General features: G+C 72.6%; 72 protein-coding genes and 3 pseudogenes. 51 read left to right on the top strand and 24 right to left on the bottom strand.

The window, feature by feature from the left end; translation table 11 throughout:
• From ACFV6X_RS00375 to ACFV6X_RS00325, 11 genes are all read left to right on the top strand, one after another.
• Window positions 1-1,450: SWIM zinc finger family protein (locus ACFV6X_RS00375; protein WP_385375391.1), on the top strand; the 1,450-nt coding region annotated here is incomplete at its 5' end.
• 260 nt (window positions 1,451-1,710) lie between these two features.
• On the top strand, window positions 1,711-2,058 hold the full coding sequence (locus ACFV6X_RS00370) for a hypothetical protein (protein ID WP_385375388.1): 348 nt from the start codon (window positions 1,711-1,713) through the stop codon (window positions 2,056-2,058).
• A gap of 35 nt (window positions 2,059-2,093) precedes the next feature.
• Window positions 2,094-3,572 (top strand): glucose-6-phosphate dehydrogenase, encoded by a 1,479-nt coding sequence (zwf, locus tag ACFV6X_RS00365; RefSeq protein ID WP_385375385.1) that lies wholly within the window; start codon window positions 2,094-2,096, stop codon window positions 3,570-3,572.
• A gap of 3 nt (window positions 3,573-3,575) precedes the next feature.
• A complete protein-coding gene (locus ACFV6X_RS00360) occupies window positions 3,576-4,322 on the top strand; it encodes an HAD family hydrolase (protein ID WP_385375382.1) in 747 nt (248 codons plus the stop codon).
• The gene (locus ACFV6X_RS00355; protein ID WP_385375379.1) at window positions 4,319-6,712 is read left to right on the top strand and encodes a glycoside hydrolase family 65 protein; all 2,394 of its coding nucleotides are present in this window, start codon (window positions 4,319-4,321) and stop codon (window positions 6,710-6,712) included. Before ACFV6X_RS00360 ends, ACFV6X_RS00355 begins: the two co-directional genes overlap by 4 nt.
• 120 nt (window positions 6,713-6,832) lie before the next feature.
• Complete coding sequence (locus tag ACFV6X_RS00350) at window positions 6,833-7,696, top strand: hypothetical protein (protein WP_385375376.1); 864 nt, start codon at window positions 6,833-6,835, stop codon at window positions 7,694-7,696.
• Window positions 7,693-9,903, top strand: coding sequence for a bifunctional serine/threonine-protein kinase/ABC transporter substrate-binding protein (locus ACFV6X_RS00345; protein ID WP_385375373.1), 2,211 nt, complete (start codon window positions 7,693-7,695; stop codon window positions 9,901-9,903). The genes ACFV6X_RS00350 and ACFV6X_RS00345 overlap by 4 nt, the downstream gene beginning before the upstream one ends.
• A 44-nt stretch (window positions 9,904-9,947) precedes the next feature.
• Window positions 9,948-12,053 carry a bifunctional serine/threonine-protein kinase/ABC transporter substrate-binding protein gene (locus ACFV6X_RS00340; RefSeq protein WP_385375371.1) on the top strand — a complete coding sequence of 702 codons (2,106 nt, stop codon included), beginning with the start codon at window positions 9,948-9,950 and terminating at the stop codon, window positions 12,051-12,053.
• 126 nt (window positions 12,054-12,179) lie between these two features.
• Window positions 12,180-13,478 carry a 4-carboxymuconolactone decarboxylase gene (gene pcaC, locus ACFV6X_RS00335; RefSeq protein ID WP_385375368.1) on the top strand — a complete coding sequence of 433 codons (1,299 nt, stop codon included), beginning with the start codon at window positions 12,180-12,182 and terminating at the stop codon, window positions 13,476-13,478.
• Window positions 13,479-13,546: 68 nt separating this feature from the next.
• Complete coding sequence (locus ACFV6X_RS00330) at window positions 13,547-14,179, top strand: MBL fold metallo-hydrolase (protein WP_385375366.1); 633 nt, start codon at window positions 13,547-13,549, stop codon at window positions 14,177-14,179.
• 50 nt (window positions 14,180-14,229) lie between these two features.
• Window positions 14,230-15,009 (top strand): exodeoxyribonuclease III, encoded by a 780-nt coding sequence (locus ACFV6X_RS00325; protein WP_385375363.1) that lies wholly within the window; start codon window positions 14,230-14,232, stop codon window positions 15,007-15,009.
• 28 nt (window positions 15,010-15,037) lie between these two features.
• Here the strand turns inward: ACFV6X_RS00325 and ACFV6X_RS00320 are convergent, their stop codons facing one another.
• Window positions 15,038-16,804, bottom strand: coding sequence for a GDSL-type esterase/lipase family protein (locus ACFV6X_RS00320; RefSeq protein ID WP_385375360.1), 1,767 nt, complete (start codon window positions 16,802-16,804; stop codon window positions 15,038-15,040).
• 181 nt (window positions 16,805-16,985) lie between these two features.
• Here ACFV6X_RS00320 and ACFV6X_RS00315 point away from each other — a divergent pair, with 181 nt between their 5' ends.
• The gene (locus ACFV6X_RS00315; RefSeq protein WP_385375358.1) at window positions 16,986-17,393 is read left to right on the top strand and encodes a DUF6278 family protein; all 408 of its coding nucleotides are present in this window, start codon (window positions 16,986-16,988) and stop codon (window positions 17,391-17,393) included.
• A gap of 418 nt (window positions 17,394-17,811) precedes the next feature.
• Here ACFV6X_RS00315 and ACFV6X_RS00310 read toward each other — a convergent pair whose 3' ends face one another.
• Together ACFV6X_RS00310 and ACFV6X_RS00305 are read right to left on the bottom strand one after the other, a co-directional pair.
• Entirely contained in the window at window positions 17,812-19,380 is a 1,569-nt protein-coding gene (locus ACFV6X_RS00310) for an alpha/beta fold hydrolase (RefSeq protein ID WP_385375355.1), read from the bottom strand.
• A 116-nt stretch (window positions 19,381-19,496) separates the two neighbouring features.
• Entirely contained in the window at window positions 19,497-20,255 is a 759-nt protein-coding gene (locus ACFV6X_RS00305) for a hypothetical protein (protein WP_385375353.1), read from the bottom strand.
• A gap of 127 nt (window positions 20,256-20,382) precedes the next feature.
• Between ACFV6X_RS00305 and ggt the strand changes: the two genes are divergently transcribed.
• Window positions 20,383-22,188, top strand: a complete 1,806-nt coding sequence (gene ggt / locus ACFV6X_RS00300) for a gamma-glutamyltransferase (RefSeq protein WP_385375350.1) — start codon at window positions 20,383-20,385, stop codon at window positions 22,186-22,188.
• Between the two features lie 4 nt (window positions 22,189-22,192).
• Here the strand turns inward: ggt and ACFV6X_RS00295 are convergent, their stop codons facing one another.
• Window positions 22,193-24,727, bottom strand: a complete 2,535-nt coding sequence (locus ACFV6X_RS00295) for an ATP-dependent Clp protease ATP-binding subunit (protein ID WP_385375347.1) — start codon at window positions 24,725-24,727, stop codon at window positions 22,193-22,195.
• A 196-nt stretch (window positions 24,728-24,923) separates the two neighbouring features.
• A complete protein-coding gene (gene map / locus ACFV6X_RS00290) occupies window positions 24,924-25,700 on the bottom strand; it encodes a type I methionyl aminopeptidase (protein WP_385375344.1) in 777 nt (258 codons plus the stop codon).
• A 32-nt stretch (window positions 25,701-25,732) separates the two neighbouring features.
• Between map and ACFV6X_RS00285 the strand changes: the two genes are divergently transcribed.
• The 9 genes from ACFV6X_RS00285 (at window position 25,733) to ACFV6X_RS00245 (ending at window position 36,519) form a co-directional block, all read left to right on the top strand.
• The gene (locus tag ACFV6X_RS00285; RefSeq protein WP_385375341.1) at window positions 25,733-25,984 is read left to right on the top strand and encodes a helix-turn-helix domain-containing protein; all 252 of its coding nucleotides are present in this window, start codon (window positions 25,733-25,735) and stop codon (window positions 25,982-25,984) included.
• Window positions 25,985-26,111: 127 nt separating this feature from the next.
• Complete coding sequence (locus tag ACFV6X_RS00280) at window positions 26,112-27,419, top strand: hypothetical protein (RefSeq protein ID WP_385375338.1); 1,308 nt, start codon at window positions 26,112-26,114, stop codon at window positions 27,417-27,419.
• Between the two features lie 158 nt (window positions 27,420-27,577).
• Window positions 27,578-28,420, top strand: coding sequence for a nitrilase-related carbon-nitrogen hydrolase (locus ACFV6X_RS00275; RefSeq protein ID WP_385375336.1), 843 nt, complete (start codon window positions 27,578-27,580; stop codon window positions 28,418-28,420).
• Window positions 28,417-29,703, top strand: a complete 1,287-nt coding sequence (locus tag ACFV6X_RS00270; RefSeq protein WP_385375333.1) for an aspartate aminotransferase family protein — start codon at window positions 28,417-28,419, stop codon at window positions 29,701-29,703. Before ACFV6X_RS00275 ends, ACFV6X_RS00270 begins: the two co-directional genes overlap by 4 nt.
• Window positions 29,704-29,730: 27 nt before the next feature.
• Window positions 29,731-31,302 (top strand): PucR family transcriptional regulator, encoded by a 1,572-nt coding sequence (locus tag ACFV6X_RS00265; RefSeq protein ID WP_385375331.1) that lies wholly within the window; start codon window positions 29,731-29,733, stop codon window positions 31,300-31,302.
• 164 nt (window positions 31,303-31,466) lie between these two features.
• Window positions 31,467-32,309 (top strand): nitrilase-related carbon-nitrogen hydrolase, encoded by an 843-nt coding sequence (locus ACFV6X_RS00260; protein ID WP_385375328.1) that lies wholly within the window; start codon window positions 31,467-31,469, stop codon window positions 32,307-32,309.
• A gap of 106 nt (window positions 32,310-32,415) precedes the next feature.
• Window positions 32,416-33,819 carry a dihydropyrimidinase gene (gene hydA, locus ACFV6X_RS00255; RefSeq protein WP_385375325.1) on the top strand — a complete coding sequence of 468 codons (1,404 nt, stop codon included), beginning with the start codon at window positions 32,416-32,418 and terminating at the stop codon, window positions 33,817-33,819.
• Window positions 33,820-33,830: 11 nt separating this feature from the next.
• Entirely contained in the window at window positions 33,831-34,850 is a 1,020-nt protein-coding gene (locus tag ACFV6X_RS00250) for a TIGR03842 family LLM class F420-dependent oxidoreductase (RefSeq protein WP_385375322.1), read from the top strand.
• A 118-nt stretch (window positions 34,851-34,968) separates the two neighbouring features.
• The gene (locus ACFV6X_RS00245; protein WP_385375320.1) at window positions 34,969-36,519 is read left to right on the top strand and encodes an NCS1 family nucleobase:cation symporter-1; all 1,551 of its coding nucleotides are present in this window, start codon (window positions 34,969-34,971) and stop codon (window positions 36,517-36,519) included.
• A gap of 32 nt (window positions 36,520-36,551) precedes the next feature.
• Here ACFV6X_RS00245 and ACFV6X_RS00240 read toward each other — a convergent pair whose 3' ends face one another.
• Together ACFV6X_RS00240 and ACFV6X_RS00235 are read right to left on the bottom strand one after the other, a co-directional pair.
• Window positions 36,552-37,214, bottom strand: coding sequence for a hypothetical protein (locus ACFV6X_RS00240; protein WP_385375317.1), 663 nt, complete (start codon window positions 37,212-37,214; stop codon window positions 36,552-36,554).
• Between the two features lie 359 nt (window positions 37,215-37,573).
• Window positions 37,574-39,469, bottom strand: a complete 1,896-nt coding sequence (locus tag ACFV6X_RS00235; protein ID WP_385375314.1) for a Na+/H+ antiporter NhaA — start codon at window positions 39,467-39,469, stop codon at window positions 37,574-37,576.
• 339 nt (window positions 39,470-39,808) lie between these two features.
• On the opposite strand from ACFV6X_RS00235, the gene ACFV6X_RS00230 reads away from it, so the two are divergent.
• The 12 genes and pseudogenes from ACFV6X_RS00230 (at window position 39,809) to ACFV6X_RS00175 (ending at window position 54,379) form a co-directional block, all read left to right on the top strand.
• Window positions 39,809-41,635, top strand: coding sequence for a gamma-glutamyltransferase family protein (locus tag ACFV6X_RS00230; protein ID WP_385375311.1), 1,827 nt, complete (start codon window positions 39,809-39,811; stop codon window positions 41,633-41,635).
• A 130-nt stretch (window positions 41,636-41,765) separates the two neighbouring features.
• Window positions 41,766-42,611, top strand: coding sequence for an inositol monophosphatase family protein (locus ACFV6X_RS00225; protein WP_385375308.1), 846 nt, complete (start codon window positions 41,766-41,768; stop codon window positions 42,609-42,611).
• A 108-nt stretch (window positions 42,612-42,719) separates the two neighbouring features.
• Entirely contained in the window at window positions 42,720-44,129 is a 1,410-nt protein-coding gene (locus ACFV6X_RS00220) for a phytoene desaturase family protein (RefSeq protein WP_385375305.1), read from the top strand.
• Window positions 44,126-44,638: an O-acetyl-ADP-ribose deacetylase gene (locus tag ACFV6X_RS00215; RefSeq protein WP_385375302.1), complete on the top strand. Its 513-nt coding sequence runs from the start codon at window positions 44,126-44,128 to the stop codon at window positions 44,636-44,638. Before ACFV6X_RS00220 ends, ACFV6X_RS00215 begins: the two co-directional genes overlap by 4 nt.
• Before the next feature lie 215 nt (window positions 44,639-44,853).
• A complete protein-coding gene (locus ACFV6X_RS00210) occupies window positions 44,854-48,738 on the top strand; it encodes a glycoside hydrolase family 2 TIM barrel-domain containing protein (RefSeq protein ID WP_385375299.1) in 3,885 nt (1,294 codons plus the stop codon).
• A gap of 116 nt (window positions 48,739-48,854) precedes the next feature.
• On the top strand, window positions 48,855-49,496 hold the full coding sequence (locus tag ACFV6X_RS00205; protein WP_385375296.1) for a phosphoribosyltransferase: 642 nt from the start codon (window positions 48,855-48,857) through the stop codon (window positions 49,494-49,496).
• Between the two features lie 95 nt (window positions 49,497-49,591).
• A pseudogene (locus tag ACFV6X_RS00200) lies at window positions 49,592-49,762 on the top strand (CBS domain-containing protein); the annotation flags it as partial.
• Between the two features lie 29 nt (window positions 49,763-49,791).
• Window positions 49,792-50,112: a DUF6343 family protein gene (locus ACFV6X_RS00195; RefSeq protein WP_385375293.1), complete on the top strand. Its 321-nt coding sequence runs from the start codon at window positions 49,792-49,794 to the stop codon at window positions 50,110-50,112.
• A 105-nt stretch (window positions 50,113-50,217) separates the two neighbouring features.
• The gene (lpdA, locus tag ACFV6X_RS00190) at window positions 50,218-51,630 is read left to right on the top strand and encodes a dihydrolipoyl dehydrogenase (protein ID WP_385375290.1); all 1,413 of its coding nucleotides are present in this window, start codon (window positions 50,218-50,220) and stop codon (window positions 51,628-51,630) included.
• Between the two features lie 165 nt (window positions 51,631-51,795).
• Complete coding sequence (locus ACFV6X_RS00185; RefSeq protein ID WP_385375287.1) at window positions 51,796-52,239, top strand: hypothetical protein; 444 nt, start codon at window positions 51,796-51,798, stop codon at window positions 52,237-52,239.
• A gap of 156 nt (window positions 52,240-52,395) precedes the next feature.
• Window positions 52,396-53,865 (top strand): AlkA N-terminal domain-containing protein, encoded by a 1,470-nt coding sequence (locus ACFV6X_RS00180; protein ID WP_385376238.1) that lies wholly within the window; start codon window positions 52,396-52,398, stop codon window positions 53,863-53,865.
• A gap of 31 nt (window positions 53,866-53,896) precedes the next feature.
• The gene (locus tag ACFV6X_RS00175; RefSeq protein WP_385375284.1) at window positions 53,897-54,379 is read left to right on the top strand and encodes a methylated-DNA--[protein]-cysteine S-methyltransferase; all 483 of its coding nucleotides are present in this window, start codon (window positions 53,897-53,899) and stop codon (window positions 54,377-54,379) included.
• A gap of 15 nt (window positions 54,380-54,394) precedes the next feature.
• Here the strand turns inward: ACFV6X_RS00175 and ACFV6X_RS00170 are convergent, their stop codons facing one another.
• The gene (locus ACFV6X_RS00170; protein WP_385375281.1) at window positions 54,395-55,120 is read right to left on the bottom strand and encodes an NAD-dependent deacetylase; all 726 of its coding nucleotides are present in this window, start codon (window positions 55,118-55,120) and stop codon (window positions 54,395-54,397) included.
• A gap of 83 nt (window positions 55,121-55,203) precedes the next feature.
• Between ACFV6X_RS00170 and ACFV6X_RS00165 the strand changes: the two genes are divergently transcribed.
• On the top strand, window positions 55,204-55,404 hold the full coding sequence (locus ACFV6X_RS00165) for a type II toxin-antitoxin system VapB family antitoxin (RefSeq protein ID WP_385375278.1): 201 nt from the start codon (window positions 55,204-55,206) through the stop codon (window positions 55,402-55,404).
• 174 nt (window positions 55,405-55,578) lie between these two features.
• Here the strand turns inward: ACFV6X_RS00165 and ACFV6X_RS00160 are convergent, their stop codons facing one another.
• Complete coding sequence (locus ACFV6X_RS00160; protein ID WP_385375276.1) at window positions 55,579-56,070, bottom strand: NUDIX domain-containing protein; 492 nt, start codon at window positions 56,068-56,070, stop codon at window positions 55,579-55,581.
• Between the two features lie 143 nt (window positions 56,071-56,213).
• Window positions 56,214-57,287: an ADP-ribosylglycohydrolase family protein gene (locus ACFV6X_RS00155; protein ID WP_385375274.1), complete on the bottom strand. Its 1,074-nt coding sequence runs from the start codon at window positions 57,285-57,287 to the stop codon at window positions 56,214-56,216.
• Between the two features lie 182 nt (window positions 57,288-57,469).
• Here ACFV6X_RS00155 and ACFV6X_RS00150 point away from each other — a divergent pair, with 182 nt between their 5' ends.
• Complete coding sequence (locus tag ACFV6X_RS00150) at window positions 57,470-58,606, top strand: glycerate kinase (protein ID WP_385376235.1); 1,137 nt, start codon at window positions 57,470-57,472, stop codon at window positions 58,604-58,606.
• A gap of 372 nt (window positions 58,607-58,978) precedes the next feature.
• Here ACFV6X_RS00150 and ACFV6X_RS00145 read toward each other — a convergent pair whose 3' ends face one another.
• A complete protein-coding gene (locus ACFV6X_RS00145; protein ID WP_385375271.1) occupies window positions 58,979-59,854 on the bottom strand; it encodes an oxidoreductase in 876 nt (291 codons plus the stop codon).
• A 155-nt stretch (window positions 59,855-60,009) separates the two neighbouring features.
• Between ACFV6X_RS00145 and ACFV6X_RS00140 the strand changes: the two genes are divergently transcribed.
• On the top strand, window positions 60,010-60,861 hold the full coding sequence (locus ACFV6X_RS00140) for a helix-turn-helix domain-containing protein (RefSeq protein WP_385375268.1): 852 nt from the start codon (window positions 60,010-60,012) through the stop codon (window positions 60,859-60,861).
• A 61-nt stretch (window positions 60,862-60,922) separates the two neighbouring features.
• On the opposite strand, the gene pssA is transcribed toward ACFV6X_RS00140, so the two are convergent.
• From pssA to ACFV6X_RS00095, 9 genes are all read right to left on the bottom strand, one after another.
• Window positions 60,923-61,777: a CDP-diacylglycerol--serine O-phosphatidyltransferase gene (gene pssA, locus ACFV6X_RS00135; protein ID WP_365444057.1), complete on the bottom strand. Its 855-nt coding sequence runs from the start codon at window positions 61,775-61,777 to the stop codon at window positions 60,923-60,925.
• On the bottom strand, window positions 61,764-62,420 hold the full coding sequence (locus tag ACFV6X_RS00130) for a phosphatidylserine decarboxylase (RefSeq protein ID WP_385375265.1): 657 nt from the start codon (window positions 62,418-62,420) through the stop codon (window positions 61,764-61,766). Before ACFV6X_RS00130 ends, pssA begins: the two co-directional genes overlap by 14 nt.
• A gap of 171 nt (window positions 62,421-62,591) precedes the next feature.
• A complete protein-coding gene (locus tag ACFV6X_RS00125) occupies window positions 62,592-63,797 on the bottom strand; it encodes an acyl-CoA dehydrogenase family protein (protein WP_365444063.1) in 1,206 nt (401 codons plus the stop codon).
• 2 nt (window positions 63,798-63,799) lie between these two features.
• Window positions 63,800-64,318: a MaoC family dehydratase gene (locus tag ACFV6X_RS00120; protein WP_385376232.1), complete on the bottom strand. Its 519-nt coding sequence runs from the start codon at window positions 64,316-64,318 to the stop codon at window positions 63,800-63,802.
• A gap of 5 nt (window positions 64,319-64,323) precedes the next feature.
• Entirely contained in the window at window positions 64,324-65,346 is a 1,023-nt protein-coding gene (locus ACFV6X_RS00115) for an HpcH/HpaI aldolase/citrate lyase family protein (protein WP_385375260.1), read from the bottom strand.
• Window positions 65,343-67,370 (bottom strand): protein meaA, encoded by a 2,028-nt coding sequence (locus ACFV6X_RS00110; protein WP_385375257.1) that lies wholly within the window; start codon window positions 67,368-67,370, stop codon window positions 65,343-65,345. Before ACFV6X_RS00110 ends, ACFV6X_RS00115 begins: the two co-directional genes overlap by 4 nt.
• A gap of 10 nt (window positions 67,371-67,380) precedes the next feature.
• Window positions 67,381-68,724, bottom strand: coding sequence for a crotonyl-CoA carboxylase/reductase (ccrA, locus tag ACFV6X_RS00105; RefSeq protein WP_385375255.1), 1,344 nt, complete (start codon window positions 68,722-68,724; stop codon window positions 67,381-67,383).
• Window positions 68,725-69,139: 415 nt separating this feature from the next.
• Complete coding sequence (locus ACFV6X_RS00100) at window positions 69,140-69,949, bottom strand: TetR family transcriptional regulator (protein ID WP_385375253.1); 810 nt, start codon at window positions 69,947-69,949, stop codon at window positions 69,140-69,142.
• A 333-nt stretch (window positions 69,950-70,282) separates the two neighbouring features.
• Window positions 70,283-72,088 (bottom strand): 3-hydroxyacyl-CoA dehydrogenase family protein, encoded by a 1,806-nt coding sequence (locus tag ACFV6X_RS00095; RefSeq protein WP_385375250.1) that lies wholly within the window; start codon window positions 72,086-72,088, stop codon window positions 70,283-70,285.
• 367 nt (window positions 72,089-72,455) lie between these two features.
• On the opposite strand from ACFV6X_RS00095, the gene ACFV6X_RS00090 reads away from it, so the two are divergent.
• On the top strand, window positions 72,456-73,037 hold the full coding sequence (locus ACFV6X_RS00090; protein ID WP_385375247.1) for an adenylosuccinate lyase: 582 nt from the start codon (window positions 72,456-72,458) through the stop codon (window positions 73,035-73,037).
• Window positions 73,038-73,286: 249 nt separating this feature from the next.
• Here ACFV6X_RS00090 and ACFV6X_RS00085 read toward each other — a convergent pair.
• From ACFV6X_RS00085 to ACFV6X_RS00075, 3 genes and pseudogenes are all read right to left on the bottom strand, one after another.
• Window positions 73,287-73,684, bottom strand: a pseudogene (locus ACFV6X_RS00085) (RidA family protein).
• A 57-nt stretch (window positions 73,685-73,741) separates the two neighbouring features.
• Window positions 73,742-75,298, bottom strand: a complete 1,557-nt coding sequence (locus ACFV6X_RS00080) for an alpha/beta hydrolase (protein WP_385375244.1) — start codon at window positions 75,296-75,298, stop codon at window positions 73,742-73,744.
• A gap of 152 nt (window positions 75,299-75,450) precedes the next feature.
• On the bottom strand, window positions 75,451-76,488 hold the full coding sequence (locus ACFV6X_RS00075; RefSeq protein WP_385375241.1) for an Rv2578c family radical SAM protein: 1,038 nt from the start codon (window positions 76,486-76,488) through the stop codon (window positions 75,451-75,453).
• Window positions 76,489-76,668: 180 nt separating this feature from the next.
• Here ACFV6X_RS00075 and ACFV6X_RS00070 point away from each other — a divergent pair, with 180 nt between their 5' ends.
• The 10 genes from ACFV6X_RS00070 (at window position 76,669) to ACFV6X_RS00025 (ending at window position 90,795) form a co-directional block, all read left to right on the top strand.
• Window positions 76,669-77,112 (top strand): SRPBCC family protein, encoded by a 444-nt coding sequence (locus tag ACFV6X_RS00070; protein WP_385375238.1) that lies wholly within the window; start codon window positions 76,669-76,671, stop codon window positions 77,110-77,112.
• A 151-nt stretch (window positions 77,113-77,263) separates the two neighbouring features.
• The gene (locus ACFV6X_RS00065) at window positions 77,264-79,651 is read left to right on the top strand and encodes an MFS transporter (protein WP_385375235.1); all 2,388 of its coding nucleotides are present in this window, start codon (window positions 77,264-77,266) and stop codon (window positions 79,649-79,651) included.
• 142 nt (window positions 79,652-79,793) lie between these two features.
• Complete coding sequence (locus tag ACFV6X_RS00060; RefSeq protein ID WP_385375232.1) at window positions 79,794-82,241, top strand: SpoIIE family protein phosphatase; 2,448 nt, start codon at window positions 79,794-79,796, stop codon at window positions 82,239-82,241.
• A gap of 154 nt (window positions 82,242-82,395) precedes the next feature.
• Window positions 82,396-83,121 carry a class I SAM-dependent methyltransferase gene (locus ACFV6X_RS00055; protein ID WP_365455496.1) on the top strand — a complete coding sequence of 242 codons (726 nt, stop codon included), beginning with the start codon at window positions 82,396-82,398 and terminating at the stop codon, window positions 83,119-83,121.
• Window positions 83,122-83,268: 147 nt separating this feature from the next.
• Window positions 83,269-84,102: a M55 family metallopeptidase gene (locus ACFV6X_RS00050; protein ID WP_385375229.1), complete on the top strand. Its 834-nt coding sequence runs from the start codon at window positions 83,269-83,271 to the stop codon at window positions 84,100-84,102.
• Window positions 84,095-85,399, top strand: coding sequence for a M20/M25/M40 family metallo-hydrolase (locus tag ACFV6X_RS00045; protein ID WP_385375226.1), 1,305 nt, complete (start codon window positions 84,095-84,097; stop codon window positions 85,397-85,399). Before ACFV6X_RS00050 ends, ACFV6X_RS00045 begins: the two co-directional genes overlap by 8 nt.
• A gap of 4 nt (window positions 85,400-85,403) precedes the next feature.
• On the top strand, window positions 85,404-87,368 hold the full coding sequence (locus ACFV6X_RS00040) for a prolyl oligopeptidase family serine peptidase (protein WP_385375223.1): 1,965 nt from the start codon (window positions 85,404-85,406) through the stop codon (window positions 87,366-87,368).
• Window positions 87,365-88,288: an LD-carboxypeptidase gene (locus tag ACFV6X_RS00035; protein WP_385375220.1), complete on the top strand. Its 924-nt coding sequence runs from the start codon at window positions 87,365-87,367 to the stop codon at window positions 88,286-88,288. The genes ACFV6X_RS00040 and ACFV6X_RS00035 overlap by 4 nt, the downstream gene beginning before the upstream one ends.
• Before the next feature lie 126 nt (window positions 88,289-88,414).
• Complete coding sequence (locus ACFV6X_RS00030) at window positions 88,415-90,199, top strand: CocE/NonD family hydrolase (RefSeq protein ID WP_385375218.1); 1,785 nt, start codon at window positions 88,415-88,417, stop codon at window positions 90,197-90,199.
• 44 nt (window positions 90,200-90,243) lie between these two features.
• Window positions 90,244-90,795, top strand: coding sequence for a GNAT family N-acetyltransferase (locus ACFV6X_RS00025; protein WP_385375215.1), 552 nt, complete (start codon window positions 90,244-90,246; stop codon window positions 90,793-90,795).
• Here ACFV6X_RS00025 and ACFV6X_RS00020 read toward each other — a convergent pair.
• Window positions 90,767-91,112 (bottom strand): annotated as a pseudogene (locus ACFV6X_RS00020) (DUF6204 family protein). The gene ACFV6X_RS00025 and the pseudogene ACFV6X_RS00020 overlap by 29 nt on opposite strands.
• Before the next feature lie 61 nt (window positions 91,113-91,173).
• Between ACFV6X_RS00020 and ACFV6X_RS00015 the strand changes: the two are divergent.
• From ACFV6X_RS00015 to ACFV6X_RS00005, 3 genes are all read left to right on the top strand, one after another.
• Window positions 91,174-92,070 carry an arginase family protein gene (locus tag ACFV6X_RS00015; protein WP_385375212.1) on the top strand — a complete coding sequence of 299 codons (897 nt, stop codon included), beginning with the start codon at window positions 91,174-91,176 and terminating at the stop codon, window positions 92,068-92,070.
• Window positions 92,071-92,110: 40 nt separating this feature from the next.
• Window positions 92,111-94,075 (top strand): DUF5107 domain-containing protein, encoded by a 1,965-nt coding sequence (locus ACFV6X_RS00010; RefSeq protein WP_385375209.1) that lies wholly within the window; start codon window positions 92,111-92,113, stop codon window positions 94,073-94,075.
• Between the two features lie 66 nt (window positions 94,076-94,141).
• Entirely contained in the window at window positions 94,142-94,645 is a 504-nt protein-coding gene (locus ACFV6X_RS00005) for a phage holin family protein (RefSeq protein WP_385375206.1), read from the top strand.
• Window positions 94,646-94,658: the final 13 nt, after the last annotated feature.

Below are 94,658 nucleotides of genomic sequence, written 5' to 3'. Positions count from 1 at the left end.
CTCGGGGCACGACGATCCCACCGCCGCGGCACTCGCGGACGTGCGTCCGGAGCACGACGATCCCGCCGCCCCGCCACTCGCGGACGTGCGCCCGGAGCACCTCACTCCCACCGCCCCGGCACTTCCCGGCACGCCCTCGGAGCACGCCGCTCCCACTGCCGCGTCCCCACGCGCCCCCCGCTCCATGGCCTCCCCGCATCGTGACGGCGACCTGCGTCGCACCTTCCCGGCCTTCCCGCCCCGCCCCTCGGGCGACGACGCGTCCTTCGCCGAGACCTGGTGGGGCAACGCCTGGATCAGCGCGCTGGAGCGGGGCGCGCTGGACGTCAAGCGGCTGCAGCGCGGACGTGGTTACGTCCAACAGGGCCATGTGGACGCCATCACGGTGACCCCCGGCCTCGTCCTGGCCTACGTCCGCGGCAGCCGCCCCCGGCCGTACCGGGTGCAGGTACGGCTGCGGACGCTTCAGGACGCGGACTGGGAGCGGTTCCTGGACGCCGCCGCCGACCGGCCGGGCCACATCGCCGCGTTGCTGGACAAGGAGATGCCCCAGTCGCTGGCGGACGGCGACGTCCCGCTGCTTCCCGTCGCCGGTGATCTCGACCCGCGGTGCAGTTGCCCCGACCGCGGCCACCCCTGCAAGCACGCCGCCGCTCTCTGCTACCAGACCGCACGTCTGCTCGACGCCGACCCCTTCGTGCTGCTTCTGCTGCGCGGGCGGGGCGAACGGGAATTGCTCGACGCCCTCTCCCGCCGCAACGCCACCCGGGCGGCCCGCGCCGCCCAGGAGAAGGAACCGGCCCCGCTGCCGGGCATCCGGGCGACCGACGCGCTGGCCCGACGCGAACGCCCGCCGCTGCCATTCCCGTTGGCCGCCCCACCGCACCCCGAGCAGCCCCCGGTGTACCCCGGGGCCCCGGGCGGCCCGGATCCCTTCGCGCTGGACCAGCTGGCCACGGACGCCGCCGCACGCGCCCACGCGCTGCTCGTCACCGGCCGCGATCCGGTGGCGGAGCTGACGTTGTGGCAGGACGCGGTACGGCTCGCGGCGGCCCGTCCCGGCTCCGGCCTCACCGCCGGCACCCGCGCCCTGTACTCCTCGCTCGCCTCCGCCGTGGGCCGTACGCCGGCGGAGCTGGCGCGTGCGGTCGCCGCCTGGCGGCAGGGCGGCCTCGACGGTCTCGCCGTCCTCGAAGAGCCCTGGGATCCACCGGCCGGCCGCTTCGACCGGGCCCGCCCCCTGCTCCTCGCCGCCGACCTGCCGGCCTTCCGCCCCTGGCGCAACCGCCTCACCCACCCGAACAGCCACGTCCAGCTCCGCCTGGGCCACGACGGACTCTGGTACGCCTACGAGTCCGAACCGGGCCAGGACGACTGGTGGCCCCGAGGCACGCCCGATCCCGATCCGGTCGGCGCCCTCACGGGCCTCGGCGGCGCGGACGACCCTTGACCCACGCCCCCGGAGGGGGCAAGGACACCAGACGTCCACCACCGAGCTCGCCAACGCCCTGAAGGCCCCGCCCGCCGCCTCGGCGCTCACCGGCCGGTCGGCGCCCGTTGAGTGGTCACCGTGGAAGTGAACGCCGGCTTGCCCGCCTGACACCCGGGCGCCGGGGGCGAGCAGCATGACCGGACAGGTCGCCGGCGTCGTCGACCCCCGCCGGGGCCGACAAGGGCCTGGGCGTCGGCCCCCAGAAGTCCGCCCTCGAAATGCTGCGAGACCAGCGGGGCGTCCTGCGCCACGCTGTCGACTTCGGCGGTCTGGACCTGCGCGACAGCGGCCGTATCCGCCGCCACCGCCGACGGGCGGCCGCCGGCCGCGGCGTCGACATCACCCCGGAGCAGCACCCCCTGGGCCGCGACGGCACCGTGGACAGCCGCCTGTGGATCCTCGGCCCGCGGCGGCCGCAGGCTGATCCGCATGCCCGGCCCCGGCCACCACCCCCGTCCGCGTGCCCGGGGGCCGGGGCACGCCCCGGCCCCGATCCACCCCCACCAGCCCCCACCTGGAGCATCCCCGCTCAGCCGACTCCCCCCATCGCCGTTAGCGTGCTGTGAAGGATGTTGCGGCGGCGAGGACGGGGAAGCACACGATGGCCACTGACGACCGGCACGACGTCACGCAGCCCCTCGCCCCGGCCGGCCGGGTCCCCGACGACCACGTCATCGTCATCTGCGGGGCGACCGGCGACCTGGCGCGGCGCAAGCTGCTGCCCGGTCTGTTCCATCTGGCCAAGGCGGGCCTGCTGCCCGCCCGGTACCGCGTCGTCGGCACGGCACCCGCCGCCGACTCCTTCGGAGACGCGGAGTTCCGCGAGCACGCCCGGCAGGCCGTCGCCCAGTTCAGCCGGGCGGCACCCGAGGGGCCCGAGTGGCAGGCCTTCGAGGACACGCTGTCCTTCGGGGCCGCCGACCCCGGCGAGACGACCCCCCTGCAGTCCGCCGTACGGGAGGCCGAGCGGGCCATCGGCGGCAGCCCCCGGCGGCTGTTCCATCTCGCCGTGCCGCCGGTCGCGTTCGGCTCCGTCGTCACGATGCTCGGCGCGTCAGGGCTGGCCGAGGACGCCCGGGTGATCGTGGAGAAGCCCTTCGGCACGGACCTCGCCTCGGCCCGCGCCCTCAACGACACCCTGCACGCCGTCTTCGCCGAGTCCCGCGTCTTCCGCATCGACCACTTCCTCGGCAAGGAGTCCGTCGACAACATCCTCGCCCTGCGCTTCGCCAACGGGCTGTTCGAGCCGATCTGGAACCGCGAGCACATCAGCCATGTCCAGATCGACGTGCCGGAGAGCATCGACATCCAGGGCCGCGCCCGGTTCTTCGAGGGCACCGGCACCTTCCGGGACATGATCGTCACCCACCTCTTCCAGCTCCTCGGCTTCGTGGCGATGGAACCGCCGGCGGCACTCGACGCGCGCTCCCTGCGGGAGGAGAAGGACAAGGTCTTCCGCACGCTGCGGCCCCTGGACCCGGCGCACGTGGTGCGCGGCCAGTACGAGGGCTACCGCGGCGAGCAGGGAGTGGCCCCCGCCTCCGACACCGAGACCTTCGCCGCGCTCCGCGTCGAGATCGACAACTGGCGCTGGGCCGGGGTGCCCTTCTACCTCCGCTCCGGCAAGGCGCTGGCCGAGGGACGGCACATGGTCACCCTCACCTTCCGGCAGCCGCCCCTGCGGATGTTCCCGGCGGACGTCCACGACGACGGCACGGCCCGTGGCTGCAGCTCGCTCGCGATCGACTTCGACGACCCCGGCAGCATCACCACGCGCTTCCTGGCCAAGGAGCCCGGCCCCGAGATGCGGCTGGGACAGACCGAGATGGTCTTCGACTACGCCGGCTCCTTCGTTCAGGACCACGCCCTGGAGGCCTACGAGCACCTGATCCTGGAGGCCATGCTGGGCGACCAGTCCCTGTTCACCAGCGCCGAGGGCATCGACCGCCTGTGGGAGGTCGCTGAGCCCCTGCTGAAGGACCCGCCGCCGGTGGAGCCGTACGCCAGGGGGTCCTGGGGGCCGGAGGGCATCCACCGGCTCGTACGGCCCCACCAGTGGTATCTGCCGGACGGACGGTGAGTCATGCTGGGCCTTCCCGATCACATCCGAGCCTGTCTGTTCGACCTCGACGGTGTGCTGACGCAGACCGCGAAGGTCCACGCCGCCGCCTGGAAGGAGACGTTCGACGCCTTCCTGCGCCGACGCGCCGACCGGGAGGGCGGCACCTACGTGCCCTTCGACGCCCGCAAGGACTACGACGACCACGTGGACGGCCGGCCCCGCGAGGACGGCGTACGCACCTTCCTCGCGTCGCGCGGCATCGAACTTCCCGAGGGCGCACCCGACGACGGGCCCGACCGCGACACCGTGCAGGGCGTGGGCAACCGCAAGAACGAGCTGGTGCTCCGCCTGATCCGCGAGCAGGGCGTGGAGCCCTACGAGGGCTCGGTGGCCTATCTGCGGGCGGCCCGGGACGCCGGTCTGCGGCGCGCCGTCGTCTCCTCCAGCGCCAACTGCCACGACGTGCTGGTCGCGGCCGGTATCGAGGACCTCCTCGAAGAACGCGTGGACGGCATCACCCGGCGCGAGCAGGGCCTGCGCGGCAAGCCCGCCCCCGACACCTATCTCGCCGGTGCCCGGCTCCTCGGCGTCGAACCCGCCGCGGCAGCGGTGTTCGAGGACGCCCTGGCCGGTGTGGAGGCGGGGCACGCCGGGCACTTCGGCGTCGTCGTCGGCGTCGACCGGGTCGGGCAGTCGGCGGAACTGCGCCGGCACGGGGCGGACCTCGTCGTGACCGACCTGGCCCAACTCCTGGAGGAGCAGAGGTGATCAGCCACCCGTCGTTCGCCTGCGAGCCCTGGCTGCTGCGCGAGACCGAGCTGAGTCTTGAGGTCCTCGCCCAGAGCGAGTCCGTCTTCGCCCTGGCCAACGGGCACATCGGCTGGCGCGGCAACCTCGACGAGGGCGAACCGCACGGGCTGCCCGGCGCGTACCTGAACGGCGTCCACGAGGTGCACCCGCTGCCGTACGGCGAGTCCGGCTACGGCTACCCGGAGTCCGGCGAGACGGCCGTCAACGTCACCGACGGCAAGATCGTCCGGCTGCTCGTCGACGACGAGCCGTTCGACCTGCGCTACGGCGAACTCGTCGCCCACGAGCGCGTGCTGGACTTCCGCACCGGTGTGCTGAGCCGGACCGTCGACTGGATCAGCCCGGCGGGGACGGGGGCCCGCGTGGTCTCCCGGCGCCTGGTCTCCTTCACCCAGCGGTCGATCGCCGCCCTGGAGTACGTGGTGGAGCCGCTCGACACCGCCATCACCGTGGCCGTCCAGTCGGAGCTGGTCGCCAACGAACAGCTCCCGCGCACCTCCGGCGACCCTCGGGTCTCCGCCGTGATCGACACACCGCTGCGCGCGGAGGAGGACTTCGCCCAGGACACCCGGCTGCGCCTGCTGCACTGCACCGGCCACAGCGACCAGCGGGTGGGGGTCGCGGCCGACCATCTCGTGCAGGGGCCCGAGGGCACGTCCTGGTCGGCCGAGAGCGAGCCCGACGTCAGCCGCTTCACCGTCACCGCCACCCTGGCACCCGGACAGCGGCTGCGGCTCGTGAAGTTCGTGGCGTACGGCTGGTCGGCCCAGCGGTCACTGCCCGCCGTACGGGACCAGGTGGAGGGCGCGGTCGCCGCCGCCCGCAGCTCCGGGTGGGAGGGCCTGCTCGCCGAACAGCGGGAGTACCTCGACGACTTCTGGTCCCGGGCGGACGTCGAGGTGGACGGTGACCAGAAGATCCAGCAGGCCGTCCGCTTCGCTCTGTTCCACGTGCTCCAGGCGGCGGCGCGTGCCGAGCGTCGCGCCGTACCGGCCAAGGGCCTGACCGGCACCGGCTACGACGGGCACGCGTTCTGGGACACGGAGTCGTTCGTGCTGCCCGTGCTCAGCTACACCGCTCCGGAGGCCGTCGCCGCGGCACTGCGCTGGCGGCACGAGATGCTGCCCGAGGCCCTGGAGCGGGCCCGCCAGCTCGGCCTGGCCGGGGCGGCGTTCCCCTGGCGGACCATCAGTGGGGCGGAGTGCTCCGCCTACTGGCCCGCCGGTACGGCCGCGTTCCACGTCGACGCGGACATCGCCGACGCGGTGGTGCGGTACGTGGCCGCGACGGGCGACGAGGAGTTCGAGCGCGGGCCGGGGCTGGAACTCCTGGTGCACACCGCCCGGTTGTGGCACTCGCTGGGCCGCGCGGACGCCGAGGGCGTCTTCCATGTCGACGGGGTGACGGGGCCGGACGAGTACAGCGCCATCGCCCGCGACAACCTCTACACGAACCTGATGGCCCGCCGGAACCTGCGCGCCGCCGCGGCCTGCGTGCTCCGGTTCGCCGACGAGGCGGCGGAACTGGGAGCCACGCCCGAGGAGGCCGCCGCCTGGCAGGAAGCGGCGGACCGCATGGCCGTGCCGTACAACGAACAGCTCGGCGTCCACGAGCAGTCGGCGGGCTTCACCACCCTTGAGCGCTGGGACTTCGAGGCGACGACGCCGGAGCAGTACCCCCTGCTGCTGCACTTCCCGTACTTCGACCTCTACCGCAAGCAGGTCGTCAAACAGGCCGATCTCGTCCTGGCCATGATGACCTGCCCCGACGCGTTCACCAAGGACGAGAAGGCCCGGAACTTCGCCTACTACGAGGCCCTCACCGTCCGGGACTCCTCCCTCTCCGCCTGCTGCCAGGCCGTCCTCGCCGCCGAGACCGGACATCTCCGGCTCGCCTGGGACTACCTGGGCGAGGCCGCCCTCATGGACCTCGAGGACCTGGAGCACAACACCCGTGACGGGCTGCACATCGCCTCCCTCGCGGGCACCTGGGTCGCGCTGGTCGTGGGCCTCGGAGGCATGCGCCAGTACGGCGGTGCGGGCGCCGGCGAGCCGCTGGTGGGGTTCGCGCCCCGCCTCCCCGCGGCGCTGACCCGGCTCGCCTTCACCGTGCTGATCCGGGGCCGCAGACTGCGCGTCGAGATCCGCGGCGACGAGGCACGCTATGTCCTCCTGGAGGGCGAGCCCCTGGACCTCGTGCACCACGGCGAACGGTTCACCGTCACCGCCGGCGAACCGATCGGTCACGCCGTGCCGCCCGCCCCCACCCATCCGGAGCCCCGCCAGCCCCGGGGACGCGAGCCCCTGTCGTGCGCGCCGGCCGGCCCGGGAGAAGCCGTTCACCCTTAAGTCGCCCCGAGATCAGCCCAGTTGGTATCCCGTCAGCGCCCCCGTACGTCACACTGCCTTCGAGGGGAACATCCGTACGTAGGGGGCGGGGGCATGGGCATGTCCGGTTGGAGACCAGCCGTGGCCGCGGTGACCGGAACACTGCTGCTGGCGGGGTGCACCAGTGGCGCGGGCGACGCCTCCGATCCGAAGGAGACGTCCGAACGGCCCGCGGCCGACGCGAGCACCGGCCGGTCGCCGTCGCCGTCCGCGTCGCCCTCGGACGAGCCGTACACCGTGGCGGACGACAGGGCGCCCAGGACACGGGCCGAGGCGGTCGCGTTCGTGCGCGGGCTCGCCGTACGGCCGGACTACTTCGGCGCCGGCTTCCGCAAGCGTGAGCCCTACGAGAGCGATCCGGCCGAGTGGGCCGTGCTGGGCGAGGACTGCCTGTGGCGTCGCGAGCCCCTGCCGGACGGCGTCCTGGCCAGCCTCACCAGGGCATTCGTGCTCCCGGAGGCGGACGGCAAGGAGCCGGTGCAGGTCTCGCTGACCGTCACGGTCCACGACGACGCCCTCGCCGCGCGCCGGGACATGGCCGGTTCCCTGGAGGACGCCCTGCGCTGTCCGGAGCAGCGGCTGAACGCCACGGTGCGGGTGCGCGGCCTGTTCTCCAGGGCCGACCCCTTCACCGAGCAGCGCAACGCCATCAGCGACGACGACCTCACCGAGTCCGGAACGTATGTGGTGGACGGCGAGAAGGGGGCTCACCCCTTCCACTGGTCGAAGTTCCGGCTCGGCCCGGTGACCGTCGGCGCCACCGCCCGCATCGGTGCCGGCCGCACGGAGGAGGAGGAGTCCACCGTCTCCGCGGACATCGCCAAGGGAGTGGGCTTCGTCGCCGCCGACATCGACCGGGAGGCGGCGGCCGACGACGCGGCCGGCAAGTCCGGCGACAGGACGCCAGGAACCGGCACCGCCGGTGGGACGGAGGCCGCGCGATGAGTGAGCCGCTGCTGCCGTCCGACCCGTCGCGCATCGCCGCGTTCCGCCTGTTGCGCAGGCTGGGCGCGGGCGGCATGGGCGTGGTCTACCTGGGGCGCACCGACGCCGGGAAGCTCGCCGCGGTCAAGGTGATCCAGGCCGACGGCGCGGCCGACGACGACTTCAGGACCCGCTTCGCACGCGAGGTGGACCTGGCCCGGCGGGTCGAGAGCCCCTGGGTCGTGCCGGTCCTCGACGCGGACGCCGAGGCGCGCGAGCCGTGGCTTGCCACGGAGTTCGTCCCCGGCCCCGCCCTCGCCGAGGCGGTGGCCGCGCACGGACCGCTGCCCCCGCGCGCCGCCCGCGTGCTCGGCGGACGACTGGCCGAGGCGCTGACGAGCGTGCACGCGGCCGGACTGGTCCACCGGGACGTCAAACCGGGCAACGTCCTGCTGGCCCTGGACGGACCGCGGCTGATCGACTTCGGCATCGCGCGGGCCCTGGACGACACGGCGCTCACCGCGTCGGGCGTCGTCGTCGGCACCCCCGGCTTCCTCGCCCCGGAACAGGCGCGGGGGGAGGACGCCACGGCCGCGAGCGACGTCTTCGCGCTGGGCTGCGTCCTGGCGTACGCGATGACCGGCCGCCCGCCCTTCGGCACCGGGGAGCCGCACGCGCTGCTCTACCGCACCGTCCACGACCAACCCGAACTCGACCGGGTGGACGCCGGATCGCGTTCCCTCGTCGCCCGCTGCCTGGCCAAGGACCCCCAGGCGCGTCCCACGGCCGAGGAGGTGCGCGCCGGGCTCACCGAGGACCTGCCCGACGGCGCCGACTGGCTCCCCGACCCGGTGGCCCGGATGGTGGCCCTGCGGTCCAGCGAGAGCCTGGCCCTGCCCGGCATCGAGCCGACGGCCGTGGACGCGGGCTCCGAGCACGCGGACGGCGACCAGGGCGCGCAGGACGCCCCGTCCTCGCGCCCGGCACGGCGCCGGCTGCTGCTGGCCGGCGGTGCCCTGCTGCTGGCCGCGGGCGGCGCGGCCACGGCCGCCGCCCTCACGGGCCGCGACGACGAACCGGAGGGCTCCGGCGGCGGGCGTCCCACCTACGTCCTCGGCGTCCACTCCACCACCGACCCGGCCGCCGCCCCGCTCGCGCGGGCCTGCGAACGCGCGGCACACCTCGCCGTGGCGGAGCACAACGCCGCCCGGGGCCGCGCCTACGACCTCGCCGTACGGGTCCTGCGGGACCCTGGCACGGTCGCCGGCGGCCGGGACGTCGCCGGCACCTTCACCGCCGACCGCGACGTCGTCGCGGTCCTCGGACCGGTCACCGAGCTCGCGATGCGCACCGCGGCGAACATCTACGGCGATGCCGGGCTCACCCATGTGTCCAGCACCACCGGCCAGCAGGACTACTTCGTCCTGTCGCGCAGGTCGTCGTTCCAGAGCGGCGCGCCGCACTCCGCGCTCGGCAGCTGGATCGTGCTCCACGCCATCATGACCAAACAGGCGGGGCGCCTCGGAGCGGTGCTCGACCGCTCGGGTGGCACGGCGATCCAGGAACAGGGGTCCCTGGTCGTCAGCCAGTGGCGCCAGACGCTCGGCGGCGAGGTGGTGCCCCGCGTCGTCGCCGAGGAGACCGACGACGGACCGGCGGCGGTTCGCGCGCTGCTCGCCGCCGGCATCGACGCCTTCGCCTATCTCGGCCCCCTGGACGCCACCGTGCGCGCCGCCCAGGAACTGGCCGAAGCCGGTTTCGCCGGGCCCCGGTGGATGCAGCACCAGCTGTACGGATCGCAGTTCCCGAGCCGCGCGGGCGCCGCGGGCGAGGGGTGGTACGCCGTCACCTCGGCCGTGGACGCCGCCGCGTTGACGACGAAGAGGGCCAGGGACTTCACGGCGGCATGGCGCCGCCGCTACCACGCGGCACCGGAGCCGCACGCCGCCGAGGCGTACGACTCGGCGCGGATGCTGCTCACCGAGTTCGCCCGCACGGTGCCGGCCGGGGCGCGCCGCCGCCCGGTACGGGCCGCGCTCGGCGAGCGGATGGCGAAGGCCTCTTACCAGGGCATCGCCCGGGGCTACGCCTTCGGCAACTTCCACGAGTACACCAGCAGCGGCCGTGGCTGGTCGGACGGCACCTTCGTCCACGAGGTCCGCGACGGGCGGTTCCGGCAACTGGGGTCGCTGTCCGACCTGGAGCGCGCCTCGAAGACCACGGGGTAGGAACGGGACGCCGCCCGTGCACGGCGGCGAGGAAGGCGATCGGCATGGAACGGCTGCGCCCCTCCGACCCCTCGGAGATCGGCGGCCACCGGCTCGCGGCACGGCTCGGCGCGGGTGGCATGGGAGTCGTGTACCTGGCGCGTTCCGAGCACGCCGCCTGGTGCGCGGTGAAGGTGATCCGCGCCGAGCACGCCGACGATCCCGGATTCCGCGCCCGTTTCCGCCGGGAGGTGGACCTCGCGTCCCGCCTGACCGGGCGCTGGACCGTGCCGGTGGTCGCGGCGGACGCCGAGAGCCGCTCGCCGTGGCTGGCCACCGCCTATGTGCCGGGGCCGTCCCTCGCGGAGGCCGTCGTCCGGCACGGTCCCTGGCCCGAGGAGCAGCTCAGGGCCCTGGGCGCCGCGCTGGCCGAGGCGCTGGACGACGTGCACACGGCCGGGCTTGTCCACCGCGACGTCAAACCCGCCAACGTGCTGCTCGCCGCCGACGGGCCGCGCCTGATCGACTTCGGGATCGCGCGCAGCGTCGGGGCGACCGCCCTGACCGCGGACGGCGTCGTCGTCGGCTCACCCGGCTACCTCTCGCCGGAGCAGGCCCGCGGCCTGTCCGTGGGGGCGCCGAGCGACGTCTTCTCCCTCGGCTGTGTCCTCGCCCACGCGGCCACGGGTCGCGCCGTGTTCGGCACCGGCGGGGCCGCGAGCGTGCTCTACCGCACCGTGCACGAGGAGCCGGACCTGGACGGCGTACCGCCCGGCCTGGAGCAACTCGTACGACGGTGCCTGGCCAAGGACCCGACGGCGCGCCCCACGGTGCCCGAACTGCGGGCGGCCCTCGGCGTGTTCGTCGCGGCGGGCTGGCTGCCCGAGGGCCTGCCCCCGCTGGTCGCGGCCCGCGCCTCACGCGTCCTCGACCTGCCGGTCCCCGAACCCACCGCCGTCGACACCGCCCCGGCCGGGCCGGGCCCCGCCGCCTCGCCCACCCGGCGGCGCCTGCTCACCGCCGCGTCGGTGCTGGGCGTCACCTCCGCCGGGGCCGGCGCCTGGTGGTGGTCCCGCCCCGGCGCGTCCCCCGGCCAGGGCGCCGCGAGCCGCCCCCGGCGGGTGATCGGTCTGCTCGGTGACAGGAACGACGCCGTCCGCACCGCCCACGAACGCGGCGCCCGTCTCGCGGTCGAGCAGCACAACCGGGACGACCGTCGCACCTTCGACCTCGCCCTGCGCACCGCCGACGACGGCGGCACCGCCGAGGGCTCCGGCCGCGCCGCCGCCCGGCTGGGCGCGGACCCCCAGGTGGCCGTGGTCCTCGGCGCCGGGACCAACGCCACCATGGTCCCGGTAGTGGCGGCGTGCGAGCAGGCGCGCGTCCCTCTGCTCGTCACCCGCGCGGACACCGACCGGCTCGACAGCCCCAACCTCACCACCGCGTTGGTGCTCCGCTTCACCAGGACCGCCGGCCCGCCGGCGATCCTGCGCCACCTCAACCGGGTGGTGAAGCCCACCAGGACGGTGGTCGTGCACGACCTCACCGACGCCGCGGAGACCCTGCAGACGGTGCGGATCGTCACCGTCTACGACAAGCTCGACGGCGAGACCGCGGTGGAGGAGATCGCCGCGGACGAGGACTTCACGGCGGTCGCCCGGCGCATCGCCGCGCGACCGGACGACGCGGTCCTGTTCGCGGGGACACGTCCGGCCCGCGCCGCCTCATGCGCCCGCGCCCTGCGCGACGCCGGCCACCGGGGGACCTGCGTCACCGGCGAGTACGTGATCGGCCCCCCTTTCCTCGCGGAGGCGGAGGGCTGGATGGTCGGCACCGCGTTCACCGACGCCGCCGCCGATCCGCGCACCAAGGCGTTCGCCGCCGCCCACCGCGACCGCCACGGCACCGCGCCGGCGCCCTGGGCGGCCGAGGCCTACGACGCCGTCCGCTTCGCCGCGTACGGCCTGAGAGCCGCCGGCGCCGACGGCCGCTCCGTCCTGCGCGCCGAACTCCTGCGCCGCCCCTGGCAGGGCATCACGCGAAGGGTCTCCTTCAACGCGGGCGGCCAGTTCTTCGACACACCCGAGGACGGCGGGGCGTTCCTGTACCGCGTGAGGGGCGGCAAGCTCCGCTTCGTCGCCCGCGCCGACGACATCGGCAAGGCGACATGACGTCAGCGGGCCGCGCGTCAAGCCGGGCGGGGAGGATCTTCGCCCAGCCCTCACAAGGTGGGACGGCTTGCGCGGGCTTGCGACCCAAGCGCGTGAGAAATCGTGAGATGTGAGAGCGTGCAGGGCGTGAGTGAGACACCGACGAACACCCTGCAATACCGCTTTGACGGGAGAGAAGACGCCCCAGTCCTGATCTTGGGTCCCTCACTGGGCACGACCTGGCACATGTGGGACCGGCAGGTCCCGGAACTGATCAAGCAGTGGCGCGTCTTCCGGTTCGACCTGCCCGGCCACGGCGGCGCCCCCGCCTACCCCGCGGGCTCCGTCGGCGACCTCACCGCCCGCCTGCTGGCCACCCTCGACAGCCTCGGCGTGCACCGCTTCGGCTACGCGGGCTGCGCCCTCGGCGGCGCGGTCGGCGCCGAACTGGCCCTGCGCCACCCGGAGCGGGTCGCCTCGCTCGCGCTGATCGCCACCTCCCCCCGCTTCGGCACCGCCGACGAGTTCCGCCAGCGCGGCGTGATCGTCCGGTCGAACGGCCTCGACCCGATCGCCCGCAGCGCGCCGGACCGCTGGTTCACCGGCGGGTTCGCCGCCGCCCAGCCCGCGATCACCGAGTGGGCCGTGCAGATGGTGCGCACCACGGACCCCGGCTGCTACATCGCCAACTGCGAGGCGCTCGCCACCTTCGACGTACGGCACGAGCTCGGCCGGATCGGCGTGCCCACGCTGGTCCTGGTCGGCTCGGAGGACCAGGTCACCGGCCCCGCCGAGGCCCGCACGCTGGTCGCCGGCATACCGGACGCCCGCCTCGCCGTCGTACCCGGCGCCTCCCACCTGGTCCCCGTCGAGCAGCCCGCCGCCGTCACGGACCTGCTGGTCACGCACTTCTCCACGGCCTGGCAGCCCGCGTTCGACGCCACCGGCCAGATGGCCATCCAGGCTGCCCCCGTCAAGCCGGTCCTCGCCGCGCCGCCGCGCCAGCAGGTCGTCCCCGTCGCCGAGATCGCCGCGCCCCTCGTGGACCCGCACGCGAACGGGCGGCCGGACCCCTACGACGCCGGGATCAAGGTGCGGCGCGAGGTGCTCGGTGACGCGCACGTGGACCGGGCGCTGGCGCAGGCCGACGAGTTCTCCGGCGACTTCCAGGAGTTCGTCACCCGCTACGCCTGGGGCGAGGTCTGGAACCGGCCGGGCCTGGACCGCCGCACCCGCAGCTGCATCACCCTGACCGCCCTGGTCGCGGGCGGCCACCTGGACGAGCTCGCCTTCCACACCCGCGCCGCCCTGCGCAACGGCCTCACCCCTGCCGAGATCAAGGAGGTGCTGCTCCAGGCGGCCGTCTACTGCGGCGTGCCGGCGGCGAACAGCGCGTTCAAGGTCGCCCAGCAGGTCATCAGGGAGGAGACCACACCCCACGAGTGAGCTCCCGCCACGAGCCGGCCCCCCGGCCCCACGCGCACCCGCCGCACCCCCCGGGCAGGATGGATTCCATGAAGCTCACGAAGAAGACGCACGCCTGCGTCCGTCTGGAGAAGGACGGCCGGACGCTCGTCATCGACCCGGGCGGGTTCAGCGAGACGGACGCCGCGGCCGGTGCCGAGGCGATCCTCGTCACGCACGAGCACGCCGACCACTTCGACGAGGAGCGGCTGCGCACCGCCCTGGAGGCCGACGCGGCCGCCGAGATCTGGACGCTGAAGTCCGTCGCGGACAAGATCTCGGCGGCGTTCCCGGGCCGGGTGCACACCGTCGGACACGGCGACACCTTCACGGCGGCCGGCTTCGACGTCCAGGTGCACGGCGAGCTGCACGCCGTGATCCATCCGGACATCCCGCGCATCACCAACGTCGGCTACCTGATCGACGGCGGCGTCTTCCACCCCGGCGACGCGCTCACCGTTCCCGACCAGCCGGTTCAGACCCTGATGCTGCCGGTCATGGCCCCCTGGAACAAGATCTCCGAGGTCATCGACTACGTCCGCGAGCTCCGGCCGCAGCGGGCCTTCGACGTCCACGACGCCCTCCTCACCGACCTCGCCCGCCCGATCTACGACAACCAGATCGGCGCCCTGGGCGGCTCCGAGCACCTTCGGCTGACGCCCGGGGAGTCCGCGCAGGTGTGACGCAGACGGGCGGGAGGGCGTTGTCGGACCCGCCGGGTAGGTTGTGAAGCATGCGCATCGCGACCTGGAACGTGAACTCGATCACCGCCCGTCTGCCCCGTCTGCTGGCCTGGCTGGAGAGCAGCGGCACGGACGTGCTGTGCCTCCAGGAGGCCAAGGTCGCCGAGGAGCAGTTCCCCTTCGACCAGTTGCGTGAGCTGGGCTACGAGGCCGCGGTGCACGCCACCGGCCGGTGGAACGGCGTGGCGGTGCTCTCCCGGCTCGGCATCGCGGACGTGGTCAAGGGCCTGCCCGGCGACACGGGGTACGACGGCGCGACGGAGCCCCGCGCCATCGCCGCGACCTGCGGCCCGGTCCGCGTCTGGTCGGTCTACGTGCCGAACGGACGTGAGGTCGACCACGCCCACTACGCCTACAAGCTCCAGTGGATCGAGGCACTGAGGGCGACGGTCGCCGGCGACGCGGGCGGCACCCGCCCGTTCGCGGTGCTCGGCGACTTCAACGTGGCACCGACGGACGACGACGTCTACGACGTGGCCGCGTTCGAAGGCCTGACGCACGTCACCCCCGCCGAGCGCGCCGCGCTGGCGTCGCTGCGCGAGACGGGCCTGTCGGACGTGGTCCCGCGCCCCCTGAAGTACGACCAGCCCTTCACGTACTGGGACTACCGCCAGCTCTGCTTCCCCAAGAACCGCGGCATGCGGATCGACCTGGTCTACGGCAACAAGCCGTTCGCGAACGCGGTCAAGGACGCGTACGTGGACCGGGAGGAGCGCAAGGGCAAGGGCGCGTCGGACCACGCGCCGGTCGTGGTGGACCTGGAGGTCTGAGACCCGCGGGGGCGGTCGCCCCTGGGCGTCACAGCAGCGTCAGGTCCACCGCGTCGCCCATCGCCGCCAGGCCCGCGTCGCCCGGGTGCAGATGGTCGCCGCTGTCGTACGCCGGCAGTATCCGCGAGGGCTGCGCCGGGTCCCGTACGGCCGCGTCGAAGTCGAGCACCCCGTCGAAGGCGTCGTTCTGCCGGATCCAGGCGTTGGCGGCGGTCCGCTCGGTCTCCAGGGCGGCCGTGCAGCGCGGTTCGCCGCCGCACGGCACCAGGGTCGCCACCAGCACCCGCAGTCCGCGCTCGTGCGCCCGGTCGGCGATCTCCTGAAGCCCCGCGGTCAGCTGCTCCGCGCTCCGGCCCGCCAGCAGGTCGTTGATGCCCTCCAGGACGATCGCCGTGCGCACCGAGGTCTGGGCGTGCACGTCCCGGTCCAGCCGGTGCAGCGCGCTCACCCCGGCCGAGTCCGTGGAGACCCCGTCGCCGGGATAGCGGTCGGCGATCACGCTGTTGCCCGCGATGCCCTGGTTGAGCACCCCGTACTGGGGCACCGCGCTCTGCGCCCGCAGCCGCCCGGCCAGCACGTCCGGCCAGCGCCGGTTGGCGTCCACGGTGGACTTGTCCCCGTCGGTGATCGAGTCACCGATCGCGACCACCGACCCGGGCCCGCCGGCCACGTCCACCCCGGTCAGCAGCGGCCAGTTCGTCAGGCCGCCGGTGTACGCCGTGGCCACGCTCTCGGCGGTGTGGTCGCCCGGTTCGCTCAGGTACGAACGCTGCTGTGCGAGCCGGTGCACCGGCGCCGCCGCGACCGGGCCCGGCAGATGGAAGCTGACCAGCAGATCGGCGCCGGCGGGCACGTCGAAGGCGAGCGGATCGCTGTACGCCTGCGCCCCCGCCGGGATCTCGGCTCCACGCGCCCCGCCGAACGTCAGCGGCACCGGCGTCGCCCTGGCCGCCGCGCCCGTGTCCCGCACGGCCACCGTCGCGGCGCCGATCCGTACCGGCGCCGCCGCGAACGTGTTGTCGAAGCGCAGCCGCACCCGGGGCCCGCCCGCCGAGGTGTGGACCACCAGCCGCAGCGTCCGGTCGGTCCACGGGCCCACGGCCGGATACCCGGAGGTCGCCGTCGCCCAGCTGCCCGTCCAGCCGGTCGTGGCCGCGCGCACGGACAGGGCGAAGACATGCAGGTCGGGGGCGAGGGGCAGCTGCACCGAGGCGACGGACCGCCCCGCGTCGAGCGGCACGGTCACGACGTACAGCCGCGCCTTCTCGGCGAGTTGCCCGCCGGCCGTGTTGACGTGCGGCAGCGCCACCGCCTTGGTGGCGAGCGGCCCGCGCCGCCAGTCGGGCGCGGTGAGGACGTACGGGGAGAGGGTGCCGTCGGCGTACGAGACCGTGCCGGAGGCCGTGAGGTCGGCGCCGGAGGTGCTCGCGACCAGAAAGGCGAGCGCGTCGCCCTGGCCGGGCAGCGCCACGCTCTGGCCGTCGGCCCGCACGTTGTCCGGTCCGCCCCCGACCTGGTCCGGCCAGGTCAGCGTGGCGCCCTGGACGGTGAGCGCCCGGCCGGGCGTCCAGCCGGCACCGTTGAGGTCCTGGGCGGACAGGGAGGCCCCCGCGCCGTCGAAGTCGGCCGCTGCGGGCCCGGCGTCGTCGCTGACGGCGGTGTTGTCGAAGAGTTGCTCCAGCGGCAGCGGCGCCGCCCGGTCGTCGTCCTGCTGGGCCTGCGCCGAGGCCGTGGGCAGCACGGACGCGATCAGCACGAGGACGACCGCGGCCCCCCGGACACCTCGGCGTACCAAGCGACCCTCCAGCTCTTCGGTGCGACGGGACAGTGATGCAGCGATGATCGCGAAGCTAGGGAGATGCCGGCGGCGGGTCAACGAACCATGCGCGAACACGGCGTGAAACCGCCCGGACGACCGGATACGACCGTCCGCGCGCCTGTGGTGCGCACGCGGGTGCGAATGACAGGCTGGAGGTATGAACATCCCTTTCCTGGGCCACCGACGCCAGAAGCCCGGGGTCTTCGACCCCGAGGGCATCGCCGAGCTCCTGGCCGAGTGCGAGCTGCTCCGTTCCCAGGCGGGCCGGGCGGGCGTCCAACTCGACGACACCGTGGAGTCGTTGGAGGCGCTCGACCAGCTGCTGCCGCGCTGGCGGGACGACGAGGAGATCCTGCCCTGGCTGGGCAACGACGCCGGTCTGTATCTGGGCACGGTGATCGTGCGCACGGTGCCCGGCGCGGCCTGGGAGATCTGGCCGGACGGCCAGCCGGTGGTGCGGCTGGAGTCCGGCCGTGAGTTCGACGTCGTGACCGCCGGCCAGGAGTGGGCCGCCAGCGGGGCACCCGAGCTCTCCCAGCTGTACGCGGAAGTCGCCGAATCCTAGTCATTAGGGGCAATTGCGAAAAATACGGCTTATGCCCGAAAAGTGCGTGTCGGGCATCAACTCCTCGCCCGCCTGGATAGTTTGCGGCAGCCACGGAACGGCCGACAGTGACGGGGGAGAGCATGGCCGTCGATCCACTGATCGAGCGTGCGCCCGGGGCCGCGCCCTCGCCGACCGCGTGCGAACCTCGTCGAACGCGGCCCCCGGGAGGCCGCGTTCGCGCCCGGCGCCGGTGCGAGGCGGCGCACGCCGTACGCCCTCGCGCCCCGGGCCGTACGGACAACGGCCGAAAGACCTGTCGCGTCCCGGCCTCGACTAGGATGTGCCGTTCAGCCCCGTGATGGGTGCTCCCCCCACGGCCGTTCGGCCGCAGGGGCAGCGGTACCCCGAGCCAGGCCCGTCCGGCAGCGGCCGGAGATCACTGCTCGCGCAGCGGAATCGACACGTACGACGGGTCGTTCGCCGGCGAGGAGAAGGTCAGCCGCGCGCCGGACGGGTTGTGCTCGATGTAGAGCGGGTCGACCGTGTCGACGACCAGGGCGAGCCGATGCCCCTTCGGCACGTCGTAGGCCGTGGAGAACAGTTCCAGGTCCACGCCGAACGGCTGTCCGGGTGTGCGGCCGTGAAAGGTGTAGGGCGCGTTGCTGACCAGCTTTCCGATGCCGAGCGGACCCACCTCGTAGAGGTACGCCACGAGGGTTCCGCTCTCCGCGGTCGGGGTGAGGGTCGTGTGCAGCTTCGCCGTGCCGCGCACGTGCTGTGCCGTGGCGTACCGCTCCGACTGCCATACGGCGGCCCAGCGGCGCGGCAGCAGGGGGATCGAGGCCTTCGGGGGCAACTGGGCGATCTGGTCGAGGATGCTGGACAGCAGGACGATGCCGCCGTCCGCCCCCGAGTTGACGTTCGTGCGGATCGTGGTCGAGCCGGCCAGGTCGATCTTCCGGCTGGTCGCGGCGACGGACTTCCAGTCCGGGTAGCCCTCGTAGCCGCCGCCCGTGCGGGACTTGAGGCGGACCGGCTGCTCGCGGTCGATGCCGTTGTCCTCGCCCCTGAGGTGGTGGTCGAACCAGCGCTCGGTGTCGGTCCACACGTCGTTGGGAAGGCCGAGCAGGCCGGTCGCCTCCGCGGTCGCGTGGTCGCCGGGGCGCAGTGCGAGTCTCTTCGGGACCGTGAGCTTCTCGTAGAAGTCGGCGTACTGGTTGGGCGGGAAGATCGTGTCGCCCCAGGCGTTGGCCAGCATGATCGCGGCGCCGTTGTCGTTGATCCGGTCGAGACAGGCCGCGGGGGAACGTTTCTTCCCCCAGGCGATCAGCTCCGGCTCCTTCTCCAGGTTGGAGGCGAGGAAGTCGTCGAACACCTGCTGGAGTTCGGCGCTGGGCCGTCCGGTGAGCTGTCCCGCGCCCCGGAGCAGGGTGGCGGCCTGGCTGTGCTGGGTGCGGCCGGAGTAGATCGAGTCGATCAGGTCGGCCCAGCCGCTGAGCGCGGCGACGGCCCGGACGCGCTTGTCGTGCGCGCCGGCGAGCAGGCTGATGCCGGCGCCGTACGAGACGCCCGCCATGCCGACGCGCCCCGCGTCGGACGGGGTGTTGGCGAGCGCCCAGTCGATGACCTTGGACGCGTCGGCCACGTCGGGTGGCCCGGCGACCTCGATGTGGCCGCCGGACTGCCAGAAGCCGCGTGTGTTGTAAGTGACCACGACGTAGCCCGAGTCGGCGAGCTTCTGGGCCTGTGCGAGGTACTCGATCTGCGGTGTGGCCCAGCTGGTGGGGAGCACGAGCAGCGGGTGGCGGCGGCCGGCGTCGGCGCCCGCGGGCGTGACGACGTTCGCTTTGAGGATCGTGCCGCCGTCGCCGGTGATGTCGACGAACCTGATGGTGTTCCGGGCCGCCTGGGCGACGGGGGCGAGCCCGAGGGCGCTACCGGCGACCAGGGTCGCGGAGACGGCGCCCACGGCAGTCGTACGCAGGGCCTTGCGAGGGAGTCCCACGGGTCACTCCTCACTCGTGTAAGTGCAAAGTGACCCGACGGTAACCTCGGGGCCTTACCGCAGGTAACCCGTCGGTAAGTTACGTGAAAGTAACAATCATTGAAAAGCGCAGAACCCTAGGACGCCCGGTGAGAGGCGCGGGGAGCGGTGACCGTGGGGGCCGGCGCCTGGGCCGCCCGGGTCACGTCCGCGACCAGCTCGACCACGTCCGGGCCGTAGGCCTGCGAGTTCACCACCTTCAGCAGCAGTACGAAGGTGCTGTTGCCGTGCTTGCGGGTCAGCCGCTCGTGGTTGCGGGCGAGGTAGCGGGTCGCGGCCTGGTTGGTGATGGCGGTCTGGCCGCAGAAGAGGAAGACGGGGCGGGTGCCCGGGCCCTGGTCCACGGTCAGCCGGGCGAGGAGCACGTACTCCTCCCTGCCGGGCTCCACGCGGTACCGCTCCGAGCCGATCTGGAAGGCGCCGCGGTCCGGGCCCGGCTCGGCGTCGACGTTCACCCGCACACCGGGCAGCAGGGAGGCCAGGTGCGCCGTCATGCGGCGGTTGGACGCCGGGCCGCCGACGCAGAACTCGGTGCGCTCGCCGAACCCCTGACGTGCCGCGTCGTGCGGGACGATCTGGGCGTAGGCGTTGCAGTCCTTGATCAGGGCCGCGAGTTCGAGGAGCGCGAACACGTCGAAGCGCATCACCGACAGCTCGGGGCCGCCCGCACCGCGGTTCACGACCAGCAGCGACTCGGAGTTGTCGGGCAGTCCGAAGAAGGCCTGTTTGCGGCGGAGGCGCCGCTTCCACAGATAGGTGCGGGCCAGCCAGCCGATCGCGGCGCTGAGGCCGGCGGCGATCACGCCGAGGACGATGTTGCGCACGTCGGCAGTCATGGGCGCGCATGGTAGCGGGCGCAGGGAAACCATGTTCGAGTGGTGAGTGAGGGGTACGCGTGCGCGCTCCTGACGCGGGCATGCCCATGGATTAGGCTGCGCGAACGGTCCCTGACTGGAGGTGCGGATGCGTCGCCCTGTCGTGCGGAAACTGACGGTTCTGACGGTGTCGGCCGCCGTGGTGTCGGTGGGGGCCGCGGCGCCCCCGGCCCCCCGGACGGCGCCGGTGGAGAAGGTCCCGGTCGCCGTGGGGTACGGCGGCGCGGTGTCGAGCGTCGACACGGACGCCTCCGCCGCCGGTATCGAGGTGCTCAGGAAGGGCGGCAACGCCGTCGACGCGGCCGTGGCCACCGCCGCCGCGCTGGGCGTCACCGAGCCGTACTCCGCCGGTGTCGGAGGCGGCGGCTACTTCGTCCTCTACGACGCCAGGTCCCGTACCGTGCACACGATCGACGGCCGGGAGACGGCGCCGCTGAGCGCCGACGAGAACCTCTTCGTGGAGAACGGCAAGCCGGTTCCCTTCGCCGAGGCCGTCAGCAGCGGACTGAGCGTCGGCACCCCCGGCACCCCCGCGACCTGGCAGACGGCGCTCAGCAGCTGGGGCAGCAAACCGCTGCGCACCCTCCTGAAGCCCGCCGAACGGCTGGCCCGCGAAGGTTTCACCGTCGACGCCACCTTCCGCGCGCAGACCGCGGCCAACGAGGCCCGGTTCCGCAACTTCCCGGACACCGCGAAGCTCTTCCTGCCCGGTGGCGAGCTGCCCGTCGTCGGCTCCACCCTCACCAACGGTGATCTGGCCGCCACCTACGAGGAACTGGGCCGCAAGGGCGTCGACGCGCTGTACCGGGGCGAGCTGGCCAAGGACATCGTCGACACCGTCAACGAGCCCCCTGTGGACGCCGCCGCCGGCTACCGCGCCCGCCCCGGCGACCTGTCGCTGCGGGACCTGGCCGCCTACCGCACCAAGAAGCAGGCACCCTCCCGGACCTCGTACCGCGGCCTCGGGGTCTACTCGATGGCGCCCTCCTCCTCGGGCGGCACCACGGTCGGCGAGGCCCTCAACATGCTGGAGCGGAGCGACCTCTCGAAGAAGCGGACGAGCGAGGAGCGGTACCTGCACCGCTTCATCGAGGCGAGCCGCATCGCGTTCGCCGACCGGGGGCGCTGGGTCGGCGACCCCGCCTTCGAGGACGTACCGACGAAGGAACTGCTCTCCCAGCGGTACGCCGACTCGCGCGCCTGCCTGATCAAGGACGACGCGGTGCTGACCAGCCCGGTCGCGCCGGGTGACCCGCGCAACCCGGCGGCGTGCGCCACGGGCGGCACGCCGGCCCCCACGACGTACGAGGGCGACAGCACCACCCACCTCACCACGGCCGACCGGTGGGGCAACGTGGTCTCCTACACGCTCACCATCGAGCAGACCGGCGGCAGCGGCATCACCGTCCCGGGCCGCGGCTTCCTCCTCAACAACGAGCTGACCGATTTCTCCTTCACCCCGGCGAACCCGGCCGTGCCCGACCCGAACCTGCCGGGCCCGGGCAAGCGCCCGCGCTCGTCGATGTCGCCGACGATCGTGCTCGACGGACACGGCAGGCCGGTGGTGGCCCTCGGCTCCCCCGGCGGCGCCACCATCATCACCACCGTGCTGCAGACCCTGACCGGCTTCCTGGACCGGGGGCTGCCCCTGGTCGACGCGATCGCCGCGCCCCGGGCCAGCCAGCGCAACGCCGCACAGACCGAGCTGGAGCCCGGGCTGTACGACAGCGCACTGCGCAAGCGGCTGGAGGGCATCGGCCACTCCTTCCGCCCCAACCCCGAGATCGGCGCAACCACCGGCGTGCAGCGGCTGCCGGACGGCAAGTGGCTGGCCGCCGCCGAGACGACCCGGCGCGGGGGCGGATCCGCGATGGTGATGTGGCCGGCGCGGTGACGCCCTAGGCCGCCGCGCCGTCGGTACGGAACGTGAGCCTGCCGTCCTCCTCCTCGACCCGCACCCGGTCGCCGTCCTTGACCCGGCCGTCGAGGAGGAGGCGGGAGAGCTGGTTGTCGACCTCGCGCTGGATGGTGCGGCGCAGCGGGCGGGCGCCGTACTCCGGCTCGTAGCCCTGCCGGGCCAGCAGGTCGACGGCGGAGTCGGAGAACTCGACCGCGATGCCCTGGGCGTGCATCAGGCGGCGGGTGCGTTCCAGTAGCAGGTTGGTGATGCGGTGCAGCTGATCCGCCGTGAGCTGGCGGAAGAAGACGATCTCGTCGATCCGGTTCAGGAACTCGGGCCGGAAGTGCTCGCGCAGCGGCCGCAGGATCTGCTCGCGGCGCGCCGCCTCGTCCGCGTCGGTGCCGCCCGCGCCGAACCCGATGCCCGCCCCGCGCCGGGTGATCACCTCGGAACCGAGGTTGCTCGTCATCACGATCACCGTGTTGGTGAAGTCGACCGTGCGACCCTGGGAGTCGGTGAGGCGGCCGTCGTCGAGGACCTGGAGAAGGATGTTGAAGACGTCCGGGTGCGCCTTCTCCACCTCGTCGAGCAGCAGCAGTGAGTACGGGTGCCGGCGCACGACCTCGGTGAGCTGCCCGGCCTCCTCGTGGCCGACGTATCCGGGCGGCGCGCCCACCAGCCGGCTGACGGTGTGCCGTTCCTGGTACTCGCTCATGTCGAGGCGGACCATCCGCTCCTCGCTGCCGAACAGCGCCTCGGCGAGGGCGCGGGCCAGCTCCGTCTTGCCGACGCCGGTCGGGCCGAGGAACAGGAAGCTGCCGATCGGCCGGTCGGGGCTGGCGAGCCCGGCGCGGGAGCGCATGACCGCCTCGGAGACGACCCGGACCGCCTCGTCCTGGCCGACGACCCGCTCGTGCAGGTGTTCCTCCAGGCCGAGCAGCCGTTCCTTCTCCTCCTCGGTCAGCCTGCTCACCGGGATGCCGGTCTGCCGTGACACCACCTCGGCGATGGCCTCGGTGGTCACCTCCAGGTTCTGCCCCTCGTCGGCCTGGTCGTCGCCGGAGGCCTGCGAGATCCGCTGCTTCAGCTCCATGATCCGGTCCCGCAACTGGGTGGCCTGCTCGTACTGCTCGGCGGCGACCGCCTGGTCCTTGTCCCGGGCCAGCTGTTCGGCCTCCTGCTCCATGGCCCGGACGTCCGTGCCCTTGGTGCGGGCGCGCAGCCGCACCCGCGCGCCGGCCTGGTCGATCAGGTCGATGGCCTTGTCGGGCAGCCGCCTGTCGGTGAGATAGCGGTCGGACAGCTCGACGGCGGCGACCAGCGCCTCGTCCGTGTAGCGGACCTGGTGGTGGGCCTCGTAGCGGTCGCGCAGACCACGCAGGATCTCGATGGCGTCCGCGGGCGTCGGCTCGGGCACCAGGATCGGCTGGAAGCGGCGGGCCAGCGCCGCGTCCTTCTCGATCCGGCGGTACTCCTCCAGCGTGGTGGCGCCGACGACGTGCAGCTCGCCGCGGGCCAGGGCGGGCTTGAGGATGTTGCCGGCGTCCATCGAGCCGCCCTCACCGCCGCCGCCCGCGCCCACGACGGTGTGCAGCTCGTCGATGAAGATGATCAGGCGGTCGGAGTTGGCGCGGATCTCGCCCACGATGTTGTTGAGCCGCTCCTCGAAATCGCCCCGGTAGCGCGTCCCCGCGACCACGCCGGGCAGGTCGAGGGCGACCACCCGCCGCCCGATCAGCACGTCGGGCACGTCGCCGTCGATGATCCGCTGCGCCAGCCCCTCGACGATGGCCGTCTTGCCGACGCCCGCGTCACCGATGAGCACGGGGTTGTTCTTGCCGCGCCGGGAGAGCACCTCGATGGTCTGCTCGATCTCCTCGTCCCGCCCGATCACCGGGTCGATACGGCCCTGCCGGGCCAGCTCGGTGAGATCGCGGCCGTACTTGTCGACGGTCGGCGTGGCCGTGGGGCGGGCCTGTTCGGTGCGGGCCTGCGTGGCGTCCGGGGACTCGGACGGCATGCCGCCGGGCGCGAACCGGGCCGCGTTGAGGATGTGCCCCGCGGCGGAGTCCGGGTTGGCGGCGAGGGCGCTGAGCACGTGCTCGGGGCTGATGTAGCCGGTGCCGCTGGCGCGCGCCAGGTCGTGCGCGTCCAGCAGGGCGCGCTTGACGGCCGGGGTGAGCGAGAGCGAGGTGGGGGGCGGCGCCTCGTTCTGCTGGTGCTGGACCGGCCCCGAGCGCTCGTCGATCTCTGACGCCAGGCTGTCGGGGTCCGCGCCGGCACGGCTGAGCAGGCTGCGGGTCGGCTCGGTGGAGAGGGCGGCGCGCAGCAGGTGCTGGGTGTCGAGATCCCGGCTGCCGTGCTCGGCGGCGTACTGGGCCGCGCCGCGCACCATCTCCCGGGCCGGCTGACTGAGCAGCCGGCCGATGTCGATCTGGCGGGGACCCGGACGAGGTCCGCCGAAGAAGCGGGCCAGGAATTCTCCGAACGGGTCCGAGTTCATGCCCTCCGGGCCGGGGAAGCCGCTGGTCATCACAGTTCCGTTTCGCTGGTCGGCGTACCGGTCTGCACGAGTGCGCCAGCGCCGCGCGGCTAAACGTGGGGCACGCTCTTGGACACCTGTGCCTCTAACACCTTGGCACGATCGGGGGTGGGCGGCATGTGGGCGTCCTGCGTCCGGGGGCTGCCTGGGAGAGGCGGAAGGTCGCTTCCCCGGTTCCGCGCGTCCCTCAGGGGGCCTGCCTGGCCGTGAGGATGCGCGGGCCCTCGTCCGTGATGGCCACCGTGTGCTCCGCGTGGGCCGCCCGGGAGCCGTCGTTCGTGCGCAGGGTCCAGCCGTCGGGGGCCGCGTGGTAGTCGTCCCCGCCGCCCGCGGTGAGCATGGGCTCGATGGCGAGGACCATGCCCTTGCGCAGGCGAAGGCCCCGTCCCGGGCGGCCCTCGTTCGGGACCGAGGGGTCCTCGTGCATGCGGCGGCCGATGCCGTGGCCGCCGAAGCCGTCCGGGATGCCGTATCCGGCCGCGCGGCAGACCGTGCCGATGGCGTGGGCGATGTCGCCGATGCGGTTGCCCACGACCGCCGCCTCGATGCCGGCCGCGAGGGCGCGGTCGGCGGTCTCGACCAGGCCCAGGTCGGCCGGACGGGGGCGGCCGACGACGAAGCTCAGCGCCGAGTCGCCCACCCAGCCGCCCAGCTCGGCGCCGCAGTCGAGGGAGACCAGGTCGCCGTCGCGCAGCCGGTAGGTGGTCGGGATGCCGTGCACGATCGCGTCGTTCACCGAGGTGCACAGGACGGCCGGGAAGGGGGTGGGCGCGAACGACGGGCGGTACCCCAGGAAGGGCGACTTCGCGCCGGCCTCGCGCAGCACCGCGTGGGCCACCTCGTCCAGCTCCAGCAGGGAGACGCCCACGGTGGCGGCCTCCCGTGCGGCCGTGAGGGCCCGGCCGACGACCTGGCCCGCCTCGTACATTGCGTCGATCGATGTGTCTGTCTTGAGCTCCACCATGCCAATTACTATACCGGTATTAGAATGGTGCCATGGTGCGCACCCCCCTCACCCCCGAAGAGCGTGAACGCGGCGAGCGGCTCGGGCAGTTGCTGCGCGAGGCGCGCAGCGGCCGCAGCATGGCCGAGGTCGCGGCCGACGCCGGCATCTCCGCGGAGACCCTCCGCAAGATCGAGACCGGCCGCGCCCCGACGCCGGCCTTCTTCACGGTGGCCGCGCTCGCCCGCGCGCTCGGCCTGTCCATGGACGAACTGGCCGGAGCGTGCGCGCCCGTGCCGGTCTGACGTCACCGGCGCGAAGTCGCCGATCGGAGGCCTCCGCGTTCCGCCGGAAAACTCCCTGTAGCGGTCCCGTAACACGACTGGTGTTGTCTACGGCCCGGAATGCTTCGCTCCTTACGGGGGTCGCGCGATGGCGGTGGGACAACTCCCGGTCCGGGTGCAGGAGTTCGCGAACTATCTGACGAGCCTGCATGCAGGCCTGGATCACGGCACCGGGTGGTGCGCGGTGTTCTGGCAGCGCGACCCGGAGGGCATGCGGGCCTGCCTCGACGGGCGCGAGGTGCCGCCGTGGGACGTGGTCGAGGCGCTCCTGCAGGATCTCGCCGCGGAATACGGCCCCGAGGCCGCCGCCACCGAGAAGGGCCGGGCCCGCCCCCTGCACGCCGCCGCGCTCCTCGCCTACGACACCCGCCCCGGCGGCCGGGACGCCCTCGGGGACCGGCTCGATGTCATGCTCCGCGAACAGCGGTACGCCACCGAACGGCTCACGGAGCTGCGGCGCTTACTGCCCACGGCCGCGAGCCGGGAGGCCGCCGACGCCATCCACCTGGACCTGGCGTGGGCCCAGGACGACCACACCCGCGCAACCGCGCGCTGCGTCGAACTCCGCCGGAGGATGGCGGAGTTGGACCACCGGGCGCAGAGCGACGAGCCGACCCCCACGCCCACGCCCACCCTCACCCCCACGCCCGCCCCCGCCCCCAAGCAGCGCAGGCGTCGTCGAGGGGGTGCCCGGTTCGCCGGGGTGGAGGAGGAGGCGGTCGAGCCCGCCGTCGTACCGCCGGGGGCCGTACCCGTGACGGCCGATCCGACCCCCGCCGCCGGTCGTACCCCGCGCGGAGCGCGTTTCGCGGGGGCGGGTGAGGAGCCGGGGCCGGCGGTGCGGCCGCAGGTCGAGGTCGTGGACGGGGCGGCGCGGCGGGAAGCCGCCGCGATGGTCGAGACGCTGGTGCGGCTGCGCGGTGAGGGGCGCACGGGGGAGGCGCACGTCCTGCTGGTCGAGGCCGCGTACTGGTCCGCCGCCCGCTTCCCGCTGCTCGCCGCCGAAATGGAGCGCGCCGGGCTCGGCGCCGACTGGGCGACGCTGATGTGGGAGGCCGCCTCGCTGCCCGCAGGGCAGCTCGTCGCCGCGGCGGACGCGCTGGCCGCGGCGGGCCGGGACGCCGACGGGGAGCGGATCCTGCGGCAGGGCGTGGGACGGCCGGCCGGCGAGATCGGTCTGGCCGTGCTCGGGCTGGCCCACGAGGGCCGCCACCGCGAGGTGCGCGCACTGCTCGACGCCTACGTCCGCGTCCGCACCCCTGAGGAGGCCGCGCGCAGCGCCGGACCCGAACCGCAGACGCTTGTGCCGCTCCTGCTGGAGGCCGCGCGGGGCGTTTCCGCCGAGCGGCACTGGGACCTGGTCCACGCCCTGCGGGTCGCCGGGCTCACCGCCTAGGCGCCCTCGTGCCGATCACCCACAGGAGTGCGAAACGGCGCCGGCTCCGCGGGTTGGCGACGATGGTCTTGGCAAGGCCTTCCCCTAGGCATACGTTCGTGCCTCTACGCCGTGCTCTACGGGCGTAGAGGCGCTGACGCCCGTCGAAGGAGCAGCTCATGGCGAACGTCGTCCGTGCCGCTCTGGTCCAGGCAACCTGGACCGGCGACACCGAGTCCATGGTGGCGAAACACGAGGAGCACGCCCGTGCGGCGGCCCGGCAGGGCGCCAAGGTCATCGGGTTCCAGGAAGTCTTCAACGCCCCCTACTTCTGCCAGGTCCAGGAGGCGGAGCACTACCGGTGGGCCGAGCCGGTGCCCGACGGGCCGACCGTGCGCCGTATGCGGGACCTGGCGCGCGAGACCGGCATGGTGATCGTCGTCCCGGTGTTCGAGGTCGAGCAGTCCGGCTTCTACTACAACACCGCGGCCGTGATCGACGCCGACGGCACCTACCTCGGCAAGTACCGCAAGCACCACATCCCGCAGGTGAAGGGCTTCTGGGAGAAGTACTACTTCAAGCCCGGCAACCTCGGCTGGCCCGTCTTCGAGACCGCCGTCGGGAAGGTGGGCGTCTACATCTGCTACGACCGCCACTTCCCGGAGGGCTGGCGCCAACTCGGCCTGAACGGGGCCCAGTTGGTGTACAACCCGTCCGCCACCCACCGCGGCCTGTCCTCCTACCTGTGGCGGCTGGAGCAGCCCGCCGCGGCCGTCGCCAACGAGTACTTCGTCGCCGCCATCAACCGCATCGGCGTCGAGGAGTACGGCGACAACGACTTCTACGGAACGAGCTACTTCGTCGACCCGCGTGGGCAGTTCGTGGGTGAGGTCGCCAGCGACAGGACCGAGGAACTCGTCGTGCGCGACCTCGACTTCGACGTCATCGAAGAGGTGCGGCAGCAGTGGGCCTTCTACCGCGACCGCCGCCCCGACGCCTACGAAGGGCTGGTGCAACCGTGACCAAGGACCTGCTGGGACGCCACCGGGCCGTGCTTCCCGACTGGCTCTCGCTCTACTACGACGAGCCGATCGAGATCACCCACGGCGAGGGCCGGCACGTCTGGGACGCCGCCGGGAACCGCTATCTCGACTTCTTCGGCGGCATCCTGACCACGATGACCGCGCACGCCCTGCCCGAGGTGACCAAGGCGGTGAGCGAGCAGGCCGGACGGATCATCCACTCCTCCACCCTGTACCTCAACCGGCCGATGGTCGAACTCGCCGAGCGCATCGTCCAGTTGAGCGGAATCCCGGACGCGCGGGTGTTCTTCACGACCTCCGGCACGGAGGCCAACGACACGGCCCTGATGCTGGCCACGACGTATCGCCGCAGCAACACGATCCTGGCGATGCGCAACAGCTACCACGGCCGTTCCTTCAGCGCCGTCGGCATCACCGGCAACCGCGGCTGGTCACCCACCTCGCTGTCGCCGCTCCAGACGCTGTACGTGCACGGCGGCGTCCGCACCCGCGGCCCGTACGCCGATCTCGGCGACGACGAGTTCATCGCGGCCTGCGTCGAGGACCTGACCGACCTGCTCGGCCACACCCGCCCGCCCGCCGCGCTGATCGCCGAGCCCATCCAGGGCGTCGGCGGCTTCACCGCCCCGCCGGACGGGCTGTACGCCGCCTTCCGCGAGGTGCTCCAGGAGCACGGGATCCTCTGGATCGCCGACGAGGTGCAGACCGGCTGGGGCCGCACCGGCGAGCACTTCTGGGGCTGGCAGGCGCACGCGCGCAGCGGTCCGCCCGACATGCTCACCTTCGCCAAGGGCATCGGCAACGGCATGTCCATCGGCGGGGTCGTCGCCCGCGCCGAGATCATGAACTGCCTCGACGCCAACAGCATCTCCACCTTCGGCGGCACCCAGATCACCATGGCCGCCGGCCTCGCCAACCTCACCTATCTGCTGGAGCACGACCTGCAGGGCAACGCCCGGCGGGTCGGCGGGCTGCTGATCGAGCGGTTGCGGGCCGTCGCCGCGCAGGTGCCGGCCGTGCGGGAGGTGCGCGGACGCGGGCTGATGATCGGCATCGAGGTGACCCGGCCGGGTACCGACGAGGCCGATCCGCAGGCGGCGTCCGCCGTGCTGGAGGCCGCCCGCAGGGGCGGACTGCTCATCGGCAAGGGCGGCGGGCACAACACCAGCGCCCTGCGCGTCGCCCCGCCGTTGTCCCTGACCGTCGCGGAGGCCGAGGAGGGCGCCGCCGTCCTCGAACACGCTCTGAGGAGCATCGGCTAGCACCGAGCGAAGCAAGGGAACGCCGCCATGACCACCACCCCGGAGTCCTGGGAGCCCCTGCGACCGGCCCTGTCGGTCCGCCAGATCCTCATGCTGGAACGGGTCCTCGCCGGAGAGCCCGAAGTGGTGGCCGGCGCGGGCCGGCTGGACCGGCCGGTGCGCTGGGTGCACGTCGCCGAGGCCGCCGACGTCGGCGTGATGCTCAGCGGCGGCGAGATGGTCCTCACCACCGGCGTCCTGCTCGCCGGTGACCCGGACAAGCAGGCCGAGTACGTGCGCTCGCTGCACAAGGCGGAGGCGGCGGCCGTCGTGCTCGGCCTCGGCCGCGCCTTCCCCGCCGCGCCGGACGCGATGCGACGGGTCGCCGAGCGCTGCGGGCTGCCCCTGGTCGTCCTGCACCGCCCCTTCCCCTTCGCCCAGCTCACGGAGGAGGTCCAGTCCCGGCTGGTACGGCGGAGGTTCGCCGCGGTCAGCCTCTCCGAGGCGGTACGCACCGAGCTCACCGCGCTGATCACCTCCGGCGCCCCGCTGCAAAGACTGCTCGACGAGGTGGCACGGCACAGCGCCTGCCCCGTCGTCCTGACCAACCTCGCCCACCGCGTCCTCGCCACGGCGGGGGAGCGGCCGGCCGTCGACGACGTGCTGCGCGACTGGGAGCGCATCGCCCGCCAGGCCGGAGGCAGCGAGGGCGACGGCTGGATCCGCGCCGAGCTGGGCGGCCGCGGCGAGCGGTGGGGGCGGATCGTGCTGTGCGGCTACCGGGGCGACACCGCCACCGGGCGGCTGCTCGCCGACCGGGCCGCCGAGGCCATCGTGCTGCACCGCATGCTCGACAACTCCTCTGGCAGCTGGGAGGAACAGTCGGCGCAGAGCTTGCTGACGGACCTGATCAGTGGCGTCGTACCGGCGCGTCAGCTGCTGCCCAGGGCACGGGCGGCCGGGCTGCCGGTCAACCGGCGCACCTTCGTCCCGCTGGTCGTGCGTGACCGGGAACCGGGCCGGCTCGACCGCGTGATGCGTCTGCTGGGGCTGCCCGGCATCGCCGCCGAACTCGCCGACGGAGCCACCGCCGTGCTGCTCAGCCTCGCCCGGGACCAGGACGCCGAGGCGCTCACCGCCCACTTCGCGGCCCGGCTGCGCGCCACGTCGCAGACCGTCGTGGCCGCCGCGGACCCGCGCGTCGCCTGGGACGACGTCCCCGCGGGCCTGCGCGAGGCACAGCACGTGGCCGACGCCGTCGCCGACTCCTCGGCCGTCCTCGACCTGCCGGCCGTCGTCCGGCTGAAGGACGTCCATCTGCGGGGCCTGATCCGGCTGCTGCGGGACGACCCGCAGGTGCAGTCCTTCGCCGAGCGGGAGCTGGACGGGCTGCTGTGCGGGCGGGACGGGGAGGCGGGGGCCCTGCTCGCCGTGCTGCGCACCTACCTCGCCACCGGCCGCAACAAGTCCCGCACCGCCCAGCTCCACCATGTCTCCCGGCCCGCCCTCTACCGCCGCCTCGACGCGATACAGGTCCGCCTCGGCGTCGACCTCGACGACTTCGAGCAGGCCGCGTCGGTGCACATCGCGCTCCTCGCACACGACGCGCAACAAGGGTGAAACATGCGACGACCTGCGAATACGGCGGTGAAACATGGGCCTGCACAAGCGTGACACGGTGGCACGCCGCGCCCTCGCAGACGTGACACGGTGCCACTCAAAGACGACATCCGGACTTCCTAGGCTCACCGCACACCGAGCTACCGGAGCGACCGGAGGTCCCCATGAGCCGAGTGATCCGCGCCGCCGTCTTCCAGACGTCCTGGACCGGCGACAAGGAGTCGATGATCCAGGTGCACGAGCAGGCGGTGCGCGACGCCGCCGCGCAGGGCGCCCAGATCCTCTGTTTCCAAGAGCTGTTCTACGGACCGTACTTCTGCCAGGTGCAGGACCCGGCCTTCTACGAGTACGCCGAGCGGATCCCGGACGGCCCGATCGTCCAGCGGTTCCGGACGCTCGCCCGCGAGCTGGGCATCGTCCTCGTCCTGCCGATGTACGAGGAGGAGCAGCCCGGCGTCCTCTACAACACCGCCGCCGTGATCGACGCCGACGGCTCCTACCTCGGCAAGTACCGCAAGACGCACATCCCGCAGGTGCGGGGATTCTGGGAGAAGTTCTACTTCCGGCCCGGCAACAGCGGCTGGCCGGTCTTCGACACGGCGGTCGGCAAGGTCGGCGTCTACATCTGCTACGACCGGCACTTCCCGGAGGGCTGGCGGGCGCTCGGCCTCGCGGGCGCCGAGATCGTCTTCAACCCGTCGGCGACCTCGCGCGGACTCTCCGGCTACCTGTGGCAGCTGGAGCAGCCGGCCGCGGCCGTCGCCAACGAGTACTTCGTCGGCGCCATCAACCGGGTCGGCGTCGAGGAGTACGGCGACAACGACTTCTACGGCACCTCGTACTTCGTGGACCCGGAGGCCCAGTTCGTGGGCGAGGTGGCGAGCGACAAGGAGAGCGAACTCGTCGTCCGGGACCTGGACATGGCCAAGCTCCGCGAGGTCCGGGACCGCTGGCAGTTCTACCGCGACCGCGAGCCGAACACGTACGGACCCCTGACGGCGCCCTAGGCATGCCGGGCGGCGTGGACGTCCCCACGGGGCGCGGGGAACTGCGCGGGCAACCCCCCACCACCGTCACCTTCCCAACGGCATCGACACGGCAGAAGAGGGATCCATGAGCACCCGCACCGTCATCAAGGGCGGCCTCGTCATCACCGCCTCCGACGAACTGCACGCAGACGTCCTGATCGAGGACGGCCGGATCGCCGCCCTCGCGGCCTCGGGCACCCCGGCCGCCGAGGCCTGGACCGCCGAGCGGGTGATCGACGCCACCGGGAAGTACGTCATCCCGGGTGGCGTCGACGCCCACACCCACATGGAGCTGCCGTTCGGCGGCACCTTCGCCTCCGACACCTTCGAGACCGGCACCCGGGCCGCCGCCTGGGGCGGCACCACGACGATCGTCGACTTCGCCGTGCAGAGCGTCGGCCACAGCCTGCGCGAGGGCCTGGACGCCTGGCACGCCAAGGCCGAGGGGAACTGCGCCGTCGACTACGGCTTCCACATGATCGTCTCCGATGTGCACGACGAGACGCTCAAGGAGATGGACCTGCTGGTGGAGGAAGGGGTGACGTCCTTCAAGCAGTTCATGGCCTATCCCGGCGTCTTCTACAGCGACGACGGCCAGATCCTGCGCGCCATGCAGCGCTCCGCCGACAGCGGCGGGCTGATCATGATGCACGCGGAGAACGGCATCGCCATCGACGTCCTGGTCGAACAGGCGCTCGCCCGCGGGGAGACCGATCCCCGCTACCACGGCGAGGTGCGCAAGGCGCTGCTGGAGGCCGAGGCCACCCACCGCGCCATCCGGCTCGCCCAGGTCGCCGGAGCGCCCCTGTACGTCGTGCACGTCTCGGCCACGGAGGCGGTCGCCGAGCTGGCCAAGGCGCGTGACCAGGGCCTCCCCGTGTTCGGCGAGACCTGCCCGCAGTATCTCTTCCTGTCGACCGACAACCTCGCCGAGCCCGACTTCGAGGGCGCGAAGTACGTCTGCTCGACGCCGCTGCGGCCCCGTGAACACCAGGCGGAACTGTGGAAGGGGCTGCGCACCGACGACCTCCAGGTCGTCTCCACCGATCACTGCCCCTTCTGCTTCGTCGGGCAGAAGGAGCTCGGCCGCGGAGACTTCTCCAAGATCCCCAACGGGCTTCCGGGCGTGGAGAACCGGATGGACCTGCTCCACCAGGCCGTCGTCGACGGGCACATCTCGCGCCGCCGCTGGATCGAGATCGCCTGCGCGGCCCCGGCCCGGATGTTCGGCATGTACCCGAAGAAGGGGACCATCGCGCCGGGCGCCGACGCCGATGTCGTGATCTACGACCCGCACGCCGAGCAGGTGATGTCCGCCGAGACGCACCACATGAACGTCGACTACTCGGCGTACGAGGGCAAGCGCGTCACCGGCCGCGTCGAGACCGTGCTCTCCCGCGGCGTCCCCGTCATCACCGAGCGGGAGTACACCGGGCACGCCGGGCACGGCGTCTTCACCCCCCGCTCCACCTGTCAGTACCTCAACTAGGAGCGGAGCCCATGGAATTCGGACTCGTGCTGCAGACAGACCCGCCGGCCTCGCGGGTGGTCTCCCTGATGAAGCGCGCCGAGCGCAACGGGTTCACCCACGGCTGGACCTTCGACTCGGCCGTGCTCTGGCAGGAACCGTTCGTGATCTACAGCCAGATCCTGGCCAACACCACGAAACTCACGGTCGGCCCGATGGTCACCAACCCGGGCACCCGCACCTGGGAGGTCACCGCCTCCACCTTCGCCACCCTCAACGACATGTTCGGCAACCGCACGGTGTGCGGCATCGGGCGCGGCGACTCGGCGATGCGGGTGGCCGGCCGCAAGCCCAACACGCTCGCCCGGATCAGCGAGGCGATGAAGGTCATCCGGGAGCTGGGCAGCGGCCGGCCGGCCGACCTGGGCGGCACGGTGATCCGGTTCCCGTGGATCAAGCCGGGCGCCCGGCTCCCTGTCTGGATGGCCGCGTACGGGCCCAAGGCACTGAAGATGACCGGCGAGGAGGCCGACGGCTTCATCCTCCAGCTCGCCGACCTGTATCTCACCGAATACATGGTCAAGGCGGTCAAGGACGCGGCCGTCGCCGCCGGGCGTGATCCCGACGAGGTGACCATCTGCGTGGCCGCACCCGCCTACGTCACGGAGGACGACTCGCCCGAGGCGCTCGCGCACGCGCGCGACCAGTGCCGCTGGTTCGGTGGGATGGTCGGCAACCACGTCGCCGACCTGGTCGCCAAGTACGGCGAGCACTCCGCCGCCGTCCCCGACGAACTCACCGACTACATCAAGGCCCGCGAGGGCTACGACTACTCCCACCACGGGCGCAGCGGGAACCCCGACACCCGGTTCGTGCCCGACGAGATCGTCGACCGGTTCTGCCTCGTCGGGCCGGTCGAGCGGCACATCGAGAAACTCGACGCGCTGCGTGAACTGGGTGTCGACCAGTTCGCGGTGTACGACATGCACGACGCGCAGGAAGCGGTGATCGACGCGTACGGCGCGCAGGTCATCCCCGCGGTCCGCTCCTGACCGCCCACCGGCCGACCACCCCGACCCCCCACACCTTGCCTCCCTCCCCGCCGTCCTGGGGAGGGGGCCCAAGGCCCCCGCACGGCCTCTCCCGTCCCACCTTGTCGATTGGCCTGCCATGACCGATACAGTCCCCACGGGGTCACCCACCGCTCAGCGTGCCGACTCCGACGGCCGGATAGAACTGGCCCCCGAGGCCTTCCCCACCGACAGTCCCTTCGCCAACGAGGATCTGCGTCCCGTCCCGGTCGCCGAGCGCAAGTGGACGACGTACAACTTCGCGGCGCTGTGGATCTCCATGGCGCACTGCATCCCCAGCTGGACCCTGGCCTCCGGCCTGGTCGCGCTCGGCATGGACTGGAAGCAGGCGGTCTTCACGATCGCCCTGGCCAACGTCATCGTGCTGCTGCCGATGCTGGCCACCGGTCACGCCGGCCCCAAGTACGGCATCCCCTTCCCGGTGCTCGCCCGCGCCTCGTTCGGGCTGCGCGGCGCGAACGTCCCGGCGCTGATCCGGGCGGCGGTGGCCTGTGGCTGGTTCGGGATCCAGACCTGGATCGGCGGCAGTGGCATCTTCGCGCTCGGCTCCAAGCTCACCGGCGGGGAGTGGGAGAAGGCCGGGCAGATCGCCGGCAACCCCTGGCCGCTGTGGCTGTGTTTCCTGCTGTTCTGGGCCATGCAGATCGCGATCATCTATCGCGGCATGGACTTCCTGCGGCACTTCGAGAACTGGGCCGCGCCCTTCGTGATCGTCGGTGCCTTCGTGCTGCTGGTCTGGATCGCGGTGAAGGCGGACGGCTTCGGCGAGTTGCTGTCGCAGCCCTCGACGCTCGGCTGGGGCGCGGACTTCTGGCCGGTCTTCTTCCCGTCCCTCATGGGCATGATCGGCTTCTGGGCGACCCTGTCGCTCAACATCCCCGACTTCACCCGCTTCGGCGCCAGCCAGCGCGCCCAGACCCGCGGCCAGACGCTGGGCCTGCCCACCACCATGACCCTGTTCGCGATCCTCGCCGTGCTGGTCACCTCCGGCTCCCAGGCGGTCTACGGCGAGGCGATCTGGGACCCGGTCACCCTCGCCGCGAAGGCGGACAACGTCTTCGGACTGCTCTTCGCGCTGATCACCGTGCTGGTCGCCACCATCTCCGTGAACATCGCGGCGAACGTCGTCTCCCCGGCCTACGACCTGGCCAACCTGGCGCCGAAGCTCATCAACTTCCGTACCGGCGCGCTGATCACAGGCGTCGTCGGGATCCTGATCTTCCCGTGGAAGCTGATCTCGACCCCCGAGTTCTACATCTTCACCTGGCTCGGCGTGGTCGGCGGTCTGCTCGGCACGGTCGCGGGCATCCTGATCGCCGACTACTGGATCGTCCGGCGTACGGTCCTGCACCTGGCGGACCTGTACACACCGGGCGGGCGGTACTGGTACACCTCCGGCTGGAACTGGCGGGCCCTGGCGGCGTTCGCGGTCGGCGGCGTACTGGCCGTCGGCGGTTCGTACTCCACCGTGAACGCGGACGGGGTGAAATCCGGTCCCTTCCCGGCGGACGGGCTGATCCCGTTCCTGAAACCCCTCGCGGACTACGGCTGGGCGGTGGGCCTCGCGGCCTCGCTGCTGCTGTACGTGGCGCTGATGCTGCCGCGGGAGCGGGCGCGCGCGGCGGAGTGATCAGAGGCGTCGCGACGGGAGGGCGACCGGTGCTACCGGCCGCCCTCCAGCGCCGCCACCGCCTCCTTGGCCGCCTTGATCGCGCCCTTGTTCATCTCGTCCGAGCTGGGCGCCTCCTTCGACTCGAAGTCCGAGCCGTTGTAGGTGACGACCACCAGCGCGTTGGACGCGCGCACGACCACCATGGCCTCGCGCGTCTTCTGGTCGTCCTCGGTGGTGAGGTTGACGACCGAGTAGGCCGCGTCGCCCGTGCCGGGGACCACGCCGCCGCCGCTCTTCTCCTTCACGCGCGACTCGTACTGCTGCTCCGCCTTGTCGTCCGACTCGCTGACTTCGAAGGAGACGTCGAGCCAGCGGTAGTCGAAGCCCTTGAGGGCGTTCCAGGAGCAGGTGCGGCGCACCGATCTGTCCGTCGAGGAGATCTCCTTGCCGGCCGTCTTGGCACCGGGCACGAGAGAGGTGATCGTCTTCTGGCCCAGGGCCGTGCACGGCGCCGGGGCGGCGGGGTACGTCTTCGGCGCGGTCGTCGAGGACGGCGCCGAGGCGGACTGGGTCCCGGTCCGGCTCGTCTCCTTGCCCTGGGCGGCGGGGGCACCGGACTCCGGACCGGAGCTGAGCGCCCAGCCCGCGCAGGCGAGCACGACGACCGGCGTCAGACGCGCGGTGAGAGCGAGCGGCAGAGGAAGAGAACGCACGGCGCACTTCTCGTGGGGGATGGTGCGGAGGGGGTCCGCACTGCGGACGGGACGCCAGTGTCACACGACTCACTGTGAGGCGGAAGTGCCAACTCGCTCCGTGCCTGAGCGGTAACTGAGCCTGACGATCGACGCGTTGTGTGTCCTGTTATGTCCCCACGACGCGGTGTGAGGGGCTGCCGGAGCCTCCGCCCGCCGGGGAGGTCACCACGGTCGGCTGGTCACCACCTCGGACGGGGTGACCATCGCCGGGGCGGCCTTCGAGCGCCGGGCCCGGATCCACCCAGGTCGCCTACGAGCACCCTGCGGGGGCCGGTGACCCAGGGGGATCCGGCCCGGCCCTCGTGGTGCGCGCGAGGTCAGGGCGATACGACGGCGGCGCGCTCTCGGGCGCCGCGGACCGCTTCGGTCAGCCCGGCGAGGTCGTAAGGTCCGCGGTGCAACCGGCCGTTGACGAAGAACGTCGGGGTGCCCGCCACACCACTGAGGTCGGCCGACTCGACGTCCTCGGCCACCTGGGCGGCTGCCGCAGGCGAGCGCAGGTCCCGTTCGAACCGCTCCGTGTCGAGCCCCAGTTGCCCGGCGTGGCGCAGCAGCTCCTCCGGGCGCAGCTCGCCCTGGTGGGCGAGCAGGACGTCGTGCATCTGCCAGAAGGCGTCCTGCCCGGCCGCCGCTTCCGACGCCTCGGCCGCGAGCTGGGCGTGGGGGTGCACGTCGTTGAGCGGAAGGTGCCGCCAGACGTAGCTCACGTCCCCGACGCCGGCGAGAAGCTGACGGACCACCGGCTCCGCCTTGCCGCAGTAGGGGCATTCGAAGTCACCGTATTCGACCACGGTGACGGAGGCGGTGCGCGGGCCACGGACGTGGTCCCGGTTCCGGTCCACCGGCACGGCGAGATCGATGATGCCCTCCGCCGTACCGAGCAGGGCCCGGGCACGGATGGGCTTGGGCAGCGCGTGCACCAGGGAGGTGATCGCCCAGGTGAGCGCGAAGGACAGGGGCACGGAGGCGAGGATGCCCACCTTGGCCTGCATGAGATCGTCGCCGTCGAGGGCGAGGGTGGCGATCAGCAGGGAGACCGTGAAGCCGACGCCTGCCGCGCTGCCGCCGGCGAGGACGGCACCCCAGCCGACCTGCGGGCGCAGGCGTCCGCGGCTCAGCCAGGTGGTCAGCAGCACCGCGAGGGTGATGCCCAGGGGCTTGCCCAGCAGGAAGGCGACGAGGATGCCGAGGGTGATCGGCGAGGTGAGACTCTGGGCGAGACCGTTCCAGGTCATGTGGACACCGGCGTTGGCAAGAGCGAAGAGGGGGACGATCAAGTAGCTGGTGAAAGGGTGGTAAAGCTGCTGGAGGCGGTCGTTGGGCGAGATCGCGGCCTGCAGCCCCTGGCGGAGGGAGCGCTCGAGTTCCGGGGTGGGCTGCTCCCGGAAGAGCCGGAACAGCCCGCTGGCGCGTTCCAGGTCCGTACGAGAGGCCGGGTAGGCGTAGGTGATCAGACCGAAGGCGAGCCCGGTGACGACCGGGTCGACGCCCGATCGCAGCAGAGCCCCCCACACACCGAGGGCGAGGACGGCGTGGACGGCCACGTGGCGTACTCCCAACCTGCCCAGGAGCAGCGCCACCAGGAAGAGTGCGACGGCGGCCAGCAGCGCCGGCCAGGACAGGCTGCCGCTGTGGACGACGGCGATGACCCCCAGAGCGACGAAGTCGTCGACGACGGAGGCCGTCAGCAGAGAGGCGCGCAGGGCCTGGGGCAGCCGCCTCCCCAGGATCGCGAGGGTGCCCAGGGCGAACGCGGTGTCGGTCGACATCGCCGCGCCCCACCCCTGGCCGACGCCATGCCCGGCAGCGAACGCCAGGTAGATCGAGACGGGGACGACCATCCCCGTGATCCCGGCGACGAGCGGAAGCGCGACACGGCGACGGTCACGCAGCTCGCCCCTGTCGAACTCGCGGCGTGCCTCCAGTCCGATGACGAAGAAGAAGAGCGCCATCAGGCCGCTGTTGACCCACTCACGCAGCTCCAGACCGACACCGCCGGAGCCCGCACGGACCGACAGCACCGTCGTCCAGGTGTCCTCGTAGACGCCCGGGGCGAGGTTGGCCCACACCAGGGCGGCGAGCGCGGCGGCCCCCAGGACGAGTGCACTGCCCGTCTCGGTACGCAGAAAGTCCCGCAAGGGGGTCCGCGACGCGTCCGAGCGGACGCTTTGTCCGGTTCCTTGCGACGAGGCGCCAGGGGTGTCGGTGTTCATGGTCTGCGCTCGCAGGCGGGTCCGGCACCATGGGTTCGTCTCGGCCGCACTGCGCTCCCGACCGTCACGGGGAACGACGATCCGGTCGGCTGACGGCGCGCCGCTGGGCAGCGCTCATGTTCCGACGTTACGCGGTGACCGCGCGCCGCGCCTCGCGAGACGGACCACGCCCGGTCGGCGCGGGAGGCGGGGGAGGAGGGGCGCGGGGCGATCGATAGCCTGCGGGGAGAGTGCGGGGGAGGCGGGCGCGGGCTCGCACTCCCCGGACGCTCCCCAGAGCCGACCGTGAGGGCCGACCCGTCCGGCCGATGCACGCAGACCAGCAAGGTGAAAGGCCACATGTTCACCACCCGCCCCACTCTCCAGGGCACCTTCGGCATGGTGTCGTCCACCCACTGGCTCGCCTCGCAGTGCGCGATGGCGGTGCTGGAGGACGGCGGCAACGCCTATGACGCGGCCGTCGCGGGCGCGTTCGTGCTGCACGTCGTCGAGCCGCATCTCAACGGGCCCGCCGGCGAGGTGCCCATCCTGCTCGCACCCGCGGGCGGGGAGGTGCGGGTGCTGTGCGGGCAGGGCGTGGCGCCCGCCGAGGCGAGCGTCGCCCGTTACCGGGGGCTCGGCCTCGACCTCGTTCCCGGCACCGGGCCCCTGGCCGCCGCCGTCCCGGGCGCGTTCGACGCCTGGATGCTGCTGCTGCGCGACCACGGCACGAAACCGCTCGCCGACGTGCTGAAGTACGCCGTCGGGTACGCGGAGCACGGGCACGCGCCCGTGGAACGGGTCGGCGAGACCGTGGAGACCGTGCGTGAGCTGTTCGAGACGGAGTGGCCCTCGTCGGCGGAGGTGTACCTGCCGGACGGCAGGGCTCCGCGCCCCGGCGAGCTGCTGTGCAACCCCGCGCTCGCCGACACCTGGAAGCGCCTGCTCGCCGAGGTCGCCGGGGCGGGGGACAGGGAGGCGCAGATCGAGGCGGCCAGGGAGGTGTGGCGCACCGGATTCATCGCGGAGGCACTGGTACGGCAGGCCGGGCGCCCGACACTGGACACCAGCGGCGAGCGCCACACCGGCACCCTCACGGCAGCCGACCTCGCCGGCTGGTCCGCCACCTACGAGGCGCCCGCGACGTACGACTGGAACGGCTGGACCCTGTGCAAGGCCGGCCCCTGGAGCCAGGGTCCGGTGCTGCTCCAGCAGCTCGCGCTGCTGCCGCCCGAGCTGCCCGCCTACGGGTCCGCGGAATACGTCCACCTGCTGATCGAGGGTTCCAAGCTCGCCATGGCCGACCGCGAGGCCTGGTACGGCGACGCGCGCGAGGTGCCGCTCGACGACCTGCTGTCGGTGCCGTACAACGCGCTGCGGCGCGGCCTCGTCGGCGACCGGGCGTCGCACGAACTGCTGCCCGGCAGCCCGGGCGGGCGCACGCCCCGGCTGTGCGCCCACGCGCGCGTGGTGGCCACCGAGGACCCCGGGTTCAGCCCGATGGGGGTGGGGGAGCCCACCGTCGCCAAGAGCACGCTCTCGCCGGTCCCCGGCGAACCCGACGTCTCCCGCGACGGCGGCACCCGGGGCGACACCTGCCACCTGGACGTCGTCGACCGGTGGGGAAACATGGTCGCCGCCACCCCCAGCGGCGGCTGGCTCCAGTCCAACCCCGTCGTGCCCGAGCTGGGCTTCCCGCTGGGTACGCGCCTGCAGATGACCTGGCTGGAGGAGGGCCTGCCGAACTCGCTGACGCCGGGACGCCGGCCGCGGACCACGCTCACACCGTCGATCGCACTGCGTGAGGGGGTGCCGGTGATGGCGTTCGGCACGCCCGGCGGGGACCAGCAGGACCAGTGGCAGCTGCACTTCTTCCTGGCGGTCGCCCTGCGTTCACCGGTCCGCGGCGGACTCGACCTCCAGGGTGCCATCGACGCCCCGAACTGGCACCACGACAGCTTCCCCGGCTCGTTCTACCCGCGCGGGATGCGCCCCGGGAGCGTGACGGTCGAGGGGCGGACGGCCCCGGAGGTGGTCGAGGAGCTGCGGCGGCGTGGGCACGACGTCACGGTGGGTGACGACTGGTCGGAGGGGCGGCTGTGCGCCGTGGCGCGGGACCCGGAGACGGGCGTGCTGTCGGCCGCGGCGAACCCGCGGGGGATGCAGGGGTACGCGGTCGGGCGCTGACCGGGGGCTCGGGCGCCGAGCACCGGGTACCGGCCCTTGGCGGCGGGCGGGCGTCGGGAATTCATCCCGATTCCACCCGGAGTGCACCGGCGGGGCGGGGATTGTCAGTGCCACGTGCTCTCATGGAGGCATGTTCGAAGACATGGAAACCATCGACGAGTTTCTCGCACGTCACTCGGCCGACGTCGAGGAAGCGGTGCGCAAGGCCGCGGCCACCGAGATCATGCCGCGCTTCCGGCAGCTGGCCGCGCACGAGATCGACCAGAAGAGCGGCCCGCACGACCTGGTGACGGACGCCGACCGGCTGGCCGAGCGGCACCTCACCGAGGCGCTGGGCGTGCTGCTGCCCGGCTCCGTGGTGGTCGGCGAGGAGGCGGTGCACGCCAACCCCGCGTCGTACGAGGCGATCCGCGGCGACGCCCCGGTCTGGATCATCGACCCGGTGGACGGCACCCGGCAGTTCGTGCACGGCGACGAGGGCTTCTGCACGCTGGTCGCGCTCGCGCACCACGGCGTCGTGCTGGCCTCGTGGACGTACGCGGCCGCCCGTGACCAGCTGGCCACGGCGGTGCGCGGCCAGGGTGCCTTCCTCGACGGCGAGCGGCTGTTCGCGGGCCCGCCCACGCCGGGCCGTGACCTGCGGATCGCCACCTCCCACCCGGACTACACGAGCGACGAGGAGAAGCGCGCGCTGCTCGGCCTGTGGACGGACGGCGTCGCCCCGCGCGAGTGCGGCTCGGCCGGCCTGGAGTATCTCGCCGTCGCACGCGGCGAGTCGGACGCGACGGCGTTCTCTTGGGAGGCCGCGTGGGACCACGCCGCGGGCCTGCTGCTGGTCGAGGAGGCCGGTGGCGCCCACCTGACCCGCACCGGCGAGCCGTTCCGCGTCACGGGCGGCAACACCCTGCCCTTCACCGCGGCCCGCGACGCGGCCACGGCCCGCCGGGTGGTGGGACTGCTGGCCTCGGCGGTCTGAGCGCCCGCCGCAGCGCGGCGGGCCCCCGTCGCGGAGGAGTGTCAGTCCCCCGGCATATCCTGATCCTGAGTGGCCATCGGCTGACGAAGGAGTCCGAAGGTGCCGTCGATGCTCGATGCGGTCGTGGTGGGTGCGGGGCCGAACGGACTGACCGCCGCCGTGGAGCTGGCCCGCCGCGGCTTCTCCGTGGCGGTGTTCGAGGCGCGGGACACGATCGGCGGGGGTGCCCGCACCGAGGAGCTCACGCTTCCAGGCTTCCGGCACGACCCGTGCTCGGCCGCCCATCCCCTCGGGATCAACTCGCCGGCGTTCCGTGCGCTCCCCCTGGACCGCTACGGCCTGGAGTGGCTGCACGCCCCGCTGCCCATGGCGCACCCCTTTCCCGACGGCACCGCGGCGGTCCTGTCCCGGTCGGTCGGTGAGACGGCCGCCTCCATGGGGCCGCGGGACGCGGGGGCGTACCGCAGGCTGGTAAGGCCCTTCCTGCCCCACTGGGACACACTGGCCCGCGACTTCATGTCCCTGCCGCTGACCGCGCTGCCCCGTGACCCGGTGACCCTCGCCCGCTTCGGCCTGGTCGGCCTGCCCCCGTCCACCTGGCTGACCCGCCGTTTCCGCGACGAACCCGCCAAGACCCTCTTCGCCGGACTCGTCGCCCATGTGATGGCCCCCCTCACCGGCTTCGCCACCGGCGCGGTCGGCCTGGTCTTCGCCCTCGCCGCGCACGCCCGGGGCTGGCCCGTGGCCCGGGGTGGCTCGCAGGCCATCTCGGACGCGCTGGCCGCCTACCTGAAGGACCTCGGCGGCGCCATCCACACCGACTACGAGGTCAAGCGCCTGGACGACCTGCCGCCCGCCCGCGCGTACGTCTTCGACACCTCACCCACGGCCCTGGCCCGCATCGCGGGTTTCGGCCGCTACTACGAGGGGTACCGGTACGGCCCGGGCGTCTTCAAGATCGACTACGCGCTGGACGGCCCGGTCCCGTGGACCGCCGAGGAGCCCCGCAGGGCAGGGACCGTGCAGATCGGCGGAAACAGCGCCGAGATCGCCACGGCGCTGCGCGAGGCGTCCCGTCTCGGCCGGGCGCCCGACGCGCCGTTCCTTATCACCGTGCAGCCGAGCGTCGCCGACCCCACCCGGGCCCCCGAGGGCAAGCAGGTCTTCTGGGCGTACGGCCATGTGCCCAGTGGCTGGACCGGAGACCTCACCGATGCCATCGAGCGCCAACTGGAGCGCTACGCCCCGGGTTTCCGCGACCGCGTCCTGGCCCGCGCGAGCGCCGGACCGCCCGAACTCGCCGCCCGCAACGCCAACTACGTCGGCGGCGACATCGCCTCGGGCGCGGTCAGCGGACTCCAGGCCGTGCTGCGGCCCAAACTGTCCCTGTTCCCGTACAGCACCCCGCACCCGGCCGTGTACCTCTGCTCGTCGGCCACCCCGCCGGGGCCGGGCGTGCACGGCATGTCGGGGCACAACGCGGCGAAGGCCGTGTGGAGGAGGCTGAGGCAGACATGACCCCTCACATCACGCTCGTCCAGGGCGACATCACCGAGCAGAGCGCCGACGCCATCGTCAACGCCGCCAACTCCTCGCTGCTGGGCGGCGGCGGTGTGGACGGCGCGATCCACCGGCGCGGCGGCCCCGCGATCCTGGAGGACTGCCGCAAGCTGCGCGCCTCCCGCTACGGCAAGGGCCTGCCGACGGGACAGGCGGTCGCCACCACGGCAGGCGACCTGGACGCCCGGTGGGTGATCCACACCGTGGGCCCGGTCCACTCCGCGCAGGAGGACCGCTCCGGGCTGCTGGCCTCCTGCTACCGGGAATCCCTGCGCGTCGCCGACGAGTTGGGCGCGCGCACCCTCGCGTTCCCGGCCGTCTCCGCCGGCGTCTTCGGCTGGCCGATGGACGACGCCGCGCGGATCGCGGTCGAGACCGTCCGGGCCGCGGGGACGTCGGTCGAGGAGGTCAGGTTCGTGCTCTTCGACGAGCGGGCGTACGAGGCGTTCGTGGGACAGGTGGGCTGACGTGGGCCGCCATGCCGGGCCCTCTCAGGAACGAACAAAGTCCGACGGGGCAATTGCTCGGTCGTGTTCGAAGTCCTAGGGTGAGCCGGGCGCAGCAGCCCACACCGTCCTCGCGAGCCGCGTCCCACCACGACGGCAACGGCTGCCCCGTCACCGTGAGGTGACCCGCCCTCAGTTCGTGCAGCGCACTGTTCGTCCCGAGGAAGGACACGGTCATGCCGCACCCGTACCCCTCTCCCTTCGGCCGGCCCGTCGTCAGCCGCCGCCGGCTTCTGGAGTCGGGCGCCGCCGTGCTCGGCGCGCTCGCCCTGTCCTCGTCGCCCGCCGCCGCGTACGCCACCTCGCGCGGCGCGACGCAGGACGCCCCGCCCGAGTGGAACGGCGACATCGGCCTGTTCCGGCTGGGCACCGAGCCCCCGCACACCACGCTCACGCCGTACGCGGACGCACGGCAGGCCCTCGCCGCCGACCGCACCCGCTCGCCGTACCGGCTGAGCCTCGACGGCAGCTGGAAGTTCGCCTACGCCGACCGCCCCGACGACCGGGACCCGGACTTCCACCGCACCGACGTCGACGACTCCACCTGGGACACCGTCCCGGTCCCCTCCTGCTGGCAACTGCACGGCTACGACGCCCCGATCTACATCAACATCACCTACCCCTGGTGGGGTCCCAACGGCCGGGGCGAGGAGGCACAGCCCCCGGCCGCCCCCACCCGCCACAACCCCGTCGGCCAGTACCGGCGCACCTTCACCGTGCCCCGCTCCTGGGAGGGACGGCGGACCTTCCTGCACTTCGAGGGCGTCAAGTCGGCCCACTACGTGTGGATCAACGGGGAACTGGTGGGCTACCACGAGGACTCCTACACGCCCGCCGAGTACGACATCACCGCGCACCTGAGGCCCGGCACCAACCAGATCGCGGTGGAGGTCTACCGCTACTCCGACGGAGACTGGCTGGAGGACCAGGACATGATCCGGCTGAGCGGCATCTTCCGCTCGGTCCACCTGTACTCCACCCCGGCCGTGCACCTGCGCGACTTCCGTCTCGACACCCCGCTCGGCGACGACTTCACCACCGCCGAACTGGCGGTCATCGCGCACGTACGCGACTACGGCGACGGCGGCGGGCGCCACACCGTGGAGACCCAGCTGTACGACGCGCGCGGGCACGCGGTCTGGCCCCGGCCGCTGCGCCAGGAGGCCGACGTTCCGGCCGGCGAGGAGACGACCGTGCGCGCCGCGCGCGCCGTGCCCGCGCCGCGGCTGTGGTCGGCCGAGCAGCCGTACCTCTACACGGCCGTCCTGCAACTGCGCGACCCGGCGGGCGAGGTCGTCGAGACGGTGTCGCACCGGGTGGGCCTGCGCGAGTTCGCGCTCAAGGGCGGCCTGATGCGCATCAACGGCAAGCCGGTGTCCCTGCGCGGCACCAACCGGCACGAGATGCATCCCGACCGCGGCATGGCGCTCACCCGCGCCGACCTCGTCGAGGACATCCAGATCATCAAGCGGCTGAACATCAACACGGTCCGCACCTCGCACTACCCCAACAACCCGCTGTGGCTGGAGCTCGCCGACGAGTACGGCCTGTACCTCGTGGACGAGACCAACCTGGAGACCCACGGCATACGCGACGAGTACCCGGGCGACCACCCCGAATGGACGAAGGCCTGCCTCGCCCGCGCGCAGAACATGGTCCACCGGGACAAGAACCACGCCTGCGTGGTCATCTGGTCGCTCGGCAACGAGGCCGGCGGCGGCAGCACCTTCACCGCCATGCACGACTGGATCCGTTCCTACGACCCCACCCGCGTCATCCAGTACGAGGGCGACGACCGCCCCGGCATCAGCGACATCCGCTCCAGGATGTACGAGAGCCCCCAGCGCGTCGAGGCCCGCGCCGAGGACGCGAACGACACCCGGCCGTACGTGATGATCGAGTACTCGCACGGGATGGGGAACTCCAACGGCAACTTCAAGAAGTACTGGGACGTCGTCCGCCGCCACGACGTGCTCCAGGGCGGCTGGATCTGGGACTTCGCCGACCAGGCGCTGACCTGGCCCACCCCGGTCCGCACACTGTTGACCGAGACCGGGCCCGCCGCACTGAGCGGCGAGCTCCTCGCCCCGGCCGGCACCTTCCACCGGGCCAAGGGCCTCACCGGCGGTACCGTCTTCGCCCGCGACGACCGCCTCGACCTCACCGGCTCGCTGACGCTGGAGGCCTGGGTCACTCCCGGGGTGACGGGCTATCACCAGCCCATCCTCGCCAAGGGCGACACCCAGTACGCCCTGAAACAGACCGACCGGAACCTGGAGTTCTTCCTCCACTCCGGCGGACAGTGGATCACCGCGAGCTGGCCCCTGCCGGACGACTGGACCGGCCGCGAGCACCACATCGCCGGAGTCTTCGACGCGGACGCGGGCACACTCGCCCTCCACGTCGACGGCGCCGTGCGGGCCACCCGGACCACCGACCGGCGCCCCGGCAGCAACACCGCCCCTCTCGCGCTCGGGACCGACGTCGACAACCCGACCCGTGACTTCAGCGGCACCGTCCGCCGCGCCCGCGTGTACGCCCGCGCCCTGAGCGCCGGCGAGCTGGCCTCCGGCGGCCGCGGTCCGGGCGACGACGGCGTGCGCTTCTGGTTCGACGCCGCCACCGTGCGCCTCACCGAACGGCGGCCCGCGCAGCGGACGTTCCTCGCCTACGGCGGGGACTGGGGGGACCACCCCAACGACGGGGCGTTCTCCGGCGACGGCATCGTCAGGGCCGACCGCGGCAGTACCGGCAAGGCCGTCGAGGTCAAGCAGATCTACCAGGCGATCGACGTCTCCGCGGCCCCCGGCGGCCCCGGCGCGGTCACCCTCACCAACGAGTACCTATTCACCGGTTTGCGCGAGTTCGACGGCCACTGGACCCTCGTCGCCGACGGCCAGGCCGTCCAGCGCGGCAGGCTGAGCCGCGAGCAGCTGGACGTCCCACCGCTGAGCAGCAAGGACGTCGCCCTGCCCGTGCGGCTGCCGGGCAATCCGGCGCCCGGCACGGAGTACTTCCTCCAGCTGTCCTTCACCACCAGGGAGCCCACGAAGTGGGCCGAGGCCGGCTTCGAGGTGGCCAAGCGGCAACTCCCGCTCGACGTGCGCGTCCCGGCCGTCACCCCGGCCCCGCTGGACAGCGTTCCGGCGCTCACGTACGAGGACGGCGAGGACTTCGTCACCGTGACGGGCAAGGGGTTCTCCGTCACCGTCGACAAGGGCAGCGGCGTCATCACGTCCTACGTGGCCGCGGGCACCCGCTTGATCACCTCGGGGCCCGCGCCGAACTTCTGGCGGGCGCCCACCGACAACGACAGGGGCAACGGCCAGCACACCCGCAACCAGACCTGGCGGGACGCCGGCGCCCTGCGCGAAGTGACGGGCGTGCGCGTACGCGCCCTGCGGGACCGGGCCGTCGAGGTCGAGGTCGGCGGCACCCTGCCCACGTCGACCGAGTCGGCGTACACCACCACCTACACGGTGTTCGGCAACGGTGAGATCAAGGTCGACCACACCCTGCACCCGGGCGCGGCGAACCTGCCGTACCTGCCGGAGGTCGGCACCCTGCTGTTCCTGCCACGGCGCCTCGACCGGCTGCACTACTACGGCCGCGGACCCGACGAGAACCACTGGGACCGCAACAACGGCACCGACGTCGGCGTGTACGCCGGCACCGTCGCCGGCCAGTGGACGCCGTACCTGCGCCCGCAGGAGAACGGCAACCGGACCGACGTGCGCTGGGCTGCGCTGACCGGGCGGGACGGAGCGGGACTGCTGGTCTGCGGGGAGCCGCTGGTGGAGGTCAACGCCTCGCACTTCACGCCCGAGGACCTGTCGTCCGGCGTGCGCCACGACTACCAGCTCACTCCCCGTGACGCGGTCGTGCTGCGGGTGAACCACCGGCAGATGGGCGTGGGCGGCGACGACAGCTGGGGCGCCCACACCCACGACGAGTACAAACTGTTCGCCGACCGCGACTACGCCTACACCTACCGGCTGCGCCCGCTGCGCGACGTACGGGACGCGACGGCGCAGGCCCGCAGGCCGACCGCCACCGAGTAGCGGCACCACGGCGCCCGGCACTCCCGGGACGGTCTTCGCGTGTCGGGTGCCGCACGGTGGAAACCCGTACGACCACAGGGCGAGAGGACGACGACCCCGTGGCGGAAGGGGAACACATGCGTTTCCGTGACCGTGCCCATGCCGGGCGGGAACTGGCCGGGCATCTGCGCATCCTGCAGGAGAAGGGGACACTCCCGGATCCGGTGGTCCTCGCCCTGCCCCGGGGCGGTGTCACGGTGGCCCGGGAGGTCGCGCTGGCGCTCGGCGCGCCGCTCGACGTGCTGGTGGTCCGCAAGATCGGGGCGCCGTTCCACGAGGAGTTCGGGGTCGGGGCCCTCGCGGGCGACGAGCCGCCGTTCTTCGACACCCGGGCCCTGGAGCAGATGGGCCTGAACGAGGCCGAGCTGGCGCCGATCGTGGCCCGGGAGCGGACGGAGCTGCACCGCCGCGAGGAGCGGTACCGCCAGGACCGGCCCGCCGCCGAACTGCACGGACGCACCGCCATCCTCGTCGACGACGGACTGGCCACCGGGTCGACCGCGCGGGCCGCCGTGCGCGCGGTCCGGCACCGGGAGCCGGAGCGGATCGTCGTCGCCGCGCCGGTCTGCTCGCACGAGGCGTGCGACCTGCTGCGCGGCGAGGCCGACGACGTGGTGTGCCTGCTGCGGCCGAGCCCGTTCCACGCGGTCGGCCTCTGGTACGACGACTTCGAACAGCTGACGGACGAGGACGTGCTGGAAGCGCTGCACGGCAGCTGACCCGGCGGGCCCAGGAGGTGCCCATGAGCAGGTGGATACGGCGCAGGTCATGCGCGACCAGGGCATCGGCGTGGCGTACGACCGGGAGCTGTTCGGACACGGTCGAGCGCGCGCTCACGCTGATGCGGCGGTACGCCGTCCGCAGGCTGACCGTCGTCGACCACGGTGGCCGTCCGGTCGGCATGGTCAGCCTCGGCGACCTCGCCCCCACCGAGGGCCCCCGCTCCGCGCTCGCCGAGATCAGCCGGGCGGCCCCGAACCACTGAGGTCCCGCACCACGGAAGGCCGGCACGCCATGTCCCCTGAAGAGCCCGAGCCCCGGGAGCGGTCGGGCGCGCACCCCGCGCGCCGCCCCCGCACCGGCACCGAACCCCGCACCGCCCGGAGCCCGCTGCGCCTGCGCATGCTGCTCAACGCCGTCTTCCTGCCCGTGGTCCTCGCGGCGACGGTGCTGTTCGCCCTCTGGGCCGCGAACTCCTCGCCGTCCGGAGTCCCCGGTCCCGCGGCGCTGACCGGCCTGGCCGTCGCCTGCGGCGTGCTCGCCCTCGTCGCCGCCGTGGACGGGGTGGTCGTACGGCGCCGGATGCGGCAGGAACGAGACGGGCGCCCGTCCTGAGACCGGCGTCATGGCGATCACTGTGGCCATCGGCGGAGCGGGGCGAAAGAATCCCTTACCAACGCGGACCGACCGTGCTGCATCACACCGAAAAGGACCTGACGCATGGACGAGCAGGACGAGCGCTTCGACGTCGTCGTTCTCGGAGCGGGCCCCGGCGGTTACGTCGCCGCCGTCCGGGCCGCCCAACTGGGCAGGAGCGTCGCCGTCGTGGAGGAGAGGTACTGGGGCGGCGTCTGCCTGAACGTCGGCTGCATCCCCACCAAGGCCCTCCTGCGCAACGCCGAGCTCGCGCACATCGTCACCCGTGAGGCCAAGACCTTCGGCATCAAGGTCGACGGCGAGGTCTCCTTCGACTACGGCGAGGCCTTCCGCCGCAGCCGCCGGGTCGCGGACGGCCGGGTCAAGGGCGTCCACTACCTGATGAAGAAGAACAAGATCACGGAGTTCGACGGCCGCGGGACGTTCCTCGACGCGCACACCCTCCAGGTCACCGACTACGAGGGCACCACCCGCACGATCGGCTTCGAGAACTGCGTCATCGCCACCGGCGCCACCCCCAAGCTGCTCCCCGGCACCCGCCGCACCTCGCGCGTCGTGACGTACGAGGAGCAGATCCTCGCCGAGGACCTGCCCCGGTCGGTCGTCATCGCGGGCGCCGGAGCGATCGGCATCGAGTTCGCCTACGTGCTGCACAACTACGGCGTGAAGGTCACCGTCGTGGAGTTCCTGGACCGGGTCGTCCCCTTGGAGGACGCGGAGGTCTCGGCCGAACTGGCCCGCCAGTACCGCAAGCTGGGCATCGACGTGCTGACCTCGACCCGCGTCGACGCCATCGACGAGTCCGGCCCGCAGGTCCGCGTCACGGTCACCGCCAAGGACGGCTCGCAGCAGGTGCTGGAGGCCGACAAGGTGCTCCAGGCGATCGGCTTCGGGCCCAACGTCACGGGCTACGGCCTGGAGAACACCGGCGTCCGCGTCACCGAGCGCGGCGCGATCGACGTCGACGGCCGCTGCCGCACCTCCGTGCCGCACATCTACGCCATCGGCGACGTCACCGCGAAGCTCATGCTCGCGCACGCCGCCGAGGCCATGGGCATCGTCGCCGCCGAGACCCTCGCGGACGCCGAGACGATGGAACTCGACTACGCGATGATCCCGCGCGCCACCTACTGCCAGCCGCAGGTCGCCAGCTTCGGCTACACCGAGGCCCAGGCCCGTGAGCTGGGCTACGACGTCAAGGTGGTCAAGTTCCCGTTCACCGCCAACGGCAAGGCGCACGGCCTCGGCGACGCCACCGGCTTCGTGAAGCTGATCAGCGACGCCAGGTACGGCGAGCTGGTCGGCGGCCACCTCATCGGCCCGGACGTCACCGAGCTGCTGCCCGAGCTGACCCTGGCCCAGCAGTGGGACCTGACCGTCCACGAGGTCGCGCGCAACGTACACGCGCACCCGACGCTGGGCGAGGCGGTCAAGGAGGCGGTGCACGGGCTGGCCGGCCACATGATCAACATGTGAGCCGAATGCCCGTCCCCGCAGGTGAAAGACCATTTCCCACCCGTCCGCGCCTCTCCCGGGTGTCACTCGAGCGGCGTAATCGGAATGGCGGCACCCCGGAGGCGCCCCGACGCTGGAAGTCACCCACATGGGGACACCTACACGGGGACGGAAGGGACGGCCGCCATGGCTCAGCACGCTGCACACCCGACGGGAAGCCCGCACACCGCGCCGACGGAGCGCCGCGAAGGATGGGTCACCGGGGGCGTCACGTTCGCCGGTGTGCTGATGTTGTGCGCCGGTGTGCTGGCGGTGCTCCAGGGCATCGCGGCGATCGCCGAGGACAACGTCTACGCCCGCGTCGGCACCTACGTCTACGAGCTGAACCTCACCGGCTGGGGCTGGATCCACCTGGTCCTCGGCGTCCTGGTGGCGGTGACCGGCTGGGGCCTGCTGGTCGGCCAGTCCTGGGCGCGGTACGCCGGTATCGCGCTGGCCGCGATCAGCCTGATCCTGCAGTTCATCTTCCTGCCCTACCAGCCCGTCTGGTCGGTCGTCATGATGGCGATCGACGTGTTCATCATCTGGGCGCTGGCCACCTGGCAGGAAGCTCCGGCCGCCACCCGCTGACGTCCGCACGGCAGGCGGGGCGGCTCCCCTCGGGAGGCCGCCCCGCTGTGCGAGTCGGGGCGTGATCCGGGCCCGTCCAGGACAGCGAAGGTCGATGTCGGATTCTCGCCAGCCCGCGCGCCTCCGGTGGACGATGCTGGAGGCATGCAGAAGGGGATGCACACCGACACCGAGCGCTGTCTGCGGGCCGTCCGGTCCAAGGACGCCCGCTTCGACGGCTGGTTCTTCACCGCCGTCCTGACCACCGGGATCTACTGCCGTCCCAGCTGCCCGGTCGTGCCGCCCAAACCGGCGAACATGGTGTTCCACCCGAGCGCGGCGGCCTGTCAGCAGGCCGGTTTCCGGGCGTGCAAGCGCTGCCGCCCGGACACCAGCCCCGGCTCCCCGGAGTGGAACCAGCGCGCCGACCTGGTCGCCCGCGCCATGCGGCTGATCGCCGACGGCGTCGTGGACCGCGAGGGCGTCCCCGGTCTCGCCGCCCGGCTCGGCTACAGCGCCCGGCAGGTCGAACGCCAGCTGCTCGCCGAACTCGGCGCGGGCCCCCTCGCCCTGGCCCGCGCCCAGCGCGCCCAGACCGCCCGGCTGCTGATCGAGACGACCGCGCTGCCCATGGCGCAGATCGCCTTCGCGGCCGGCTTCGCCTCCATCCGCACCTTCAACGACACCGTCCGCGAGGTCTACGCCCTCACCCCCGGCGACCTGCGCGCGCGGGTACCGAGGGGACACGCCGGGGGCAGGTCGGGCGCCCTGTCCCTCCGGCTCCCGTTCCGCGCGCCGCTCAACCCCGACAACCTCTTCGGCCACCTCGCCGCCACCGCCGTACCCGGCGTGGAGGAGTGGCGGGACGGTGCCTACCGGCGCACGCTCCGCCTCCCCTACGGCCACGGCGTCGTCGCGCTCACCCCGCACCCCGACCACATCGCCTGCCGCCTCACCCTCAGCGACCTGCGCGACCTGCCCGTCGCCATCAGCCGCTGCCGCCGGATGCTCGACCTGGACGCCGACCCGGTCGCGGTCGACGACCAGTTGCGCGCCGATCCGGTGCTGGCGCCGCTGGTGGACAAGGCGCCCGGACGGCGGGTGCCGCGCACGGTCGACGAGGCCGAGTTCGCCGTACGGGCGGTGCTGGGGCAGCAGGTCTCCACGGCCGCCGCCCGCACCCACGCGGCCCGGCTGGTCACCGCCCACGGCGAGCCGGTCGAGGACCCCGAGGGCGGGCTCACCCATCTCTTTCCCTCCCCCGAGGCCCTGGCGTCGCTCGACCCCGAGTCGCTCGCCATGCCCCGCACCCGCCGCCGGACCTTCACCACGCTCGTCGGTCGACTCGCCGACGGCTCGCTCCACCTGGGCGTGGAGAGCGACTGGCCGGACGTCCGCGCCTGGCTGCTGGCCCTGCCCGGCTTCGGCCCCTGGACGGCCGACGTCATCGCGATGCGCGCCCTCGGCGACCCCGACGCCTTCCTCCCCACCGACCTCGGCATCCGCCGTGCGGCGGGGGAGCTGGGTCTGCCCTCCACCCCGGCCGCGCTCACGGCGCGCGCGGCCGCGTGGCGCCCCTGGCGGGCGTACGCGGTCCAGTACCTGTGGGCGACCGACAGTCACCCGATCAACTTCCTTCCCGTGTAAGCACTGTGCGAGTACCCGTACGAGGACCCCGATGCGACAGCACACCGTCATCGACAGCCCCTACGGCCTGCTCACCCTCGTCGCCGACGACGGCGTCCTGAGCGGCCTCTACATGACCGGCCAGCGGCACCGCCCGGCGGAGGAGACCTTCGGCGGGCGCGACGAAACACCCTTCGGCGAGGCCGTCGACCAGCTGACGGCCTACTTCGGCGGCGAGTTGAAGGACTTCAGCGTCGAACTGCGCCTGAACGGCACGCCGTTCCAGCGTTCCGTCTGGGACCAGCTCCGCCGCATCCCCTACGGCGAGACCCGCTCGTACGGCGAACTGGCCGAGGTCCTGGGCAATCCCCAGGCCTCCCGCGCGGTCGGCCTCGCCAACGGCAAGAACCCCATCGGCATCATCGTCCCCTGCCACCGGGTGATCGGCGCCGGCGGCGGCCTCACCGGCTACGGCGGCGGCCTGGAACGCAAGCAGCGCCTGTTGGACTTCGAACGAGGCGCGGCCCTGTTCTAGGTCCCGCCCGGGGTCCTAGCCGGCGAGGGCCCGCAACAGCCTCGGCAGCGCGGTGCCGATCGGTTCCCGTACGACCTCGTCGGCCTGGTCGTCGTACGGCGTCGGCTCGGCGTTGACGACGACCAGGCGTGCCCCGTGGTCGGCGGCGACGCCCGCGAGCCCGGCGGCGGGCTGCACCTGGAGACTGCTGCCGACCGCGAGGAACACCTGGCAGGCCTTGGTGATCGCGACGGCCTGGCCGAGGACGACCGGGTCGAGCCGTTCGCCGAACATGACCGTCGCCGACTTCAGGATCCCTCCGCACTCCAGGCACGCCGGATCGTCCTCACCGGCTTCGACACGGGCGAGCGCGTCCGTCATGGACCCGCGCGCATGACACCCGGTGCACACCACCGCGCGTGCGCTGCCGTGCAGTTCGAGCACCTTGCGGGCGGGCATCCCGGCGAGCTGGTGCAGCCCGTCCACGTTCTGCGTGATCACCCGCACCGGCACCCCGGACCGCTCCAGCTCCGCCACCGCCCGGTGCGCGGCGTTCGGCTCCGCCTGGAGCGTCCGGTTCTCGCGCCGCATCTGCCAGGAGCGCCGGCGGATCTCCGGATCGCCCATGTAGTACTCGTACGTCACGAGCTTCTCGGCCGCGGGATCCCGCCGCCACAGCCCGTTCGGGCCGCGGTAGTCCGGGATGCCGGAGTCGGTGGAGATGCCGGCGCCGCTGAGGATCGCGACGAGGGGCTTGTTCATGGGGTCGAGCGTAGGGCGGTGACGAACGGGTCGGCGAACCGGTATTCGGGTCGGCGGGGCGACGCCGCTGCTAGGGTCCGCGCATGGCCAAGGTCAATGTCTCGCTCGACGCCGAACTCGTCGTCGAAGCCATGGTGCTCGCAGGTGTCGGCAGCCCGCAGGACGCGGTGGAACTCGTCCTGCGTGACTACGTCGAGCGCGGCCACCGGACGGAGGCCAGGGTCGCCGAGCGGGACGAGGCGCTGCACGAGGTGGACGCCAAGCCACGCGACGTGGAGGGCTGAACCCGCGTGATCCAGGCGGCCCTTGCGTCCTGACGCGCCGCGGAGCCGACGCTCCTGGCGCGCCGGGTATCCGGGCGCCCCGCGCTTCTGACGTGCCGCGCATCCCGGCACCCCGCGCAGTCCGGTGCGTCCCGGCAGCGACACGCGCCCCCGCGCCCCCGCGCCCGCGACAGGTCAGCCGGCCCGGTGGCCGTTTTCCAGTTCGACCGTGTCCGTGCCGTTGGCCAGGGCGTCCAGGGCGGCCCGCACACGGCGGCCCGTGGCGCCGGGCAGACGCTCGGGGAGCTCGTCGGGATCGACGAACCGCCACGACAGCAGCTCCTCCTCCTGCAACCGGATCGCCTTGATGTCCTCCTCGCTCAGGATGCCGCCGTCGTAGAGGTACGCCACCAGCGGCGGCCGGGCGGTGCCGTGCACCCAGTCCACGGCGAGCAGGCGCCCCAGCTCGCGGTCCAGGCCGATCTCCTCCGCGGTCTCACGGCGCGCGCCCTGCCGGGGGGTCTCGCCGTCGTCGGACTCGATCGTGCCGCCCGGCAGCGCCCAGCCCTCGCGGTAATTGGGCTCGACGAGCAGCACACGGCCCTCGGCGTCACGGAAGAGCGCGGCGGCACCGGCGAGGACACGGGGCAGGCTCGCGATGTACGTGGCGAAGTCAGGAGTGGTCACCCTGGCAAGGGTAACCAGCGCACAGGGCCGCCTTCCCCGGCGCACGACGACCCCGAACGCGCCTCCCGCGCCCTGCGCCCGACCCGCGTCCTGCGCCCGACCCCCGCCGTGCGCCCGACCCCGCCCCGCCCTGCCCCGCGTGTCTACGCCTCCGCCTGCGCCAGCCGCAGCGTCCGCTGCGCCAGTTCGCTGATGCGGACCCCGTCGAAACCGAACACCGCGCTGCGCACCGTGTCCTCCAGCGGTTCCTTCCACTGGTCCGGAATCGCCTCCGCGCCGGTCAGCACACCGGCCACCGAACCCGCCGTGGCGCCGTTCGAGTCGGTGTCCAGCCCGCCCCGCACGGTCAGGGCGATGGTGCGGGTGAAGTCGCCGTCGCCGTACAGCAGCCCGGCGGTGAGCACCGCGGCGTTCGGGACCGTGTGGATCCAGCCCGGCCCCGCGGTCTCCTCGCCCACCGTGGTGAGCGTGTCCTCCCACGTCATCCGGGTCTCGTGCAGTGACATCACCCGCCGGACCGTACGGGCCAGCCGGCTGCTCGCCGGGACGACGCCGAGCGCCTCGTCCAGGGCCTGCCGCACGGTGGGCACGGTGAACGCGGCCGAGACCAGCGCCGCCGCCCACATGGCGCCGTAGACGCCGTTCCCGGTGTGCGACAGCACCGCGTCCCGGCGGGCCAGGCTGGCCGCGCGGCGGGGCTCGCCGGGACAGGTCCAGCCGTAGATGTCGGCGCGGATCAGGGCGCCGATCCACTCCTGGTACGGGTTCTCGTACGTCGCCGTCAGCGGCGGCTTCAGACCGTTCGCCAGGTTCCGGTAGGCCGCCCGCTCGGCCGTGAAGGTCTGCAGATACGGCAGGCGCAGCAGCCACAGGTCGCCGACCTGCTCGGTGCTGAAGCCGAAGCCGTGGGTCTCCAGCAGGTGCAGTCCGAGGATCGCGTAGTCGACGTCGTCGTCGCGGCAACTGCCGTGGATACGGCCGCGGACGCACTGGCGCCACTCCGGACGCAGTTCGGGCCCGGTGCCGCCGGGGGGCGGCTCGGGGAAGTAGTCGGTGAGCGGCAGGGCGGAGGCCTGCCGCAGGTAGTCGTCGATACGGTGCCGCGTCCACAGGTCGCCCTGCTCGACCGGTTTGCCCAGCATGTTGCCGGCGATCCGGCCCAGCCAGCCCCCCAGGACGCGGTCGGCGAGGTCTGGCTCGGTGCCCTCAGGGGTCATAGCTCCGGTCTACCCACTTCCGGCCACCGCCACAGGCCCTCCCCGGCCGACCGCCCGGGGATCCCGCGGAGCGGGGGCGGGCATGACGGCGGGGGTGTCCTGCGGTTAAGGTCGCAGCGGCGCGACTGGCCCTGACGTGTGCGGGGCCCGGAGAGCGAGGGGAAGACAAGGTGGCTGACGCTGTGGACGGTGCCCGTGGGGTGCTCATCGCCGCGGACAAGTTCAAGGGGTCGCTGACGGCCGTGCAGGTCGCCGAGCGGGTGACGGCCGGCCTGCGCCGCGTCGTGCCGGACCTCACGGTGGAGGCGCTGCCCGTGGCCGACGGCGGCGACGGCACCGTGGACGCGGCGGTCGCGGCCGGTTTCGAACGGCGTGAGGTGCGGGTCGCTGGGCCCCTCGGGGACCAGGTGACGGCCGCGTTCGCGCTGCGCGGTGACACCGCCGTCGTGGAGATGGCCGAGGCGAGCGGACTCCAGCGACTTCCGGCCGGGGTCTTCGCACCCCTGACGGCGTCCACGTACGGCTCGGGAGAGCTGCTGCGGGCAGCCCTCGACGCCGGGGCACGCACGATCGTCTTCGGGGTCGGCGGCAGTGCGACGACGGACGGTGGCGCGGGCATGCTGTCCGCGCTCGGCGCGCGCTTCCTGACGGCCGGCGGGGAGCCGGTGGCTCCGGGCGGCGGAGGGCTGGCCGAGCTGGCGTCCGCGGACCTGTCGGGCCTGGACGCGCGGCTCTCCTCGGTCGCACTGGTGCTGGCCAGCGATGTCGACAACCCGCTGACCGGGCCGAAGGGCGCGCCCGCGGTGTACGGCCCGCAGAAGGGGGCGTCCCCGGGCGACGTGGTGACACTGGACGCGGCGCTGGGGCACTTCGCGAAGGTGCTCGGGCAGGCAGTGGGGCCCAAGGCGGGCGAGTACGCCGGGGCGCCCGGGGCCGGTGCGGCGGGCGGTATCGGGTACGGCGCCATGCTGCTCGGCGCGCGCTTCCGGCCCGGCATCGAGGTCATGCTCGACGTGCTGGGCTTCGCGCCCGCCCTGGAGCGTGCCCACCTGGTGATCACCGGTGAGGGGTCGCTGGACGAGCAGACCCTGCACGGCAAGGCCCCGGCGGGCGTCGCCGCGGCGGCGCGGGCGGCGGGCAAGGAGGTCGTCGCGGTGTGCGGGCGGCTCGCGCTGACGCCTCAGGCGCTGGAGCGGGCGGGGATCCGGCGGGCGTACCCGCTGACCGAGATCGAACCGGACGTGGCGAAGTGCATCGCCGACGCCGGCCCGATCCTGGAGCGGACGGCGGAGCGCGTCGCGCAGGACCACCTGGTCTGAGCACTCCGCCCACCGGGCCGAAGAGCATCCCGCCCACCGGGCCGGAGAGCATCCCGCCCACCGGGTCGGCGAGCATCCCGCCCACCGGAGCCTGAGCACTCCGCCGACCCGGGCCCGGGCACCCCGCCCAACCGAGCCTGGACCTCCCACCCGAGCCCGGGTCCCCCCGAGCCTGGGCACCCCGCCCGAGCCTGGGCACCCCGCCCGAGCTTGGGCACCCCGCCCGAGCTTGGGCACCCCGCCCGAGCCTGGGCACCCCGCCCGAGCCTGGGCACTCCACCCGAGCCTGGGCACCCCGCCCGAGCCTGGGCACTCCGTCCCTGGCCGCCCGGTTTCGCCCACCCCGACGGTGGGCGACCAGGGCCGCCGGATTCAAGAGCCCGGCACGCTCCCGATCCCGTCCAGCTGGGCCATGGTCTCCGGCGACAGCGCTAGGTCCGCCGCGGCCAGGTTCTCCCGCAGGTGGGCCACCGACGACGTCCCCGGGATCACGGCGATCGCGGGGGAGCGGTGGAGGAGCCAGGCCAGGGCGACCTGCTGAGCGGAGGTTCCCAGCGCCGCCGCCACGCCGGCCAGCGTCTGCGACTGGAGCGGGTCGAAGCCGCCCAGCGGGAAGTACGGGACGAAGACGATGCCCTCGGACTCGCACCGCTTCAGCAGGGTGTCGTCCTGGCGGTTGGCCAGGTTGTAGAGATTCTGCACGGTGGCCACCGGGGCGATCCGCTGCGCCTCCGTGAGCTGCCGCGCCGACGCGCAGCTCAGGCCCAGGTGCCGGATCAGGCCCTCGCGGCGGAGGTCGGCCAGCGCCCCGAACTGCTCCGCGACCGGCTCCTCGTTCGGGGTGTCGTGCGACCCGAGGCGCAGGTTGACGACGTCCAGCACGTCCAGGCCGAGGTGCTCCAGGTTCTCGTGCACCTGCTTTTTGAGGTCGTCGGGGTCGCGGGACATGATCCAGCTTGCGCCGGGGCCGCGCCGGGCGCCGACCTTGGTGACGATGTGCAGGCCGGCCGGGTAGGGGTGCAGGGCCTCCTTGATCAGTTCGTTGACGACGGCCGGGCCGTAGAAGTCGGCGGTGTCCAGGTGCGTGACGCCTGCCTCGACCGCCGCCCGCAGCACGGCCAGGGCCTGCCCGCGGTCCTTCGGCGGGCCGGACACGTTCGGCCCGGCCAGCTGCATCGCGCCGTAGCCGATGCGGGTGAGCGTCAGCCCGTCGGCGGACGTGACCGTGCCGCCAGGTGTTGCAGACATGTCGTACCTCTCGGGAGCGGTTCCTGTGCGCTGTACGGCTGAGAGCCCGTACACCACGAGCCTGCGGCCGGATCGCCTCGCCGCGGCAGTACCACGCCGTTCCTGGGAGTGACAGGGCCAGGCACCGCGCGGCCACCGGCCCGTACGGTGGACGCATGGACGGGACCCACGCACTCGGCGACTTCCTGCGCGCCCGCCGGGCGCTGGTCCGCCCCGAGGACGCGGGGCTGCCGGGCGGCGGGCTGCGCAGGGTCCCGGGACTGCGCCGCGAGGAGGTCGCGCTGCTCGCGGGGATCAGCGCCGACTACTACCTGCGCCTCGAACAGGGCCGTGACCGCAACCCCTCCGTCCAGGTGCTTCAGGCCCTCGCCCGGGTCCTGCGGCTCGACACCGCCGCCACCGCCCACCTCATCGGCCTCGCCCAGCCGTCCCGCCCCGCGAGCCGCCCGCCCGAGACCGTGCCGGCGAGCATCCTCCAGCTGATCGCCGGCTGGCCGCGGCACCCGGCCTACGTCCAGAACAGGTTCACCGACGTCCTCGCCGCCAACCCGCTCGCCACCGCCCTCTCCCCGAACTACGCGCCCGGCGTCAACCTCCTGCGCGCCGTCTTCCTGGACCCCGCCGAGCGGGCGCTGCGCCGGGACTGGGAGGAGCTCACCGACGAGGGCGTGGCCGTCCTGCGCACCCGCGTCGGGCCGGACGTCGACGATCCCCGGCTCCAGCACCTGGTGGGCGAGCTGTCCGTGCGCAGTGAACGCTTCCGGCGGCTCTGGGGCCGCCATGACGTCAGGCCCCACCGCGGCCGCGTCAGCCGGCTGCGCCATCCGCAGGTCGGCGATCTGGACCTGCACTCGGACAAGCTCTCCCTCGACGGCGACGACGCGCTGATCCTGGTCGTCTTCCACGCCGAGCCCGGCAGCCGCAGCGCGGAGCTGCTGGACATCCTCGGCAGCCTCAGCGCCCCGCACCAGGACACGCCCGCCCACGAGCCCACCCACGAACAGTGAAGGGCCCCGAACCTCACAGGTTCGGGGCCCTTCACTTCACGATGACCGGTGGTGTCAGCGCCTACGGCAGCTGCGCCGCCCGTGCCTCGCGCCGGTTGTCGCGGAAGTTGTTCACCCGGCGGGCCGTGGCGAACAGCGGGATCACCGCGCCCATGACCAGCTGGAGCGCACAGCCCGTCTGGAGCAGCAGCTGGCCGCTGGGGGCACCGAAGGCCCAGGCCACCAGCAGCCCCATGCTGAGCACGATCCAGGCGAGCATCGCGCCGGCCAGGCGGCCCCGCGGCTTCGGGTACTCGACGCGGCTCACCATCAGCCACGCGGTGCCCAGGATCGCCAGCAGCGTCGCCGCGAAGGGCAGCTCCAGAAGCACGATCGCGACGACCGTCAGCGCCCCGAAGGGGCTGGGCATGCCCTGGAACATGCCGTTGGTCGGCGTCACACAGGAGAATCTCGCCAGCCTCAGCACCACGGCCAGCAGTACGACGATCGCGCCGACCGCCGCCACCCGCTGGTGCGCGTCGTCGGCGACCATGCCGTAGACCAGGACGAAGTACGCCGGGGCCAGGCCGAAGCTGATCAGGTCGGACAGGTTGTCCAGCTCGGCGCCCATGGGGGAGGAGCGGAGTTTGCGCGCGACCAGGCCGTCGAACAGGTCGAAGACCGCCGCGCAGAGCATCAGGATGACCGCGGTGGCGGCGCTGTGGCGGGCCATGCCGGTCTCCTGGCTGCCCGTGAGGTGCGGGATCAGGATGCCGGTGGTGGTGAAGTACACCGCCATGAAGCCGCACGTGGCATTGCCGAGGGTGAGGGTGTCCGCTATCGAGAGGCGGAGAGAGAGCGGCATCTCCTCCTCCTCGTCGGACTCCTCGGCCTCGGGCACCCAGCCCGCCTGGGTCTCCGGGTCAATCACGGTCAATTCGAGTCACCCCAGCCACGGTCTTCTGACCGACCTCGACCGCTACCTCCACGCCCTCGGGCAGATAGAGGTCCACGCGCGAGCCGAAGCGGATCAGTCCGATCCGGTCGCCCTGCTCGACCTTCGTGCCCTCGGGCACGTAAGGCACGATACGCCGGGCCACGGCGCCGGCGATCTGGATCATCTCGATGTCGCCGAGCTCGGTGTCGAAGTGCCACACCACCCGCTCGTTGTTCTCGCTCTCCTTGTTGAAAGCGGGAACGAAGCCACCCGGGACGTGCTCCACCGACGTCACGGTGCCGGCCAGGGGAGCGCGGTTGACGTGGACGTTCAGCGGGCTCATGAAGATCGCGACGCGGGTACGTCCGTCCTTCCACGGCATGATGCTCTGCACCACACCGTCGGCCGGCGAGATGACCCGGCCCTGGGTGATCTCACGCTCGGGGTCGCGGAAGAACCACAGCATCCCCGCCGCGAGCGCGGTGGCGGGAACGGCGACGGCCTTCGCGGCGCCGGAGCGGCGCGCACGGGCCAGGCTGAGGGCAGCGGTGGCGACGGTCGGCAGAAGCCACGGCGATGCTCCGCGCGCGAGGCGTACGCCGACCAGGCTGTCGCGAGGTGCAGAGGTTTGGCTGTGGGGCATGGATGACCTTCGTAGCGGATGATGCCGCGCTTCTGACGGGGGACGGCGGCTTTCCCGCGATCGTAGCGGCTAAGCGCCGCAACTGGGTAAGCCAGGAAGCCGAGTCGGCGGCCGGGGAGTGCCTACGGGGTGTGATCTTCTTCTCGAAGAAAACACCCCGCTTCCGGACAATCAGCCCTGGAACCGATACTCTTCGAGCAGCCGCCGCCCGATGATCATTTTCTGGATCTCGGCGGTACCTTCACCGATGAGCAGCATCGGGGCCTCGCGGTAGAGGCGCTCGATCTCGTACTCCTTGGAGAAGCCGTAGCCACCGTGGATCCGGAAGGCATCTTCCACGACCTCTTTGCAGTACTCCGAGGCCAGGTACTTCGCCATACCGGCCTCAAGGTCGTTTCGTTGCCCGGAGTCCTTTTTGCGCGCAGCGTTCACCATCATCGCATGCGCGGCCTCCACCTTGGTAGCCATCTCGGCGAGTTTGAACTGGATCGCCTGGTGCTGCGCGATCGGCTTGCCGAAGGTGTGACGCTGCTGGGCGTACTGGACGCCGAGTTCGAACGCGCGCTGGGCGACGCCGCAGCCACGTGCCGCCACGTTGACGCGGCCGACCTCCACGCCGTCCATCATCTGGTAAAAACCGCGTCCGGTGGCCCCGCCCAGCACGCGATCCGCGGGAATCCGCAGGCCGTCCATGATGAGCTCGGTGGTGTCGACACCCTTGTAGCCCATCTTGTCGATCTTGCCGGGGATGGTCAGGCCCGGGCGGACCTCGCCGAAGCCGGGTTCCTTCTCCACCAGGAAGGTCGTCATCGACTTGTGCGGCGCGGAACCCTCGGGGTGACCTTCGTCACTTCGCACCAGAACGGCGACGAGGGACGACGTACCCCCGTTGGTCAGCCACATCTTCTGACCGTTCAGGACGAATTCGTCGCCGTCCCGGACCGCCTTGGAGGTGATGGCCGACACGTCCGAGCCGAGACCCGGTTCGGACATCGAGAAGGCGCCGCGGATGTCACCGGCCGCCATCCGGGGCAGGTAGTGGTCCTTCTGCTCCTGCGTGCCGTGCTGCTTGAGCATGTACGCCACGATGAAGTGCGTGTTGATGATGCCGGACACCGACATCCAGCCGCGGGCGATCTCCTCGACGCAGAGGGCGTACGTCAGGAGCGACTCGCCCAGACCCCCGTACTCCTCGGGGATCATCAGGCCGAACAGGCCCAACTCCTTGAGGCCGTCGACGATCGCCTGCGGGTACTCGTCGCGGTGCTCCAGCCCGGTGGCGACCGGGATGATCTCCTTGTCCACGAAGTCCCGGACCGTGGACAGGATCTCCTGCTGGACGTCGGTCAGACCGGCGGTCTGGGCGAGTCGCGCCATCGCTACTTCCCCTGTTCCTTTTCCTTGAGTTCGGGCCGGCCCGGCTGCTCGCCGCCGCGCTCCTTGATGTACGTCTCGGTGGGGACCATCACCTTGCGGCGGAACACACAGACCAGCGTGCCGTCCTGCTTGTAGCCCTTGGTCTCCACGTGCACGATGCCGCGGTCGTTCTTCGACTTCGACGGCCACTTGTCCAGCACGGTCGTCTCGCCGTAGATCGTGTCGCCGTGGAAGGTCGGCGCCACGTGCCTGAGCGACTCGATCTCCAGGTTGGCGATCGCCTTGCCGGAGACGTCCGGCACGGACATGCCCAGCAGGAGGGAGTAGATGTAGTTCCCCACCACGACGTTCTGGCCGAAGTCCGTCGTCTTCTCGGCGTAGTTGGTGTCCATGTGGAGCGGGTGGTGGTTCATGGTGAGGAGACAGAACAGGTGGTCGTCGTACTCGGTGACCGTCTTGCCCGGCCAGTGCTTGTACGTCGCCCCGACCTCGAACTCCTCGAAGGTGCGCCCGAACTGCATCGCGCTCACGCCTCCGGAATCTCGAACTTGCCGGTGCGCCGCATGCCGGCGGCGCGGCCCTTGCCGGAGACCACCAGGGCCATCTTGCGGCTGGCCTCGTCGATCATCTCGTCGCCGAGCATCGCCGAGCCCTTCTTGCCGCCCGCCTCGGACGTGTAGTAGTCGTACGCGTCCAGGATCAGCTCGGCGTGGTCGTAGTCCTCCTGGGACGGCGAGAAGATCTCGTTGGACGCCTCGACCTGGCCCGGGTGCAGCACCCACTTGCCGTCGAAGCCGAGCGCCGCGGCGCGCTGCGCGACCTCGCGGTAGCCGTCGACGTTGCGGATCTGGAGGTAGGGGCCGTCGATCGCCTGGAGGTCGTTGGCGCGGGCGGCCATCAGGATCTTCATCAGGATGTAGTGGTAGGCGTCCGCCGGGTAGCCGGGCGGCTGCTCGCCCACGACCAGCGACTTCATGTTGATGGACGCCATGAAGTCGGCCGGGCCGAAGATGATCGTCTCGATCCGGGGCGAGGCCTGCGCGATCTCGTTGACGTTGTTCAGGCCCCGCGCGTTCTCGATCTGCGCCTCGATGCCGATCCGCCCGACCTCGAAGCCCATCGTCTTCTCGATCTGCGTCAGCAGCAGGTCCAGCGCGACGACCTGCTGGGCGTCCTGCACCTTCGGCAGCATGATGCAGTCGAGGTTGGGGCCCGCCCCCTCGACCACCGTCACGACGTCACGGTACGTCCACTCCGTCGTCCAGTCGTTGACGCGCACGACCCTGGTCTTGCCCGTCCAGTCGCCCTCGTTGAGGAACTTGACGATGGTGTGCCGCGCCTCCGGCTTGGCGAGCGGCGCACAGGCGTCCTCCAGGTCGAGGAAGACCTGGTCGGCCGGGAGGCCCTGCGCCTTCTCCAGGAAGCGGGGGTTGCTTCCGGGGACCGCGAGGCAGGAGCGCCGCGGACGCAGACGGTTGACCGAATCAGAGGGGCCGGTCGCGGAGCGACCGTCAGGCAGGGTGGTGGTGGGCGACGGGTGGGCGGTCATGCGGGGACCTCCAGGGGGTCGAGCTTGTTCGCTTTGCGGATCTCGTCGACGATACGGCCGATGATCCCGGTGATGTCGAAGTCCTTCGGGGTGAAGACCGCGGCCACTCCGGCGGCCCTGAGCTGCTCGGCGTCGCCGCTGGGGATGATCCCCCCGGCGATCACCGGGATGTCGGGCGCCCCGGCCTCGCGCAGCCGGTCCAGCACGTCCGGGACCAGCTGGGCGTGCGAGCCGGAGAGGATCGACAGACCCACGGCGTGCACGTCCTCCGCGAGGGCCGCGTCCACGATCTGCTCGGGCGTCAGCCGGATGCCCTGGTAGACCACTTCGAAGCCGGCGTCACGCGCGCGCACCGCTATCTGCTCGGCGCCGTTGGAGTGCCCGTCCAGGCCCGGCTTGCCGACCAGGAAGCGCAGCTTGCCGACGCCCAGGTCCTGAGCCGTCAGGTCCACCTTGCGGCGCACCTGGGACAGGGCGCTGCCCTCCTCGGCGGGGATGGCCACCGGCGCCGACGAGACACCCGTCGGGGCGCGGAACTCGCCGAACACCTCGCGCAGGGCCCCGGCCCACTCGCCGGTCGTGACCCCGGCGCGAGCGCACTCCAGGGTGGCCTCCATGAGGTTGCCGGTGCCCTTGGCGGCCTCCTTCAGCCGGTCCAGCGCCTTGCAGGGACGAGGATGGTTGAAGGGCGGCTGGTAGCGGGTGTCGCGCCAGTTCTGGAGCGCGGTGACGACCCGGGCCTCGACCGCCGGGTCGACCGTGTGGATCGCGGTGTCCAGGTCGGCGGTCAGCGGGTTCGGCTCGGTCGTCTCGAAGATGTTCACGCCGATGATCTTCTCCTGGCCGGACTCGATCCGCCCCCGGCGCTCCGCGTGCGAGGCGACCAGCTGCGACTTGAGGTAGCCGGACTCGACGGCGGCCATCGCGCCGCCCATCTCCTGGATGCGCTCGATCTCGGCGAGGGAATCCGCGACGAGCTCACCCACCTTCGCCTCGACGACCGTCGAGCCCGCGAAGATGTCGTCGTACTCCAGCAGGTCGCTCTCGTGCGCGAGCACCTGCTGGATGCGCAGGGACCACTGCTGGTCCCAGGGGCGGGGCAGGCCGAGCGCCTCGTTCCAGGCGGGCAGCTGGACGGCCCGCGCGCGGGCGTCCTTCGAGAGCGTCACGGCCAGCATCTCCAGGACGATGCGCTGGACGTTGTTCTCCGGCTGCGCCTCGGTCAGGCCCAGGGAGTTGACCTGGACGCCGTAGCGGAAGCGGCGCTGCTTGGGGTTCTCGATGCCGTACCGCTCGCGCGTGACCTGGTCCCAGATCCGCCCGAACGCCCGCATCTTGCACATCTCCTCGATGAAGCGGACGCCCGCGTTCACGAAGAAGGAGATGCGGGCCACGACGTCCCCGAACTTCTCCTCGGGAACCTGCCCCGAGTCGCGTACGGCATCGAGAACCGCGATCGCGGTGGACATCGCGTACGCGATCTCCTGCACCGGCGTGGCGCCCGCCTCCTGCAGGTGGTAGCTGCAGATGTTGATCGGGTTCCACTTCGGGATGTGGGAGACCGTGTAGGCGATCATGTCCGTGGTCAGCCGGAGTGAGGGCCCCGGCGGGAACACGTGCGTCCCCCGCGACAGGTATTCCTTGACGATGTCGTTCTGGGTCGTGCCCTGGAGCTTGGTGATGTCCGCGCCCTGCTCCTCCGCGACGACCTGGTAGAGCGCCAGCAGCCACATGGCCGTGGCGTTGATGGTCATCGAGGTGTTCATCTGCTCCAGGGGGATGTCCTGGAACAGCCGGCGCATGTCACCGAGGTGACCGATCGGCACACCGACCCGGCCGACCTCGCCGCGGGCGAGGACGTGGTCGGAGTCGTAGCCGGTCTGCGTCGGCAGGTCGAACGCCACCGACAGACCTGTCTGGCCCTTGGCGAGGTTGCGCCGGTACAACTCGTTGGACGCCTCGGCCGTGGAGTGACCGGCGTACGTGCGCATGAGCCACGGCCGGTCCTTCTGACGCTCAGTCATGCATCGCCCCTCAGATGTTCCGGAAGCGGTTGATCGCGTCGACGTGCTGGGCGCGCATCTCCTCGTCGCGCACGCCGAGGCCCTCCTCGGGGGCGAGGCACAGCACGCCGACCTTGCCCTGGTGGGCGTTGCGGTGGACGTCGTGGGCGGCCTGGCCGGTCTCCTCCAGCGGGTAGACCTTCGACAGCGTCGGGTGGATCTTTCCCTTGGCGACGAGGCGGTTGGCCTCCCAGGCCTCGCGGTAGTTGGCGAAGTGGGAGCCGATGATCCGCTTCAGGGACATCCACAGGTAGCGGTTGTCGTACTGGTGGTCGTACCCGGAGGTCGAGGCGCAGGTGACGATGGTGCCGCCCTTGCGCGTGACGTACACGCTGGCGCCGAACGTCTCGCGGCCCGGGTGCTCGAAGACGATGTCGACGTCCTCGCCGCCGGTCAGCTCCCGGATGCGCTTGCCGAACCGCTTCCACTCCCGGGGGTCCTGGTGGTGCTCGTCCTCCCAGAACTTGTAGTCCTCGGCGGTGCGGTCGATGATCAGCTCGGCGCCCATCTTCCGGCAGATCTCGGCCTTCTGCTCGCTGGAGACGACACAGATGGGCGTCGCCCCGCCGGCGAGCGCGAACTGCGTGGCGTACGAGCCGAGTCCACCGCTCGCGCCCCAGATGAGGACGTTGTCGCCCTGCTTCATCTGGGCGCCGTTGCGGGAGACCAACTGCCGGTACGCGGTGGAGTTGACCAGACCCGGGGCGGCGGCCTCCTCCCACGACAGGTGGGCGGGCTTGGGCATCAGCTGGTTGGACTTCACCAGCGCGATCTCGGCCAGGCCGCCGAAGTTGGTCTCGAAGCCCCAGATGCGCTGCTCGGGGTCGAGCATGGTGTCGTTGTGACCGTCACTGGACTCCAGCTCGACGGACAGGCAGTGCGCGACGACCTCGTCGCCGGGCTTCCAGGAGTTGACGCCCGGGCCCGTGCGCAGGACGACGCCCGCGAGGTCGGAGCCGATGACGTGGTACGGCAGGTCGTGCCGCTTGGTCAGCTCGCTGAGCCGGCCGTAGCGCTCCAGGAAGCCGAAGGTGGACAGCGGCTCGAAGATCGAGGTCCACACCGAGTTGTAGTTCACCGACGAGGCCATGACGGCCACCAGGGCCTCACCGGGGCCGAGTTCCGGCACCGGCACCTCGTCCAGGTGGATCGACTTGCGGGGGTCCTTGTCGCGGGTCTCGAGGCCCGCGAACATCTCCGTCTCGTCCTTGTGCACGGTGATCGCCCGGTACGACTCGGGGACCGGCAGAGCGGCGAAGTCGGCCGGCGTGGAGTCGGGCGACTGGATCGCGTCCAGGATGTCCTTAACGGTCACGGTGTTGCCTCCGGCGGTGAACGCCCCTGAGGGAGGGGACGCTGAGGGTTACGTCGGTGCTGCTGAGGGATGAGGGTGTGCCGTCGGTTCGGCGGGTGGTGCTTGTCCGGCAGCGCTTTGTGGCGCGGGAGGTTGCCTGTGACGCAGGCGTCCGGGCGCGCAGGCCGGGGAGGCTTGCGGGGACAGCCGGCGTACGAAAGGTCGCTGCACGCCGGCCGCCCGGACTACTTCAACGTATGGCACCCCGTGTCATCCGGCAAGGCACTGGGTGCCAGAACTTGCTCTCAGATGAAATCTTTACGTAACAAATGAGCGATGATCGATCGAATCGGGTCTTGGAACGCGCTGAAAAGGTGCCCTGACATGCCAAAACGGCCACCCGGGCGGGGTGGCCGTCGTCACAGCGCGGGGACGCTCAGCGGTCCTTGAGCGCTTCCTCGATGGTCCGCATGACCTCGTCGAGGGGGGCGTCGGTGCGGGCGACCGTCACCAGCACCTCGCCGTGCCCCGAGACCGACGCGGGGGCCAGCCCCGGTGGCGTGGAACGTCCTATCCCGATGCCCGCCCCGAAGGTCCTGCGCACGATCGCGAAGGCGTGGTCCAGCTGGGCCTCCACGTCCCCCTGGCCGCCCGCGCGCAGCCAGCGCCGCAGGACGTGGTTGTGCGCGGTGACGACGGCGGACGCGGCGACCTCGGCCAGCAGCGGGTCGTCGTTGGCGTCGTCGTCGTGCGCGTGCTCGTCGAAGTGGCCCAGCAGATAGCGCGTGAACAGGCGCTCGTAGCGGGCCACCGAGGCGATCTCGGCCTCACGCAGGGTGGGCACCTCGCGCGTGAGCTTGTAGCGGGCGACCGAGATCTCCGGCCGGGCCGCGTACATCTTCATGACTTCCTTGATCCCGCGGCACACGGTGTCGAGCGGGTGCTCGTGCGCGGGCGCCGCGTTGAGCACCGCCTCGGCCCGGATCAGGGTGTCGTCGTGGTCGGGGAAGATCGCCTCTTCCTTGGAGCGGAAGTGGCGGAAGAAGGTGCGGCGGGCGACCCCGGCCTGGGCCGCGATCTCGTCGACGGTGGTCGCCTCGTAGCCCTTGGTCGCGAACAGCTCCATCGCCGCGGCCGCCAGTTCCCGGCGCATTTTGAGCCGTTGGGCGGCGGCGCGACCGCCCGCGGCGCTCTCCGGCGCGTCGGGCGTGGCGGATGTACGTGAGGACCTGGCGGGCTGGGGCATGCCCTGAACGTACTGCATGTGCGCAGCTCGATGCGCAGGTCCGGGGTTTCCCCCGCCCCTGCCGGGCGGGGGAGTACCGGGCCGGGCGGCCGGGGAACGGCTGCCCGGCTCCAGCAGCCCGCCCCACTCCCCGCCCGTCCTGAACCAGTCGCCGGGCCGGCCGGGCGGCCCCTCGGGGAGCGGGCCGGCGGCACGGGGCCGGGCACGCGCGTCGGCGGGGTCACCCGCCCCGGCGCTCCCGGCCTCGCCCGCCAGGGGCCGGGTCCCCGCGACGCGGCCCGGCGGGGTCGCGCCGTGCCGGCCGGCGGAGCCGGACTGATCCACGGGTCGCCCCTAGCGGCGGGCGTACTCACGGAAGCCGCGGCCCGTCTTGCGGCCGAGGCAGCCCGCGGCCACCAGGTGCTCCAGCAGGGGTGCCGGGGCCAGTCCCGGGTCGCGGAACTCGCGGTGCAGGACCTTCTCGATGGCCAGCGACACATCCAGGCCGACCACGTCCAGCAGCTCGAACGGGCCCATGGGGTAACCGCCGCCCAGCCTCATCGCCGCGTCGATGTCGTCCAGGGACGCGTAGTGGTCCTGCACCATCTTGATCGCGTTGTTCAGGTACGGGAACAGCAGGGCGTTGACGATGAATCCGGCCCGGTCGCCGCAGTCGACGGCGTGCTTCCTGACCTTGGCACAGACCTCGCGGACGGTGGCGTGGACGTCGTCGGCCGTGAGCACCGTTCGGACGACCTCGACCAGCTTCATCGCCGGTGCCGGGTTGAAGAAGTGCATGCCGATCACGTCCTGCGGACGCGAGGTGGCCCGGGCGCAGGCGACGACCGGCAGCGACGAGGTCGTCGTCGCCAGGACCGCGCCCGGCTTGCAGACCTTGTCCAGCGAGGCGAACAGCTGCCGCTTGACCTCAAGGTCCTCGGCGACCGCCTCGACCGCCAGGTCGACGTCGGCGAACGCGTCGTACGATCCCGCCGGGGTGATCCGCTCCAGCGTCTGGGCCGCCGCCTCGGCGGTCAGCCGGCCCTTGTCGACGGAGCGCGCCAGGGACTTGCCGATACGGGCCTTGGCCGTCTGCGCCTTCTCCTCGCTGCGGGCGGCGAGGACCACGTCGTAGCCCGCCTTCGCGAACACCTCGGCGATGCCCGACGCCATGGTGCCGGAGCCCGCGACGCCGACCGAGCGGACCGGGCGGCCCGGCGTGAGGTTCCCGCCCTCCTGAGGCGTCAGCGCGTCCGGCACCACGGTGGCGCTGCCCGGGGCCTCGTAGGTGTAGAAGCCGCGGCCCGCCTTGCGGCCCGTGAGGCCCGCCTCGCTGAGCTGCTTCAGGATCGGCGCGGGGGCGTGCAGCCGGTCGCGGGACGCGGTGTACATGGCTTCCAGGACGGTCCGCGCGGTGTCGACGCCGATCAGGTCGAGCAGGGCGAGCGGGCCCATGGGCAGTCCGCAGCCGAGCCGCATCGCGGCGTCGATGTCCTCGCGGGAGGCGTACCTCGCCTCGTACATCGCGGCGGCCTGGTTGAGATAGCCGAACAGCAGCCCGTCGGCGACGAATCCGGGCCGGTCGCCGACCGCCACGGGCTCCTTGCCCAGCTCGATCGCGAGATCCGTGACCGTGGCGACGGCCTGCGGCGCGGTGAGCACCGAGGAGACCACCTCGACGAGCTTCATCGCCGGCGCGGGGTTGAAGAAGTGCAGGCCCAGCACGCGCTCCGGGCGGGCCGAGTCGGCGGCCAGGCGCGTGACGGACAGGGCGTTGGTGCCGGTCGCGAGAATCGTCTCCGGGCGCACGACGCCGTCCAGTTCGCGGAAGATCTGGTGCTTGACCTCGTACGACTCCGGCGCCACCTCGATCACCAGGTCGGCGTCGGCAGCCGCCCGCAGGTCGGTGGAGGTGCGCACGCGGGCGAGGGCGTCCGCGCGCTCCTGTTCGGTGAGGCGGCCGCGCTCGATGGCGCGGGCCGTGGAGGACTCCAGGGCGGCGACGCAACGCACCGCCTGGGCCTCGCTGATGTCGATGCCGACGACCTCGCGGCCGGCCTTGGCCAGGACTTCGGCGATGCCGGTGCCCATGGTGCCGAGGCCGACGACGGCAATGGTCTGGAGCGGGGACAGCGGGCGGTCGGACAGGGGAGTGGCCATCGCGGGACTCCTGGAAATGAGGTGACGACTGGGAACGCGCCCGGGTGCGCCGAGGGCGCACCAGGTGCGTGAGAAGTGCGGGTGATGCCGGGCTGCAAGCGCACACGCCCGGTGCCGTCGCTGCGGACGTGCACACGTCCGAGGAACGGTGATGACCGACCGGCCCTGTCCCGTGGCCGAGTCGCATTGCGGTACCTGACGTACCGAACCGACTGCTCTCGCGGCGGCTGCGTCACCAGGCCGTCGCGAGCAGTGATACGAGTGGGTAACTCGCTCCAATGAGCTTAACTCGCGGGTAACGAGCGCGCCAGCCCTTTGTCTTTGTGATGTAGGTCCCGGACGCCGAGATCGTTTGTACGCTCGCGTCATGGACGAAGAGTTGCGATCGCTCACGGAGCGCTTACGGCGGGAGTCCGGGGGCTCCGCGGAGTACGAGCGGCTGGTGGCGACCGAGGACCACGGCGAAATCGCCGGAGTGCTCGTCGCGCCCGGCCGGCCGCTGTGGGCCAGGGAGCTGGCCGCGTTCCGGCTGGGGACGGCGGGCGACCGGCGGGCCTTCGAGTCCCTCGTCCTGCTCCTCAACCACCGTGATCCACCGCGCTGCGCGTCCGCCGCCCACGCTCTGGCCCGGCTCGGCGACCCGCGCACCGGCCGCGCGGCGGCGGCCCTCGCCACGAACGAACGGCGGGTCGCCTACGCCCTGCACCCGGTGCGGCTGCTCGTCGAGCTGCGTGCCCCCGAGTCCGTCCCCGCCCTGATCACCACGCTGCGACGCCGGCTCCGCCCGCACGACCCGTACCGGAGCGTGGCCCTCGCGTGCGTGGAGGGGCTGGGCGAGCTGGGCGACAGCCGGGCCGGGCCCGTACTGAACGAGGCCCTGGCGCATCCGGCGCTGGCGGAGGCGGCCGTGGCGGCGCTGGCGCGGATTCCCGGGCAGCGGCGGGGATGAGGGGGGTACGGCCGCACCGGGTGGGCTACCCCGCGTCCAGTCAACTCCCGTGCGTACCGCACCTCCGGCACCTGGACCCCCTCCCCCTCGAACGGCTCTCCGGCGCCGTCCGCCGCGAAGCCCTCCCGTTCGGAGAAGCGGCGGGCGGCGGTGTTGTTCCTCAGGGGTGGGCGCCCGGCCGGCCGCCGACGCGGATCTCGGCCACCCGGGCGCAGTCGGCGAGGGCCGGCTCCCGGACGTGCGGCCCGGTCACGCGGCCACCACCGCGAACGCCTCGATCTCCATCAGGTACTCGGGGCGGACCAGCCCGGCGACCCGCACGGCCGAGGCGGCCGGGAGCCGGTCGCCGGGTATGTGCTCGGCGCGGGCCGCGCGGATGGCGGGCATGTGCGCGATGTCCGGACGAAGTAGGTGAGCTTGACGACGTCGCCGAACGTGGCGCCGGCCGCGGCCAGGCAGCGGCGCAGGTTCTCGAAGACCTGGCGGGCCTGGGCGGCCGGGTCGCCCGCGCCGACCAGTTCGCCGCGCTCGTCGAGCGGGAGCTGTCCGGAGACGGCGACGAAACGGCCGGTGCCTGTGACCACGTGGGAGTACTGCTCGGCGGCGGCGACGCCCTCGGGGGCCGGGATCCTGGTCGGCTCACTCATGGGTCCATGGTGGACCATGGGTCCGGCCGAACCCCCGACGGGCCGTCACCTCGTGATTCAGCCGCGGAAACCCAGCAGCCTGTGCAGCGTCGAACCCTGCGACTCACCGGCGGACTTCGCGACCAGCGGCTTGGGGTCGGGCAGCGCCGCGCACACCGCGTCCGTCTCCCCGCGGCCGCGCGGCACCGTGCCGTCGGTCAGATACGCCGACAGATGCCGGTCGAGGCAGGTGTTCCCGCTCAGCGTGATGCCGTGGTTGCCGCCCTCCTGCTCGACCACCAGGCTGGAGCCGCGCAGCAGCCTGTGCACCGTCGTGCCGCCCTGGTACGGCGTGGCCGCGTCGTGCGTCGCCTGGAACAGCAGGACCGGCGGCAGCTTGTCGTTGGCCACGTCCACCGGCCCCAGCGAGTCCGTCGGCCAGAACGCGCAGGGAGCGTTGTACCAGGCGTTGTTCCAGGTCATGAACGGCGCCTTCTCGTGCACCGCCCAGTTGTCCTTGCGCCACTGTGCCCAGTCGCGCGGCCAGCCGGCGTCCCGGCACTGCACCGCGGTGTAGACGCTGTAGCCGTTCTCCTCGGCGGCGTCGGCCGCGCCGAAGTTCTCGTACGCCTCGACCAGCGGGGCGGTCTCCCCGTCGTTGACGTACCCGGCGAACGCCTCGGCGAGGTGCGGCCAGTAGCCGTTGTAGTAGCCGCCGGGCAGGAACGTGTCCTCCAGTTCGGCCGCGCCCACCGTGCCGCCCGCGGGCTTCTCGGCCAGCGCCGCCCGCATCGCGTACCACTCGGCCTCGACCTTCTCCGGATCGGTGCCCAGCCGGTAGGTCGCGTCGTGCTCGGCGACCCAGGCCATGAAGGCCCGGTGGCGGTCGTTGAAGGCGTGGTCCTGTGCGAGGTTGGCCTCGTACCAGACACCGGTGGGGTCGACGACGGAGTCGAGGACCATGCGCCGCACCCGGTCCGGATGGAGCTTGGCGTACACCGCGCCGAGGTAGGTGCCGTACGAGTAGCCGAAGTAGTTGATCCGCGGGGCGCCGAGGGCGCGCCGGATCCAGTCGATGTCCTGGGCGGCGCTGAGCGTGTTCATGTGGGGCAGCTCGCGCGCGTACTTCTTGCCGCAGGCGTCGGCGAAGGACTTGGCGCGCGTGAGGTCGGCCTGTTCGACGGCCGCGGTGGCGGGCACGGAGTCCGCGCGCACGGGGTCGAAGTGGCCGGGAGCGCAGTTCAGCGCCGGCTCGCCGCCGCCGACGCCGCGCGGGTCGAAGCCGATGACGTCGTACTGGGCCGCCACCGCCTTGGGCAGCGAGGAGGCGACGAACCCGGCGAGGGCCAGACCGCTGCCGCCGGGACCGCCCGGGTTGACCAGCAGCGGCCCCTGGTACGTCTTCGCGGTGTGCGGGACCCGGGACAGGGGGAGGGTGATCTTCCGCCCGCCGGGGTCCGCGTGGTCCAGTGGCACCTCCAGGGACGCGCACTGGAGCGTCGGATGGTTCGCGGTGGCGCACTTCTTCCAGGTGGGCCCGGTGGCGTCCGGGGCGCTCGCGCGGGCGGGGACGGCCGTGAAGGTCCCGGCCACCACCACGGCGGCGCCGCACAGCGCGGCTGCACGTTTCTTCATGGGGGGTCCTCCCAGGACGGAGGGTTGTGGACCGCGAGTCCCGCGGCCCTCGCCGGATCGTCCCGGAGTGAGCACCTGTAAGAACGTGTTCCGCCAATTCTTGACCCGATTGGGCCGTGAGTTGCGCTCGAACGCTCTCGGACAGAACGCTCTCAGATGAGCGAAAGTTGAGTCTGTTCGGCCACCGCCGCCGGGGCGGAATCGGGCTCCCGGATCCGGCGGTGCGCGCCCGCGCGCGTGGGGCCGATGCCGTACTCCTCGGCCAGCTCGTGCACCTGCCGGGTGATCCGGCGCTGGTACCACTTCGGGGCATAGGCGCCGTCCGCGTACAGCCGCTCGTAGCGGCGCACCAGGTGCGGGTGCTCCCGGCCGAGCCAGGCCATGAACCACTCGCGCGCCCCCGGACGCAGATGCAGCACCAGCGGGGTCACCGAGGTGGCCCCGGAGGCCGCGATCGCCCGCACGGTGTCCCGCAGTTGGGCCGGGTGGTCGCCCAGGAACGGGATCACCGGCGCCATCAGCACCCCGCATCCGATGCCGTGCTCACCGAGCGTCCGTACGACGTCCAGGCGCCGCTCGGGCGCGGGCGTGCCCGGCTCGACGGTGCGCCACAGCTCGGGATCGGTGAAGCCGACGGAGACCGAGATGCCGACGTCCGTCACCCGGGCCGCCTGGGTCAGCAGGTCCAGGTCGCGCAGGATCAGCGTGCCCTTGGTGAGGATCGAGAAGGGGTTCGCGTGGTCGCGCAGGGCGGTCAGGATGCCCGGCATCAGCCGGTAGCGGCCCTCGGCCCGCTGGTAGCAGTCGACGTTGGTGCCCATCGCGATGTGCTCGCCCTGCCAGCGGCGTGAGCCGAGCTGGCGGCGCAGCAGGTCCGGCGCGTTCACCTTCACCACGATCTGGGAGTCGAAGCCCAGCCCGGTGTCGAGGTCGAGATAGCTGTGCGTCCTGCGGGCGAAGCAGTACACGCACGCGTGCGTGCAGCCCCGGTAGGGGTTCACCGTCCACTCGAACGGCATCCGGGAGGCCCCCGGCACCCGGTTGACGATCGAGCGGGCCCGCACCTCGTGGAACGTGATGCCGGCGAACTCGGGGGTGTCGAACGTACGGGTGGTCACCGCGTCCGCGCCGAACAGCGCGGCGTCGGCGGGGCTGTCGCCGGATTCCAGGGCGAGGTTCTCCCAGCGCATGACGCCTCCTCGGTAGCACTGACCCCACAATAGAACATCTGTTCCCATGATCGTGCGGGCGTCACCTCCGATCGCGCTCCGAAACCCGATCGATCACATCCGTGCCCCCGATTTGGGCGGCCGGGGACCGGGGTGGTTGGCTTGCCCCGACCCCGAGAACTCAGGTGCTGGAGGAACTCCATGGCGCAGGTCGAGGCCACCACGGAACGCGTCGTCGCGGCGGACCCGGAGAAGGTGTTCGACACCCTCGCCGACTACAGCGGCACACGCGCGAAGCTGCTGCCCGAGCACTTCAGCGAGTACGAGGTGCGCGAGGGCGGCGACGGCGAGGGCACCGTCGTCCACTGGAAGCTCCAGGCCACCAGCAAGCGCGTGCGCGACTGCCTCCTGGAGGTCACCGAGCCGACCGAGGGCGAACTGGTCGAGAAGGACCGCAACTCCTCCATGGTCACCACCTGGCGGGTCACCCCGGCCGGCGAGGGCAGGTCCCGCGTCGTCGTGGTCACCGTCTGGCAGGGCGCGGGCGGCGTCGGCGGCTTCTTCGAGAGGACCTTCGCGCCGAAGGGGCTCGCCCGGATCTACGACGCGATGCTCGACAAGCTCGCCGCCGAGGTGGAGAAGTAGCCCAAGCGGCCGGTCCGCAAAGGCCGTTGGTCCCTCACCGGTTCGAGTGGAACTCGGGTTCCGCCGGCATGGATCCGTAACTCGCCGCGCTTGTTGGCAGTTGTCGCTTTTACGCGGTAATGGTGCAGCAGCGCGACGAGGGGAGCGGTACGTGGGCGGGACCACTCTGGTGCAGGACGAACCGGTCGCGGCGGTGGCGCCCCCGAGGCTTCCGGCGCCACCGCCCACGCCGGCCGCCGAACTCGGCCCGCGCCGGGTGCGGTTGGTCTTCTGCGGGCTGATGCTCGCCCTGCTCCTGGCCGCCCTGGAGCAGATGATCGTCGCCACCGCGCTGCCGAAGATCGTCGGCGAGCTGCACGGCCTCGACAAGATGTCCTGGGCGATCACCGCCTATCTGCTCACGGCCACCGTCGGACTGCCGATCTACGGCAAGCTCGGCGATCTGCTGGGCCGCAAGGGCGTCTTCCAGTTCGCCATCGTCGTCTTCGTCGTCGGCTCCGCCCTGGCGGGCCGCGCGCAGACCATGGACCAGCTGATCGCCTTCCGCGCGGTGCAGGGCGTCGGCGCGGGCGGACTCATGATCGGCGTCCAGGCGATCATGGCGGACATCGTGCCGCCCCGGCAGCGCGGCAAGTTCATGGGGCTGATCGGCGCCGCCTTCGGTCTTGCCTCCGTCGCCGGGCCGCTGCTCGGCGGCTACTTCACCGACCACCTCTCGTGGCGCTGGTGCTTCTACATCAACGTGCCCTTCGGCCTGGTCACCATGGCCGTCGTCGCCGTCGTCCTCAAACTGCCCAAACCCCAGGTCAAGGCGCGGCTCGACGTTCTCGGCGCCCTGCTGCTCACCGTGGCCTCCACCTGCCTGGTCCTGCTGACCAGCTGGGGCGGCACCGAGTACGCCTGGGGCTCCCGCGTCATCCTCGGCCTCGCCGCCGGCGCCGTGGCCGCCACCGCGCTGTTCGTCGTCGCCGAGCACCACGCCGCCGAACCCCTCATCCCGCTGCGGCTGTTCCGCGACTCGGTCTTCAACATCACCGGTCTGGTCGGCCTGGTGCTCGGTGTCGCGCTGTTCGGCGCCGCCAGCTACCTGCCCACGTTCCTGCAGATGGTCGACGGGGCCAGCGCCACCGAGTCCGGGCTGCTGATGCTGCCGATGATGGGCGGCATCGTCGGCGCCTCGATCATCTCCGGTCAGCTCATCAGCGCCACCGGCCACTACCGGATCCACCCGATCCTCGGCAGCGCCCTCTCCGTCGTCGGCATGTGGCTGCTCTCCCGCCTCGAAGCCGACACGCCCCGGCTGCACTACAGCATCTGGATGGGCGTCCTCGGCGCCGGGATGGGCATGGTGATGCCGGTCCTGATCCTCGCCGTGCAGAACTCCGTGCGCCCCGCCGACCTCGGCACGGCCACCAGCGCCAACAACTTCCTGCGGCAGATCGGCGGCAGCGTCGGCGCCGCCGTCTTCGGCACCCTCTTCGCCGACCGCCTCACCGACTCCCTGGCCGACCGTCTGCCGCGCACCGGTGCCGCCCTGCCCGACGCCGAGTCCATCACCCCCCAGGCCGTCCACGCACTGCCCCCGGCACTGCGCGACGGCTACATCCAGGCCTACGCCGACGCCATGCCGAGGATCTTCCTGTACCTCGTGCCCGTGCTCGCCGTAGGCCTGCTCCTCTCGTTCTTCCTCAAGGAGAAACCGCTGGTGACCTACCGAACCCCCGAGACGGACAGCGCGCAGGTGAACACCACCGTCCCGCAGGCCCGTTCGCCGTACGCCGCCGGAATCGCCGTCTGCGGCACCGTGCAGCATCCCGACGGGACCGTCGTCCCGCGCGCGGCGCTCACCCTCATCGACGTCGCCGGACAGCAGATCGGGCGCGGCGCCAGCGGCGAGGACGGCCGGTACGCGCTGGCCACGCCGGGCTCCGGGGCGTACGTCCTGATCGCGGCGGCGGGCGGTCACCAGCCGCAGGCCGTCTCCGTGACCGTCGGCGAGCGCCCCGTCGAACTGGACGTCGTACTCGGCGGCGCCGGGCGCCTCGCCGGCAGCGTGCTCACCGCCGACGGCACGCCCGTACGGGACGCCACGGTCACCCTCACCAACGTGCACGGCGAGGTCGTCTCCAGCACCCGCAGCGGCCGCGAGGGCGGCTACGTCATCACCGAACTGGTCGCCGGTGAGTACACCCTCGCCGCCAGCGCGCCCGCGTTCCGCCCCGCCGCGCTCCCCGTCACCGTCCAGGCCGCCCGCGAGACCCGGCAGGACGTCGAGCTGGCCGGCGGCGCCGTGCTGCGCGGCACGGTACGGGCGAGCGGCGGACGGCCCGTGGAGGACGCCCGCGTGACCCTGCTGGACGCCGCGGGCAACGTCGTCGACACCCTCACCACCGGTCCCGACGGCACGTTCCGGTTCGTCGACCTGTCCTCCGGCGAGTACACGGTGATCGCGGCCGGCTATCCACCGGTGGCGACCGTGCTCCAAGTGGCGGGCGGGGGGCGCACGGAACGGGACCTCCAGCTGGGCCACGAGGACTGATCGGACCGTGGGGCGCACGAGTGTGCGCCCGCGTGACCGGCGGCCCCTATTCCCGTGTTGGCGCACATCGCGCACGGACGGCGCCGTACGGTGGTGAGCCGGGGCACAGATCTTGCACCGCCGTGGAGAGAGGGCCTGGGCCATGAGGCATGGCACCGACCGAGAAGCACCTCCCGGCCGACCGGCCGGTGGCGCCGCGCCGGTGGGACGGGTCCCGCTGGCCGTGGTCGTGGTGGACCGCGAGGGCCTCGTCTCCCACTGGAGCACCGGCGCGCGACGGCTGTTCGGCACCGCCAAGGAATCGGCGATCGGCCGCCCGGTCGGCGACCTGCTGCCCGTCTCCGGCGCGCTGCCGGCGGACCAGGAGGACTCGCCGTACGGGCCCTACGGGGCGTACGACGGTCTCGGTCCGGACCTCGGGGCCTCGCTCGACGGCGGGTTGTCCTACCCGGCCGCGGGCAGTGCCCGCGTCACCGGGCCGGACGGCGGCCGGGTCGCCGTGCTGTGGTGGGCGTACCCGCTCGTGGGGCCCGGCGCGGAGCGGCTGCTGGTGCTCGCCGCCGACGCCGACGCGCTGCGCCGGCAGGGGACCGGCGAGGACGCTGTCGTCGAGCGGATCGCGCCCGCCTTCGCCCTGCACACCGACTTCCCCGGCGCAGACGAGCTGGCCCGCCGACTCCCCGAGATCCTGCCCAGCATGAGCGTGGGGGAGAGCGCCCGGATCGTCGGGCAGGTCCTCGAACTGGGCTACCCGGTGCTGGAGTTCAGCCAGAACGACCGTGTGCCGGTCACCCCCGACTGGGGTGTGCCCCGGCGTGCCGAGCGCAAGGCGCGGCGCGAGCGGCTAGTCCGGGCGATGGCCGCGGGTGAGCCCGTACCGGACGAACTGCGCGACGTGGCCGAGGACCTGGAGCACGCCGCCGTGCGCGAGCGTCTGGAGTTCCTCAACGAGGTCAGTGGGAGGATCGGTACCTCGCTCGACCTGGCGCGGACGATCGTCGAGGTCAGCAGGGCGGTCGTACCGCGCTTCACCGATGTCGCGGGCACCTATCTGCGCGAGCAGGTCGTCGCCGGTGAGGGTTTCCCGGACGGCGCGCCGGACACGACGACCATGTGGCACCGGGTGGCCCTGGAGCACACCGACGAACCGGGCCGCTGGGACGACGTCGTCCCCGTGGGCGAGGCCATGCCGTTCCCGGCGCACACGCCGTTCTTCCAGTGCATGACCACCGGCGAGCCCGTCCTCGTGCCCCGGATCAGCGAGCGGATGGGCCACGCCATCGCCTCGCAGTTCGAGAAGCGGGACATCCGGCCCCTGATCACGGGCCGCAGCATGCTCGTCGTACCGCTGAAGGCCCGCACCGTCGTGCTCGGATTCATGGTCCTGCTGCGGCATCCGGAGCGCGCCGACTTCAACGACATGGACCGCGTCACCGGCGCCGAACTCGCCGCCCGTGCCGGCCTCGTGCTCGACAACGCGCGCATGTACACCTTCCAGGAGAGCGTCGCCGAGACCCTCCAGGACAGCATGCTGCCGCACATCCCGCCGCGCATGGCGGGCTGCGACATCGCCACCCGCTATCTGCCCGGCACCCTGCTCGGACGGGTCGGCGGCGACTGGTTCGACTCGGTGAAACTGCCCGGCGCGCGCACCGCGTTCGTCGTCGGCGACGTCATGGGGCACGGCCTCAACTCGGCGGCCATGATGGGCCAGTTGCGCACGGCGGTGCAGACCATGGCCGCCCTCGACCTGCCGCCCGCACAGCTGCTGCGCAACCTCGACGACCTCGCCCAGCGGCTCGGCGACACCTATCTCGCGACCTGCCTGTACGCCGTCTACGACCCGATCGCGAGCGAGCTGCACCTCGCCAACGCGGGCCACATCCCGCCCGTGCTCGTCCGCGCCGGGGACGGCCGTAGCGACCTGCTCGACCTGCCCACCGGCGCGCCCATCGGCGTGGGCGGGGTGCCGTTCGAGACGGTACGCGTGCGGGTGGAGCCCGGTGACCGGCTGGTGATGTGCACCGACGGGCTGGTCGAGATGCGCGGCGAGGACATCGGTGTCGGACTCGCCACGCTGTGCGAGTCGGCCGCCCACCCGGCGGCGTCCATGGACGACGCCTGCGACACGATCATCCGCGCCCTGGGCGCCCCCGGCGGACGCAAGGACGACGTCGCTCTCCTGATGGCCCGTTTGAACGGCATCGAACCCGGCGACGTGGCCGAATGGCGCTTCCCCCTCGACCCGGCCGAGGTCGGCCGGGCCCGCGCGGTGGTCCGCGAGCAGCTGCACGAGTGGGCGCTGTCCGGGCCGGCCGCGACTGCCGAGCTGATCGTCGGCGAGCTGGTCACCAACGCCGTACGGCACTCCCACCGCGGGCCTGTCGGGCTGCGCCTCGTGCGCGGCGACACCCTGCTGTGCGAGGTGGACGACGACGATCACGACCTGCCGACGCTGCTCGGCGCGGGGCCGCTCGACGAGGCCGGGCGCGGGCTGCGCGTGGTGAGCACCCTCGCGCGCGAATGGGGCGCCAGCCGAACGAAGGCGGGCAAGACCGTCTGGTGCGAACTCACGCTGCCGCGCCGCTGAACCCACCCCTGGGGCGGCGTCCTCCGGTCGAACGAGCCGTGAAGGTATGCGCGGTGTGTGCGCCGTGTTCTTGTGACCGCGCGCCGGGCGCGATACACCCGTACTGGCCCGTCGCCCATGGCGGGAAAACGGCGTCGTACCTGGGGAGTTGGCCATGAGCGTGACCAGTCGGTACCGGGAGGCCTGGGAAGGGTTCTGGCGCGAGGCGCCGGGCGGGCAGGGCGCCGTCCTCTGGGACGCCGAGCCCGTGCTGACCGCCGGACGGCATGTGGCCCTGTTCGAGCCGCGGCTGGCCGACCCCGGCCTGCCGATGATCGACCTGGGCTGCGGCAACGGCACCCAGACGCGTTTCCTCGCCGCGCGCTTCCCACGCGTCCTCGGCGTCGACCTGTCCGTGGCGGCCGTCGCGCACGCCGAGGAGGCGGACCCGGCGGGGCAGGCGACGTACCGGGAGCTGGACGCCGCCGACAAGACCGAGGTGGAGGTCCTGCGCGCGCAGCTCGGCGACGCCAACGTGTACATGCGCGGTGTACTCCACCAGTGCGAGCCGGGTGACCGGCAGCCGCTCGTCGACGGGATCGCGACCCTCGTCGGCGAGCGCGGCCGGGTTTTCCTGGTCGAGCTCGCCGAGGCCGCCGGACTCGTCCTGCGCGGCCTGGCGCAGAGCCCGGACGGACCGCCCGCCAAGCTCGCCCCGGTCTTCCGGCACGGCATCGCGCCGGGCGAGGTCGCCGACGCCGCGGTGCCCGAGTACCTGACCGCCGCCGGCCTCACCGTGCTCGCGAGCGGCGACCTGCCGCTGACCACCACCGAGACCCGGCCCGACGGCACCCGGATCGAGCTGCCCTCGAAGTGGCTGGTCGCGGGCCGCACCGGGTGACGCGGCCCCGGCACGGTCGCGTAGGGTCGGACCGCCTGGCTCGTGGGCGGTCCGGTCCTGCGCGGGGGCCGCGGACACCGGCTGAACCACCGGTGCGGGTCATCCCGTCCTGGTCGCCCGCCGATTCTCCGCGTAACGTGACGCACCATGAAGATCCTCATCAGCGCCGACATGGAGGGCGCCACCGGCGTCACCTGGCCGGCGGACGTGCTGCCCGGGACACCCCAGTGGGAGCGCTGCCGATCGATGTTCACCTCGGACGTGAACGCCGCCGCGCTGGGCTTCTACGACGGCGGCGCCGATGAGGTCGTCGTCAACGAGGCCCACTGGACCATGCGCAACCTGCTGCTGGAGCAGTTGGACGAGCGGGTGCAGATGCTCACCGGCCGGCACAAGTCGCTGTCCATGGTCGAGGGCGTGCAGCACGGCGACGTGGACGGGATCGCCTTCGTCGGCTACCACGCGGGCGCCGGCGCCGAGGGTGTCCTGGCGCACACCTACCTCGCGAACTCCATCACCGGCGTGTGGCTGAACGACGTACGCGCCAGCGAGGGGTTGCTGAACGCGCATGTCGTCGCCGAGTACGGGGTGCCCGTGGTGCTGGTGACCGGCGACGACGTGGCCTGCGAGGACGCGCTCGGGTACGCGCCCGAGGCGCTGAAGGTGGCCGTGAAGGACCATGTGTCGCGGTACGCGGCCGTGTGCCGGACACCGGCCAGGACCGCCGCCGACATCCGGGCCGCCGCCAAGGAGGCGGCCTCGCTGGCCGTCCGGTACGAGCCGGCCGTGTCCGGCCCGCACACCGTCGCGGTCGAGTTCGACGCCGAGCACCTGGCCATGGCGGCGACCGTGGTGCCGGGCGTGGAGCGGACCGGGGAGCGGAAGGTGGCGTACGCCTGCGCGACCATGTACGAGGCGATCCGCGCCTTCAAGGCGGTCACCACTGTCGTCTCGGCTGCCGTGGAGGAGCAGTATGGCTGATCAGCAGGCGCTGGACGAGGTCGTGGAGTTCACCTCCGGCCTCATCCGCATCGACACCACCAACCGGGGCGGCGGCGACTGCCAGGAGCGGCCGGCCGCCGAGTACGCGGCCGAGCGGCTCGCCGAGGCCGGTCTCGAACCCACCCTCCTGGAGCGCACCAGGGGGCGCGCCAACGTGGTCGCCCGGATCGCGGGCACCGACCCGTCCGCCGACGCGCTGCTGGTGCACGGGCATCTGGACGTCGTGCCCGCCGAGGCCGCCGACTGGAGCGTGCACCCGTTCTCCGGCGAGGTCCGCGACGGGGTCGTCTGGGGCCGGGGCGCGGTCGACATGAAGAACATGGACGCGATGATCCTCGCCGTCGTGCGCTCCTGGGCCCGGCAGGGCGTCCGGCCCCGGCGGGACCTCGTCATCGCGTTCACCGCGGACGAGGAGGCCAGCGCCGAGGACGGCTCCGGCTTCCTCGCCGACCGGCACCCCGAGCTGTTCGAGGGGTGCACGGAGGGCATCAGTGAGTCCGGGGCGTTCACCTTCCACGACGGGTCGGGCCGCGAGATCTACCCGATCGCGGCCGGGGAGCGCGGCACGGGCTGGCTGAAGCTCACCGCGCGCGGGCGGGCCGGGCACGGCTCCAAGGTCAACCGCGAGAACGCGGTGACCCGGCTGGCCGCCGCCGTCGCGCGGATCGGCGCGCACGAGTGGCCGCTGCGGCTCACCCCGACCGTGAGCGCGGCCCTGACCGAACTCGCCGCGCTGTACGGCCTCGGCACCGGCCTCGACGACGTCGACCGGCTGCTGGAGAAGCTCGGCCCGGCCGCCAAGCTCGTCGAGGCCACCGTCCGCAACAGCGCCAATCCGACCATGCTGGACGCCGGCTACAAGATCAATGTCATTCCGGGGGAGGCCGTGGCCCATGTCGACGGGCGCTTCCTGCCGGGCGCCGAGCAGGAGTTCCTTGACACCCTCGACCTGCTCGTCGGGCCGGACGTGGAGTGGGAGTTCGAGCACCGCGAGGTGGCGCTCCAGGCGCCGCTGGACTCGCCGACCTACGCGCGGATGCGGGCCGCCGTCGAGGAGTTCGCCCCCGAGGGGCATGTCGTGCCGTACTGCATGTCGGGCGGCACCGACGCCAAGCAGTTCTCCCGGCTCGGCATCACCGGCTACGGCTTCGCGCCGCTGAAGCTGCCCGAGGGCTTCGACTACCAGGCCCTTTTCCACGGCGTCGACGAGCGGGTGCCCATCGAGGCGCTGCACTTCGGCGTCCGCGTCCTCGACCGGTTCCTGCGGGACGCCTGACCACATGGGGGAGAACGTGCAGACCCTGCCGTACGGTTCCTGGCCGTCGCCCATCGACGCGGCCCTCGCCGCCGCGCACGACGGGCACCCGGAGTTCGTGGGGTTCGTCGGCGACGAGGCGTGGTGGACCGAGCCCCGGCCCACCGAGGGCGGCCGGCGCACCCTGGTGCGGCGGCACGCCGACGGCACCGAGGAGTCCGTGCTGCCCGCGCCGTGGAACGTGCGCAGCCGGGTCATCGAGTACGGCGGGCAGCCCTGGGCCGGAGCCCTGGTCGACGGGCGCCCGGTCGTGGTGTTCGTGCACTTCGCCGACCAGCGGCTGTACCGGTACGAGGAGGGCGCCGAGCCCCGTCCGCTGACCCCCGTGTCGCCGGTGGGCGGCGGGCTGCGGTGGGTGGATCCGCAGCTGCGGGTGGAGCGCGGCGAGGTGTGGTGCGTGCTGGAGGAGTTCACCGGCGACGGACCCACCGACGTGCGGCGCGTCCTGGCCGCCGTGCCGCTGGACGGCTCCGCCGCCGGGGACCGGGGCGCGGTACGCGAACTCAGCGACGGCCGCCACCGGTTCGTCACCGGGCCGCGTCTCTCGCCCGACGGGCGGCTCGTGGCGTGGCTCGCCTGGGATCATCCGCGGATGCCCTGGGACGGCACCGAGCTGGTGCTCGCCGAGGTGACGGACGACGGCACGCTCACCGCGCCCCGCACGGTCGCCGGCGGTCCGGACGAGGCCATCGCGCAGGCCGAGTTCGACGCCGACGGCGCTCTGCTGTACGTCAGCGACCGCACCGGCTGGTGGAACCTCTACCGCGACGGCGAACCGCTGTGCCCGCGCGAGGAGGAGTTCGGCGGGCCGCTGTGGAAGCTCGGCCACCGCTGGTTCGCGCCGCTGGACGGCGGGCTCGTGGCCGTCGTGCACGGCCGCGGCGCCACCGCCCTCGGCATACTCGACCCGGAGACCGGCGAGGTCGTCGACGCGGCCGGCCCCTGGACGGAGTTCGCGCCCGCCCTCGCGGTGCACGGCGAGCGGATCGTCGCCGTCGGCGCCAGCCCACGCAGCGCCTACGAGGTGGTCGAACTGGACGCCCGCACCGGGCGGGCCCGGGTGATCGGCGCCGAGCACGACGACGTGGTGGACCCGGTGTTCTACCCGGAACCCCAGATCCGCGCCTTCACCGGCCCCGACGGGCGCGAGATCCACGCGCACGTCTACCCCCCGCACCACCCCGGCTGCACCCCGCCCGGCGCCGAGCTGCCGCCGTACGTCGTCTGGGCGCACGGCGGTCCGACCAGCCGCTCCGCGCTGGTCCTCGACCTCCAGATCGCCTACTTCACCTCGCGCGGCATCGGGGTCGCCGAGGTCAACTACGGCGGCTCGACGGGCTACGGCAGGGAGTACCGGGAGCGGCTGCGCGAGCAGTGGGGCGTCGTCGACGTCGAGGACTGCGCGGCCGTCGCGCTCGCCCTCGCCGAGGAGGGCACCGCCGACCCCGAGCGGCTCGCCGTACGCGGCGGCAGCGCGGGCGGCTGGACGACGGCGGCGTCGCTCACCATGACCGACGTCTACGCCTGCGGCACGATCAGCTACCCGATCCTCGACCTGGCCGGCTGGGCCACGGGGGAGACCCACGACTTCGAGTCGCACTACCTGGAGGGCCTGGTCGGACCGCTCGCCGAGGTGCCCGGGCGGTACGCGGAGCGCTCTCCGGCCGGGCACGCCGACCGGATCACGGCGCCCTTCCTGCTGCTCCAGGGCCTGGACGACGTGATCTGCCCGCCCGCCCAGTGCGAGCGGTTCCTCGAGGAGATGGAGGGGCGGCAGGTGCCGCACGCGTACATCGCCTTCGAGGGCGAGGGGCACGGATTCCGGCGGGCGGACACCATGATCCGCGCCCTGGAGGCCGAACTCTCCCTGTACGCACAGGTGTTCGGGCTCAACCCGCCCGGGGTGGCGACGCTGGAGCTGACCAGGTGAAGGAGCTCGTGAGACCGCCCCGGCTGGCCGCCGGGGCCCGGGTGGCCGTCGTCGCGACGAGCGGGCCGGTGCCCGAGGAACGGTTGCAGAGCGGGCTCGACGTGCTCCGGGGCTGGGACCTCGACCCGGTGGTGGCGCCCCATGTGCTGGACCGGCACGACGAGTTCCGCTACCTGGCGGGCACGGACGCCGACCGGGCCGCCGACTTCCAGGCCGCCTGGTGCGACCCTTCCGTGGCCGCCGTGCTGTGTGCCCGCGGCGGGTACGGGGCGCAGCGGATGGCCGACCTGCTCGACTGGGACGCGTTGCGGGCGGCCGGGCCGAAGGTGCTCGTGGGCTTCAGCGACGTCACCGCGCTGCACGAGGCCTTCGCCGCCCGGCTCGGGCTGGTCACCCTGCACGGGCCGATGGCGGCCGGCGTCGACTTCATCAAGAACGCGCGGGCGCAGGACCATCTCCGGGCCACGCTGTTCGCGCCGGAGACGGTCCGTACGATCGCCTCCCGCGGCGGCGCGCTGGTGCCCGGCCGCGCCCGGGGCGTGACGTTCGGTGGCTGCGTGAGCCTGCTCGCCGCCGAACTGGGCACGCCGCACGCCCGAACCGACGTCCGGGGCGGGCTGCTGATGATCGAGGACGTGGGGGAGGAGCCGTACCGGCTCGACCGGATCCTCACCCAGCTGCTGCGCGCCGGCCGGTTCGACGGGGTCGCCGGGATCGCCCTCGGCTCGTGGCTCGACTGCGGTCCGTACGAGCAGCTGCGCCCGGTGCTCGCGGAGCGGCTGGGCGGGCTCGGGGTGCCGGTCGCCGAGGAGTTCGGGTTCGGGCACTGCGAAGGGGCGTTGACGATTCCGTTCGGTGTGACGGCGGAGCTGGACGCGGAGGCGGGGACGCTGACGCTGGAGGAGCCGGCGCTGCGCTGAATTCCCGTCAGTTTCCGCGCGGAAACCACAGTCACGGTGATTGACCTCGACTGACACGTGTCACAGCATGACAACCGGCCAGTACGTACTGGCCGGTATCCGGGTTGTCCTCAGCGTGGAGGTCTCGTGTCCCGACGTGTGCCCAGATCCCGTGCCGTCCTCGCCGCCGCTCTCGGCGCCGCGCTCGCCGTCCCCCTCGCCGTCACCGCTCCCGCCACCGCCGCGACCGGCCGGTACTCCGTCACCGCCCTGAGGTTCACCGTCCAGGCGGGCGGCCGCACCTGCACGATCGACGCCGATCTCTACCGGCCCGCGGGCGTGGACCGCGCCCGTCCGGCCCCCGCCGTCCTCGCCACCAACGGCTTCGGCGGCAGCAAGGACGACGGCTCCACCGACGCCGTCGGACGGAGCTTCGCCCAGCGCGGCTACGTCGGGCTCGTCTACTCCGGACTCGGCTTCGGCCGCTCGGGCTGCCTGGTCTCGCTCGACGACCCGGCCGTCGACGGCAGGGCGGCCTCGCGACTCGTGGACTTCCTGGCCGGCGGACGCGCCGCCGACGACGGCACCAGCGCCGACTTCGTCACCCTGGACGGCCCGGGTGACCCGCGGGTCGGGATGATCGGCGGCTCCTACGGCGGGGCCGTCCAGCTCGCCACGGCCTCCGTCGACCATCGGCTCGACGCCCTGGTGCCGATGATCACTTGGAACGACCTGGCGTACTCGCTCGCCCCGAACAACGCCGTCGGTGCCGGTGACGTGCCCGGCGTCTTCAAGTGGCAGTGGACCAACGGCTTCTACCTGATCGGCGAGGGCCAGCCGCTGCTCCGACCCGGCCTCGACCTGTCCCGCGTCAACTCCCTGGCCTGCCTGCACTTCGTCACCCGGGCCTGCGAGACCGTCCGCACCCTCAACTCCGGGAGCTACCCGGCCGACCGGACCGCGGACCTGCTCGACTACGCCCGCAGCGTCTCCCCGGCGTCCTACCTGCACCGGGTCCGGGCGCCGACCCTGCTGGTCCAGGGTCAGGCCGACAGCCTGTTCAACCTCAACGAGGCGACCAGGACGTACCGGACGCTCACCGCGCGGGGCATCCCGGTGAAGATGATCTGGCAGTCCTGGGGCCACAGCGGCGGCATCGACCACCCGGCGGCGGGCGAACTCGACCCCGCGGCGGGCAACCTGGAGACCAGCTACGTCGGCAAGCGGATCCTGGCCTGGTTCGACCGCTATCTGCACCGCAGGGCCGACGTCGGCACCGGGCCCGCGTTCGCCTACTACCGGGACTGGGTGAGCGACCCCGGAAGCCGCTACGCCACCGCCGACCGACTGCCCGCGCCGGGGCGGAAGCTGTACCTCTCCGGTGACGGCAAGCTGGTCGACAACCGCCGGAAGGTCGCGCGGGGCAGTCGGACGTACCTCAACTGGCTGACCCCCACGAGCCATTCGGAGAGTTCCCTGACCGGGATGCTCGGGCTGCTGGACCCCGCGCCCCACGACACCGAGGGGACCCACCTGGCCTGGACCGGTGAGGCGCTCGGACGGGCCGTGGACGTGGTGGGGGAGCCCCGGGCCACCCTGAAGGTGGTCTCGCCGACGGCCGAGCGGACCCAGACGTCGGGCGACGCCGCCGACCGGCTGGTGCTGTTCGCCAAGCTGTACGACGTCGCCCCCGACGGCACGCAGACGCTGGTGCACCGGCTGGTCGCGCCGGTCCGGGTGCCGGACGTGCGCGCACCGTTCACCGTGACGCTGCCCGGGATCGTGCACCGCTACGAGCGGGGACACCGGCTGCGGTTCGTGGTCGCGGCGAGTGACGGGGCCTACCACGGCAACCGCGGGATCAAGCCGGTGACCGTGGTGAGCGCGCCCGGTGCCACCGGGTCGCTGGAGCTGCCCGTGGTCCAGGACTGACGGCCGAGGCTGCGGCGGCCGGGGGCCGGTCGTAGGGTGGCGGGATGCCGCACATCGCGTCCCGCCATCTCGCCGAGGGCCCCCGCGTGGGCATACGCCACTTCACCTACGAGGACGGCGCCGAGTTCACGGCGCGGGTCCGGGAGAGCAAGGATCTGCACCACCCGTGGCTCTTCCCACCGGACACGGCCTCGGCGTACGCCCGCTATGCCGGCCGGCTGATCGAGGACCCGGGCAGCGCCGGGTTCCTGGTCTGCGAGACGGACACCGGCGCCCTCGCCGGGTACATCAACATCAACAACATCGTCGGCGGCGCCTTCCAGAGCGGTGCTCTCGGCTACGGCGCCTTCGCGCACGCCGCCGGGCGTGGCCTGATGCGCGAGGGGCTGGACCTGGTGATCGACCATGCCTTCGGGCCGATGCGGCTGCACCGCCTGGAGATCAACGTTCAGCCCGGCAACGCCGCCTCCATCGCCCTGGCCCGCGCCTGCGGGTTCCGCCTGGAGGGCTACTCGCCCCGGATGCTCCATGTCGACGGCGCCTGGCGGGACCACGAGCGCTGGGCGCTCACCGCCGAGACCCGGACCTGTAGTTGATCTTCATGGTGTCCAGGTCGGTGACCGTCGAGCGCAGTTCCCCGAAGCCGTGGCCGAGCCCACGCAACATCGTCCCGGCGCGCTCCTCGGCGAGCGCGGCCGCCATCTCCTCGCCGTCCCAGGCGTCGGACACGACCACAAAGCGCATCGAGAAGTGCTTCAGCGGCGACGCCTCGTACGACAGCGTCCCCTCCTCGGTGAACCGCATGCTCGGCATCCCGTGATCGGCGGCCTCCGCCAGCAGCCGGCTCCTGGCCGTCGCTCAGCGCGTCCCAGGTACCCCGGACGATGACCCGGTAGGTGTGCTGCTCGCTCATGCGTCCGTCCTCGCGTGAAAGTCGTTGAAGGCCCGACTGTACGTCGGGAAGGATGCCGGACATGCGGAACATCGTGGTGATCGACGCCCCCTCGAACCTGGGCCTGCGCCCGCCCGCCCCGGGCGCCGTGCCCGGCTGCTACAAGCTCGCCGGCGCCCTGCGCGAACAGCGGATCGTGCAGAGGTTGCGTGCGCGGGACGGCGGGGTCGTGGTGCCGCCGCGCTACGACCGCGGGGACTGGCAGGAGGGCGACGGGGTGTTCAACGCCGCCGCCATCGCCTCGTACACGCGCAGGCTCGCCGACCGGATAGAGCACCATGTGCGCGCCGGGGACCTCCCCCTCGTGCTCGGCGGCGACTGCTCCATCCAGCTCGGCGCGTCCCTGGCACTGCGCCGCGTCGGCCGGTACGGGCTGGCGGCCGTCGACGCCTCCGCGGACTTCCGGCACCCGGGCAACTCGGACCGCGTGGGCGCGGCCGGCGGCGAGGAACTCGCCCTGGCCACCGGCCGGGGCCAGGAGGATTTGACGAACCTGGAAGGCCTGAAACCCTATCTGCGGGACGAGGACGTACGGCTCTTCGGGATCCGCGACGACGATCCGGAGCGTGCCGAACTCGCCGCCCTGAAGATCCCGGTCGTGACCGTCGGCGACATCCGTGAGTGGGGCGGTGAGGCGCTCGCGCGAGCCACCGCCGAGGCCTTCGAGGTCCCCGAGGTGCAGGGGTTCTGGGTGCATCTGGACGCCGACGTGCTCGACCCGGGCGTGATGCCCGCCGTCGACAGCCCCGACCCCGGCGGACTGCTCCCCGCCGAACTCGTGGCCCTGCTGCGTCCGTTGCTCGCCTCATCGCACTGCGCCGGCCTCAACGTGACCATCTACGACCCCGACCTCGACCCCGAGGGCACGGCGGGCGCGCTCCTCGCGGACGTCGTCGTGGACGCCTTTGCGCAATCCTGACCGGCCGTTCCCCTGGCCAGCTCGGCGGCGGGCGGGTTCCATGGTGATCGTGACGACGATCCGACGTGACGTAGTGACACTGCCCGCCGCCGAGTTGGGACCGGACAACCCCCTGCCCCCGCTGCGGCCCCTCGACGAGATGCACCGCGTCGACGACCGGGACCGCGAGGAGCTGCCGCGTGACATGGCGCGGCAGGTCGGGTACGAGCCCTTGCGCAGCCTGCTGCCGGTGGGCGTCCGGGACGGCTACGAACGTGCCCGCGCACCAAGGGACTTCGACGCCGTGGTGATCGAGAACGACCGGTTGCGCGCCACCGTGCTGCCCGCCCTCGGCGGGCGGCTGGTCTCACTGGTCCAGCTGCCGTCCGGCCGTGAACTCCTCTACCGGAACCCGGTGTTCCAGCCCGCCAACTTCGCCCTCAACGGCGCCTGGTTCTCCGGTGGCGTCGAATGGAACATCGGCGCCACCGGCCACACCACCCTGTCCTGCTCACCTCTGCACGCCGCCCGCGTCCCCGCCCCCGACGGCGGCGAGATGCTGCGCCTGTGGGAGTGGGAACGGCTGCGGAACCTGCCGTTCCAGGTGGACCTCTGGCTGCCCGACGGCTCGGACTTCCTCCACGTGGGCGTCCGCATCCGCAACCCGCACGAGCGGCCCGTGCCGGCCTACTGGTGGTCCAACATCGCCGTTCCCGAGGAGTGCCGGGTGCTCGCCCCGGCCGAGGAGGCCTGGAACTTCAGCTACGAGCGCCGCCTGCGCCGCGTGCCGGTCCCCGCGCACGACGGGATCGACCGCACGTATCCCCTCAACAGCTCCTACCCCGCCGACTACTTCTACGAGCTGCCCGAGGGACGGCGGCCCTGGATCGCCGCGCTCGACGCCGAAGGGCAGGGGCTCGTGCAGACCTCCACCGACGTGCTGCGCGGGCGCAAGCTGTTCGTGTGGGGCTCGGGCGGCGGCGGGCGGCGCTGGCAGCAGTGGCTCACCGAGCCCGGCACCGGCGGGTACTGCGAGATCCAGGCCGGACTCGCCCGGACGCAGCTGGAGCATGTGCGGCTGGAGCCGGAGAGCGAGGTGTCCTGGCTCGAGGCCTACGGGCCGCTGCGCGCGTCCCCGGAGGGCGACGACTGGGCCGGGGTGGTCCGCGACGCCGAGGCGCGGCTGGAGGCGGTGCTGCCGCGCGCGGACGTGGTCGCGGCGTACGAGGCCTGGAAGCCGTGCGCCGACGCCGAACCCCGCGAGCGGCTCGCGACCGGCTCGGGCTGGGGTGCCCTCGAAGTGCTGCGCGGCGGCTGGAAGCTGCCCGGCACGCCCTTCGAGGAGGGCACCCTCGAAGACGCCCAGGCGCCGTGGCTCCAGCTGCTGCGGGCCGGATCGCTTCCCGAGCCGCGCCGGGTACGGCCCCCGGGCCGGACGCCGGTCGGGCCGCACTGGCGGGACATGCTGGAGACGGCACCCGCGACGCCCCTCGCCGAGTACCACCTCGGGGTCGCGCAGTGGCACGCCGGGGACCGGGCGCAGGCGGTGCGCAGCTGGGAGCGGGCGCTCCCGCTGGCCCCCTCCGTCTGGCCGCTGCTGCGCTGCCTGGCGGTCGCGGACCGAGAGCACGGCCACCACGAGCGGGCCGCCGACCGGTACGTGGAGGCCTTCGACGACCTGTGCCGGGAACGGCGCGACGACGGTGAGGTGTGGACGGCGGCCACGGCGGCGCTGGGCCGGGAGGCGATCGGCGCGCTGCTCGCCGTGCGGCGTCCGGGGCAGGCGCGGGCCGTGTGGGGGCGGCTGCATCCCGCGACGCGGGCCCGGGGCCGGTTCCGGCTGCTGGAGGCCGAGTTGCTGGCCGCCGAGGGGCGGATCGAGGACGCCCGCGCGGTCTTCGAGGCGGGCTTCGAGGTGGCCGACCTGCGGGAAGGGGACGAGGTCATCGGACGGTTGTGGGAGCGGATCGACGGCGGCCCGCTGCCCGCACGGTACGACTTCCGGATGCGGCCGCCCACAGCCTGAGGCCCCCGCCGCCACACCCCGTTGGAGGCGGCGTTACGCGGTGGTGGCCAAGGGTACCCGGCGGCCATGGACCGCATGGATCATCTGGAGCACCTGGACAAGCATCTGGTCGACGAGCTGGCGCAGGTCGCGCGGGAGACGATCCGCGACGAACTGCGCCAGCAGACGCGCAAGCAGCGCCGCAAGGCCACGCTGTACGCCGCGTCCGGTGCCGTCGCCCTGTACGCTGGCGCGGCCGTCGCCCTCGCCGTGGGGCTGGCGCTCGCCCTCGTCCTGCCGGGCTGGGCCGCCGCGCTGATCACCGCGGCGATCCTCGGCGTCGTCGCCTACCTGCTGCGCGGCGCCGCCAGGCCGCACGCCGCCGGGACGCCGCACGGGCGTGCCGAGCTGACGGCGGACCAGGAGCGCGCGCACGGCGCCGTCCCGCCCGCCGGCCCCGGCGACGCGTCGTACCCGCCGGTGCCGCCCGTCCCGCCCGCGCCGCCCGGGGCCACCGCGCCGACCGAGGGGCCGGGCCCGCTGCCGCGGCCGGACGGCATCGACCCCGGGGGCCCGCACCACCGCGCCTGACGTGGAGCACGCA

This window comes from Streptomyces sp. NPDC059861 (assembly GCF_042731435.1).
Classification (GTDB): domain Bacteria; phylum Actinomycetota; class Actinomycetes; order Streptomycetales; family Streptomycetaceae; genus Streptomyces.
Note: the sequence above shows the minus strand (reverse complement) of the source record. Positions and strands in the feature narration are given on the sequence as shown.

Bases quoted from the DNA above. Each gene is read 5' to 3' on its own strand.
- ACFV6X_RS00195 (WP_385375293.1), top strand. From the start codon at position 49,792: ATGTCCCCTGAAGAGCCCGAGCCCCGGGAGCGGTCGGGCGCGCACCCC.
- ACFV6X_RS00275 (WP_385375336.1), top strand. From the start codon at position 27,578: ATGGCGAACGTCGTCCGTGCCGCTCTGGTCCAGGCAACCTGGACCGGC.
- ACFV6X_RS00070 (WP_385375238.1), top strand. From the start codon at position 76,669: ATGGCGCAGGTCGAGGCCACCACGGAACGCGTCGTCGCGGCGGACCCG.
- ACFV6X_RS00235 (WP_385375314.1), bottom strand. From the start codon at position 39,469: ATGAACACCGACACCCCTGGCGCCTCGTCGCAAGGAACCGGACAAAGC.
- ACFV6X_RS00340 (WP_385375371.1), top strand. From the start codon at position 9,948: ATGGAACGGCTGCGCCCCTCCGACCCCTCGGAGATCGGCGGCCACCGG.
- ACFV6X_RS00210 (WP_385375299.1), top strand. From the start codon at position 44,854: ATGCCGCACCCGTACCCCTCTCCCTTCGGCCGGCCCGTCGTCAGCCGC.
- ACFV6X_RS00175 (WP_385375284.1), top strand. From the start codon at position 53,897: ATGCGACAGCACACCGTCATCGACAGCCCCTACGGCCTGCTCACCCTC.
- ACFV6X_RS00155 (WP_385375274.1), bottom strand. From the start codon at position 57,287: ATGACCCCTGAGGGCACCGAGCCAGACCTCGCCGACCGCGTCCTGGGG.
- ACFV6X_RS00245 (WP_385375320.1), top strand. From the start codon at position 34,969: ATGACCGATACAGTCCCCACGGGGTCACCCACCGCTCAGCGTGCCGAC.
- ACFV6X_RS00015 (WP_385375212.1), top strand. From the start codon at position 91,174: ATGCGGAACATCGTGGTGATCGACGCCCCCTCGAACCTGGGCCTGCGC.
- ACFV6X_RS00080 (WP_385375244.1), bottom strand. From the start codon at position 75,298: ATGAAGAAACGTGCAGCCGCGCTGTGCGGCGCCGCCGTGGTGGTGGCC.
- ACFV6X_RS00185 (WP_385375287.1), top strand. From the start codon at position 51,796: ATGGCTCAGCACGCTGCACACCCGACGGGAAGCCCGCACACCGCGCCG.
- ACFV6X_RS00130 (WP_385375265.1), bottom strand. From the start codon at position 62,420: ATGCCCCACAGCCAAACCTCTGCACCTCGCGACAGCCTGGTCGGCGTA.
- ACFV6X_RS00370 (WP_385375388.1), top strand. From the start codon at position 1,711: ATGCTGCGAGACCAGCGGGGCGTCCTGCGCCACGCTGTCGACTTCGGC.
- ACFV6X_RS00010 (WP_385375209.1), top strand. From the start codon at position 92,111: ATGGTGATCGTGACGACGATCCGACGTGACGTAGTGACACTGCCCGCC.
- ACFV6X_RS00315 (WP_385375358.1), top strand. From the start codon at position 16,986: ATGAACATCCCTTTCCTGGGCCACCGACGCCAGAAGCCCGGGGTCTTC.
- ACFV6X_RS00205 (WP_385375296.1), top strand. From the start codon at position 48,855: ATGCGTTTCCGTGACCGTGCCCATGCCGGGCGGGAACTGGCCGGGCAT.
- ACFV6X_RS00285 (WP_385375341.1), top strand. From the start codon at position 25,733: ATGGTGCGCACCCCCCTCACCCCCGAAGAGCGTGAACGCGGCGAGCGG.
- ACFV6X_RS00095 (WP_385375250.1), bottom strand. From the start codon at position 72,088: ATGGCCACTCCCCTGTCCGACCGCCCGCTGTCCCCGCTCCAGACCATT.
- ACFV6X_RS00125 (WP_365444063.1), bottom strand. From the start codon at position 63,797: ATGGCGCGACTCGCCCAGACCGCCGGTCTGACCGACGTCCAGCAGGAG.
- ACFV6X_RS00180 (WP_385376238.1), top strand. From the start codon at position 52,396: ATGCACACCGACACCGAGCGCTGTCTGCGGGCCGTCCGGTCCAAGGAC.
- ACFV6X_RS00330 (WP_385375366.1), top strand. From the start codon at position 13,547: ATGAAGCTCACGAAGAAGACGCACGCCTGCGTCCGTCTGGAGAAGGAC.
- ACFV6X_RS00280 (WP_385375338.1), top strand. From the start codon at position 26,112: ATGGCGGTGGGACAACTCCCGGTCCGGGTGCAGGAGTTCGCGAACTAT.
- hydA (WP_385375325.1), top strand. From the start codon at position 32,416: ATGAGCACCCGCACCGTCATCAAGGGCGGCCTCGTCATCACCGCCTCC.
- ACFV6X_RS00140 (WP_385375268.1), top strand. From the start codon at position 60,010: ATGGACGGGACCCACGCACTCGGCGACTTCCTGCGCGCCCGCCGGGCG.
- ACFV6X_RS00305 (WP_385375353.1), bottom strand. From the start codon at position 20,255: ATGACTGCCGACGTGCGCAACATCGTCCTCGGCGTGATCGCCGCCGGC.
- ACFV6X_RS00165 (WP_385375278.1), top strand. From the start codon at position 55,204: ATGGCCAAGGTCAATGTCTCGCTCGACGCCGAACTCGTCGTCGAAGCC.
- ACFV6X_RS00110 (WP_385375257.1), bottom strand. From the start codon at position 67,370: ATGACTGAGCGTCAGAAGGACCGGCCGTGGCTCATGCGCACGTACGCC.
- lpdA (WP_385375290.1), top strand. From the start codon at position 50,218: ATGGACGAGCAGGACGAGCGCTTCGACGTCGTCGTTCTCGGAGCGGGC.
- ACFV6X_RS00220 (WP_385375305.1), top strand. From the start codon at position 42,720: ATGCTCGATGCGGTCGTGGTGGGTGCGGGGCCGAACGGACTGACCGCC.
- ACFV6X_RS00100 (WP_385375253.1), bottom strand. From the start codon at position 69,949: ATGCCCCAGCCCGCCAGGTCCTCACGTACATCCGCCACGCCCGACGCG.
- ggt (WP_385375350.1), top strand. From the start codon at position 20,383: ATGCGTCGCCCTGTCGTGCGGAAACTGACGGTTCTGACGGTGTCGGCC.
- ACFV6X_RS00260 (WP_385375328.1), top strand. From the start codon at position 31,467: ATGAGCCGAGTGATCCGCGCCGCCGTCTTCCAGACGTCCTGGACCGGC.
- ACFV6X_RS00345 (WP_385375373.1), top strand. From the start codon at position 7,693: ATGAGTGAGCCGCTGCTGCCGTCCGACCCGTCGCGCATCGCCGCGTTC.
- ACFV6X_RS00115 (WP_385375260.1), bottom strand. From the start codon at position 65,346: ATGACCGCCCACCCGTCGCCCACCACCACCCTGCCTGACGGTCGCTCC.
- ACFV6X_RS00170 (WP_385375281.1), bottom strand. From the start codon at position 55,120: ATGAACAAGCCCCTCGTCGCGATCCTCAGCGGCGCCGGCATCTCCACC.
- ACFV6X_RS00060 (WP_385375232.1), top strand. From the start codon at position 79,794: ATGAGGCATGGCACCGACCGAGAAGCACCTCCCGGCCGACCGGCCGGT.
- ACFV6X_RS00265 (WP_385375331.1), top strand. From the start codon at position 29,731: ATGACCACCACCCCGGAGTCCTGGGAGCCCCTGCGACCGGCCCTGTCG.
- ACFV6X_RS00005 (WP_385375206.1), top strand. From the start codon at position 94,142: ATGGACCGCATGGATCATCTGGAGCACCTGGACAAGCATCTGGTCGAC.
- zwf (WP_385375385.1), top strand. From the start codon at position 2,094: ATGGCCACTGACGACCGGCACGACGTCACGCAGCCCCTCGCCCCGGCC.
- ACFV6X_RS00230 (WP_385375311.1), top strand. From the start codon at position 39,809: ATGTTCACCACCCGCCCCACTCTCCAGGGCACCTTCGGCATGGTGTCG.
- ACFV6X_RS00250 (WP_385375322.1), top strand. From the start codon at position 33,831: ATGGAATTCGGACTCGTGCTGCAGACAGACCCGCCGGCCTCGCGGGTG.
- ACFV6X_RS00145 (WP_385375271.1), bottom strand. From the start codon at position 59,854: ATGTCTGCAACACCTGGCGGCACGGTCACGTCCGCCGACGGGCTGACG.
- ACFV6X_RS00025 (WP_385375215.1), top strand. From the start codon at position 90,244: ATGCCGCACATCGCGTCCCGCCATCTCGCCGAGGGCCCCCGCGTGGGC.
- ACFV6X_RS00045 (WP_385375226.1), top strand. From the start codon at position 84,095: ATGGCTGATCAGCAGGCGCTGGACGAGGTCGTGGAGTTCACCTCCGGC.
- ACFV6X_RS00325 (WP_385375363.1), top strand. From the start codon at position 14,230: ATGCGCATCGCGACCTGGAACGTGAACTCGATCACCGCCCGTCTGCCC.
- ACFV6X_RS00055 (WP_365455496.1), top strand. From the start codon at position 82,396: ATGAGCGTGACCAGTCGGTACCGGGAGGCCTGGGAAGGGTTCTGGCGC.
- ACFV6X_RS00295 (WP_385375347.1), bottom strand. From the start codon at position 24,727: ATGACCAGCGGCTTCCCCGGCCCGGAGGGCATGAACTCGGACCCGTTC.
- ACFV6X_RS00075 (WP_385375241.1), bottom strand. From the start codon at position 76,488: ATGCGCTGGGAGAACCTCGCCCTGGAATCCGGCGACAGCCCCGCCGAC.
- ACFV6X_RS00360 (WP_385375382.1), top strand. From the start codon at position 3,576: ATGCTGGGCCTTCCCGATCACATCCGAGCCTGTCTGTTCGACCTCGAC.
- ACFV6X_RS00040 (WP_385375223.1), top strand. From the start codon at position 85,404: ATGGGGGAGAACGTGCAGACCCTGCCGTACGGTTCCTGGCCGTCGCCC.
- ACFV6X_RS00225 (WP_385375308.1), top strand. From the start codon at position 41,766: ATGTTCGAAGACATGGAAACCATCGACGAGTTTCTCGCACGTCACTCG.
- ACFV6X_RS00090 (WP_385375247.1), top strand. From the start codon at position 72,456: ATGGACGAAGAGTTGCGATCGCTCACGGAGCGCTTACGGCGGGAGTCC.
- map (WP_385375344.1), bottom strand. From the start codon at position 25,700: ATGGTGGAGCTCAAGACAGACACATCGATCGACGCAATGTACGAGGCG.
- ACFV6X_RS00215 (WP_385375302.1), top strand. From the start codon at position 44,126: ATGACCCCTCACATCACGCTCGTCCAGGGCGACATCACCGAGCAGAGC.
- ACFV6X_RS00120 (WP_385376232.1), bottom strand. From the start codon at position 64,318: ATGCAGTTCGGGCGCACCTTCGAGGAGTTCGAGGTCGGGGCGACGTAC.
- ACFV6X_RS00050 (WP_385375229.1), top strand. From the start codon at position 83,269: ATGAAGATCCTCATCAGCGCCGACATGGAGGGCGCCACCGGCGTCACC.